The 115,343-nt window shown below is 53.8% G+C and carries 97 protein-coding genes, 4 pseudogenes and 1 riboswitch (1 of these 102 running past the window's edge); of the genes and pseudogenes, 74 read left to right on the top strand and 27 right to left on the bottom strand.

The genetic code is table 11. The annotated features are described in order from the left end of the window. The 7 genes from ACR0MQ_RS16700 to ACR0MQ_RS16670 all read right to left on the bottom strand — a co-directional run. Positions 1-799, bottom strand: partial view of a caspase family protein gene (locus tag ACR0MQ_RS16700; RefSeq protein WP_480609498.1) — the beginning only. 1,520 nt of this gene lie to the left of the window's left edge; only the first 799 of its 2,319 coding nucleotides appear in the window; the start codon lies at positions 797-799; its stop codon lies off the left edge, out of view. Between the two features lie 16 nt (positions 800-815). After that, a complete protein-coding gene (locus tag ACR0MQ_RS16695; protein ID WP_480423537.1) occupies positions 816-1,154 on the bottom strand; it encodes a hypothetical protein in 339 nt (112 codons plus the stop codon). Between the two features lie 272 nt (positions 1,155-1,426). Next, positions 1,427-2,803 carry a hypothetical protein gene (locus ACR0MQ_RS16690; protein ID WP_480609495.1) on the bottom strand — a complete coding sequence of 459 codons (1,377 nt, stop codon included), beginning with the start codon at positions 2,801-2,803 and terminating at the stop codon, positions 1,427-1,429. After that, the gene (locus ACR0MQ_RS16685) at positions 2,800-3,210 is read right to left on the bottom strand and encodes an ExbD/TolR family protein (protein ID WP_170472026.1); all 411 of its coding nucleotides are present in this window, start codon (positions 3,208-3,210) and stop codon (positions 2,800-2,802) included. Before ACR0MQ_RS16685 ends, ACR0MQ_RS16690 begins: the two co-directional genes overlap by 4 nt. After that, positions 3,207-3,641, bottom strand: a complete 435-nt coding sequence (locus tag ACR0MQ_RS16680) for an ExbD/TolR family protein (protein WP_170775594.1) — start codon at positions 3,639-3,641, stop codon at positions 3,207-3,209. Before ACR0MQ_RS16680 ends, ACR0MQ_RS16685 begins: the two co-directional genes overlap by 4 nt. A 10-nt stretch (positions 3,642-3,651) precedes the next feature. Further along, on the bottom strand, positions 3,652-4,272 hold the full coding sequence (locus tag ACR0MQ_RS16675) for a MotA/TolQ/ExbB proton channel family protein (RefSeq protein ID WP_170472021.1): 621 nt from the start codon (positions 4,270-4,272) through the stop codon (positions 3,652-3,654). 3 nt (positions 4,273-4,275) lie between these two features. Further along, on the bottom strand, positions 4,276-4,692 hold the full coding sequence (locus ACR0MQ_RS16670) for a hypothetical protein (RefSeq protein WP_010443392.1): 417 nt from the start codon (positions 4,690-4,692) through the stop codon (positions 4,276-4,278). A gap of 414 nt (positions 4,693-5,106) precedes the next feature. Between ACR0MQ_RS16670 and tssA the strand changes: the two genes are divergently transcribed. The 22 genes and pseudogenes from tssA (at position 5,107) to ACR0MQ_RS16560 (ending at position 34,650) form a co-directional block, all read left to right on the top strand. Continuing rightward, positions 5,107-6,144: a type VI secretion system protein TssA gene (gene tssA / locus ACR0MQ_RS16665; RefSeq protein WP_170775591.1), complete on the top strand. Its 1,038-nt coding sequence runs from the start codon at positions 5,107-5,109 to the stop codon at positions 6,142-6,144. A 70-nt stretch (positions 6,145-6,214) separates the two neighbouring features. Beyond that, on the top strand, positions 6,215-6,730 hold the full coding sequence (tssB, locus tag ACR0MQ_RS16660; protein ID WP_010443394.1) for a type VI secretion system contractile sheath small subunit: 516 nt from the start codon (positions 6,215-6,217) through the stop codon (positions 6,728-6,730). A 3-nt stretch (positions 6,731-6,733) separates the two neighbouring features. Further along, the gene (tssC, locus tag ACR0MQ_RS16655) at positions 6,734-8,230 is read left to right on the top strand and encodes a type VI secretion system contractile sheath large subunit (protein WP_010443395.1); all 1,497 of its coding nucleotides are present in this window, start codon (positions 6,734-6,736) and stop codon (positions 8,228-8,230) included. 96 nt (positions 8,231-8,326) lie between these two features. Then, on the top strand, positions 8,327-8,821 hold the full coding sequence (locus ACR0MQ_RS16650) for an Hcp family type VI secretion system effector (protein ID WP_010443396.1): 495 nt from the start codon (positions 8,327-8,329) through the stop codon (positions 8,819-8,821). Between the two features lie 85 nt (positions 8,822-8,906). Continuing rightward, entirely contained in the window at positions 8,907-9,728 is an 822-nt protein-coding gene (locus ACR0MQ_RS16645; RefSeq protein WP_480609489.1) for a type VI secretion system accessory protein TagJ, read from the top strand. Continuing rightward, entirely contained in the window at positions 9,721-10,215 is a 495-nt protein-coding gene (tssE, locus tag ACR0MQ_RS16640) for a type VI secretion system baseplate subunit TssE (protein WP_010443398.1), read from the top strand. Before ACR0MQ_RS16645 ends, tssE begins: the two co-directional genes overlap by 8 nt. Before the next feature lie 4 nt (positions 10,216-10,219). Then, entirely contained in the window at positions 10,220-12,097 is a 1,878-nt protein-coding gene (tssF, locus tag ACR0MQ_RS16635; protein WP_010443399.1) for a type VI secretion system baseplate subunit TssF, read from the top strand. Further along, on the top strand, positions 12,061-13,131 hold the full coding sequence (gene tssG, locus ACR0MQ_RS16630; RefSeq protein WP_480609485.1) for a type VI secretion system baseplate subunit TssG: 1,071 nt from the start codon (positions 12,061-12,063) through the stop codon (positions 13,129-13,131). Before tssF ends, tssG begins: the two co-directional genes overlap by 37 nt. A 2-nt stretch (positions 13,132-13,133) precedes the next feature. Beyond that, on the top strand, positions 13,134-15,851 hold the full coding sequence (gene tssH / locus ACR0MQ_RS16625) for a type VI secretion system ATPase TssH (protein WP_480609482.1): 2,718 nt from the start codon (positions 13,134-13,136) through the stop codon (positions 15,849-15,851). Positions 15,852-15,913: 62 nt separating this feature from the next. Further along, positions 15,914-17,149, top strand: a complete 1,236-nt coding sequence (locus tag ACR0MQ_RS16620) for a hypothetical protein (RefSeq protein WP_170472003.1) — start codon at positions 15,914-15,916, stop codon at positions 17,147-17,149. A 63-nt stretch (positions 17,150-17,212) separates the two neighbouring features. Next, positions 17,213-18,070 (top strand): ion transporter, encoded by an 858-nt coding sequence (locus ACR0MQ_RS16615; RefSeq protein WP_170472001.1) that lies wholly within the window; start codon positions 17,213-17,215, stop codon positions 18,068-18,070. Next, positions 18,063-18,560: pseudogene (gene tssB / locus ACR0MQ_RS16610) on the top strand (type VI secretion system contractile sheath small subunit); the annotation flags it as partial. The gene ACR0MQ_RS16615 and the pseudogene tssB (ACR0MQ_RS16610), both read left to right, overlap by 8 nt. Positions 18,561-18,800: 240 nt before the next feature. Next, positions 18,801-22,211: a type VI secretion system contractile sheath domain-containing protein gene (locus ACR0MQ_RS16605; protein ID WP_480609589.1), complete on the top strand. Its 3,411-nt coding sequence runs from the start codon at positions 18,801-18,803 to the stop codon at positions 22,209-22,211. A 34-nt stretch (positions 22,212-22,245) separates the two neighbouring features. Next, positions 22,246-24,366 carry a type VI secretion system Vgr family protein gene (locus ACR0MQ_RS16600; protein WP_480609477.1) on the top strand — a complete coding sequence of 707 codons (2,121 nt, stop codon included), beginning with the start codon at positions 22,246-22,248 and terminating at the stop codon, positions 24,364-24,366. Between the two features lie 11 nt (positions 24,367-24,377). Next, on the top strand, positions 24,378-24,989 hold the full coding sequence (locus tag ACR0MQ_RS16595) for a DUF6931 family protein (protein ID WP_480609474.1): 612 nt from the start codon (positions 24,378-24,380) through the stop codon (positions 24,987-24,989). A gap of 2 nt (positions 24,990-24,991) precedes the next feature. Then, the gene (locus tag ACR0MQ_RS16590) at positions 24,992-25,300 is read left to right on the top strand and encodes a PAAR domain-containing protein (RefSeq protein ID WP_010443407.1); all 309 of its coding nucleotides are present in this window, start codon (positions 24,992-24,994) and stop codon (positions 25,298-25,300) included. 10 nt (positions 25,301-25,310) lie between these two features. Next, entirely contained in the window at positions 25,311-26,768 is a 1,458-nt protein-coding gene (tagH, locus tag ACR0MQ_RS16585) for a type VI secretion system-associated FHA domain protein TagH (RefSeq protein WP_170775577.1), read from the top strand. A gap of 37 nt (positions 26,769-26,805) precedes the next feature. Next, complete coding sequence (gene tssK, locus ACR0MQ_RS16580) at positions 26,806-28,146, top strand: type VI secretion system baseplate subunit TssK (protein WP_170471990.1); 1,341 nt, start codon at positions 26,806-26,808, stop codon at positions 28,144-28,146. 108 nt (positions 28,147-28,254) lie between these two features. Beyond that, complete coding sequence (icmH, locus tag ACR0MQ_RS16575; protein ID WP_480609468.1) at positions 28,255-29,676, top strand: type IVB secretion system protein IcmH/DotU; 1,422 nt, start codon at positions 28,255-28,257, stop codon at positions 29,674-29,676. Further along, positions 29,673-33,245, top strand: coding sequence for a type VI secretion system membrane subunit TssM (gene tssM, locus ACR0MQ_RS16570; protein ID WP_480609465.1), 3,573 nt, complete (start codon positions 29,673-29,675; stop codon positions 33,243-33,245). The genes icmH and tssM overlap by 4 nt, the downstream gene beginning before the upstream one ends. Continuing rightward, entirely contained in the window at positions 33,245-33,931 is a 687-nt protein-coding gene (tagF, locus tag ACR0MQ_RS16565) for a type VI secretion system-associated protein TagF (RefSeq protein ID WP_170471984.1), read from the top strand. The genes tssM and tagF overlap by 1 nt, the downstream gene beginning before the upstream one ends. Beyond that, positions 33,928-34,650: a PP2C family protein-serine/threonine phosphatase gene (locus tag ACR0MQ_RS16560; protein WP_480609461.1), complete on the top strand. Its 723-nt coding sequence runs from the start codon at positions 33,928-33,930 to the stop codon at positions 34,648-34,650. The genes tagF and ACR0MQ_RS16560 overlap by 4 nt, the downstream gene beginning before the upstream one ends. A gap of 58 nt (positions 34,651-34,708) precedes the next feature. On the opposite strand, the gene ACR0MQ_RS16555 is transcribed toward ACR0MQ_RS16560, so the two are convergent. Both ACR0MQ_RS16555 and ACR0MQ_RS16550 read right to left on the bottom strand, forming a co-directional pair. Beyond that, positions 34,709-36,910 (bottom strand): serine/threonine protein kinase, encoded by a 2,202-nt coding sequence (locus tag ACR0MQ_RS16555; RefSeq protein ID WP_480609456.1) that lies wholly within the window; start codon positions 36,908-36,910, stop codon positions 34,709-34,711. A gap of 38 nt (positions 36,911-36,948) precedes the next feature. Beyond that, complete coding sequence (locus tag ACR0MQ_RS16550) at positions 36,949-37,524, bottom strand: OmpA family protein (RefSeq protein WP_170471978.1); 576 nt, start codon at positions 37,522-37,524, stop codon at positions 36,949-36,951. Positions 37,525-37,690: 166 nt separating this feature from the next. Here ACR0MQ_RS16550 and ACR0MQ_RS16545 point away from each other — a divergent pair, with 166 nt between their 5' ends. From ACR0MQ_RS16545 to ACR0MQ_RS16530, 4 genes are all read left to right on the top strand, one after another. Then, the gene (locus ACR0MQ_RS16545) at positions 37,691-38,530 is read left to right on the top strand and encodes a M15 family metallopeptidase (RefSeq protein WP_170543759.1); all 840 of its coding nucleotides are present in this window, start codon (positions 37,691-37,693) and stop codon (positions 38,528-38,530) included. Between the two features lie 209 nt (positions 38,531-38,739). Beyond that, positions 38,740-40,431, top strand: a complete 1,692-nt coding sequence (locus ACR0MQ_RS16540; protein ID WP_480609451.1) for a ShlB/FhaC/HecB family hemolysin secretion/activation protein — start codon at positions 38,740-38,742, stop codon at positions 40,429-40,431. Next, positions 40,376-44,029, top strand: a complete 3,654-nt coding sequence (locus ACR0MQ_RS16535) for a two-partner secretion domain-containing protein (RefSeq protein ID WP_480609448.1) — start codon at positions 40,376-40,378, stop codon at positions 44,027-44,029. The genes ACR0MQ_RS16540 and ACR0MQ_RS16535 overlap by 56 nt, the downstream gene beginning before the upstream one ends. Positions 44,030-44,049: 20 nt before the next feature. Next, a complete protein-coding gene (locus ACR0MQ_RS16530) occupies positions 44,050-45,984 on the top strand; it encodes a caspase family protein (protein ID WP_480609445.1) in 1,935 nt (644 codons plus the stop codon). A gap of 21 nt (positions 45,985-46,005) precedes the next feature. Here ACR0MQ_RS16530 and ACR0MQ_RS16525 read toward each other — a convergent pair whose 3' ends face one another. After that, a complete protein-coding gene (locus ACR0MQ_RS16525) occupies positions 46,006-47,061 on the bottom strand; it encodes an OmpA family protein (RefSeq protein ID WP_010443420.1) in 1,056 nt (351 codons plus the stop codon). A gap of 150 nt (positions 47,062-47,211) precedes the next feature. Here ACR0MQ_RS16525 and ACR0MQ_RS16520 point away from each other — a divergent pair, with 150 nt between their 5' ends. Further along, on the top strand, positions 47,212-48,699 hold the full coding sequence (locus ACR0MQ_RS16520; RefSeq protein ID WP_170775561.1) for a caspase family protein: 1,488 nt from the start codon (positions 47,212-47,214) through the stop codon (positions 48,697-48,699). A 14-nt stretch (positions 48,700-48,713) separates the two neighbouring features. Here the strand turns inward: ACR0MQ_RS16520 and ACR0MQ_RS16515 are convergent, their stop codons facing one another. The 4 genes from ACR0MQ_RS16515 to ACR0MQ_RS16500 all read right to left on the bottom strand — a co-directional run bounded on the left by ACR0MQ_RS16515 (position 48,714) and on the right by ACR0MQ_RS16500 (position 53,266). Beyond that, complete coding sequence (locus ACR0MQ_RS16515; protein WP_170775559.1) at positions 48,714-49,133, bottom strand: hypothetical protein; 420 nt, start codon at positions 49,131-49,133, stop codon at positions 48,714-48,716. Beyond that, positions 49,130-49,831: a hypothetical protein gene (locus ACR0MQ_RS16510; RefSeq protein WP_480609439.1), complete on the bottom strand. Its 702-nt coding sequence runs from the start codon at positions 49,829-49,831 to the stop codon at positions 49,130-49,132. The genes ACR0MQ_RS16515 and ACR0MQ_RS16510 overlap by 4 nt, the downstream gene beginning before the upstream one ends. Beyond that, positions 49,801-51,327, bottom strand: coding sequence for a caspase family protein (locus ACR0MQ_RS16505; RefSeq protein ID WP_480609436.1), 1,527 nt, complete (start codon positions 51,325-51,327; stop codon positions 49,801-49,803). Before ACR0MQ_RS16505 ends, ACR0MQ_RS16510 begins: the two co-directional genes overlap by 31 nt. A gap of 373 nt (positions 51,328-51,700) precedes the next feature. Next, positions 51,701-53,266, bottom strand: coding sequence for a sulfatase-like hydrolase/transferase (locus ACR0MQ_RS16500; RefSeq protein WP_170775554.1), 1,566 nt, complete (start codon positions 53,264-53,266; stop codon positions 51,701-51,703). 216 nt (positions 53,267-53,482) lie between these two features. Here ACR0MQ_RS16500 and ACR0MQ_RS16495 point away from each other — a divergent pair, with 216 nt between their 5' ends. From ACR0MQ_RS16495 to ACR0MQ_RS16435, 13 genes are all read left to right on the top strand, one after another. After that, positions 53,483-54,256: a DeoR/GlpR family DNA-binding transcription regulator gene (locus tag ACR0MQ_RS16495; protein WP_170775552.1), complete on the top strand. Its 774-nt coding sequence runs from the start codon at positions 53,483-53,485 to the stop codon at positions 54,254-54,256. A gap of 18 nt (positions 54,257-54,274) precedes the next feature. Beyond that, positions 54,275-55,063, top strand: a complete 789-nt coding sequence (locus tag ACR0MQ_RS16490) for an inositol monophosphatase family protein (protein WP_480609431.1) — start codon at positions 54,275-54,277, stop codon at positions 55,061-55,063. Between the two features lie 128 nt (positions 55,064-55,191). Further along, complete coding sequence (locus tag ACR0MQ_RS16485) at positions 55,192-55,953, top strand: N-formylglutamate amidohydrolase (protein ID WP_480609428.1); 762 nt, start codon at positions 55,192-55,194, stop codon at positions 55,951-55,953. Continuing rightward, the gene (locus ACR0MQ_RS16480) at positions 55,938-57,299 is read left to right on the top strand and encodes a glutamine synthetase family protein (protein WP_170775547.1); all 1,362 of its coding nucleotides are present in this window, start codon (positions 55,938-55,940) and stop codon (positions 57,297-57,299) included. Before ACR0MQ_RS16485 ends, ACR0MQ_RS16480 begins: the two co-directional genes overlap by 16 nt. A gap of 89 nt (positions 57,300-57,388) precedes the next feature. Continuing rightward, positions 57,389-58,771, top strand: a complete 1,383-nt coding sequence (locus tag ACR0MQ_RS16475) for an aldehyde dehydrogenase family protein (RefSeq protein WP_170775545.1) — start codon at positions 57,389-57,391, stop codon at positions 58,769-58,771. Positions 58,772-58,836: 65 nt separating this feature from the next. Further along, positions 58,837-59,982 carry an iron-containing alcohol dehydrogenase gene (locus tag ACR0MQ_RS16470; RefSeq protein WP_170775543.1) on the top strand — a complete coding sequence of 382 codons (1,146 nt, stop codon included), beginning with the start codon at positions 58,837-58,839 and terminating at the stop codon, positions 59,980-59,982. 10 nt (positions 59,983-59,992) lie between these two features. Beyond that, entirely contained in the window at positions 59,993-60,832 is an 840-nt protein-coding gene (locus ACR0MQ_RS16465) for an EamA family transporter (RefSeq protein WP_170543787.1), read from the top strand. Positions 60,833-61,008: 176 nt separating this feature from the next. Next, a complete protein-coding gene (locus ACR0MQ_RS16460) occupies positions 61,009-61,854 on the top strand; it encodes a DeoR/GlpR family DNA-binding transcription regulator (protein ID WP_170775541.1) in 846 nt (281 codons plus the stop codon). 29 nt (positions 61,855-61,883) lie between these two features. Continuing rightward, entirely contained in the window at positions 61,884-63,923 is a 2,040-nt protein-coding gene (locus tag ACR0MQ_RS16455; RefSeq protein WP_170775540.1) for an ABC transporter substrate-binding protein, read from the top strand. Between the two features lie 72 nt (positions 63,924-63,995). Then, the gene (locus ACR0MQ_RS16450; protein WP_010443435.1) at positions 63,996-65,000 is read left to right on the top strand and encodes an ABC transporter permease; all 1,005 of its coding nucleotides are present in this window, start codon (positions 63,996-63,998) and stop codon (positions 64,998-65,000) included. 5 nt (positions 65,001-65,005) lie between these two features. Continuing rightward, positions 65,006-66,148: an ABC transporter permease gene (locus ACR0MQ_RS16445; protein WP_170775538.1), complete on the top strand. Its 1,143-nt coding sequence runs from the start codon at positions 65,006-65,008 to the stop codon at positions 66,146-66,148. Continuing rightward, positions 66,145-67,131, top strand: coding sequence for an ABC transporter ATP-binding protein (locus ACR0MQ_RS16440; protein WP_170775536.1), 987 nt, complete (start codon positions 66,145-66,147; stop codon positions 67,129-67,131). Before ACR0MQ_RS16445 ends, ACR0MQ_RS16440 begins: the two co-directional genes overlap by 4 nt. Positions 67,132-67,135: 4 nt before the next feature. Beyond that, complete coding sequence (locus ACR0MQ_RS16435; RefSeq protein ID WP_480609419.1) at positions 67,136-68,134, top strand: ABC transporter ATP-binding protein; 999 nt, start codon at positions 67,136-67,138, stop codon at positions 68,132-68,134. Positions 68,135-68,356: 222 nt separating this feature from the next. Here the strand turns inward: ACR0MQ_RS16435 and ACR0MQ_RS16430 are convergent. After that, positions 68,357-69,244, bottom strand: a pseudogene (locus tag ACR0MQ_RS16430) (permease). A 147-nt stretch (positions 69,245-69,391) separates the two neighbouring features. Between ACR0MQ_RS16430 and ACR0MQ_RS16425 the strand changes: the two are divergent. After that, positions 69,392-69,724, top strand: coding sequence for a winged helix-turn-helix domain-containing protein (locus ACR0MQ_RS16425; RefSeq protein WP_170543803.1), 333 nt, complete (start codon positions 69,392-69,394; stop codon positions 69,722-69,724). A 96-nt stretch (positions 69,725-69,820) separates the two neighbouring features. On the opposite strand, the gene ggt is transcribed toward ACR0MQ_RS16425, so the two are convergent. From ggt to ACR0MQ_RS16405, 4 genes are all read right to left on the bottom strand, one after another. Then, positions 69,821-71,638, bottom strand: a complete 1,818-nt coding sequence (gene ggt, locus ACR0MQ_RS16420; protein ID WP_480609414.1) for a gamma-glutamyltransferase — start codon at positions 71,636-71,638, stop codon at positions 69,821-69,823. A gap of 287 nt (positions 71,639-71,925) precedes the next feature. Continuing rightward, positions 71,926-73,083 carry an aminotransferase gene (locus tag ACR0MQ_RS16415; RefSeq protein WP_480609411.1) on the bottom strand — a complete coding sequence of 386 codons (1,158 nt, stop codon included), beginning with the start codon at positions 73,081-73,083 and terminating at the stop codon, positions 71,926-71,928. Positions 73,084-73,313: 230 nt separating this feature from the next. Continuing rightward, positions 73,314-73,616, bottom strand: a complete 303-nt coding sequence (locus tag ACR0MQ_RS16410; RefSeq protein ID WP_480609586.1) for an aminotransferase class V-fold PLP-dependent enzyme — start codon at positions 73,614-73,616, stop codon at positions 73,314-73,316. A 13-nt stretch (positions 73,617-73,629) separates the two neighbouring features. Continuing rightward, a complete protein-coding gene (locus ACR0MQ_RS16405) occupies positions 73,630-76,422 on the bottom strand; it encodes a bifunctional aconitate hydratase 2/2-methylisocitrate dehydratase (RefSeq protein WP_170775528.1) in 2,793 nt (930 codons plus the stop codon). A 539-nt stretch (positions 76,423-76,961) separates the two neighbouring features. On the opposite strand from ACR0MQ_RS16405, the gene ACR0MQ_RS16400 reads away from it, so the two are divergent. Then, on the top strand, positions 76,962-77,633 hold the full coding sequence (locus ACR0MQ_RS16400) for a DUF1045 domain-containing protein (protein ID WP_170775526.1): 672 nt from the start codon (positions 76,962-76,964) through the stop codon (positions 77,631-77,633). Positions 77,634-77,682: 49 nt separating this feature from the next. Here the strand turns inward: ACR0MQ_RS16400 and ACR0MQ_RS16395 are convergent, their stop codons facing one another. Continuing rightward, positions 77,683-78,423 carry a phosphate/phosphite/phosphonate ABC transporter substrate-binding protein gene (locus ACR0MQ_RS16395; protein WP_480609406.1) on the bottom strand — a complete coding sequence of 247 codons (741 nt, stop codon included), beginning with the start codon at positions 78,421-78,423 and terminating at the stop codon, positions 77,683-77,685. Between the two features lie 121 nt (positions 78,424-78,544). Between ACR0MQ_RS16395 and ACR0MQ_RS16390 the strand changes: the two genes are divergently transcribed. The 21 genes and pseudogenes from ACR0MQ_RS16390 to ACR0MQ_RS16290 all read left to right on the top strand — a co-directional run bounded on the left by ACR0MQ_RS16390 (position 78,545) and on the right by ACR0MQ_RS16290 (position 95,251). Further along, positions 78,545-79,378 carry an arsenate reductase/protein-tyrosine-phosphatase family protein gene (locus ACR0MQ_RS16390; RefSeq protein WP_170775522.1) on the top strand — a complete coding sequence of 278 codons (834 nt, stop codon included), beginning with the start codon at positions 78,545-78,547 and terminating at the stop codon, positions 79,376-79,378. Next, positions 79,375-80,373, top strand: coding sequence for an ArsJ-associated glyceraldehyde-3-phosphate dehydrogenase (locus ACR0MQ_RS16385; RefSeq protein WP_480609402.1), 999 nt, complete (start codon positions 79,375-79,377; stop codon positions 80,371-80,373). Before ACR0MQ_RS16390 ends, ACR0MQ_RS16385 begins: the two co-directional genes overlap by 4 nt. Beyond that, positions 80,370-81,635 carry an organoarsenical effux MFS transporter ArsJ gene (gene arsJ, locus ACR0MQ_RS16380; protein WP_480609399.1) on the top strand — a complete coding sequence of 422 codons (1,266 nt, stop codon included), beginning with the start codon at positions 80,370-80,372 and terminating at the stop codon, positions 81,633-81,635. Before ACR0MQ_RS16385 ends, arsJ begins: the two co-directional genes overlap by 4 nt. Continuing rightward, entirely contained in the window at positions 81,632-82,648 is a 1,017-nt protein-coding gene (arsB, locus tag ACR0MQ_RS16375) for an ACR3 family arsenite efflux transporter (protein WP_480609396.1), read from the top strand. Before arsJ ends, arsB begins: the two co-directional genes overlap by 4 nt. 216 nt (positions 82,649-82,864) lie before the next feature. Beyond that, positions 82,865-83,176 (top strand): hypothetical protein, encoded by a 312-nt coding sequence (locus ACR0MQ_RS16370; RefSeq protein ID WP_480609393.1) that lies wholly within the window; start codon positions 82,865-82,867, stop codon positions 83,174-83,176. A 3-nt stretch (positions 83,177-83,179) separates the two neighbouring features. Further along, positions 83,180-83,650 carry a DUF7056 domain-containing protein gene (locus ACR0MQ_RS16365; RefSeq protein ID WP_480609390.1) on the top strand — a complete coding sequence of 157 codons (471 nt, stop codon included), beginning with the start codon at positions 83,180-83,182 and terminating at the stop codon, positions 83,648-83,650. A gap of 112 nt (positions 83,651-83,762) precedes the next feature. Then, positions 83,763-83,978: a hypothetical protein gene (locus tag ACR0MQ_RS16360; RefSeq protein WP_480609387.1), complete on the top strand. Its 216-nt coding sequence runs from the start codon at positions 83,763-83,765 to the stop codon at positions 83,976-83,978. A 69-nt stretch (positions 83,979-84,047) separates the two neighbouring features. Beyond that, positions 84,048-85,364: a TolC family protein gene (locus ACR0MQ_RS16355; protein ID WP_480609384.1), complete on the top strand. Its 1,317-nt coding sequence runs from the start codon at positions 84,048-84,050 to the stop codon at positions 85,362-85,364. A gap of 8 nt (positions 85,365-85,372) precedes the next feature. Next, a complete protein-coding gene (locus ACR0MQ_RS16350; RefSeq protein ID WP_480609380.1) occupies positions 85,373-85,963 on the top strand; it encodes a hypothetical protein in 591 nt (196 codons plus the stop codon). Positions 85,964-86,030: 67 nt separating this feature from the next. Beyond that, complete coding sequence (locus ACR0MQ_RS16345) at positions 86,031-86,171, top strand: 6TM ABC transporter family protein (RefSeq protein ID WP_170471902.1); 141 nt, start codon at positions 86,031-86,033, stop codon at positions 86,169-86,171. A gap of 39 nt (positions 86,172-86,210) precedes the next feature. Further along, positions 86,211-86,435 carry a 6TM ABC transporter family protein gene (locus tag ACR0MQ_RS16340; protein WP_170471901.1) on the top strand — a complete coding sequence of 75 codons (225 nt, stop codon included), beginning with the start codon at positions 86,211-86,213 and terminating at the stop codon, positions 86,433-86,435. A gap of 6 nt (positions 86,436-86,441) precedes the next feature. Next, the gene (locus ACR0MQ_RS16335; RefSeq protein ID WP_170471899.1) at positions 86,442-86,819 is read left to right on the top strand and encodes an ATP-binding cassette domain-containing protein; all 378 of its coding nucleotides are present in this window, start codon (positions 86,442-86,444) and stop codon (positions 86,817-86,819) included. A gap of 6 nt (positions 86,820-86,825) precedes the next feature. Next, the gene (locus ACR0MQ_RS16330; protein WP_480609583.1) at positions 86,826-87,026 is read left to right on the top strand and encodes an ATP-binding cassette domain-containing protein; all 201 of its coding nucleotides are present in this window, start codon (positions 86,826-86,828) and stop codon (positions 87,024-87,026) included. Positions 87,027-87,296: 270 nt separating this feature from the next. Further along, positions 87,297-87,623 (top strand): annotated as a pseudogene (locus ACR0MQ_RS16325) (beta-barrel domain-containing protein); the annotation flags it as partial. Positions 87,624-88,339: 716 nt separating this feature from the next. Then, positions 88,340-90,013 (top strand): acetolactate synthase large subunit, encoded by a 1,674-nt coding sequence (locus tag ACR0MQ_RS16320; protein ID WP_170775501.1) that lies wholly within the window; start codon positions 88,340-88,342, stop codon positions 90,011-90,013. Then, positions 90,010-91,395 carry an aldehyde dehydrogenase family protein gene (locus ACR0MQ_RS16315; protein WP_170775499.1) on the top strand — a complete coding sequence of 462 codons (1,386 nt, stop codon included), beginning with the start codon at positions 90,010-90,012 and terminating at the stop codon, positions 91,393-91,395. Before ACR0MQ_RS16320 ends, ACR0MQ_RS16315 begins: the two co-directional genes overlap by 4 nt. A 112-nt stretch (positions 91,396-91,507) precedes the next feature. Further along, positions 91,508-91,710: riboswitch (cobalamin riboswitch) on the top strand. A 130-nt stretch (positions 91,711-91,840) separates the two neighbouring features. After that, positions 91,841-92,626 (top strand): DUF4198 domain-containing protein, encoded by a 786-nt coding sequence (locus ACR0MQ_RS16310; RefSeq protein ID WP_480609374.1) that lies wholly within the window; start codon positions 91,841-91,843, stop codon positions 92,624-92,626. Positions 92,627-92,632: 6 nt separating this feature from the next. Next, positions 92,633-93,244 (top strand): cobalt transporter CbiM, encoded by a 612-nt coding sequence (gene cbiM, locus ACR0MQ_RS16305; RefSeq protein ID WP_170775495.1) that lies wholly within the window; start codon positions 92,633-92,635, stop codon positions 93,242-93,244. Next, a complete protein-coding gene (locus tag ACR0MQ_RS16300) occupies positions 93,241-93,822 on the top strand; it encodes a cobalt ABC transporter permease (RefSeq protein ID WP_170775492.1) in 582 nt (193 codons plus the stop codon). The genes cbiM and ACR0MQ_RS16300 overlap by 4 nt, the downstream gene beginning before the upstream one ends. Beyond that, entirely contained in the window at positions 93,822-94,604 is a 783-nt protein-coding gene (gene cbiQ / locus ACR0MQ_RS16295) for a cobalt ECF transporter T component CbiQ (RefSeq protein ID WP_170775490.1), read from the top strand. Before ACR0MQ_RS16300 ends, cbiQ begins: the two co-directional genes overlap by 1 nt. After that, on the top strand, positions 94,601-95,251 hold the full coding sequence (locus ACR0MQ_RS16290) for an ABC transporter ATP-binding protein (protein WP_170775488.1): 651 nt from the start codon (positions 94,601-94,603) through the stop codon (positions 95,249-95,251). The genes cbiQ and ACR0MQ_RS16290 overlap by 4 nt, the downstream gene beginning before the upstream one ends. A gap of 77 nt (positions 95,252-95,328) precedes the next feature. Here the strand turns inward: ACR0MQ_RS16290 and ACR0MQ_RS16285 are convergent, their stop codons facing one another. Further along, a complete protein-coding gene (locus ACR0MQ_RS16285; protein ID WP_480609370.1) occupies positions 95,329-96,483 on the bottom strand; it encodes a glycosyltransferase family 2 protein in 1,155 nt (384 codons plus the stop codon). A gap of 331 nt (positions 96,484-96,814) precedes the next feature. Between ACR0MQ_RS16285 and hpaR the strand changes: the two genes are divergently transcribed. Further along, complete coding sequence (hpaR, locus tag ACR0MQ_RS16280; protein ID WP_010443472.1) at positions 96,815-97,255, top strand: homoprotocatechuate degradation operon regulator HpaR; 441 nt, start codon at positions 96,815-96,817, stop codon at positions 97,253-97,255. Positions 97,256-97,290: 35 nt separating this feature from the next. Here the strand turns inward: hpaR and ACR0MQ_RS16275 are convergent, their stop codons facing one another. Together ACR0MQ_RS16275 and ACR0MQ_RS16270 are read right to left on the bottom strand one after the other, a co-directional pair. Beyond that, complete coding sequence (locus tag ACR0MQ_RS16275) at positions 97,291-98,643, bottom strand: aminotransferase class III-fold pyridoxal phosphate-dependent enzyme (protein ID WP_480609367.1); 1,353 nt, start codon at positions 98,641-98,643, stop codon at positions 97,291-97,293. A 25-nt stretch (positions 98,644-98,668) separates the two neighbouring features. After that, complete coding sequence (locus ACR0MQ_RS16270; RefSeq protein WP_480609365.1) at positions 98,669-99,454, bottom strand: IclR family transcriptional regulator; 786 nt, start codon at positions 99,452-99,454, stop codon at positions 98,669-98,671. Positions 99,455-99,578: 124 nt separating this feature from the next. On the opposite strand from ACR0MQ_RS16270, the gene ACR0MQ_RS16265 reads away from it, so the two are divergent. The 7 genes from ACR0MQ_RS16265 (at position 99,579) to ACR0MQ_RS16235 (ending at position 107,644) form a co-directional block, all read left to right on the top strand. Further along, the gene (locus ACR0MQ_RS16265; protein ID WP_170703645.1) at positions 99,579-100,511 is read left to right on the top strand and encodes a tripartite tricarboxylate transporter substrate binding protein; all 933 of its coding nucleotides are present in this window, start codon (positions 99,579-99,581) and stop codon (positions 100,509-100,511) included. Positions 100,512-100,573: 62 nt separating this feature from the next. Further along, complete coding sequence (locus tag ACR0MQ_RS16260; RefSeq protein ID WP_480609363.1) at positions 100,574-101,110, top strand: tripartite tricarboxylate transporter TctB family protein; 537 nt, start codon at positions 100,574-100,576, stop codon at positions 101,108-101,110. A gap of 8 nt (positions 101,111-101,118) precedes the next feature. Beyond that, on the top strand, positions 101,119-102,651 hold the full coding sequence (locus tag ACR0MQ_RS16255; protein WP_480609361.1) for a tripartite tricarboxylate transporter permease: 1,533 nt from the start codon (positions 101,119-101,121) through the stop codon (positions 102,649-102,651). A gap of 7 nt (positions 102,652-102,658) precedes the next feature. Next, on the top strand, positions 102,659-104,143 hold the full coding sequence (locus ACR0MQ_RS16250; protein WP_480609580.1) for an aldehyde dehydrogenase: 1,485 nt from the start codon (positions 102,659-102,661) through the stop codon (positions 104,141-104,143). Between the two features lie 26 nt (positions 104,144-104,169). Next, positions 104,170-105,405 carry a Tm-1-like ATP-binding domain-containing protein gene (locus tag ACR0MQ_RS16245; protein WP_480609359.1) on the top strand — a complete coding sequence of 412 codons (1,236 nt, stop codon included), beginning with the start codon at positions 104,170-104,172 and terminating at the stop codon, positions 105,403-105,405. Between the two features lie 20 nt (positions 105,406-105,425). Beyond that, positions 105,426-106,715 (top strand): aspartate aminotransferase family protein, encoded by a 1,290-nt coding sequence (locus tag ACR0MQ_RS16240; protein WP_480609357.1) that lies wholly within the window; start codon positions 105,426-105,428, stop codon positions 106,713-106,715. Beyond that, positions 106,712-107,644 carry a phosphotransferase enzyme family protein gene (locus ACR0MQ_RS16235; protein WP_480609355.1) on the top strand — a complete coding sequence of 311 codons (933 nt, stop codon included), beginning with the start codon at positions 106,712-106,714 and terminating at the stop codon, positions 107,642-107,644. Before ACR0MQ_RS16240 ends, ACR0MQ_RS16235 begins: the two co-directional genes overlap by 4 nt. A 60-nt stretch (positions 107,645-107,704) precedes the next feature. Here ACR0MQ_RS16235 and ACR0MQ_RS16230 read toward each other — a convergent pair whose 3' ends face one another. The 4 genes from ACR0MQ_RS16230 to ugpB are packed head-to-tail and all read right to left on the bottom strand — an operon-like array spanning position 107,705 to position 111,870. Next, on the bottom strand, positions 107,705-108,760 hold the full coding sequence (locus ACR0MQ_RS16230; RefSeq protein WP_480609353.1) for a sn-glycerol-3-phosphate import ATP-binding protein UgpC: 1,056 nt from the start codon (positions 108,758-108,760) through the stop codon (positions 107,705-107,707). A 3-nt stretch (positions 108,761-108,763) separates the two neighbouring features. Beyond that, positions 108,764-109,600, bottom strand: coding sequence for a sn-glycerol-3-phosphate ABC transporter permease UgpE (gene ugpE, locus ACR0MQ_RS16225; RefSeq protein ID WP_010443483.1), 837 nt, complete (start codon positions 109,598-109,600; stop codon positions 108,764-108,766). Between the two features lie 20 nt (positions 109,601-109,620). Beyond that, positions 109,621-110,502: a sn-glycerol-3-phosphate ABC transporter permease UgpA gene (gene ugpA / locus ACR0MQ_RS16220; protein ID WP_010443484.1), complete on the bottom strand. Its 882-nt coding sequence runs from the start codon at positions 110,500-110,502 to the stop codon at positions 109,621-109,623. A gap of 57 nt (positions 110,503-110,559) precedes the next feature. After that, entirely contained in the window at positions 110,560-111,870 is a 1,311-nt protein-coding gene (gene ugpB, locus ACR0MQ_RS16215) for a sn-glycerol-3-phosphate ABC transporter substrate-binding protein UgpB (RefSeq protein ID WP_010443485.1), read from the bottom strand. 181 nt (positions 111,871-112,051) lie between these two features. Here ugpB and ACR0MQ_RS16210 point away from each other — a divergent pair. From ACR0MQ_RS16210 to ACR0MQ_RS16200, 3 genes and pseudogenes are all read left to right on the top strand, one after another. Then, positions 112,052-112,231 (top strand): annotated as a pseudogene (locus tag ACR0MQ_RS16210) (helix-turn-helix domain-containing protein); the annotation flags it as partial. Positions 112,232-112,285: 54 nt separating this feature from the next. Next, positions 112,286-112,966 (top strand): LysR substrate-binding domain-containing protein, encoded by a 681-nt coding sequence (locus tag ACR0MQ_RS16205; protein ID WP_480609577.1) that lies wholly within the window; start codon positions 112,286-112,288, stop codon positions 112,964-112,966. A 259-nt stretch (positions 112,967-113,225) separates the two neighbouring features. Then, positions 113,226-115,202, top strand: coding sequence for a bifunctional 2',3'-cyclic-nucleotide 2'-phosphodiesterase/3'-nucleotidase (locus ACR0MQ_RS16200; RefSeq protein ID WP_480609351.1), 1,977 nt, complete (start codon positions 113,226-113,228; stop codon positions 115,200-115,202). Positions 115,203-115,343: the final 141 nt, after the last annotated feature.

The following is a 115,343-nucleotide window of genomic DNA, read 5'->3' as shown; positions in this document are numbered from 1 at the left end:
GTTTCACCAGCGTAGAGCTTTCCCACGGTATTTGGCGCCCACCCGTCGCTTGGTGGACACGTTCCCTGATGACCGGGAACAATTGTTGGATGTTGTCATATGGAGTGGCCCGTGCAGCTTCTAATACGGCTGAAGTATAGGGGCTGTTCTGGCCGATGTCGCCATCGCTGGCGACGGCACCGGGTGAGGTCGAATATGCGACTAGTGAATTCAAAGGCGTGCTAAAAACATCAAAGCCTGGTCGCGTTTCGAACAAGTTTGCATCAAGATCCGCTGCCAACCTGATATCGCTGAACGGATTGTCCCGGCATGAATCAAGGATCGCTACATGGGCTGAACTTCTGGCGGATAATGTGTCGATAATCCGGTCCAGTGTCATCGTGGCCAAAGGAACGTCGTAGATGCTTTCGAATTTTGCATCGACCGGTAACAGGTAGTTGCGTCGCCCAATCTGAATGCCATGGCCAGCATAATAAAATAGGACGTTGGCTGAATCAGGAATGTTTAGAACCGCAGTTCGAAGAAGCTCCTCGAATTCTCGCTTTTCAAGATTGTATCCGTCGTAAACCTTAAAGTTGAATTCCCGTAACAGAGCAGCAATGTCTTGCGCATCTTTTTGCGCATTCGCAAGGTCGACGACTTCGGAGTAATCCTGATTACCAATCACAATTGCAATCCGAGGCGCTTCAGTAATCTGCGCTGTGCTCTCAGAACTTGATTGCGCCCAAACAGAGTCGCTTGCCGCAGACAAAGCGACTGTGCCCCCGAAGAGCGCGCCTAGCAGACTACGCTTCAACATGTTTTATATCCCTGCGCTAGTTCCAGCTACCGCCGCCGCCGCCGCCGGTTCCACCGCCGCCGCCACTGCCGCCACCACTGCCGCCATCATTTCCTCCACCGCCATCATTTCCTCCACCGCTATCGCCACCTCCGTCGCCTTGGCGCTCTTCGCCGGAGATCAACGTGCTTTCGGTTGGTGCGGGAGCAGTTTGGACCACTGGGGCCGACACTTGGGTAGGTGTTGGCGAAGCCGCTGAAACAGGTTGTGTTGCGGGGCTTGATGGAACGGTTTGTGTCTCTGCAGTCCACGGCAGTTCGCATCCTGCCAAAATGAACGTACCCGACAATAGTATTGGCAGTGAAACTCGGGCCATAATAGCCTCCCAACTCTCTGAACTAATCAATTTCATCTCCAAGCTTACGCTTGGTAAACTCTCTCTGTCCATTGTTGTTTGCCACACAACCTAGGCCCAGACTGTAATCTGCATCACATCAGAAGTTATGTTGCAATCTTGCCGTGCGAACAGATCCGTGCTTTGCGGTGAAAACGAGTATCCGCGCACCTGCCAAGGCATAGGTTTGTGGCTGATACGAAACGTATCCATCGATGTGTGCCTCAACTAACTCTTATGGAAAAAGACGATGTCTACCGCTCGGTCGTAGTGATGAAGAAGTAAACCCATTCTCCTTTGAAGTTCGGGTTGCTTTTGCGTGCTTCGGCAATTCGTGATTTCAGGAAATTCAGATATCCCTCGGCAGGTTCAACCAACGGTCGATCGTCTTGATACAGCGGTTCCGACGCTGCGAAGGCGACAGCTATTTCCTGCCCATAAGGTGGCCCTATCGTAACAAAGAGGCCTGCGTCACCCGGTTCCGCTGCGCCGATCTGCAAAGCAGCCTTTGCAGGCGTCGGCGCCATTGGAGTTGACACGTTTGGCCTGAGGTGGATCACCTGACCTTCGGCATCGAAATAATCGACATAGACGAAAGCGTCGTAATCCGCCCCGGTCAGGTCCAATATCAGCTGCTGTCCTTTAACATAGTGAAATTCGCGCGCATGAATGTACTTTCCGATGAGAAGCGGATTGGTGATTTGATCTGTAGATTGCGGCAATCCGACATCCGCGATGCCACTGAGCGCACCACATTGTGGGCGAGGTAGGATGTGAAGCTTGTCGTCAACCCGTATGTTGTTTCCCATTTGTGCCTGAAGGGCTGTCAGTACAGGATTGCGCAATCCGTCTTCGGGGATATGACCGATGACCTGCAATGTGTTGGTGTCGGGTTGAAATTGAACTTGCAACCGCGCACACGGGATTTGCGCCAGCAGCCCATCGATTCCATCCCGCAGATTCTGAGCGCTATTCCCGGCGTCTTCGGGTCGCATGAAACTCTGGATCGCCGCCAGAGAGACAGGGTCGATCGGTTCATTGCCCGTGGTTGAAAACACCTCGGACGCGTTGGTGGAAGGGATATCAGGGACTGTCTGCTTTAGGGCGACGGGTTGGGGTCTCACAGGCTGGGCCAGTTCCTGTTTTGGAGGTTTGGGGGGCAAAGCCTGCTCTTGCGGTGAGCTTGAAAGGATCGGATTCGCCTGCAAAGTAGCTGGGACCAACCGAGATGGTGACACTGCTGCGGCTTGTAAGGGCTGAGGCGCGCCGGTGACTTGCTGTATCGGCTTGGCCAAATTTTCAAGCGGTGCCAGAGCATCCGGTTTCGCCTGGGTTGCCGCAAGCGTCTGCTGTGGGAGTTGCTTCGAAGCTGCGGTCGATTGATGTATCGCGCTTTGATCCAGCTGCGCCCCAATTGCATCCGTTGTCGGCGCAGCCTCGACTTCCGGTCGTGCTTCGATAGCCTCGCTTTGTTTGACCTGATGGGCGGACAATTGCATCCGGGTCTCGGGCACGGGCTGCTTCGTCACCGGGTCTGGCTCAACACTCCAAATCAGGGCCAGAGCGCCGCCGACATGAAGGGCAAGCGAGCAGACTAACCCAACCCCCCATATGAACGGCCCCTTGATCACCGTGCAGGCCCCGGAGGTGTCACCACCAGAACTACGTCGCGTGCACCCATCGCCTCGAATTGGGCGATCCGGGGCAGGATGTCGCGTAATGCAGCGTCGCGATGCGCGTTGATCCGGATCAGAATGTCTGGATCGGCCTCCAGTTGGGACTGAATGCGCTGATCAATGTCTTGCAGAAATACCTCTTCGCCGTCTAGCGCCATCGTCCCATCGGCCGCTACGGATAACGTGATGCCTCCCGCTGGCATGTCCGCCCCGGTCAGGGCCGTTGGTGGGGTTACATCAAACGGCGCAGTGGCGTCCATGCGGCCGATCAACATAAAAAAGACCAGCAGGAAGAACACCACATCGATCAGGGCGATGATCGTCTCGGGGTGATGGCGACGAGCAGGGCGAGATATCCTCACTGGCGGGCCTCCAGTCGGACCACGCGCATGTTCACGGCCCCAGCGCTTGTGACAATATCCATGACAGTTACAAGCGACTGTAGTCGAGCACCTCCGGTCGGCAGGATGATGACCTGAAGCGCAGGGTTCCGATTAAGGCGGACTGTCAGCAAGCTGATTAGTTCGTCCCGGGTGAAATCCTTACCTTGATGAAAGGGGGAACCGTCTGTTCCGATGCGAATAAGCAGTGTTTCGGATACAGTTTCGGTTTTGGCTGCCTGCGAGGGGACCGGGCGGTTGGACTGTGCCAGCGCCGGAATCATGTCTAGGTTCAGATAAGTCGACGTGACCATGAAGAACACCAGCAGGATCAACATTACGTCGATCATCGGAACCAGAGAGATCAATGGCCGGGTCGGCTTGCGTCTGTTCAGGCTGATATCGCTGTACATCGAAGCTTCCTTAATGCGCGCCGCGCTCCTCAAGCACCATCAGATTGCCAACAGCGTTCTCTATGGACTGCGCCCCTGCTTCGGCACGTCCGGACAGCAAAGAGGCGCCAATGGCAGCTGGAATGGCGACCAACAACCCGGCAGCGGTCGTCAACAGCGCCTGCCAGATACCACCCGCCAGGACCGAGGCGTTAGCCGCACCCTGCGCCAGCTCCAATTCCTGAAACGACTGAATCATTCCGGTCACCGTGCCTAAAAGCCCCAGCAAAGGTGAGATCATGGCGATCAATTCTAAAACGCGAATCCAGCTGTTCATTACGGCGAATTCCTGATTGCCGCGACGCGTCAGCTCGGCCATCAGGGCAGGTCCTTTGAAGCCATCGATAAGCGCTTGCATGGCATAGGCACAAACACGGTCCGCCGGTGATTTACCTGCGGCGACGGCCTGTTGCGCAGATTTTTTGTCTCCGACCGACCATTGGACAAATGCCGCGTCCCGAGCGGGCCCTCCAGCGCGTACCGGCGCGAGCCTGATAACCTTGACCACGATCACTGTCAGCGACAGCAAGGACAGTAGGCCAAGAAGGACGATGATTGGGCCTCCGGTGCCCAGATTTTCCAACCCCGGCATTGCTTATTGCGCCAGATTCGCTGTTGTCTTGCTGTCCAACGCTAATAGCGGGAAGCAATCCACAGGGTTTTCGTTCTGAGGTTTGCACGCGGGCAGGTCGTGTAAAAGCACCTCGGAAATATCTGAGCAATCAATCTCGGGAATCTCAAAGAGCTTTAGAACGGTCCGTTGTACCGGTAGGGGGGCTGCGTCGATGGACAGCAAGCGATCGATCACTCCGTCGCCGTCGAGGATCGCCAGTGACATTTCAAATTCTTCAAAGCTGTTACCGGTCTGGTTGCGAAACAAAAAGAAAGCGCGGCAGCCCCCAGCCTCGCCAGTTTCAAACTTGTTCAACTCAATGGACAGTTTACCTTCGTCAGCCTGCGCCATCATGGCTGCAAGTGTCAGCGCAATGACTGCAAATATCCCTGTTTTCATTTTATTCCCGTTCTCGATTGCCGATTTCTCCTAGTCGTCCGCAGGCGTCGTCTGTGAAGACGGTGTGCCAGGGTCCGTTCGATCGGGTTCGGACCTTCCATGATAATTGCAGCATCGGACTGCATGCGAGAAGAGGAAATTTTAGTCCTCGGCATCTAACTTCGTCTGCGAAACGAAAAAAGCGTGCCTTATCGGCGTAGCGGCCAAACCATGTCGTAAAAAAAACGTATTTATTAGGTTTGACTTTGGGCCTGGTATGGGGCTGATTCATAACAATGACTGCGCATAAAACGCGAAATGTTTGCAAGCTTTGTCATCGTGTGAAGTAGTTCATATCGGTTGTCGGGAATATCACGTTAAGCGGTGCCAACAAACGGACAAGCGGCAGACAACCGCCACGTTATTGGGGAGAGTATGGAACTATCATCTTATCTGGAGCCTAGAAGCGAAGATCAGCCAAGCGGTGAAAACCTGGAATATGATCCGGCATTTACTGATCTTGAGATCGCGGCTCAGCCAGGGGAAGAACGTCAGATGGGCGACGAGGTCGTCGCCGCTGAAGAACAAGATTGGGCTGATGTCGAGGCCAAAGCGCTAGCGGTTATGGAACAGAGCCATGATTTGCGCGCCGCGATCTACCTGGCCGAAGCGGTTTTGCATACAAAGGGTCTTACTGAATTTTCAGCTTCGATAAATTACGTCAGATCTCTGCTGGATGAATACTGGGATACTTGTCACCCTGAGTTGGACGAAGATGATGGCGACGCGACGATGCGGATCAACGCGGTGCGTGGTCTGGCCTCGACTGAACGTATGGTACGAGCGCTACGTCGCACTGGCTTGACGGAAAGCCGAACTTTCGGACGCATCACCCTACGTCATCTGGATGTTGTCGATGGCCGTATAAACATGCCAGCCGATCTGGACGACATCCCGGACGAAAACAGCGTTGCCGCCGCTTTCAAGGATACTGATGAAGAAACACTTTCCGCCAACGCGGAAGCGGTTGCATCAGCGCTTGAGAATGTAAACTCTATCGATGCTGTCTTTGCCGACAAAACGCCGGGAGAAGGCCCGAATCTGGACCCTTTGATTGACGCATTGAAGAGCATCATGCAGGCGTTGTCCCGTTACGCTGATGTCGGTGACGCCGCAGATGATGACGTGGACGAAATGGATGCACCAGCGGCTAAATCAGGATCAGGTCCGGCTGCTGCGCCTACAGGCGGTGGTGCGGTCAACTCGCCCGAAGACGTTACACGAATGTTGGAACGCATTATGGATTATTATGCGCGCTGCGAACCTTCCAGCCCGCTACCGATTTTGTTGGAACGGGCAAAGCGGCTTGTGAATGCAGATTTTATGACGATTATCGAAGATATGGCCAAAGAGGGTCTGGACGAAGTGCGCCAGATCGGCGGATTGAAAGATGATGATGACGATGGATTTTGATACGTTTCCGGCGATGGCGCTGGAACGTGGATCGAAACAAAAAGCTGACGGATGAGTCGAGGAGCAACAGATGGCTGACAGTTCACAAAAATTCATAGCCCGGAACAGGGCTCCGAGAGTTCAGATCGAATATGATGTCGAGCTTTATGGAGCCGAGAAGAAAGTACAGCTGCCGTTTGTCATGGGCGTCATGAGCGATCTGGCTGGCAAATCCGAGGTCGAGCAGCCCGCCGTTGCGGACCGGAAATTCCTGGAAATTGATGTTGACAATTTCGACGACCGGATGAAATCGATGGCGCCGCGCGCTGCGTTCACGGTGCCCAACACCCTGACAGGCGAAGGCAATCTGGCGGTAGATATCACCTTTGAAAGCATGGATGATTTCAGCCCGGCCGCGATCGCGGCCAAGGTCGAACCGCTGAAAGAGCTGCTGGATGCGCGCACACAATTGTCCAACCTCATGACCTATATGGATGGCAAAACCGGGGCCGAGGATCTGATTTCAAAAATTATGCAGGATCCCAGCCTGCTAAAGACACTGGCAGCCCAGCCCAAGCCGGGCAACGACGCTGCTGAGGAGGAGTAAAAGATGGCCGATGAAGAAGCCAAGGTAGAAGCCGCCGAAGGCGCAACCGCATTTGGATCATCCGAGTTCGAAGCTCTGCTGACCAAGGAATTTCGCCCGAAATCGGACCAGGCCAAGACAGCCGTTGAAAGCGCAGTTAAAACACTGGCCGAACAGGCCCTGGCCAATACCGGCCTTATTTCGGACGATGCGCTGCGCTCGATCGAAGGCATCATTGCTGAGATCGACAAGAAGCTGACCGAACAGGTTAACCTGATCTTGCACCATGCCGATTTCCAGCAGATGGAAAGCGCGTGGCGCGGTCTGCACTATCTAGTGAACAACACCGAAACCGACGAGATGCTGAAAATCCGCGTGATGAACATCTCGAAAAAGGACATGCACAAAACTTTGCGCAAGTTTAAAGGTACCGCGTGGGATCAATCGCCGATCTTCAAGAAGCTCTATGAAGAAGAGTTTGGCCAGTTTGGTGGTGAGCCTTATGGCTCATTGGTTGCAGACTATCATTTCGATCACAGCCCGCAGGATATCGAACTGTTGGGTGAAATGTCGAAGATTGCCGCTGCTGCCCATGCGCCGCTTATCACCGGTGCCAAGCCCAGCCTGTTCCAGATGGACAGCTGGTCAGAATTGGCTAACCCGCGCGACCTGACCAAGATCTTCCAGACCCCGGAATATGCTGCTTGGCGGTCTCTGCGTGAAAGTGAAGATTCCAAATATGTGGGCCTGGCCATGCCGCGCTTCTTGGGGCGTCTGCCTTATGGTTCCAAAACCGAACCGGTCGAGGAGTTCGCCTTTGAGGAAGACACCACCGGTGCGAATAGCGACAGCTATAGCTGGGTGAATGCGGCCTATGGCATGGCGGTAAACATCAATCGGTCTTTCAAGGAATATGGTTGGTGCTCGCGGATCCGCGGTGTGGAAAGCGGCGGTACCGTTGAGGGCCTGCCAGCGCACACCTTCCCGACCGACGACGGTGGCGTTGACATGAAATGCCCAACCGAGATTGCGATTTCGGACCGGCGCGAAGCGGAACTGGCCAAGAATGGCATGATGCCGTTGATCCACCGCAAAAACAGCGACGCTGCCACCTTCATCGGTGCGCAATCGCTGCATAAACCCGCCGAGTATGATGATGCTGACGCGACTGCGAACGCCAATCTGGCTGCTCGTCTGCCATATCTGTTTGCGACCTGTCGGTTTGCTCACTACCTAAAATGCATGGTGCGGGATAAAGTTGGTTCGTTCAAAAGCCGTCAGGATATGGAATCCTGGTTGCAGGACTGGATCAACCAGTATGTTGACTTCAACGCTGATATATCTGCTGAAGCTGAGAAAGCGCGCAAACCGCTGGCTTCCGCCGAGGTTGTTGTTGAGGACGTAGAAGGGAACCCCGGATACTACACGTCCAAGTTTTTCTTACGCCCACACTACCAGCTTGAGGGGCTATCGGTGTCTCTGCGCCTAGTTTCGAAACTTCCGTCGGAAAAAGCCGGTTAAACCGAAAAAAAAGTGGCGGCGGGTGAAGTGCTTCACTGCCGCCATTTCAAACCTCGAATATCTCAGTGTCATCATTAGCCCTTGAAGGAAGGTAAAATGGAAAACGTATTCATCAAGATGGACTTCCCCGGTGAGGCCAGGGAAAAACAACATACCGATTGGATCGCTTGTAAAGAGATCAGCTGGGAGGTCGCGCGCACCCTGGATATGGGTGACATGGGTACCACGCAGCGTGGTTATGCGAACGCAAACTTTGGCAAAGTCACGCTGAGCACCGAGCTTAGCAAAGCGTCGGCAAAACTCATGACCTACGTTGCCTCGGGCAAGTCCAACGGTGAGATGACCATTCATCTGTGCCGTTCCGGTGATGATGAAAAGAAAGGGATGGAGCCATATCTGATCTTCACACTGCGTGATGCCATCGTTGACAGCTATTCTGTGTCTGGCGGCGAAGAATCGATCCCATCAGAACAGTGGACCGTTGCGTATCGCGGCATCTCGATCAAGTACAAGATCGCCGATTTCAAAACCGGCAAGCTCAGCGACTGCAACGAGTTCAAGTGGAATCTGGAAACCGGCGACGTCAGCTGATTTTTGGAGAAAAAAATTGGCCTTGGCGGTATATTTTCCGCCAAGGCTGTTTCCTTTTTTAACATCCTGACGACGCGAGGGCTTCATGACGCCAGAAGAACATCTAAGAACAGGCGATCTGACTGCCACGCTAACTGCGCTGCAAGATAAAATCCGCGCAAATCCAGCCGATGCAAAGCTACGAATTTTCCTGTTTCAATTACTTTGCGTCATGGGAGATTGGAAACGCGCGATCACTCAGCTGAAGCTGAGCGCGGAAATGGATGAGGCGGCCACAATGATGGCCAAGACCTATCGCGAGGCCATCATTTGCGAAGTGTATCGCGAAAAGGTCTTTGCGGCCGAGAAAACTCCGATGATCTTTGGCGAGCCCGAGGAATGGCTGGCGCATCTGATCGAAGCCCAGAAGCTGACCGCGGGTGGGAACCTTGAACAGGCTGCCGAGATGCGGGCGAAAGCCTTCGACGCGGCCCCCGCAACGTCAGGTACTGTGAATGGCGAAACGTTCGAATGGATCGCGGATGCCGACATGCGTCTGGGTCCGGTGCTGGAGATTATTGTGAACGGGCGCTATTTCTGGCTTCCGTTTGCTCAGATTGCTCGACTTGAAATCGAACCACCCAGCGACCTGCGTGACGCCGTCTGGACGGCCTGCACTTTGACTGTTGCCAGTGGTGGAGAAATTGCGGCGTTGATCCCTACCCGATACCCGGGAACGACAGAACACGGAGACGATGCTGCTCGGTTGGCGCGCGCGACAAGTTGGGTCGATGCGGGATCTGATACCTTTACCGGCCTGGGTCAGCGCATACTGACCACGGACAAATCCGATATTGCTTTGTTGGATGTGCGCGAATTGGTAATGAACGTGGCCGCCGGGGCCGGGGAAACGGCGGGAGATGGCTGAGAAGACCCTTGCCGAACGCTTGCAGCCTTCGCTTCTGGATCGGCTGACGGACGACGCGCCGGATCAGAAAAAGGAAGGGCGCGACTCTCGTGTGATCGATGTGGGCCGCCTGAGAGAAATCATTCAGCGTGATCTGTCCTTGTTGCTCAATACTACAGATCAATCCGATCTGATTGACGAAGATACTTATCCCTACGCGTCGAAATCTGTTCTGAATTACGGCATCCGCGAAAGCTCGGGGTCGTTTTCAACGCTGCGACAAGCCCAGCGAATCCAACGCTCTATCGCGGATTCGATCGAGGTATTCGAACCTCGTATTATGAAGGGCTCGGTCTCGGTTGATTTGCGGTCCGAAAAAGGATCGGGCGAAATGCATGTAGAATACGATATTCGCGCTGTAATGTGGGCTCAGCCGATGCCTCTGGAACTCTACCTGCGCAGTCGCGTTGATATTACGACCGGCGAAGTCGCGATCGAGCGGAGTTAGCGCGATGGATACCCGCCTGCTCAAACACTACGAAACTGAACTGGCCTTTCTTCGCGAAATGGGGGCGGAGTTCGCTGCCGCTTATCCCAAGATCGCGTCCCGTCTGGGGATGGAAGGGATCGAAGTTGTCGATCCCTATGTAGAACGCCTGCTAGAGGGGAGCGCTTTTCTGGCGGCGCGCGTGCAGTTGGAACTGGAAATGCAGTTCCCGACATTCACGTCGAACCTTCTGGAAATAGTCTATCCGCATTATCTGGCCCCGACTCCATCCATGATGATTGCGCAGTTTGAGCCGGACGTTGGCAATGCGGCCCTCAAAGAGGGCTATACGATTCCACGTGGTGCGACGTTGCGTTCATACTTGGCGGAAGGGGAGCAGACCGCGTGTGAATTCAGGACCTCGGCCGACATGACGCTGTGGCCGATTGAGATTACCGAAGCCGAATACATTGACGGGCGCGGTGAACTGGTCGCAGCAGGTGTGGCCAAGGAAACTGACGCCCGGGCTGGCATCCGGTTGCGTTTGAGACGCACCGACGGCGAACCTATGACAGAACTGGGTTTGGACGATCTTGTGCTGCATCTGGACACCCAGAGCGGCAAGGCATGGGCGCTTCATGAATTGCTGGCGACTCAATGCGTGGGCCTGACCGGGCGGTCGACAGATCGGCGAGCAGACTGGACCGTTCGCCTGAACCAGGCAAATGTTATCCCCAAAGGGTTTGAGCCTGAAGAAGCTTTGCTGCCGACGCCGCGCCAGTCTTTTGACGGCTATCGTCTGTTGCAGGAATATTTCGCAATGCCCGAACGTTTCCTGTTTGTCGAATTGACCGGCTTGCAACAGGCTTTGAAACAGTCGGCGGGCAGTGATGTTGATATCTATATCCTGCTGCAGGACGGGATGCGCGATGTCGCTCCGGCGGTTACGCCTGCGGCGTTTGCGCTTAACACGGTTCCGGCTGTCAATCTGTTTCACCGCCGATGTGACCGGGTTCATATCACGCAAATGGACACCGAGCACCATGTTGTGCCGAACCGGACAGCTGGTTTGGATTATGAGATATTTTCGATTGATCGCGTGACTGGGATTCAGTCCGATGAAGAAGGGGACATTCCTTTCCGCCCGTTCTACAGCGACACCGATCTGACAGCTGCGGGCGATAACCACTCGGCCTATTACACGGTCAAGCGTCGGATGCGGCAACGGAACGAAAAAGAACGGTTGCGCGGAGTTCGCACATCTTATCTGGGCTCTGAAGTGTATCTGACGCTGGTAGATCGGGCTCAGGCTCCTTACCCCGGATCGCTTGACCAGTTGGCGGTTGAGGCGCTGTGCTCGAACCGGGATCTTCCTATGCTGCTTGCGGCGGGAGGGACAGATGTGTTCCATTTGCCAGAAGGTGGGCCAGTAAAATCGGTACGCACACCCGTAACCCCAACTCGACCTCATGCGACTTTGGCTCAGGGGGATGCAGCCTGGAAATTAATCAGCCATTTGAGTCTGAACTATCTTTCGATCTCTGGTGATGGCGCGGAAGGCGGTGCAGGCGCGCTGCGCGAATTGTTGGGGATCTATGCTCCTCTGGGAAATCGGGTGACCGAAAAACAGTTGGAAGGCGTGGCGTCTGTTACCAGTCGCCCAATCGTGCGTCGGATGAGCGACGAAGTGCTCAGCACAGCCGTGCGCGGTCTGGAGATCACGTTGGGGTTTGATGAAAGCTTTTACGAAGGCACCAGCGTATATGTTCTGGGTGCCGTGCTTGAACGGTTCTTCCGTAAATATACGACGATCAACAGTTTCACGGAAACCGTTCTGAAAACCGAAAGACGAGGAGAGATTGCCAGATGGCGACCAGCAGCCGGCCTGGGCAGGATCATTTGAGCCTGCTTGCCGCGCTGGCGGCAGACCCTGAAAGGCATCATGTCTTTCAGGCGCTTCGGGTGATCGAGGCGCATTATTCCGATGCACCGAGATTGGGCGAATCCCGCCGTCCGCGCGAAGACAAAGTGCGGTTGGGGCAGGATGTGTCGCTGGCCTTTCCTCCCAATACTCTAACCCGTTTTGAACCGGCGTCAGAAAACGCACCCGGCAAGCTGAACAACCTATTCTTTGGATTCTTCGGCCCGCAAGGCCCTTTGCCGTTGCACTTGACGGAATTCGCCCGCGACCGGCAACGTAATCACCGCGATCCTACTTTTGTCGCTTTTGCCGACATGCTGACGCACCGAATGATGAGCTTGCTGTACCGCGCATGGTCAGCAGCCGAACCGGCACCCAGCTTTGATCGTGGGGATGATCCGTTCGAACAGCGGGTGGCTGCTTTGGCCGGTTTTAAAGGCCAGTCGTTCGTAGATCGCGATGCGATGTCGGACATTCTACGCCGATTTTTCGCCGGGCATCTGGGATCGGGCACCAAGACAGCTGAAGGTCTAATCGCGATACTGTCCGACTATTTCGGCGTCGAGGCACACATCCAACAATTTGTAGGATCCTGGTTGGAACTTGAGCCCGATGATACCTGGCAACTGGGTGGGCCTGCTCGTCTGGGACAGTCAACCAGCATCGGAAGCCGGGTTTGGTCTCGGTCGGCCAAATTTCGAATCCGGATAGGGCCGGTTTCACTAGAAGACTACAAACGCCTGCTTCCCGGCGGCCTGTCGCAGCAGCGGTTAGAGGCGATCCTACGCACCTATGTCGGCGACACTCTGGATTGGGAGATCAATCTGGTTCTGGCCGGTGACGAAGTGCCCCGCGCATCGCTGGGCGGCACGACGCAGCTGGGTCACACAAGCTGGATCAAAAGCCGCGATGAAGCGGAAACAACCCAACCGGATGCAGATGATCTGATTCTGTACCCCGGCTACACGACACAAGAATTCGAGGCCAAAGAACTGGCCCCCAACGAGAGGTATTGAATATGACGGAAATCAGCCGTGTTTCGCTTTTCGGCAAGCTAAACAAGCTGGGCTATCAAGCGATCGAAGGGGCCACTGTATTTTGCAAGATGCGGGGCAATCCTTATGTCGAGATCCAGCATTGGTTACATCAAATCCTCAATGCCCAAGACAGCGACATTCACCGGATCATCCAGCACTATGATCTGGATCCGGGCAAGATCGCGTCGGAACTGACCCGCAGTCTGGATATGCTGCCGCGCGGGGCGTCCTCGATCTCGGACCTCTCCGACCACTTAATGGATGCGATGGAACGCGGCTGGGTCTGGGGGTCGCTTTTGTACTCCGATAGCAAAGTACGCACGGGTTATCTGATTTTGGGCATGCTCAAGACGCCCGCGCTGCGCAATATTCTGGGCAGTATGTCGCCCGAGCTTGCGAAGATAGGCGCGGATGATCTGGCCGACAGCTTTGCCGAGGCCACAGATGGTTCTCCTGAGGATACGTTGGGCGCACAGGATGGTTCCAATGTTGGGGGCGGGGCCGAACCTGGTGAGGCCAGCAGTGCGATGGCACCCGGCGCGATGGGTAAAGGTGAGGCGTTGGAGCAGTTCTGCACTGACCTGACCGAACAGGCGCGCAACGGCGAGATCGATCCGATTGTGGGTCGCGATGAGGAAATCCGCCAGATCGTCGATGTGTTAATGCGCCGCCGTCAGAACAACCCGATTTTAACTGGTGAGGCTGGCGTCGGTAAAACGGCGGTGGTTGAAGGGTTTGCGCTGCGGATTGCACGTGGTGACGTGCCACCGGCATTGAAGGATGTGCGCTTACTGGTGTTGGATGTGGGTCTATTACAGGCTGGGGCCTCGATGAAGGGTGAGTTCGAAAACCGCCTGCGTCAGGTGATTGACGAGGTGCAGGCCAGCCCGACGCCGATCGTAATGTTTGTTGATGAAACGCATACATTGGTTGGTGCTGGTGGAGCCGCAGGGACAGGAGATGCGGCCAACCTACTGAAACCAGCGCTCGCGCGTGGTACATTGCGTACAATCGGCGCGACTACATGGGCTGAGTACAAGAAATACATTGAGAAAGACCCGGCCCTGACCCGGCGTTTTCAGGTCGTGCATGTTGAAGAGCCAGATATTCCAAAAGCTGTCCTGATGATGCGCGGTATCGCCTCGATGCTGGAGAAACACCATCGTGTGCAAGTTCTGGACGAAGGGATCGAGGCGGCAGTGACGCTATCGGCTCGCTACATCCCCGCGCGTCAGTTACCCGACAAATCAGTCAGCCTTCTGGACACCGCCTGTGCCCGCGTTGCGGTATCCCAGCACGCGGTTCCGGCGGAAGTCGACGATAGCCAAAGGCGGATCGAGGCATTGACGACCGAGTTAGAGATCATCGAGCGGGATGAGACAGCAGGATATGACGTAGCCGAGCGGCGCGAAGCGGTGAATGCCGCGAAAGTGGCTGAGGAAGCGCGACTGGCAGAATTGACTGGACGTTGGGACGCAGAGAAAAAGGTGGTCGAAGAAATTCTCGACCTGCGTGCCAAGCTGCGCGAGGGTGGTCAGGAGGTTGAAGGAACTGGAACAGCCGAGGGTGAAGCCGCGACCGATGAAGCCCCGGATACGCAACCCGTTGACCGAGAGGCACTGCTGGCCGAATTGAAGGCCAAGAATGCAGAACTGGAAAAGTTACAAGGCGATATCCCGCTGATCCTGCCCATCGTCGATCATCAGGCGGTGGCCAGCGTCGTCGGTGATTGGACAGGTATCCCCGTCGGCCGCATGGTCAAAGACGAAATCGAGACCATCCTGAATCTCGAAGAGCGCCTGGCCAAGCGTGTGATCGGTCAGGACCATGCGATGAAGATGATCGCCAAGCGGGTTCAAACCAGCCGTGCGGGACTGGACAATCCGAACAAACCGATCGGTGTGTTCATGCTCGCAGGTACCAGTGGTGTTGGCAAAACGGAAACCGCGCTGGCACTGGCCGAGGTTTTGTATGGTGGCGAACAGAACGTCATTACGATCAACATGTCCGAATATCAGGAAGCTCATACCGTCAGCAGTTTGAAAGGGGCACCTCCGGGTTATGTCGGCTACGGCGAAGGCGGTGTGCTGACCGAAGCGGTAAGACGCAAACCGTATTCGGTAGTTCTGTTGGATGAGGTCGAAAAGGCGCATCCTGATGTACACGAAATTTTCTTTCAGGTCTTCGACAAGGGCGTGATGGAAGATGGCGAGGGTCGCGTAATTGATTTCAAGAATACTTTGATTCTGCTGACTTCGAATGTCGGGACCGAGATGATCATGGATATGTGTGCGGACCCCGACTTGATGCCCGACCCCGAGGGGATGGCCAAAGCGCTGCGTGATCCGCTGCTCAAAGTTTTCCCGCCCGCGCTTTTGGGACGTTTGGTCACGATCCCCTACTACCCGCTGAGCCCTGAAATGTTGGGCGAGATCACCAAACTGCAACTGGGCCGGATAAAAAAACGTGTTCAGGACGCACATGGCGTGCCCTTCGAATACTCTGACTCAGTGGTCGAAGAGATCGTCAATCGTTGCCAGGAATTGGACAGCGGAGGCCGCATGATCGACGCGATTGTGACCAATACGATGCTGCCTGATATCTCGGCTGAGTTCCTTCGTCGTATGATGGAAGGGCACGAAGTTTCAAAAGTGGTGATCGAGGTCACAGACGGCGAATTCACTTATGGGTTTGACTGACAAAGGCCGCCATTCGGACGGATCATAACTCAATAGATTATCGCCAGTGGAGGAGTCCCAAGATGGCAAAGACAACAGTTACCAAGCACAAGTTTTACGTCGTCGATCTGATCCGGTCGAAGCCAAAGCTTGAATACATCGAAATCCCAAAATACCGGGTTGATGTAGAATTCGAGATCACGAAATCGGGTAAGCTGAAAAAGCCCGCACCGGTACCCTCAACCGCGCTGAAACGTCTGGAAGATGCCGGCATGAAGGTGCTGGACGACTACGAAAAGACGATCACTCAAGAGGCTGTCCGGCTCGACAAAAAAGTCGGGGAGTTGATGAAGACGCCTGGGAAAAAATCCCAGGACGAGGCGGAAAAGCTGATCCAGGGTGTCAATCAGTCGATCAAGAATGCCATGGCCTCCGCCGAAGGTGCGGCCAAGGTGGCGATCGAAAAGAAGCTGAAAGACGAAGCGAACAAAGACAAGCTGCTGAAAGAGGCGCGCATAAAAACCACGGTGAAGGTAACCATGGGCGTCATCAAGATCAGTGGCGCAGTCGCGAGGTTGGTGGCATCTTCGGGCGCAGATGCGATGGCCTACAAGACCATTGCCAAGCAAGTGTATTCTCTGGGCAAGGAGCTTCAGCAACAGCTCAAGGGTGAGGAAAAGCTGCGCAAGGACCTGTATAAGGCAATCCAGAATTACATGAAGTTGCGTGAATCTGTCATCATGCAGGCGGCCGAGCGACAAGGTATCACGGATACGTCCGGTATTTCGCCGAAAAAGCCGTTGGAGGCGATTAAGAAATTCACCGCCAAAGCTATTGCGATGGGTGAGGAAGTTACAAAGGGCAAAGACCCCAAGACTATCGCCAAGAATATGCTGGATTTCGCAGCGAAAGCGGTGAAAGGCAAGGCGGAGGACGCAAAGAAGGCACGCGAGAAATACCGCGAACATACGACGAAGACACGTCATAAAGTGGATGATCTGGGCGCTTCGGCAGACAAATTGATGAAGGCGGCCAGAGGCTCCAAGACCCTCAAAGAGGGGATCAAGTTGGGCGCTGAATGTATGAACGTCAAACGCTCGGCCAGTGAACTTTCAAAGAAGCTGGAAGATCGCGAGAATTTCCTAAATGATATGAACGCGTTGATGGAAGGCAATGGTCTGAAGGTGGATGACACCGCGATCATCGACAAGATCAAGGCGTTGGATAAGAAAACCATCGCGACGGAAGCCAAGAACATGTTCACCAACATCAAGACCGTGAAAGGTATGATCGACAACATCAGCGACGCTGTAGGTTGATCGAACCCTTACACGTTGGGCGCGCCACTTGTGCGCCCAACTGATGCTAGACGACAGGAGGCCATGTTGGATACCGGTATCGAGAAGAGCGAAACGCTCCGCGACACCGTGCGTGCATTTGTTGAACGCAAGGCTGTGACCAACACCATTCTTGGCGTGATCATTTTCAATGCGATCACGCTGGGATTGTCGACTTCGGCGTCCATACAGGCCAGTGTTGGCCATCTCCTGACCACGTTTGACAGCATCGTCCTAGGTATTTTCGTGGCCGAGTTGCTGCTGAAATTTTATGCTTACCGGCTGAGTTTCTTCAGAAATGCATGGAACATCTTTGATCTTGTGGTCGTAACACTGGGCCTGTTGCCCAATCGCGATGGCCTTTCAGCCTTGCGAGGGCTGCGGGTCATTCGCGCCATGCGCCTTTTGTCAGTCATTCCACAGATGCGGGCTGTGGTACAGGCCTTGCTTGATGCGTTGCCGGGCATGGGCGCAGTGATCATTATGATCTCGATCGTGTTCTATGTCTTTGCTGTCATGGCTACGCTGATGTATGGCCCCGATTTTCCCGAATGGTTCGGCACGCTGGGCCGGTCCTTGTATTCGCTGTTCCAGATCATGACGCTGGAAAGCTGGTCGATGGGCATCGTGCGTCCCGTGATGGAAACACATCCAACTGCGTGGTTATTCTTTGTTCCATTTATCGTCATAACTGCGTTCTCAGTGTTGAACCTGTTCATTGGTTTACTGGTCAATACGATGCAGTCAGCGGTCGAAGACGAGTCAGTCGAAGAGTTTTCGCATCTTCGTGAACTGGTACGCAGCGAAACGGACATAGTTGACGATCGCGTTAAGGAACTGCTTGTCGAAGTGAAAGCATTGCGTCGCGAGGTTGCGGAGTTGAAAGGGCAGGGCGATGGCTGACAGTTCTCAGAAGTTCATTGCACGCAACAGGGCGCCGCGGGTTCAGATCGAATACGATGTCGAATTGTACGGGGCCGAGAAAAAGGTTCAGCTACCGTTCGTGATGGGAGTTCTGAGTGATCTGTCCGGGAAGTCCAAGGCCGAAGCCGTCTCGATTTCCGACCGCAAATTTCTCGAGATCGACGTCGACAACTTCGATGACCGCATGAAGGCGATGGCTCCTCGTGTTGCATTTTCGGTGCCCAATACTCTGACAGGTGATGGCAATCTGTCGGTGGACCTGACATTTGAGAAGATGGGTGATTTCAACCCGGCCCAGATCGCGGCCAAGATTGAACCGCTGCAGAAACTACTGGACGCGCGCACTCAGCTAGCCACGCTCATGGCCTATATGGACGGCAAGGCCGGAGCCGAGGCGTTGATCGAAAAGATTCTGGCCGATCCTGGACTGTTGGCGACGCTGGCAAGCGGCCCGGTTGAAGATCCTGACCCAGCGTCGACACTGGATGCATTGCGGGAGTTGGCCCCCGAGGACGCTCCCGAGGATCACTCGGTGGCCGAGGCATTGGCGACGCTGCCCCAAACCGAGGTCGTCGAACATCCGGATGAGACGTCAGACGTCTTATCGAACCTATCTGTCAATGCTCCCGAAGACCCGCCTGAGGATACGTCCCTGGACGATGCTTTGGCTTCATTACCGGAAGCGATTGCAAGCGACGACGAAACCGACATGACCGCTGGCGTGCTGTCTGATCTGGCAGGTGCAACCCCCGAAGAGGCCGTAGAAGATACTTCGGTTGAAGACGCCTTGTCTTCAGTTCCAGACATGGCAGAAGACGAGGCGCAAGATGAGGCAGCAGGCATTTTGTCCGACCTCGCAGATCAGGCCTCAGATGCTGTTGCCGAGGACAATTCCCTAGAAGAGGCGCTATCGTCCCTCACAGAGACAGAAGAAGCAACCGAAACCGATTATTCCGAAATCCTGTCTGACCTTGCCGAAGCAGAGCCGGAGGTCGAGTCTGAAGACAGTGGTGTTGATGATCTGCTTGGTGAACTTGCCGAAATGGCGCCGGTTGAGGACACCGCCGAGGATAGTTTAGCCAGCGATGCTCTGGCGGCGCTGCCGGATGTTGTCGAAGCCGAGGACATCGACGACAGCAGTGACATCCTGTCCGATCTCGCTGATGCTGCGCCAGATGATGCCCTGGATGACAGCACTGTAGATGGCCTGCTGGGCGACCTCGCGGATTTGGCACCGGATGACGAAGCGCTGGAGGATACCTCCTCAGCAGACGCGTTGGCCTCGCTACCGGTCGTTGAAGAGGCCGATGACGACGACGAGAGTGATGACATACTATCCGACCTTGCCGACGCTGCGCCCGAGGAGGACACTGAAGACAGCAGCATCGATGATCTTTTGGGCGATATTGCCGACATGGCACCAGAGGACTTGGATCAGGATGATGAAGCGGATGATATCCTTGCAGCAATTCCGGATCTCGATAGCGCGGATGACGCAGAAGATTTAGATGATGTTCTCGGCGATCTGGCAGAGAACGTTCCCGAGGAAAGTGCAGATGACGGTGACGATCTGGATGCTTTACTAGGCGATTTGTCAGACAGCGCGACCGAGGAGGTGACCTCGGATGAGGTTGAACTGGACGATCGGCTCGGAGACCTGGCCTTGGATGATGAGGGTTCCGAGGCTACTGCGGAGGAAGCAGACGGGGACGATTTGGACCTCGATGAAATTTTCGAAGATGACTCGTCAGACGATAACAGTCCCGTATCAGAAGGCGATACCGACGACCTCGATCTCGAAGACCTGCTAGACAGCGATGCGACCGAAGGAGAAGACGCTGGGGATACTTCTGAGGCGGACCTCGACGACTTGGATTTGGGCAGCCTGCTTGGCGATGACGACGCGACCGGCGAAGCGGAAGAAGCTGAAGGCACCGAGACCGATCAGGACGATTTGGATTTAGACAGTCTGCTGGACGACACGGATGAAGAAGATCCTGTGCCTGATGAGCTGGATCACCTCGATCTGGACGATCTGCTAAGCAGCGACGCGTCTGAGGATGATGATGAGGCGGATATATCCGAGGAAGACCTCGACGATTTGGATTTGGACGATCTGTTCAACGAGGATGACTCCTCCGATGACGCATCAGGATCCGAAAGTGCCGAGACTGATCTGGACGATCTTGATTTGGACAGTTTGCTGGAAGACTCGGATGAAGAAGAGACTATGTCCGATGACGCAGATGACTTTGATTTGGACGATCTGCTGTCGAACGATGACGAATCCGAGGGCACCGATAACGAGGTCGCTTCGGAAGGGGCCAAACCGGATGGGGAACCGATGCTCGCTTTTGGTCGGATGAGCGCCGACAGGCCCGATCCTGAACGCTTGAAGCGTAGCCGTTTTCGTATAGCAGTTTTTGGCGATTTCTCGGGCCGTTCTGCGAGGGGCCAGATCGAGACGGGGGACGCTTTGGCCGCGCGCAAACCGATCCTGCTGGATCCGGATACGATTGATGATGTGATCGCCGGCTTCGCCACCACACTTGTGCTGCCCATCGGGAAGGAAGGCGCAGGGATTGAGGTGAAACTGAATGAGCTCGACGACCTGCATCCCGATGAGCTGTACGAAAATGTTGAGCTTTTTGAGGGTCTGGCGGGCCTGAAAGGCCAATTGAGTTCCGGAGCAACGGCGGATCACGCGGCAAAACAGCTGACCGCATGGGGAGAGGAATTTGGCCAGGCTGTGGTTCCACCGCGCAAGTCTTCGGGTGGCAACACCGTACGAGCTGATCTGAAACTGAGCGATTTTCAGAAGCTGATCGGTGATACCGGCGGTGAATTGGCGCAACCCTCTCCGGTGGACGATCTGTTGAAGCGCGTGGTTGGGCCGCATATCCACAAACTAGCCAGTCCCGATGTCGCCGCTATGCAGACTGCGGTAGATGACGCGCTGAGTACGGCGATGCGGCTGGTTCTGCATCATCCCGAATTTCAGTCAGTCGAGGCGCAATGGCGCAGTCTGGATCTGATCGCCCGCAGCGTCGAAGATGACGATACGCTGGATGTGATCCTCTACGATGTATCCGCCGAAGAAATCGCCGCCGATCTGGCCGCCGAAGAGGATCTGGCCCAAACCGGGCTTGTGCGTTTGCTGACCGAAGAACCCCTGGACGAGGAGAATGGACGCGGGGGATATTCTGCGCTGATCGGTCTTTATACTTTCGAGGAGACGCCGCCTCATGCAGAACTTCTCGGGCGCGTGGGCCGTGTTGCTGCACATGTGGATGCGCCCTTTATCAGCGCTATTACACCCGCCTATCTGGACATCAAGAAAGACGACCGCCACCCATTGGTGGTCAAGGCTTGGGACACGTTTCGCATGATGCCTGAAGCCGGGCACGTAGGGCTTGCATCGCCACGCTTTCTGCTACGTCGGCCATACGGGGCCAAGTCCGAACCAATCTATGAGTTTGAATTTGAGGAATTCACCGAGGCTGAAGGATTGCGCGGAATGCTCTGGGCCAATCCAGCGGTGCTGGTGACGATCTTACTTGCACGGTCTTTCAAGCAGAATGGCAAAGCGATGAATTTGGGTTCAGTCATGAGCCTTGGTGGAATGCCTTATCATTTCGTAAACGACCGCTATGGCGATCAGGTGGCTCTGCCCTGCACCGAGCGAAATATCAGTTTGGACAAGCACGAACATTCGGTTCAGCGCGGTTATATGCCCCTGCTGTCTGTCAAAGGGCGGGATGAGATCAGGCTGGGATCCTTCAATTCGGTCGCGGGTCAGGAGCTGCTAGGGCCGTGGTCAGGCGTCCCGGCTCCGGCGCCATCACCGGATGTGCCGGATGAGCCCGAGGCGGAAGAGGCGGCCTCGGACGATGAGTTTGATATCGATGATCTGGGTCTGGACGATGATTCCGATCCAGATCTGACCCTTGACGATGACGACACATCGGATCTGGATGACGATGACTTCGACCTGGATCTTGAGGACGATGACTCTGGCGGTCTGGATGATTTTCTCTCGGCATTTGATGATGATGCCGGGGATGACGGGGATGAAGATGAAATGGACCCGGAACTGGCGGCTCTGCTGGCCGATCTGTAACGGCGTGTCGAACGAGATTTGGAAGGAATGGTAAATGGCGGAAAGTCTTCAAAGTAAAGAGTGGCCCCTTCGGATCACCGGTTCATATCCATACAAGGGTAGTGACGACAAAGACGATCTGGTCCTCAGGCGCGCCATCGTGACCGAAGAGCTGGGAACATTAACCGAGATTCAGGTCGAATTCATGTCGGAGAAGACGACGATTGAACTGGACAAGCTTTTGGGAAAGGTGATGACGATTCACCTGGCCGCAGAGGACGGGGCAAAACGCAAATTCACCGGTACCATCGTCCGGGTAGAGCGTCTGGCCCTGCGAGACGGGTTGGTGCAGTTCTTGGCCGAGCTGCGCCCGTGGTTCTGGTTGCTGACACAGAGAACCAATAGTCGAATTTTTCAGGATATGACGGTCGTCGAGATTTTTGAGAAGATTTTCAAAGAAGATCACAATATCTCGGATTACAAAAAGAGCCTGACCAACACACACCCCAAGCGCGAATACTGCGTTCAATACCGAGAAACCGATTTTGATTTCATCTCGCGTTTGATGCAGGAAGAAGGGATTTATTATTACTTCGATTGTTCGGACGCCGACGGTAAAAACGAAAAGCTGGTTCTGTGTGATAGCCCTTCTGCGCATACGCCAATAACAGGAGAGCCCAAGGTAGAGTTTCGTGGCGGTGACGATTATGAACAGCGTCTGGGGGACTTTATTACAGAATGGGCTGCATCTGAATCGATCAGATCGGGTGTTGTGTCGCTCGGGGATTTTGATTTTGAAAAGCCCTCGGCATCTTTGGACGCCCGTTCGAAAACGGGCACAAAGCCGGGCCATTCCTTCAAAGAGGACTTGGAGTTGTACGACACGCCCGGGCATTACAAGGAAACTGGGCTGGGTAATACCAGAGCAAAAGTGCGTATGACCGCACAGGATGCATTGTTTTCTCGACGCCGGGCACGGGCTTCGGTTCGATCGCTGGAAACAGGCCGGAAATTCACGCTCAAAGACCATCCGGACAAAGAGCAGAACGGGGAGTATTTGATAACAAGTGCCAAGTATTTCCTCCAGACCACCGAAGGATACGGATTTGAGAAGAAGGATAAAGATCTGGACACTGGCGCGCTGGAGTTTCCAGAAGACAACAGCGAAATGTTCATGGTCGAGTTCGAGGCTCAGCCCGCCAAGACCGAATTCAAATCCCTTTGTACCATTCCCTGGCCCGAGATATCGGGTCTGCATACTGCCATTGTGACCGGCAAATCCGGAGAGGAGATCTGGACTGATAAATACGGTCGCATCAAAGTTCAGTTTCACTGGGACCGCGAGGGTAAAAAGGACGAAAAAACTACCTGCTGGGTTCGTGTGGTGACCCCGTGGTCAGGTAAGAACTGGGGCATGGTCCATATACCGCGGATCGGACAGGAGGTTGTCATTCAGTTCGAAGAGGGCGATCCGGACCGTCCGATTTGTACCGGTATGCTGTATAACGCGGAAACCATGCCGCCGTACAAGCTGCCGGATAATCAAACTCAATCTGGGATAAAAACGCGGTCTACCAAAGGTGGCGCCACCAATACGTTCAACGAACTGATGTTCGAGGACAAAAAGGACGCGGAACTGGTGCGCTTTCAGGCGCAGAAGGATCATGAAAAGTTGGTCAAGAACAAGTCCACAATCACCATTGGCTATGATGAGTTGGACACGGGCGGGAATGGCGGTGATGGTTGTCTGAGCCAAGTGGTTAAGCAGAACGTTGACGAAACGATCAAGAAAGGGGATCACACCTTTACGATCGAAACGGGCAGCCAGACCATCGGGATCAAGACTGACCAGACCGAGACTATTGAGGGTAAATCCACCCGGACGGTCACAGGGAATGTCGCTGAAACCGTAAAGACGGGTAACAAGACAACCACCGTGAATACCGGCAACATTCAGGTCGATGCGAAATCCGGTAAGATCACGATGACCGCGATGCAGTCGATTGAACTGAAAGTGGGCGGGTCATCGATCAAGCTGGATCCGACAAGCATTACAATCAAGAGTACGATGATCAAGGTTCAGGCGAATGCCAAACTGGATGCAAAGAGCCCGATGACGACTGTAAACGGCGATGCCATGCTGACCCTCAAGGGCGGCCTGACAATGATCAACTAGGGGGCTGACCGATGAGTGAACGATTTGCAGATATGGTCAAGGTCCCGCAGGTGCCCGCCGCCCGGATGTTGGCCGACGCCAACGCGCGGCTCAGTGTTGAACTTGATGCCCCGGCTAGCGCTGCATTGGATGTTGTTCTGGCTGAATTGGACAAAAAGGAAGCCTACATTGATGTGCTTCGTCTGTTGGGTGTTGCGCTGCCGCCACGTGAGCGCGTGTGGTGGTCTTGCCTGGCCGCACGCGATTACATCGGCAAAGCGCCGGACAACAATACCCGCGCTTTAGCTGCATCCGAGGAATGGGTGTTTCGCCCAACACCCGAAAACCGGCAAAAAGCGGGGGAAACTATTGATCTGGCCGACCCGGATGACGAAACCGTGAATTGTGCCATTGGCGTGCTCTATTCAGATGGTACGCTGGGAACCGGCGATTTAGCGACTATGCCAGCCCCGCTCGGGGCGGCGGAAATCGTGGCGTTTGCAATGAATGTTGTTGCGATGGACAATCACGAAGGCGATTTTGATGCCTACCTACAGTTGCTGATTGATCGCGGCGTCGATATTGCTCGGGGTGGGAATGGTAATCTGGACCGCGACGGTGCCGGTCCAGGGACGGAGGAATAAACATGGGATTTCCACAGGCCCGTGTAACTGATCTGCACGCATGCACGCTGCCGGCACCGCCGCCAGCGCCGCCGCCTCCTGCGCCGGTACCGATGCCGATCATGCCACCTTGTTGTCCAACCGTTCTGGTTTCGAAACTGCCAGCGGCGCGTGTGACAGATTTGGCGACACCTGCATTTCCGCATCCTATATTGAAAGGATCGGCGACGGTGCTGATTGGCAAGCTTCCGGCGGCGCGGGTTATGGATACTTGCGCCTGCGGTGGTCCGATCCTGCCGCCTTGCTGCCCCACCGTTCTGGTTGGAGGATGAAGACAAACGAATGACGGTCACACTAAAATTTCAATCCACCGGCATTGTGCCGGGCGACGGGCGCCCGGTGTCGATGCAGGGGGGTTCTTTGACCGTGGGGCGTGGACCGGCCAATGACCTTGTCCTCCCCGACCCTGAGCGAACGCTCAGCAAGAACCATTTTGTCATCGAAGATCACAATGGCAACGTGGTGATCGTGGACTTGTCGACTAACGGGACCTTTCTGAACTACTCCAAGATCGCTTTGGGCCGGACGCCCACACCGCTGAACAACGGCGATGTGCTGACGGCAGGTGGATATGAAATGGTGGTCGAAATCGGCGCCGATCTGCCGTCGTTCGAAGAGATGATTCCTCAGCCGACGCAACAGGATCGAGTCTCGCCTGGGCAGTCGCAAAATGCGCCGGACCCGTTGGCTCTGTTGGACGATTCAGGGCCGGGCGGGGATTTCCTTGATGATTTGTTGGGGGGAGATGCGCCGAAAGGGCCGGGCCAAATTTCAACGCCTGACCCGATGGATGAGCTGTTGCCGCCCTTGGATGATGACGACCCATTTTTTGCGAAACCAAAAGATGCGCATCAGGAAATGGGGGCCAGCGATCCGATGCACAATCCGTCAGCCTCGGATGCGTTTTCAGCTCCAAGCAGTGGCGCAAATCTGATCCCGGATGATTGGGATGATGACCTGCTTTCGCCACAAGGCGCGTCAGCCACAGACCCTTTCGGGGGCGCACCACAAAACCCGGCTCCGCCGCCAACTAAACCGACACCGGGTGGGCAGGCTGCTGCACCACCACCGATCCCCAAACCCGAAGCTGCATCTTCCGAACCTGCGCCGCAACAAGCAAAAGTGGACGTACAGGCCGCTACGCCTGTCGCGACTGGGGATCAGGCGGCGGCGCGCGCTTTGCTTGAGGCGCTTGAGGTGGATGATCTACGCATTGACGATGCTGACCTGCCCGCAACGATGGGCCGGTTGGGCCGTGTGCTGCGAACGATGATTGTTGGTCTGCGCGAGATCCTGATGACGCGCACCTCGATCAAGTCCGAATTCCGGATCGATCAGACGATGATCAGCGCAGGTGGGAATAACCCGTTGAAGTTTTCGATCAGCCCAGAGCAGGCAATCGAAGCGCTCGTGAAGCCCCGTGTCAAAGGCTATCTGGCTTCGGAAGAAGCGACCGAGGAGGCGCTGAATGACATTAAGGCGCATGAGATCGCCATGGTGACAGGCATGGAGGCGGCATTGAAAGGCGTGCTGTCTCGTCTTGATCCCGAAGTTTTGGCCGGAAAAATTGAAGGGTCTGGCAAACTTGGGTCACTTTTCAAGGGTAAGAAGACCCAATATTGGGAAGTCTATGAGAAGATGTACGCGGAGATTTCGGACCAGGCAGAGAATGATTTCCACGATCTGTTCAGCCGCGAGTTCGCACGTGCCTATAAGGAACAGCTGCAGAAGCTGAAGTAACGTCCAGCTTGGGCGCGATAACAAGGGAGGGCAGCCATTGTCCTGGGACAGCAAGGTGCTTTGGACCGAAGGGTTGTTTCTGCAGCCCCATCATTTCCAGCAGGCCGACAGATATACTGAGGCTCTGGTGGCCGGGCTGGCGCGTAGAATGACGCCCTATGCCTGGGGTCTGAGTGCGCTTGAGATTGATGACGAAGTACTCAAGGTTGGTCAGATCGCGCTCAAGTCTTGCGCGGGTCTGACATCGGATGGGCAGGTGTTTCGCGTCCCACAGGCCGAAGATCATCCACCGGCGCTGGAAGTGCCCGAGTCGATAAAGGATTGCGTGGTATATTTGACGGTTCCGCAAAGGCGGCAAGGCGCGTCCGAAGTAGACCTGAGCGGGGCTGAACAGTCGGTTAGCCGTCTGCGCCCGGCAGAGCAGGAAATCACGGATGTGATGAGCCAGCAAAAAAAGCCGGTGACCCTTGGTGTTGGCAAGCTGCGCCTGCAGTTTGCACTGGCTGTTGACGATTTGGCCGACAAGCTTGCCATTCCGATTGCCCGGATCATCGAAGTGCGTCCGGACAAAGAAATCATAATGGACCGTGGCTTTATCCCCTCGGTTATGGATGTTCGCGCGGCTCCGGCACTGGCGGGCTTCATGAACGAGCTTGAGGGTATGCTGTCACACAGGATGCAGGCCTTGGCCGGAAGATTGTCTGAAGGCGGTCCTGCCAAGGGTGCTGCCGAGATATCGGATTTCTTGTTGTTGATGGTGATAAACCGGAACCTGCCTCTTGTTCGCCATTTCGCAAATATCGAAAATGTGCATCCTGAACATGTTTATCGCGTCTGTGCCGCACTGGCCGGAGAGCTTGCGACCTTTATGAGTGCCGAAAAGGAAGCCGTGCAGTTTCCAGCCTATCAGCATGACAATCTGACCGAGTCTTTTGCACCAGTGATCCGCGTTCTGCGCCAGTACCTGAGCTCAGTTTTGGAGCAGACGGCGATCTCGATCCCGCTGGAGCCACGGAAATACGGCATAAGCGTGGGGGTAATTGCCGACCGCAAGTTGATCGGAAATGCCGGTTTCGTTCTGGCCGTCAATGCCGATATCCCAGCCGAGGATGTACGGAGGCATTTTGCGGGCCAGGCCAAGACCGGGCCAGTCGAGGAAATCCGTCAGTTGGTGAACTCGGCCTTACCGGGAATCACGCTGCGCCCGCTCCCGGTTGCTCCGCGCCAAATTCCGTATCATTCGGGCGTGGTGTACTTCGAACTGGACGCCGCCAGCCCGTATTGGAGCAAAATGACTACCTCGGGTGGGATCGCGGTGCACGTGTCAGGACAGTACCCAGGTCTGCAGATGGAACTTTGGGCAATCCGCAATCAGTAAGCGTTCGTTTGAAAGACGAGGCCTTGAGTGGTTGCCAAGAAACAATTTGATGGGGCTGTCCGCGTGGGTCACAGTAAGATGCGGGGGCCTTGAGGAAGCAGGTAAACGATGTCCGACAACGATCCTTTTGCCGAACCGGACGACACAGACAAGACGGTGATCCGACCTAACCCGGGTGGGCGGCGTCAGCCCGGCGGTACGCAGCAGCAGCCTGCCGCGTCTCAGCAACCAGCAGGGTACCCGATGGAGACTCTACCTCAGCAGCCAGCGGCGGGCGGGGCAGAAATTGGCGTACCACCTGCGCAGGCTTCGCAACCGCGCACGTCGCAGGGTGGTACAGGGCAGGTGGCAACCACCGGCATGAACCGCCTGAATGCCTGTGCCTCGCCTTTGTTTTCGCTCATCAGTCGAATTCGTAACCGCGCGCAACACATGGACCCCGACAAGCTTCGCCAAAGCGTGGTAGCTGAAGTGCGCAGTTTCGAGAACGCGGCATTGCAGGCGGGTATCCCAGCCCAGTCAGTAAAGATTGCACGCTATGCGCTCTGCGCCACTTTGGACGATGTGGTGTTGAATACACCTTGGGGCGGGCAATCCAGTTGGGCCACACAGTCTCTGGTCGGTACCTTCCACCGCGAGACGGTTGGTGGCGATCGGTTCTATGATCTTCTGGCGCGGCTGGAACAAGAGCCTGCGAACAATATCGAATTGCTAGAGTTCGTCTACATGTGCCTGTCATTGGGTTTTGAAGGGCGCTTGCGGGTGGAACAGGGAGGTCCGGACAAGCATTTGCAGATTAGGCAAGGTCTTGCGCGGATCATCCGGGCTCAGCGCGGCCCGGTTGAACGCGACCTTGCTCCGCATTGGGAAGGCGAAGATAAGCCATATCGAGCGCTCAGCATGTGGAAACCGGTTTGGATCGCGCTTGGCGTGACGGCCCTTTTGCTGATGATCGAGTTTGGTGGCCTGTCATACGCGCTGTCTAATAAAACAGAAAATCTTGTAGGACAGATGTCGGTAATTGATGCGGGTCCTGTGACCGAATTGCAGCGTCGTGCACCTCCACCTCCACCGCCTCCACCGCAGGCACAGGTGGAAAAGGTCGTGGAATTCCTGAAGCCCGAGATCGACGAAGGATTGGTCGAGGTATTTGAGAAGGGCAACACACTGGTCATCCGCATCAAAGGCTCGGGCATGTTTGGCTCGGGTTCGGATCATCTGCAGGATAAATTCCGCGAGCCGGTGCGCCGGGTTGCGGTAGCGCTGAACGACGAACCGGGTTCCGTGATCGTGGCTGGGCATTCGGACAACGTGCCGATCCGGTCCTCTCGGTTTCCGTCCAATCTGGCCCTTTCACTGGCTCGGGCCAAATCTGTCATGAACCAGATGGCGGCGGATTTGTCCGATCCCAAACGGCTTAGCGCTGAAGGTCGGGCCGACAGTGAACCAATCGCCGACAATTCGACTCGAGAAGGTCGCGCGACCAACCGTCGGATCGAAGTCCTGTTGGTTCAGGAGGAAACCCTATGATTGTCCTCAGATTTCTGAAGTTTGTTTTCCTATCCATCTACACGGTTCTGTTCTTTACCGCGACTGCTCTGTCGCTGAGCTTGTATTTCTTCGGGCCTTTGATCGGATCGGATGAATGGCGCCCGTTGGATGGTGTGGTGGCGCGCCTGATCTGGTGTGGCGTCATATTTGCCATCTTTTTGGCTATCGCGCTGACGGTGTTCTTTGTCCGCCGCAGACGCGAAAAGAACCTAACCGAAGAAATCACCGAAGCCGTCAGTGATGGCGGCGATATGATCGACAGCGAGATTTCCGAGCTGCGTGGCAAGTTGAAAACGGCAATGGCGGCGCTGCGTAAATCCAAGAACGGACGACGCCATCTAAACGAATTGCCATGGTATGTGATGATTGGCCCGCCAGGCGCAGGCAAGACCACGGCGATCGTGAATTCTGGCCTTAACTTTCCACTGGCCGATGAAATGGGAAAAACAGCGATTGGTGGCGTCGGCGGAACGCGCAATTGCGATTGGTGGTTCACTGAAAATGCTGTTCTTATCGACACTGCGGGGCGGTACACAACGCAAGAAAGTGACGCTGAAGTCGACAATGCGGCCTGGATCGGTTTTCTTGGGTTGCTCAAGAAATATCGTAAACGCCAGCCCATTAATGGCGCGATGATTGCGATTTCGCTTTCTGATCTGTCTCTGCAGGATGAAATCACTCAGAAAGAGCACGCGAAAGCCGTTCGCCGTCGGCTTGAGGAGCTGCGCGAGAAGTTGGGTGTGCGCTTTCCGGTCTATATCCTGTTTACCAAAGCTGATCTGATTGCCGGTTTCGCCGAATTCTACGACAATCTGGGCAAGGAAGATCGTGAACAGGTGTGGGGCTTCACGCTGCCATTGGACAAGTCTCGATCCGAGCAATCTCCTGTTGCTGCCTTCGATGAAGAGTTCGCCTTGCTGCTGGGCCGCCTGAACGCCCAATCGCTGGAACGGATGCAGACCGAAACCGACCCACAGCGCCGCGCTCTGGTTGCCGGTTTCCCGATGCAGGTGGCATCCTTCCGGAAGGTTGCGCATGAATTTCTAACCGAGGTTTTTCAGGACAGCCGCTATCAGCATCGCCACATGCTGCGCGGAGTGTATTTCACGTCTGGAACGCAGGAAGGCACACCGATTGACCGGCTGATGCTGGGGATGGCCCGGACCTTCGGGATCGGGCGTCAGGCCATTGGTACGGGGCAGGGTTCAGGGCGCTCGTACTTCCTGACCAGATTGTTTGATCAGGTGATTTTCCGTGAAGCAGGTCTGGTCAGTGCAGATGATAAGGTTGAACGCCGGTACAGGATTACCAAATGGGCTTCGGTCGCCGCGACTGTTATGGCGGCCGTGACGGTTGGCGCTTTGCTTGTGCGCAGCTTCTCGGGAAATTCCGAGCTGATTGCCGAGGCGCAGGAAGGTGTGTCCGCCTATCAGGCTGCTGCAGCAACGCTTCCGCCCAGCCCGGTGGGAGATACCGATCTTGTACCTGTCGTGCAGGCTTTGAATACGTTGCGCGATCTGCCTGCGAATCCGACACTGTCAGATCCGGATCCGGAAACGCGCCTGACATATGGTCTGTATCAGGGTGACGTGATTGGTACGCAGGCGGCGCAGACCTATCGCGCCGCATTGAACCAACGGTTCCTACCGCGCTTGCTGCTGCGTCTGGAAGAGCAGATGAGCGCGAATATCAACAATCCCGATGTTCTATATGAAGCACTCAAGGTTTACCTGATGTTGGGCTTGCAGGGTCCGATGAACCCGAACCTCGTCAATGAATGGATGAATATCGATTGGACGGTTTCGTTCCCTGGCCCCTCTCGTGAGGAATTTCGCGCCGACCTGAATGATCACCTTGAAGCTTTGCTGAGTCAGCCGATGCAGGCCGTTGCCTTGAATGGGCCGATGGTGGAACAGATCCAAGGTATTTTATCGGAGCTGCCCTTGGCGCAGCGGGTGTATAATGGGATCATATCCAGCCCAACTGCAACGGCCTTGCCGGAGTGGCGCATTACCGAAGTTGGCGGCCCTGCCGTTGGTCGCGTTCTGGTCCGGTCGTCTGGGAAGCCGTTAAATGACGGGATCGAGGGGATCTTCACCTACAATGGCTTCAACGACGTATTTTTGGGTGAAGCGGTCGGAGTGGCCAAACGGGTACAAAAGGAAAGCTGGGTTCTAGGTCCTCGCGGAGAAGCCGAGCAAACCGAACTGGCCCTTGCGGCGCTTAGCCGAGATGTTCTGGACCTGTACTACAACGACTACATCGCGCGCTATGACGCCATGCTGGGCGATATCGACATCGTTCCTATGGAAAGCCTGAGCCATGCAGTTGAGGTGACCAACGTACTGTCAGGCCCGACGTCGCCTATCGTGAACATCCTAAATTCGATTTCTGACGAGACGAAACTGACAGAAAGCCGTTCAGCCCTGCCCAATACGGATGCGTTGAACGAAGGGTTGTCAAATGCAGCCAGCCTGGAAGTGCAATCCGCAACCTCCGTCCAGACACAAATCCTGCTGGAAGCGCTGGCCAAGTCCAGCGGTGCAACTTCGTCAGAGCCGGTGCAAGAACCGGGCCAGTACGTAGAAGATAGGTTCTCTTGGTTGCATCAGTTGGTGGAAAAGCAACAGGGACAACCCTCGCAGCTTGATCTTCTGATGGGATCGCTGACCGGTGTGTATCAAGAACTGAACAAGATGTCCTTCAGTGGTGTCACTGACGCGGAATCCGGTCAGGCGTTGCAGCAGTTCCAGCAGGAAGCGGCGCGTATTCCTGGCCCGATGGAACGCTGGGCATTGCAGATCATCGATGGCTCATCGGGAATCACGTCGGACAGCACGCGCGCATCTATTAATGCGCGTTGGCAGGCTAATGTACTGCCCTTCTGCGAACAGGTCGTGACCGATCGTTATCCGTTCAACCGCAGATCGGGCGCGGATGTTGCCATGGGTGATTTCAGCAAGCTGTTTGGCCCGCAAGGTTTGATTGATACGTTCTTCAATGAAAACCTCGCAAAGCATGTGGATATGCGTACCCGGCCGTGGTCTTGGAAAACCAGTGTAAATGAGGCCGATCTGGGGATCAGTCAGGCAGTACTGACCCAGTTTCAGAATGCAGCCGAGATCCGAGAAGCGTTTTTTGCAGCTGGCCCCCAGCCGCGGATACAGTTTCAGATCATGCCCGAAGCGCTGGACCCCAAGGCCAAGGGCGTGAAGCTGGAGATTGACGGTCAGACGCTGGAGTTCCGTCATCGTGGCGGGCTACCGTCACCGATGGCCATTGCCTGGCCGGGTCAGGTTGGGCTGGCGCGCGTTAGCTTTGAACCGGAAAAACGCAACATTGAAAGCGTCTTGTCCAAGGACGGACCGTGGGCCTGGTTCCGGTTACTTGACGCAGCCGAGGTGCGGCGCACAAACGTGTCAGACCGCAAGAAGGTAATATTCAACGTTGGCGGTCGCATTGCGATTTTCCAGCTGCAATCAGGATCGGTCATCAACCCCTTTGCCTTGCCGGCGCTGCAGAAATTCAGCTGCCCCAAGTCTTTCTGATGCCGAAGGCTGGATTTGGCGCATTCGGGAAGATGCCCTCGGTCGGAGATTTCTTTCGGCTCGGGGTAGCACCCGAGTTTGTCCAGCCCTGGGACACCTGGATACAGCACAGCATGCTTGCCGCGTCCGAGTCGCTGGGGCCTGCTTGGGATTCGCATTACATGTCGGCCCCTATCTGGCGCTTCTGCCTTGCCCCAGGCTTGGCAGGTCCGCAGAAAATGCTGGGCGTTCTTATGCCTTCCGTGGACAGAGTAGGGCGACGCTTTCCCCTGACATTGGTTGCAGCGATTTCGAACGAGGGTTCTGCTATTCTATCTCATTTTCGGGCTGCGGAGATTTACGGTCAGCTCGAAGATCTCGCATTGGCTGCGCTCGAGGACGACATGACCCGTGACAAGTTGGCTAAGGAGCTTGAGGCTTTGATCGTTCCAGTGCAGGAGCCAACAGCCCCGGTTCGTGCACAAGGCAACACCTTGGTACTGACGCGCGGAGAAGTATCCGACGGCCTGCTGCCCGATCTTGCTTCGGGATTAGTATCTGATCGTTTTCGGATGCCAACAATTTGGAGCACTGAAATCGGTGGTGTGCCTCGAATGATGGTCTGCGAAGGTTTACCGGAAGGGGCAAACATGCAAGGTTTGTTCAACCTTCACGCTGCAGTCTGGACCGAGGCAAGGCCAATATGAATTCAAGTCACCGCGTTCGGTACAGCGCCCGCAGCCATGTTGGCCTCAAGCGTAAGCTCAATGAAGATGCGGTGCTTGCACTGCCCGAGGAAAACTTGTGGCTGGTTGCGGATGGGATGGGCGGTCACGAGGCGGGTGATTACGCCAGTCGGCTTGTTGCGGATACGGTTGCGGCTATCCCCCCGGGTCTGCCACCGTCAGACCGGATGGTCACATTGCGCGATGTGCTTCGGCAGGCCCATTTGGCGATCCGCGCCGAGGCCGAGGCACGCGGTGGCGGAACCATCGGCACGACTGTTGCCTGCATGATGTTGGCAAATAGCCATTTTGTTGGGCTGTGGGCCGGAGATAGCCGAATTTATTTGTTGCGGAACAATCAAATTCAGATGCTGACCACCGACCATTCCGTGGTCGCTGATCTCGTTTTGGCCGGTCAGATGAGCTGGGACGAGGCTGAGCAACACCCTCAATCCAACGCCATCAACCGTGCGGTGGGAGTTGGGGATGAGCTGGAATTGGACAAGATCCGTGGCGAAGTTCAACCGGGGGACCGGTTCCTGATATGCTCGGACGGATTAAGCAAATATGCTACTTTTCCGATGCTCGAAAAAGCACTGTCCGAAATGCCGATTGAGACAGTGGCAGATCAGTTGATCCAAATCGCTCTGGATGGGGGTGGCGCAGATAATATCTCGGTGATTGTTGTCGACGTTCCCTGAAGGCAAACGATGCCTTCAGGCGTCGTTGATGCCTTAGGGTTTGCAGTTCGAGGCCAGGTTATTGTTCCAGCGTAGTCAGAATACGGCTGTCCAGCGACAGGATCTGCGTATCGACGTTGCGATCTTGCTCGCGCAGCGCTTCGGCATATCCTGCTGCGGATTCGGTCGTTGGTCGCAGAGTGTCGAACAACTGTTTGTCACTATGCAACACGATGACTTTGCTTTTGCCCAAGGTGGAATCATCAACCTCGAAAGCAATGCCTCCGTTTTCCTGGCTCTCTGGTATCGAATAAGCAACGCGTACTGACATGGGTCCTGTTTGGCCTTCCCTTAAGGTCGGAATGCCGTTTTCCTGGCGCGTCACATTGGGCAGCAGGTGGAATACGTTTCCTGAGACATCAAGAACTGAAACAGACAGAAATCCGTCCTGCGCATCATCTGGCAGTTTGACGTCGATCACCGGGTTCTGGCCGACGATAAAATCACCATTGGGATTTGGCGCGTTACCCTGTTCACCGTTATAGAATGCGATCGAAATATCGCTGGTCGGTGCAGTTGGAAGATAGTTCTCGATCAGACACAGGGTAGGATTCAAGAGCGCAATCTGATCCAAATCCACGGGTCGTGTGCCAACAAGCGCCGTCAAAGCGGTTTCAAGCCCGATTAAGCTGTCCTGAGACGCCAGTGTGCCGCTCACCCGGACCGGGGTTTCAAGCCCGTATCCGGTTGTAGGCGGGTCAACCAATTGCAACGTGCCACAATCGGCCAAGCCTGCCAAAATTGGTCTGATCTCTGCTGCTGTAACGAACAGAGGTTCAAGTTCCAGATCAACTGTTCCCTGCAGCCCAGCAGGTAATCCTGCGGAAAAAATCTGCTCCAACTCTGTGTGCAGGGCCTTGTTCGTGGTCTGTCCGGTCAACTGGGCGTCATTGCCGTTCACGACCAGACGCCATTCTTCCAGATCCATCACCGCATCTACGACATTGCTGACGGCGCTTCCCCAGGTTTCTGAAATGTCGCCCGATGCTAATGTCAAATCGACCGTACCGCCATCTCCGGTAATCTCGCGTGTCATAGCATCCCGAGTTTCTTCCGATGGTACGAACCCGACCGCACGCGGGGGCTGCCCATCGCGTTTGTCCGCTACCAATGTGTAGGGCGCGACGGCGGGGTATGACGGGCCCAACAGTCCATCGAAGGTGCCGCTTAGATAGCCGCCAATTCCAGCCCCTCCGACGATAACAACGCCCAAAGTCGCCATAAGCCCTGTCCGTGACTTTTTTGCGGTTGCAGGCTGAGAGGGCTTCGGCGTCTGCACTTCCTGAGTAGGCGTGGATTCAGGCGCGGCCATCGCAGGTGCGGGAGCGCTACTTTTAGGAACAATTATAGTGGCATCTTCATCAGTGTCAGGGATTGCCCTCTCAACTGGTTCTGATCGCGCAGAGGCAAGCGCCCTTAGTACATCACCGGCCGATTGAAATCGGTCATTTGGATCCGGGGCGGTCATCTTGTCGAGGATGGTTTTCAGAGGCTCAGGCACATTTGTTGTGTCCAGGGGCTCTTTCTTGCTTTCGACAACTTCCAGCAGGTTGCGTCCTGAGTTTGCTTTTTCACCCCGGAAGTTTGCAAGTAGCAACGCGCCCAAAGAGTAAATATCTGTGCGTTGATCGGTTTTACCCGACAACTGCTCGGGCGCTGCATAGGCATATTTGCCGGCAAATTCACCACCCACGATAGTCTCCGCGCCAGGATTGGTGTCCTTGGCAATACCGAAATCGATAATCACCGCCTGTGCAGGATCGCCATCACGTAGGATGATGTTATCCGGGCTCAGATCGCGATGGACGATATTGCGGGCATGGGCGGCCTCCAATCCCTCGCACACCCGTTTGCACACAGTGAGAATTTCAGGCGCAGACATCGGACCCTCGGCCAGCTTCCGGTCCAGTCCGGGTCCGTCAACGTAATCCATCACCAGATAGACATGTCCGTCGGCGGTGCGGTTGTTTTCAGAATACCGCACAACCGCGTCGTGGCGGATGTCGCGAATTTCTTCTTCTCGGGTCAGAAGGACAAGATAATCGTCGTTACTGGAGAATTCGGCCTTCAATACCTTGAGTGCAGCAAGGCGCCCCGAAATCTCGGAGCGTGCCCGGTAAACGTCTGACGTTCCACCCCGCCCAAGGATCGCCTCGATCCGATAGGTATTGTTCACCAGATCGCCCGGCTGAAACAGGTCACCTGTGCGGGATTCAGTCATGCCGCCCTCGAACTTAGTTGTTATCTGAGGAGACTAAATCAGCCGAGAGCCTGAAATTCAACGCGGCGATTTTCATCTGCACGCGGGTTATCCTTATTCAGAGGTTGTGCTTCACCGACGCCGAGCACTTCCAGGCGTTGGTCCGAGATGCCGCAATCGTTGACAAGAAAGCGTTTGACCTCTTTTGCGCGCAACAGAGACAGGTTTTGATTGTACTCCGCAGATCCTGCGCTGTCGGTGTGTCCGATAATCTGAAAGACATTCACGTCGACGTTCTTCATCGCCTGACAGAGCGAGGCCAATTTCGGTTTCTCATCGTCCCGCAGTGCGGCCGAGGCGAAATCGAAACGAACCTGAATGTTGACCTGATCTTCTGTTGCGACGGGCTGATACTCGGCGGGCGCTGCAGCAACAGTGGTTTCAGCGGTGTCTTGTGTAGTTTCGGTGCCGGAATTTGAGGGCACGATCACAAGTCCGCGTGTTTTTTGTTTGTTGAATGCGTCGGTGATTTCGTCGGCTGTCAGTTCATTTGACTGCGCCAGTGCAAATTGTGTCGCACATACAAATGCAAAAGCCGAAGCCCCGATAGTTTTCGTCGATGAAAATGCAGGCATTACTGAAGTCCTTCCATATTTGAGACCAAGAGTACTCCTGCCTCTGAGCAGCGACAATGAAGAAAGTCACATATGAGATTAACAATTTCGGGCAAAGACGTGACATCCTATCCGTCGACTTCTAGGTTGATGCATAAAGGCAGTGAGACACAGGAAAACACAGCAGATGCGCACCGTTCCAGCGATAATCCTTGGTGTGGCGATAATCCTTGCCCCGATCATCTGGTATGTCTTCCCTATAATAGTCCCTATTGAAAGTGATTTTGAGGGGCCTGCAATCGACTCAGGCGCTCGGATCGAGATTGAAATGCTGAGCCAGCAAGTCGAAGACATGCGCAATCAGATTGAGCAGTTATCTCTGGAAATCTCCCGATCGCAAAGCGGTGGACCTTTGTTGCAACAAGGTGCCGACGGTGCCGATGATTTTGGCTATGACAGCACCACACCAAACGACATCATCGATGCCTATGCTCAGGTTGTTCTGATTGCCAATCGTAAAAAGGTGAACCAGCAACTTCAGCTGGCAAATTCAACATTCTTGAAAGAGACGTTTGGTCTGCCGCGCGAGGACTTAACAGACAGTTGCCAGTCAATGACTAATCCGCGTCTGGAAAGTCTGCTGATCCTTGAAGAAGTGGGGCCTGTTCGTGTGCGGATGCTGAAACCTGCAATCGATTCCCTGCGCACTGTATTCGACAATATCCGACGAACCGATCCTGATTTATTTGCCCGTATTAATACGGCAGGGTCTTTGTGTGTCCGCCGAATTCGAGGAGCGACATCTTCAGCCTCGGCGCATGCTTATGGACTGGCTGTTGATCTGAACATCGACGGTGTGCTGGACACTTTGGGCGATGGAAAAACTCAACTTGGCCTCACTATCCTTGCCGATTTTTTCCGCCAGGAAGGCTGGGTCTGGGGGGCTGCATGGGGGCGCGAGGATTCCATGCATTTCGAAGTCAGTCGAGACAAGATAGAAGAGTGGCTGGAGCAAGGTCTGCTGTAGTTGCGCGTTATGTGAAGTTGGACACGGACTTCAAAGCCACTAAACGTGATACCCAGAACAGTAATTCCAACGAGTTTTCGTAAATGGTAAATACAATCTTGCTTTGGCGTATACGCTGGGTTTTTCTGAGTACTGTTTCTCGCCTTCACCAAAGGTCACCAATGTCGAAGCTACTGCCTAGGAAGTTTCAGCGCCTCCAAAATATCAGCGTGATATTTTCACTTGCCGCCGGCAGCTTGAACATTCTTGCGGATAGCGTCTGGGCGCAAAGCGCGTCCAACATTGCGCCTTCGACGTTTCAGCCACAAAATCAGCAAAGCACTGGGCCAGTGACTGTGGCGCGGGATCCGGGTGCTCCGATCCCGGAGGGCGCGGACCGGTTGTTCGTGACGGTTGGGCGGGTCGATATCGAAGGTGCTCTGCCACAGATGGAGAGCGCAAATACCGCCTTTGTTGAGCGGTTGTCGGGCAAGCGCGTCGCGGCGTCTGAAATCTTTGCGGCGACCAACCGTCTGGAAAGTGCGTACGCCAATGCTGGGTTTGTCCTAAGTCGTGTGGTTTTGCCGCAGCAGACTCTGCGCGACGGTGGAACCCTTCGCATTGTTGTGGTTGATGGGTTTGTTGAGCGTATCGATGCCCGGAAGGTTCCCGAACAAGTTCGCGACCGGGTGGTGGCGATCACTGAACCACTGATCGGCAAACGCGGTATCAGGCTGCAAGAGATTGAACGGGCACTATTGCTAGCGGGTGATACATTTGGAGTTCGGCTGGCATCGACACTATCAGCTGGGGACGCCGATGGCGGAACGATTCTAACACTGGACGGAGAATTCAAAGAAATTACCGGCTCATTTGGGTTCGACAACACATTATCGGATGAACTTGGTCCCGTGAACTTGAGCCTGGGGCTTGAGTTGAACGGTTTTCTCGATCTTGGAGAGACCTTCTACTTCAATGTGGGCGGGTCCCCTACGCGGTTTTTCTCGAGTGACCCTGAATACCGAATAGTTGCGGCAGGTACCGTATTCCCGATTGGCTATGATGGTCTGACGTTTAATGCAGAAGTAACATCCAGTAAGGCGCGCCCCGAAACAGACATTGTTCCGAATGAAAGCGAATTCGAGAGGTTGTCTCTGAGGCTGTATTATCCATGGATTCGATCAAGGCAGCTAAATCTGACATCGCAGCTGATCTTTGACCGTATCAGCGATTCTCAAGATTTGCTGATCGGATCAGATTCAGTCCCGATATACGACGACGATACAAGCGTCTTGCGCGCAACTTTAGATGTAACACGAAACTATGATAATGGGGCATTCTTGCGCGGCAGTGCTATCCTGTCTCGTGGGTTAGATGCATTTGGAGCCAGCACATCGGTCGGGCCTGATGAAGCACCTTTGTCTCGGCAGGGTGCCAGTGCCGAATTCACCAAACTCGTTTTGGCCGGTCAATATCAGCGCCCGATAAATGCCAATTGGTCGTTGAATCTAAGCGGCCGCATTCAATCTAGTTTTGGCGATCCGCTGGTTACATCAGAGCAGTTCAGCGTCGCCAGCTCCAGCGAGCTGTCAACGTTTGACGCGGGCTCGCTACGTGGTGATGATGGTTGGGTCGTGCGGTCCGAAGTGGGACGATCTCAACAGATTGAACTCGCCGGAGTTCCGCTGCTGTTGAAGCCCTATATCTTTGGTGCTTATGGGGAACTGGGATTAGAACAGCCTACGATATTTGAGCAAAGCACCACCACGGCCTATTCCTATGGGATCGGCGCTGATTTGTTTATCATTGAAAACTCGACCTATAAGTCGGGTTCGTTACGAGTTGAGTATGGGAGAGGTGAACGCGATGACCTGGGAGCTGACGGAAACCGCTTCAGTATCGTTGCGAGCCGGAGATTCTGAGCACACCAACAAGTTACTTCGGACTGCGATAGTTTCAGCCACGGCATTGCTTTGGGGCACGACTGCGATGGCGCAGTCCTTGCCGACAGGTGGTTCCGTGGCCTCAGGCAGTGCGACAATTTCGCAGCCCAGCAGCACACAACTGGACATAACTCAAAGTTCAGACACCGCTATTGTGAACTGGGACGGATTTTCGGTCGGTTCCGGTTCGACGGTTAACATTCATCAGCCCAGACAGCAGAGCGCCATCCTGAACCGGGTGACGGGTGATACCACTAGCCAAATCCACGGGCAGCTGAATGCGAACGGGCAGGTGTTTCTCGTCAACCCCAATGGCATTTTCATCGGGCCGAACGGTCATGTAAATACAGGCGGATTTGTAGCCTCGACCCTCGCTATCTCGGATGATGATTTCCTGAACGGGAGATATCGTTTCGAAGGTAACGGAAATTCAGCTTCGGTTGAGAATGCCGGAACGATCTCCATCGTTCCCGGTGGCTATGCGGCGCTGATCGGCGGCAAGGTATCTAACTCGGGCTTGATCAGGGTGCCATTGGGCAAGGTCGGTTTGGGTGCTGGTGAACAGGTAACCCTTGACGTCTCAGGCGATGGGTTTTTGCAGGTTGCGGTTCCATCGGACAGCGATGATGCCACGATGGAGGCCTTGGTCACCAATTCGGGGCGGATCGAGGCTGAGGGTGGTCTGGTTCATCTGAAAGCAGCCAGCGCGCGCGATGCCGCGCGGCAGGTGATCAACATGTCTGGAGTGATTGAGGCGAAATCCGTCGGAGGCGTTTCCGGCGCAGTTGTTTTAGGTGGTAGCGGTGGAGCGGTTCGTATCAGCGGGACAATCGACACTTCGGCCCGCGAGACGATTGTTGAAACCTCGTTGCGCCCAAGGGTTCGTGCGCAAGATGGTGGAACAATCACGATCACGGGTGAAGCGATTGCATTAGCCGGTGCCACGCTGAGCGCTGATGGGGCTGGTGGCGGTGATGGCGGCACAATCTTGGTAGGCGGAGACTATCAGGGTGGCGGTACGCTGCAGACAGCACAGACAACCAATGTGGACGCAAGCTCTACCCTAACCGCCGATGGTGGTGAGGAGGGCAATGGCGGACGCATCGTTGTCTGGGCCGATGATCTGACAACATTCCACGGTCAGATCTCTGCAAGGGGAGGAGATCTTTCCGGCGACGGAGGCTTCGTTGAAGTTTCAGGGAAAAAGGATCTGCTTTATCGCGGCTTCACCGACCTGCGTGCGCCTAACGGGGAATTTGGTGATCTGCTGCTGGATCCTGTTAACATTACAGTCCCAGGTACAATTACAGAAGCGGATCTTGAGACTCAGCTTTCACTCGGGAATGTCACACTAACAACGTCCGGAAGTGGCGCCGATGACGGTGACATAACAATCAATGCCGACATTGACTGGACCGCGGCCACCGATCTGGCGCTGATCGCGGACAATATCATCACGTTCAATGGTGCAATCAACGGGTCGAACGGCGGATTAATCCTGACGGCGCTTGGCGCGGTAGACGGGTTGGGCCGGATCACCACGGGTGCCGGTGGCGATATCAACGTCGGGACATTCACGATAATCGCAGGTTTTTGGGATCAGATCAGCAGTGCGCTCCCTTCTTTCGCGGCGGGCGATTTCTCGATCACGGACGGGGCCACATTCCTGAGGGCGCTGGGTGGTAGCGAAACTGCCGCTAGCCCTTATCAATTGACGGATGTCTATGGTCTGCAAGGTATCGATAGCAGCGGGCTGGATGGTGACAGCTTTGAATTGGTGAATAACATCGATGCGTCGGTCACATCCGGCTGGTCCGGAGGTTTTGATCCGATCGACACGTTCTCAGGCTCGCTGGATGGCAATCGGTTTGCGATTGATGGGTTGAACATTGATCAGGGTGATGGCCTTGCCGCTTTCTTTTTGGCAATTGAGGAGGCGGGCTCGGTATCGAACCTTAGCATTACGAATGCGGACATTGATGGAGGTATTGCGTCCGGGGTCGCTTTGTCGAACGCAGGCCTTATTAGTGGCGTTTCCTTCGGTGGAACTGTGACAGCGCAGAACTTTAGCGGCGCATCACAAGCGTCGGGTTTGGTTGGATTCAACGAAGGTACGATTGAGGACAGTTTCTCGACCGCACGCGTCGAAGCAATATTCCCGCCAGATGCCTCTGACGCTGCAATAATTGGTGCCGGGCTTGTCATTGATAATGTTGGCACGATTGAGCGGTCGAACAGTTCCGGGCCAGTCATCCTGACTAGTTTGACAGGCTCTGGCGATGCCCTTGGCGCAGGTCTGGTGGCGTTCAATTCTGGAACAATCCGGGATTCCTATTCAACGTCAGATATTACGGCCAACAACGTCGATGACACTGTGACCATTGGTGGTCTGGTGATCGACAATGATGAAAACCTTGATTTTGGAACCGTTGGTACGATCGAACGCACATTTGCAACGGGTGCCATAACCTCGAACGGGTCGGCGTCAACAACCTTCGGCGGTCTGGTTGTCTTTAACGATCCCTCAGCCTCGGTCACAGCTTCATTCTGGGATAGCCAATCTACGGGGGTTAGCACCAGTGACGGTGGCACTGCACTGAGCACATCGCAGCTGCAGGACACCGAGAGCTTTTACCGACGCGCCTCTTCTCAGGGATGGGATTTCACCAGCGTATGGGCACCGGGTACCGGCAGCACAAACCCTGCAAATTACACAACTTCGCCCGTGCTCTTCGCCATACCTGACGATGTTGCCGTCCCGGCCGGCGAGACATCTAGCGCCTCCACGACGGGTACGGTCTATGGTGGGCCATCGCTTTATCGGTTTGGTCCGGCATCCGATACGCTGAATACTTCCAGCGTTTTCAGTCCGTTGAATTTCGCCAGCACTTCGCCCGGGGCGACGACTTTTACATTGGGCAGAAGTTCAGTGACCAGCAGCGGCGGGCAGGTCTTTACGATTGCCGCTTTGCCGGGGGCGGCCGTCATTACAAACGGTACGATTATTACAGTTCCTCCGACGCCTACAATTGAGGTTACGCCGACAGTAGACACAACAATCACCGGCGGAGGTGGCGGAGGCACAGCCGTGACAACTGTCGCCGAGGCAGAAGCCGCGTTGGGGACAGTCGAAAATGTGTCGCAGGAATTTGACGAAGAGATTGCATCCTGTGCCAGTAGTGGTGAAAGCGTTAGCGAATATCTTGCCTGTCTGGCCCAAGCGATGGATGAGTATGCTGCCGATCTAGATGGGATCGTTAAGGGCCTACCACCGGGTCTGGATTCCGTTGGGGATATCATTCGCGGTGCCAGTGCCGGTATCCGCGAAACTGGCGAAGAAGCCAGCCGCCGTCTGTCGCTTGCCACGACCGCAGAGGAACGCAACGCGATTCGACGCGAAGCTGTCCAGCAGGCACGGCGTCAAATTCGTCAGGCTCAGAGGGAGATCCGAAAAGCTATCACGTTGATAAGAGCAAGCGATCCCGAACTTGCCATCATCCAGAACCAGCAGGTAGAAACGATAGTGGCGGCTGTTGGTCAGGCGGAAATCGGACTGACGCGCGCCATCGGTCTCTAAGACGTCGGAGAACTTAGCCAGTGTACCTGAAACGTTGCCTCGCGGCGCTTCTACTGTTGATGTTCGGTGCTTCAATGGCACTGGCTGACAAACGTGTTGCGCTAGTCATCGGCAACTCGGACTATTTGTCGGTGAGCCCGCTGGACAACCCGATCAACGATGCGTCCGATCTGGCCATCGCGCTTGAAGGGCTCGGGTTTGAGGTGTTTCTGGGCACCGATCTGACGCATGATGAAATGCTGTCACTCGCAGAATCTTACGGTGCAACTGCGGCGGATTCCGATGTGTCGCTGCTTTTTTATGCAGGCCATGGGTTTCAAGTGGGCGGGCGCAATTATCTGGTCCCAGTTGATGCTCAGATCACGGAACCGGATGACATTCCGGAACAGACGATTCAGATGGACGAATTCGTTAGCCGAATGGAACGGTCAGACGGTATTCGACTGGTTTTTCTTGATGCCTGTCGCGACAATCCTTTTGTAGGCACCGGGATTGAGGTTGGCGGTGACGGGCTGGCACGTGTTGGCAGCGCCGCGGATTTCATGTTTGCTTATGCGACCCAACCTGACAACGTGGCCTATGACGGCACCGGTCGAAACAGTTTTTTCACCGAAGCGTTGCTGAGCCATATCTACACGCCCGGACAGGACATCTCGGATTTGATGATTTCGGTCCGTAAGGATGTTCTGGCTTCAACGGGGGGACGTCAAATTCCTTGGGACAACTCGTCTTTGACGCGGCAGTTCCGTTTTGACAACAGCCCCGTTACTGCCTCGGAAGAGACGTTGCTGTGGCAGGTTGCGGCTAATGCGCAGGATGCCTCGCTCATGCAGCTTTACATAGATCGCTATCCGCAAGGCGCACATGTGAACGAAGTTGTGGCATTTCTGGACCGGGCAGGGCAGGCGCAAACGCTGACCCGCGCGGTGACCGTCGAAGAGGAAGACGAGCAAGCCGAGCGTCTTTGGAAACTTGCACAGCGCAGCCGCATGCGCCCGCTGCTCGAATTCTATCTGGAGCAATACCCCAACGGTGCTCATGCCGGTCAGGCGCAGCGCTTAATTTCATCAATTCCGCGCCCCGAAGACAGTACCCCGGGCGGTATATGTGAACGTCTTGCGACCCATCCCCGAGACCGAACGGCCAGCATCCCTGGGGTGCCATTCAGCCGCCTTCAGGAAAACGCATTGACGGCTATACAGGCCTGCAGTGCTGCCACCGTGCAGACGCCTGATCTGTCGCACTACGTAGCCTTGTTGGCGCGGGCAACCATTGCTGCAGGGGATGTGGATCGCGCCGTTACGCTTTACAAGCAGGCGGCTGAGGCAGGTGACTTGCGGGCGATGGTTTCGCTGGCGCAACTGCATGAAAGCGGAACAGGGGTGCCACAGGATCAAGACATGGCGCTGTCTCTCTACGAACGCGCGGCAGAAGGCGGCAGTTTTGACGCCATGATCAATCTGGCTGTGACACTATTCGAAGGGAATATCGTGCCTAAGGACGAGGCGCGCGCGATCGCGCTATTGCAGAAAGCCGCTGAAGGTGGATCAGCTAAAGCAACCTTCAACCTTGGTGTGCTGGCGCAGGATGGGGTTTCCGGAGAGCCAACAGAGGCGCTGAACTACTTTGAGAAAGCCGCGCGCGATGGTGAATATCAGGGGTATCTGGCGGCGGCGATCTTGTTGGATGAGGGACGTGGCGTTGCACAAGACCCCGTCGAAGCAGCCCGCATGTTGCTGCGGGGTGCGGCAGAAGATAACGGCACGATTGTGAACCAGTTGTCACTGGCCTCGGATCAGTGGACGCGGGATACTTTGATGGAAGTGCAAAAACTGCTGCAAAAAGCCGGCTACTACTCCAGTACCATCGACGGTGTGCCAGGGCCGAATTTCATTTCAGCCCTGCAACAATGGCGCAGCGGCGGGTTCAATCCGATTATTCTGGCCGGGGATTGAGCCCTTGTTTTTCAATTGCGGTTAATTCACCGGCACAAATTCGATCCGACGATTGCGCCGTTTGCCTTCGGCCGTATCGTTTGAAGTCACAGGACGGCTTTCACCATAGCCGACGGTTACAAGACGTTCGGGTGCGATACCCTGATTGACCAGATAGGTGTTGACGGCTTGCGCGCGACGTTCGCTGAGCACCCGATTTGCTGAATCCGAGCCGTCACTGTCTGTATGGCCTCCGATCTCGATCGTCAGTTCAGGGCAGCGATCAACGATATTGTGCAGGTTGGTCAGCAGCGGAATGGACGCATCTGACAAGCGGGCGCTGCCCGAATTGAAGTAGATGTTGCCTGTACGCGAAAGAATCTCCATGCGGCCTTCACAGGCTTCGCGGTCAAGATTGCCTTTGGTTTCAAGCGCTGCGGCCCCGGGGGTCGTCGATGCCGCGACAAGTTGCGGAGGGGTGCCCGCTTGCGCCCGGTCGAACACGAAGCCAAAGCTGACGAAACCGAAGGGCAGGATGTCGACGCCCGCAGCCTCCTGCAGTTTGCCCCGCCCTTCTTCGAGGTTGAAATCGGGCAGTGCGATTGCAATCGGTGTAGTATTTGCCACAGCGACACGGTCATTGTCGACCAATGTGATGGCAACCTGCGCGACACCGTCCTTTGTTACGCCGTGCAGCGACAAGGTATAGGGCAGGTCAATGATTTTGTGACGTGCCTGATGCAGGTCAACCAACTTTTCAGGCGGAAGCTGCGCTGTGATGACAGCCTCAGGGTAATTGAAGGTCTCAAAAAACAGAAATCGCATGCGCACATTGCGCAGATCAATGTTGGTGTCGACGCTGTCCATCAGAACTCTGATCTCTGCGGCACCATCCGGGTTGATCACACCTGTGAGTGTTGCAAATCCACTGTTTTCAGCCACCGAATTTTTCTTAACGGACAAAAACTGCAATTCGGAGGTTTCGGCATCAAGCGTCCAGCCATGCTCAAATGGATCAGCGCTCTGTGCCGATGCGGCATTCGAAAGTACCAACAGCGCGATGGCAATAAGAACTCGCATCAAGGTTGAACGTGGCATGTGTGAACCTCTTCCTATGCTTGATACTCAAATCGGAATATGTCAGTCCGTGGTCATAATAAAGCCAAAAGACACATATAACCAATTTCTAGCTGGCTTGATGTCTCGGCGTCACGGATATGCTAGGATGATGGTGGCAAAGGATCTGGCGTGTTTCGCATTTATTACGTTCTGATTGCGATGATATCGATATCATGGGCCGCTCAGGTAGGGGCCGAGACGCGTATTGCGCTTGTGATTGGGAATTCTGCCTATGGTTCAGTCTCGCCGTTGGACAATCCGGTCAATGACGCAAAGCTGATTTCGAAAAAGCTCACTGACCTTGGCTTTGATGTCCGAAATCTGACGGACAGTAATCAGATTGAGATGAAAAGGGCGATTTCCCAGTTTGGCCGCGACCTGCGTCAAAGTGGTGAAGATGCGGTCGGGCTCTTTTACTATGCCGGACATGGCGTACAGTCCTTTGGTTCGAATTACCTGCTACCGGTCGATATCTCACTCAGTGATCCGGCCGATCTGGATCTGATGGCAGTGGAAGCGCGTTCTGTCCTGCATCAGATGGCATCAGCACATAACAAGACCAATATTGTCATTCTTGACGCTTGTCGGAACAATCCATTCGAAAGTCTTTCGAACATGGATGACAATGGCCTGGCCGAGATGAAGGCCCCGACGGGCACTTTTCTTGCCTATGCCACCGATCCCGGTGGGGTTGCACTGGACGGCGAAAAAGGCAACAGCCCGTTCACACTCAGTCTGGCAGAACATATCGAAACACCGGGCATGGCCATCGAACAGTTGTTCAAAAAAGTTCGCGTTGACGTACTGCAAGAAACGCGCGGCCTGCAAACCCCTTGGGATACATCGTCTTTGACACAGGATTTTGCATTCTCACCGCAGATCCAAACGCAAATCGCCAATAATCAAAGTGAAGATGACCTGTGGCAGGAAGCGATTACCACACGCGACCCTGTTCAGATCATGCTCTTCATGCGGGCATATCCCAATAGTTCGCGTGCCGAAGAGGCTAGCAGTCTATTGCAGACGGTTATGGCAGAGTCCTTTGGGACATCCCCGCTGCTCGGGGCGAATGCGCCAGAGCAGCAGGAGGAAGTTGCCGAGGCTAATGAGACAGAACGCCTGATGTATGAGCTCGCTCTGGCCGATGATACCGTTCATGCCTACGAAGTGTATTTGCAGAGTTTTCCCGAAGGCGCGTTTTCGAACAAAGCGGAGGACCGTCTGGCGGCCCTGAGGTATGGACAGGAATCCGTGACACGTAAGACTGCACCCGATTCCGATGTATCAGAGCCCCAAGGTGGGGTTGATGCGTCAGCAGATGTGCTGGTTACACTGGACTCTCCGCTTGATTTTGGAAACGCGTATGTGCGCGGGCAGACCATCAATCAACTGGTGTTGGGCACGCCACAATTTCCGCCAATCGAGGGGTTGCCGGACGAGTTGTGGAAAGACCAGAACTGCTCCAATTGCCATCAATGGACACCCGAAGCCCTTTGCGATCAGGCACAGACCTACGTGAATCGCCCCGAGGCCGGGAATGTTACCAAGCAACACCCCTATGGCGGTGGCCTAAAGGTCAATCTCCGCCGCTGGGCTCTTGGTGGGTGCCAGGGATAATGCGCTGAGGCGGGTCAACCCGACAGTTTGGCAAGATCGGCACTCAGGGCGCGGGCTTCAGCGATGCTCTTTTGTAATGCTGCCAGTTTAGCATCCGGGGTTGCACCAGTAGGCGTGTCATTCAGCACACGGTCGATGCGGGCAGCCGTTGCGGCATCGCCCCCTCCGATTGCATCGCGCTGTTGAAGAATATTCAACTTCAACTGTGCCAATTCGGATTCAGAATTCCGGATTTGCGCGGCGAGGGCTTCGTTGCGCGCCTCTGCGGTGGCCACATCCCCCTCGGCAGCAGCGATGCGATCATCATAGGCTCCGGTTGTGATACCTGAGACTCCGGCAAAGAAACCGCCGTCCGCCGGATCGGTCGTGGTCTGACATCCGGCCAGCAATAGGCAGGGCAGGGCGGCGAAACGAGTTGCTGTGCCTTTCGTCATAGCGAAGATGCCAGATCGTTTGCGATCCCGCGCATTTGCGTGATCTGGTTCGATAGGGCGGCTAAATCTCCGTCAATCGGTGAGGCGGTCTGACCGCGTTTAATCGTCAGGTTCCGGGCCTCATTGAATTCAGCCTGACGTTTGGTAGCTCCGTCAATTGCAAGCTCCATCTGAGCAAGATTGCCATTAGCCTCGGCAAGCTCTTTTGTGACCTCCGCCTGATCGGCTGTGCCCGCTGCTACGCTGGCGTTCAGTGCATCAAGTTCGGCTCTTTGCGCCGCAAGAACCTGGTTCATAACGTTCAGCGTCGTTTGCATTTCACTGGCATTGCGATCCAGATCTTTTCTGATTTGCCTCAGACGTGCCTCGCGGCCAGCATAGTTGCGCTGAACGAAGGCGACGTAGGTTCCGGCCAGGGCACCCGCCCCGAGGCCAACTGAAATACCTGTCCCAATATCGTCACTACCGCCAAGGCCAAATCCGATCGCGCCACCGGTGACACCACCTGCGATGGCACCTTGCAGGATTGTTTTCTGCATCGCCGCGGCCTGTTTCGCTAGATCGGCCTCAGCCTGTGTTGCTCCCGTGGAGCCAGTCGCAGGGGCCGAGGACTGACTGCTATCCCCGCAAGCCGAGAGGGCAAGAGATACCGCAACAAGTGCAGCACCTATTCGGGAGGGATGAGATCGGTCAGCCATTGGTAACTTCCTTTTCTACTATCTTCTGCCTGCGAAACGTGCCGCAAAAAAAGAGCTGCGTCGTTTGTCATTCGCGCATCGGCGATGTTCAGATCCCGCGGTGCCGATGCTTTGCTTATTATTGACGCATCGATGCCAGGAGGGAAGAAGATGACAGCGCGATTTAGAACTTCTTCGTAGTAGCTTCGGCTTTGGTCCAGCCGGCGCAAGATGATTCCGCGCGATCGATAGATATCATAAATGTCGTTGCGCGCCTGTTGCAAAATGGGCAAGGCATTTGCGTCGGTACGGGCAATATCCTCGATTTGCCGCAATGCATCTTCGGCGATACCAAGCGTGCGTTCCAGGCTGCGCAACGCCACAATATCGGTGCGTAGTCTTTGCAGCGTGGTGGTGGCCAGAAAAATCGACACTTGCGCCGCGTCTTGAAGCAGGCGGTCAGCCGAGGCAGTTTCGCGTTCTGGCAATTGGCTACGATAATTGTCCAATGCCGGGCCTAGATCGCGCGTCTGGGGGTCATTCAAATACCCCAGAGCTACCAATGCCGAGGCAATTTTGTAGGGATCGGCTTCGGTTAGCGAGGTGTTGATCGGCGCCAGCGAAGCTGCTGGTTCCGGTAGGGGAGCGGCTATCCTTTCGCGCGCAAATGAAGCAAACAATCCCTCCGGGTGGGCCTCTAGGTATCCCTCGAAATCCTGTGCATCTGAACTGGAGGCGATGCGCCGCCAATGTTCCAGATCAATAGTGTATTCGTCCTTAGGGGCACTGCCAGTCAGAACCGGCGCAAAGCTGTACTCATCCAGAACGGATTCCTCGACCCAGGGAATTTGGCGTCCATCTGTCTCAAGAACGACCTGTTGGCGTACGCGACCCAACATCAGTCGAACGTCCAGATTGGGTGTCGCAATGTGATCGAGAAGACCCGAGGTGAAAACGCTGTTTTCTTCCAATCCATCATAGGCCACATTGCCGGGGTCAGTGGCATAAGCGATCAGCAAACCGGCTCCGCCACGAATTCTGACCAACCCATTTTCGACCATCCCACTTTCGGTAAACGGGTTGTTGCGACAAGCGTCCAAGAGCAAGATCCCGATATCTGGTCCGGCCCTGGACATCACATCGCGCACCAAATCTAGGGTCATCGAGCTTTGCCTGAGTGCCGATAGATCGTTGCCTGCAAAATCTGTGCCAATCAGATGGTTTTCTCCTCCGATCTGAACACCGTGTCCGGCGTAGAAGAAGACCGCCATCTCAGCACCCTTCGCTGCGACGCCGAATTGCTCTACCGCCCTTTGCATGGCCCTTGCATTCTGATCCGTGGCTTGGATGACGGCAAATCCAAGCTCCTCCAATGCATCGCTCAAGGCTGCGACGTCATTTGCGGGATTGCGCAATGACATTTCTGAGGCTTCATAGTTTGAATTGCCGATTAATAATGCCACACGCTCTTGGGCATATACCTGCGTCGCAAAAAACAAGCCGTTCAAGAACGTCATTATGAGAAAAATGCTAGTTGGCTTGGCCGGATGGAGCGGGCTCATGCAGTTAGGTTAGCGCAATAGATTGAAAATTTACAATTGGAGTTTGTATGGTTTGGTTTGCCCGCAAGCTATTCTGATAGATCGGCTCCATTGAAACTCTTTTGACCGCAAAAATCGCTGAGATCAAAGACAGTACCGTCAAAGGGCAGAGTGAGCAGAAACCTTGGGGAAAGCTCTGCATTCATGTTGTTCCAGAATGATTTTTGTTGCGCCAGGTCTGAGCAAGATCAGCATTGAGGCCGCAATTCCCGTAAACCATGACTGATCTAATGGAAGAATTCACGCCAGATTGCTGACTCTACTACCATTTGAGCACCACGCGGCAAAATTAAGAGGCTTTCCCACTCTTTTCCACTTGTGATGCCAGCTGCGAAGGATGGAGGGGCCCGTCCGAAGTAATCATCCAATTGGACAAGGTTTTGTCCATGTGACGCATGCGATGCCGTAACATCTCCTGCGTCATTTGGGTGAGGACCTGCGAAAACTCTGGTCGTTCTGCGACGTTTTCCATTTCGCCTTTGCCTTTGTGGTCAAAAAGCAGGGGTGGTAGGTCGGCTCCGAATTGGACAAGCGTGAACCGATCGTCGCGCAGAATTCCAAGACAGCTGTCCGAGATGTCCGTGCCAAGCGTCTTCTGCCAAAGGGTTGGCGCGATTGGGTCCGCAAAATCGAGCTCAGAGAAAGAATATTTGCGCCATTTCTCGGGTTGGTTCCCCTCAAGGAGCGGCATCAAAGTCATACCATTCATTGCGTCATGAGCTGGTTGCCCAACCCAATCGAGGATCGTTGGGACAATATCGATGCTCTCCGTTGGCTTCGAGATCTGTGCGCCTTCGACACCGCCCGGCATCCTGACAATCAGGGGTGTATGGTATGCCGCGTCATAGACCGACATCTTACCCCAACTATGATGGTCACCCAGCATCTCGCCATGATCGGCTGTGACTACCAACAATGTGTTGTCGTATTGGCCGCTGTCTTTCAGAAACTGCACGACACGACCGATGTGGTGATCAACTTCGGTTGCGAGGCCCAGATAGATAGACCGAAGGGTCGCGACGACCTCGTCAGTTGGCTCGAGTTCGGGGAAACCTTCAACAAATCCTTCAACAGCACTGTTAGCTCTGGCAGGTGCGAAGAACGGATGGAGCGCGTCTTCTGCTTGTGCTGAAGCATGGCGCGTTGGATTCGGCAGTTTGGCCGGATCATACATTTGGTTGTAAGGGGTTGGTGCGACCAGCGGCGGATGTGGTCGTAGATAAGTAAGATGGGCGAACCATCCTTTGTCCTGATCTGCATAAGCTGGCATGGTTTCCAGAAACCGGTCAGTCAGAAATGCTGTGTCACTGTCTTCTGCAGCATAGAGCGCAGGATCATTCAGTTTCGGGGCGTCTCCGGTTGGCGAGACGGGTTTAAAAACATCAAAATAGTCGTCGAAAACATATCCTTTGTTCTTAAGGTGTGATCGCCAGGGAAAAGACATCTCCATGCGCATCTCCACCATTTCCTGAAAACCCGGCAGGTGAAACTCGTAAGAACGCAGTGCCGGATCATTGGCGTCAAATACGCGCGGGTCCTGCGAGGTGTCGGTATATCCAAAAAGCATAGGAAGGTAGCCTGCCTTGCGCATCTCTGATGCGATCGAAGGCGTGTCGTGGCGAAGAGGCGTGCCGTTTCGAACTGAGCGGTGGTTCATCGCATATTGCCCCGTCAGCAGCGATGCTCGCGATGGCCCGCATGGATTTGTAACCGAGAAATGACGGGTGAAGGTGACGCTGTCTTTCATCAGTGCCCGCAAATGGGGTAGATCAACGTGGTTCGCCAGCGCGCCAAACACACAATCGGCCCGCATCTGGTCGGTGATAATAAAAAGGACGTTTCTTTTGTCGTGCATCGTTTGACGCTCCAGATGAATTGACCGACGGCTCAGTTGATGTCAGGAATCTAGCTGTTGTGATTCTAACTTGCTTGTGCCGAGCAAAGAATGCGCTGCACGCCCCGCCAAAATCCACATTAAACATCAAAAATCAACATATGGACGCAAGAATTGTTGCTTTTGCAAAAAATTGTGGGATAACGTGGAAACTGTGAGGGATATTGTGGAAAGCGGATGTCGCAGACGCACCGAGAAATTGAGCTTCTTGAAGCGCTAAGGCGCCTGGGTGGCTCTGCGCGGAACACAGATCTGGCGAAAGCGCTCGACGTTTCCGAGGAAACAGTACGGAGGACAATCAAGTCCCTTTCCAAAACCGCAATGGTGGCCCGCGTGCGTGGTGGTGCTTATTTGGTGGGCACACAGAACGACCCCAGCTTTTTTCGGCGCATTACTCAGCGCCCGACAGAAAAGCGGCTGATTGCCAATGTCGTTAGTACGCGAGTCTCTGACGGCATGACCCTTTTTCTTGATGTTGGATCGACCACTGCATTTGTCGCGGAAGAACTGCGACGGCATCAAAACCTTACAATCGCTACCAATTCGATTGGAGTGGCCCAGACACTGGTCAACGTGAATGGTAACCGGGTGCATATTCTTGGCGGAGAAATGCAGGCCAATGAGCGTGGTGCCTTTGGTCACGTAACCCACAGACAGGCCCAGCGACTGGTATATGACATGGCGATCCTCAGTACGGATGCCGTTTCACCACGCCGAGGCTTTTTGTATCACAGCAATGCAGAGGCAGAGCTTGCGCAGATCGTGGCGGAATGTGCCGACCAGATTTTGATTGCATTCGACCACGGCAAACTCAGCGAATCTGCGCCCTTCGTAGGACCCGCCCCGCGCCAGATTAGTCATATTGTGACCGATAAAGCGCCTGGTAAGGCACTCGCGCAATCACTGGATGCCTGGGGTATCAAAGCAGTAATTGCAGATGGATCGTATTGAATGTTGAGCCCCTCAGAAATGGTTAGATCGACTACGGACGGGAAATCACATGCAGAGCATGCGACGCAGATTGCAGCTTTGGCCGCTGACGCAGCTCGGGGTTATTTTCGTGGCCGCTTGGGCGTTGAATTCAAAACCGATGAAAGCCCTGTGACTCAGGCAGATAAAGGCGTCGAAACCATCGTGCGTGCCTACTTGGCTGAGCACTTTCCAGAAGATGGAATATTTGGTGAGGAACAGGGTGCCGAGGGGTTGAATCGTGATAATGTCTGGATCATCGATCCGATTGACGGCACCCGTTCGTTTCTGTCAGGCCACCCATTGTTTGGCTTCTTGTTGGGTTTGCTTGTTAAGGGTGAACCTTTGCTTGGCGTGATTGGAATGCCCGCACTGAATGAATGTCTGCTTGGTATCAAAGGGCAAGGGGCCATGCTAAATGGCCAGTCGGTTTCAGTCAGTGAAACAGAGAGTTTGAGCCACGCAGTATTCTTCGTGAATGAAGGAGATAAGATTTACCGTGATCACCCTGATTTGTTCGGAGATTTGATGCATTCCGGGCAAACCCGAAGGTTCGCCTACGATTGCTATCCCCATGCCCTGGTTGCGATGGGGCACGTTGACGCGGTTATTGACTATGACCTGCAACCTTACGATTTTCTTCCGGTTGCGGCTGTCATCGAAGCTGCCGGTGGTGTGATTACTGATTGGAATGGTAATCCGCTTAATCTGAATTCGGATGGTCGTGTGATATCAGCCGCGACGCCTGCATTGCATGCCGAGCTATTGGCCATGACCCAGGGACGCTAGATGGTAAATGGCAGATTTCTATTCGAATTTGTGCGCGTGGCGATGCTTATGGTTTTTGTCGTTCATATGGTGTGTCGTGGCACAAAGTTCAGCCTTGGTGCAAATCTGCACAGGGAGGTGGCAGGTGCATGATCGACCCGGTTGAGATATTGAATCCGAATGGCAAGGGTCGTGTCGTGTTGTTGTGCGAGCATGCAAGTTCCACAATACCCGAAGCTTATGACGGGTTGGGCCTTGCCGAAAAAGACAGGTTGAGCCACGCGGTTTGGGATTCTGGTGCACGTGAAGTTACATTGGCCTTGAGTGTCGCCCTGGATGCGCCCGCCATACTGTTACGGGTTTCGCGGTTGGTTTACGACTGTAACCGTCCACCGGATGCGCCAAGTGCGATACCGGAAAGGTCCGAGCTGATTGAGGTTCCGGGAAATCAGAATCTGGACCAGTCACAGCGCGATGCAAGAATACAGTCTGTCTATGAACCATTCTGTGCGGCCGTGTCAGGCGTTTTGGAAGCCCGCAACAACGATCCGGTGGTTGTGACGATACACAGTTTTACGCCGATATTTTACGGCGTAAAGCGTGCGGTCGAAATCGGGCTGTTGCATGATGAAGACAGTCGCTTGGCCGACGCGATGCTGGCGCGGAAAACTCTACTTTCGCATCGTCGGGTAGAACGGAATGAACCTTACGGACCCGGCGATGGGGTTACACATTCGCTCAGGTTGCACGCCCAGTCCCGTGGATTGGCGAATGTCATGATCGAAGTGCGCAATGATCTGATGCGCTCTCCGGAGGATGTGGCGGAGATCACGGAAGAGCTATTGACGCTTCTTCAACCTGCCATAAAGGAAATCGCTCATTTGGAGGAGTTGTCATGGGCGGAACGATGACTTTTGAGGACCTTCAAGCGAAGGTGCAAGACGGCGCAATCGATACTGTTTTGGTCTGTTTTGCAGATATGCAGGGACGTTTGATGGGGAAACGTTTCCACGCGGCGCATTTTGTTGCGGGTGCTTATGAGGAAACGCACTGTTGCAATTACCTGCTGGCAACTGATCTGGAGATGGGAACGCCGGATGGCTACGCTTCGACTTCCTGGGAGCGGGGCTATGGCGACTATGTTATGAAACCTGATCTGACCACGCTACGGCCGGTACCGTGGCTGGAAGGTACGGCACTCGTGCTGTGTGACATTCTTGATCACCACACCCATGAGGAGGTCCCTCATTCCCCGCGCGCGATGCTTAAATCACAGGTAAAACGCCTGAATGCGCTTGGATATGATGCGAAGATGGCGACCGAGCTCGAGTTTTTCCTCTTCGAAAAGAACTTTGATGAAATCCGCAAAAGCGGGTTTCGGGATCTGGCGCCGATATCGGGTTACAACGAAGATTATCACATATTCCAAACCACCAAAGAAGAACATGTGATGCGCCCGATCCGCAATCATCTGTGGAATGCTGGGATTCCGGTGGAAAATTCGAAAGGTGAAGCAGAGACCGGTCAGGAAGAGCTGAATATCAAGTATGCCTCAGCATTGGACACGGCGGCTTATCACACAATCGCAAAACACGCCGTCAAAGAAATCGCGTGGCAGCAAGGCCATGCAGCGACATTTCTGCCAAAATGGCACCATGACAAGGTAGGCAGTTCGTCTCACGTTCATCAATCGCTTTGGAAAGAAGGTTCAAATGCATTCTATGATCCAAGCGACAGCTTGGGCATGTCTGAGGTGATGAAGGCCTATACCGCCGGTTTGTTGAAGTATGCACCCGATTACACCTACTTCATGGCGCCCTACATCAATAGCTACAAACGGTTCATGAAGGGTACTTTTGCACCGACCCGCATCATTTGGTCGGTGGATAATCGTACTGCCGGATACCGACTTTGTGGCGATGGTACAAAAGCTATTCGTATTGAGTGCCGGATCCCCGGCTCTGATATGAACCCCTATCTTGCCATGGCAGGCATGCTTGCCGCAGGTATTGCAGGTATTGAACAGGGCCTAGAGCTTCAAGCTCCAACCAAAGGTGACGTATATCAGGGAGAATCCGGGATGATTCCGGGTAATCTTCGCGAAGCGCGTGACGCGTTACACGCATCTACGATGCTTCGCGCGGCTTTGGGCGACGAAGCCATCGACCACTATGTGCGCGCTGCTGAGGTGGAGATCGAAGAATTTGAACGTGTTGTGACTGACTACGAGATCGCGCGCGGATTTGAGCGGGCATAGCTCCGTATTGCCCTCGGAACATCGCTCGTTGGGTTTATGGGACTTTCTTTGAATAGACGGGGTGGAATCCCTGTATCTGGAGAACTGGCATGGATCAGGTTTTGAAATGTATCTCACCGATTGACGGGTCGGTATTTGCAGAACGTGTGGCTCTGTCGCGGGATGAGGCCTTTGCTGCGGCAGAGCGAGCCCGAGGCGCACAGGCAGTTTGGGCTTCGCGCCCGCTACAAGAGCGGATCGATTTGGTTATGGCAGGGGTTGCCGCAGTCGGGGCAATGAATGATGAAATCGTTCCTGAAATCGCAAAAATGATGGGCCGCCCGGTGCGCTATGGTGGCGAGTTTGGTGGCTTCAATGAGCGCGCCAGCCACATGGCATCTATTGCCCCGGAAAGCCTTGCTGATATCGAAGTGGGCGAGGATGCGACCTTCAAACGCTATATAAAGCGTGTTCCGCACGGTGTGGTTTTTGTTGTAGCCCCTTGGAATTATCCGTTCATGACCGCGATCAACACGGTGGCTCCGGCACTGATTGCGGGCAATGCAGTTTTGCTGAAACACGCAACTCAGACACTGATTGTCGGGGAACGTATGGCGCAAGCATTTCATTCTGCGGGCGTGCCGGAAGACGTATTCCAGAATGTTTTCCTGACCCATGATGTGACCAATGATCTGATCGCAGGCAATGCGTTTGATTTTGTAAACTTCACAGGTTCTGTCGGTGGTGGTATCGCCATGGAGAGAGCTGCCGCAGGAACCTTTACTGGGGTCGGGACCGAGCTTGGAGGAAAAGATCCGGGCTATGTGATGGAGGATGCCGATCTGGACGCTGCGGTTGATACCCTGATCGATGGCGCGATGTTCAACTCGGGCCAATGCTGTTGCGGCATCGAACGTATCTATGTGCATGAAAGTCTCTATGATCAATTTGTTGAGAAGGCCGTCGAGATTGTAAAGGGATACAAGCTTGGCAATCCTTTAGATGCTGAGACGACGATCGGGCCAATGGCCAATTTGCGGTTTGCTGCAGAAGTCCGGGCGCAGATATCAGAGGCTCTGGCAGATGGAGCTGTCGCGCATATCGATCTGTTTGCCGAAGATGATGGTGGCGCGTATCTGACGCCGCAGATTTTGACAAACGTCAATCATGATATGCGCGTCATGCGTGACGAGAGTTTTGGCCCAGTTGTTGGCATCATGAAAGTGTCTTCAGACGATGAAGCCGTTGCTTTGATGAATGACAGCGAATTTGGGCTGACAGCAAGTCTTTGGACGCAGGACGTCGACCGGGCTGCCCATATAGGTGATCGGATCGAGACAGGCACGGTATTCTTGAACCGGGCAGATTATCTTGATCCCGGGCTTTGCTGGACGGGTTGTAAAAACACCGGACGTGGCGGCGGATTGTCGGTCATTGGTTATCACAACTTAACCCGACCAAAGAGCTATCACCTGAAAAAGGTGACCAAATAATCTCTGTGGCAACGCAGACATCACATGTTGGGTGCATGCACCCTTTGACTTGAATAGGTGAGAGAATGAGCATCACGGGAAACTGGTCTTACCCGACCGCGATCAAATTTGGCGTTGGGCGCATTTCTGAGTTGGCGGGTGCCTGCAAGGATCTCGGAATAAAACGCCCGTTATTGGTGACGGATAAAGGTCTGGCCAATCTGCCGATCACGGAACGCGCGCTCGATATCCTGGAAGCGGAAGGTCTTGGTCGCGGCTTGTTTTCTGATGTGGATCCGAACCCATCAGAGTTGAATCTGGCGGCGGGTGTAAACGCCTACAAAGAGGGTGGCCATGATGGGGTCATTGCATTTGGCGGCGGGTCCGGTCTCGATCTCGGTAAGATGGTGGCATTCCACGCCAATCAAACGCGTCCGATCTGGGATTTTGAAGATGTGGGCGATTGGTGGACACGTGCGGATGCCGATGTAATTGCGCCCATCATTGCGGTACCAACCACTGCGGGTACGGGTTCTGAAGTTGGCCGTGCGAGCATCATCACGAATTCACAAACCCACGTCAAAAAAATCATCTTCCACCCGAAAGTTTTGCCCTCGGTTGTGATTTGTGATCCGGAATTGACCGTTGGCATGCCCAAGTTCATTACGGCTGGCACCGGTCTTGACGCCTTTGCTCATTGTGTTGAAGCGTACTCCTCACCACATTACCATCCGATGAGTCAGGGTATTGCACTGGAAGGCATGCGCCTTGTCATCAACAATCTGCCGCGTGCCTATGCAGACGGTAGGGACCTTGAGGCACGGGCCCATATGATGAGTGCTGCAGCCATGGGGGCCACGGCCTTTCAGAAGGGACTAGGTGCTATTCACGCCTTGAGTCACCCGATCGGCGCGATCTTTAACACTCACCACGGCACCACAAATGCTGTGTGCATGCCCGAGGTTCTCAAGTTCAATGCGGACGTCATTCGCGATCGCTTTAATCTGGCGGCCGGTTATCTGGGTATTGATGGGGGATTTGAGGGCTTTCAGAGCTTTGTGCAGGACTTCAATGACGGTTTTGATATTCCGCGAAAGTTGTCCGAGATGGGCGTAACTGTAGACAAGATGGATGCGCTTGTGGAAGGGGCGATCTCTGACCCGTCTTGTGGTGGCAATCCAGTGGAACTGACACGCGAAAATTTACGCCACCTGTTTAATGCGCTGATTTGATACACGTCATTTGAGCACGGGTATCATCATAATTATCCTTGCGGCGGCAGTTTTGCATGCCGCTTGGAATACGATCGTTAAGGCAGCCGGTGACCGAACAGTGACGTTGGGGCTGGTCGCGCTTGGGCATGTTTTCCCGGGCCTGATCTTGGTGACCTATCTGCCTTTTCCAGCCATTGAAAGCTGGCCGTATTTGTTGGGATCAACGGTGATCCACTTCGGGTATTTTTATATGCTCGGTCAAGCATATAAACATGGCGATCTCAGCGTGGTTTACCCGATTGCGCGCGGCATCGTGCCTGCATTGGTTTCGCTTTGGGCAATGATCTTTGTGGGTGAGGTGCTGCCCGCACAAGCGTGGTTGGGCATAGCGCTGATCGCGGGGGCTATTCAGCTATCCAGTTGGGCTGCGTTACGTCAGGGCGTTGGCCGCGCGGCATTGGGATTCGCCCTGGGAACCGGTGTGTGTATTTCAGCCTATTCGCTTGTCGATGGTGTCGGAGTGCGCCTGTCCGAAAATACGCTTGGGTACTGGGCTTGGCACTCTCTGTTGCATGTTTTCATAGCGGCTTTTGTTGGTATCAGGCGTGGCAGAGCGATGTTGAAGTTACCTGCTAAGACATGGGTTATCGGGCTCACGGGTGGATTCGTTTCGATGACGGCCTACGGTCTTGTCCTCTATGCAAAAAACTTCGCGCCTCTTGGTGCCGTTTCGGCTCTGCGGGAAACGTCCGTGATATTTGCGGCTCTAATTGGGTATTTGCTGCTTGGTGAAGGTCACCCGGTCCGTCGAATCATGGCTGCAATCATTATGGCAGTCGGCGTGGCATTGATCGCTTTGGCGTCCTGAGCTGTCAGGAAGTAATTCAACAATCATTTTGTGCCGCAATGCCTCGCCCGTTGGGCAGTTGATGGCGTGACCGTTTATGTTTGAATCAGATATTTATTTTTATGAAAAACCAAAATTGTCACAAAAATATTACTTTTTTTGTGGATTTATAAGTGGAATTATGGCGAAGTTAAAAAATGAACGATGATAGTGGAAACATACCACATCGAGGGCGGGAGCTTCTTGACGTGTTGGCACGGTTGGGCGGCTCTGCACGTAACACCCAAATCGCCCAGGTCATGGATGTGTCCGAAGAAACCGTTCGCCGTCTTGTCAAAGCGCTCGCACGCGAAAACATGGTCGAACGTGTTCACGGAGGGACGTATCTGTCGCGGGCGCAGGATACGCCAATGTTCTCTGGGGCGCTCGAACATAATGCGAAAGAGAAGACCCTTATTGCAAATCGGGTCAGCCAGATCATCGAAGACGGAATGGTGATATTCGTCTCGGTAGGCTCGACCATGACGCATGTTGCAGAACAGCTCCGCGATCATAAGGACCTTTTGGTAGTGAGCAATTCGTTGTCGGTTATCGCATCTTTGGCAGATCACAACGGTACGCGCGCCATTCTAGCCGGAGGCGAAGTCATCCGTTCAGAACGCGGAAGCTTTGGGCGTGCCGCCGAGCAACTGGCGTGTCAGTATAGCTATGACGCCATTATCTGTGGTGCCGATGCCTTGTCGCTGAAAGGCGGAGTGCTGACCTCGAATCTGCTGGAGGCCGAGCTGACACGCGCGCTTTTGGACAACACCGCCCGTACGATTGTCGCAACGGACAACACAAAATTTGGAGCGCGAGCGGCCAATATCGCTTGTCGGTTTGATCAAGTGACTGATCTGGTCACAGATATTGCCCCACCCGCTAACTTTGGTTCGGCTTTGCATGAGGCTGGGGTCAGGGTCCACGTCGCTTCTGAAGGGGGTGGAACCAGCAATGGCGCAAGTGCAGGTGATGCCAATGCCGTCATAGATGAAGAAAACTAAGAAACAGAGCTATCTTTAGGGAGGTTATCATGAAGAAGCTTTTGATGTCCGGAGCCGCACTTGCGACTCTTGGAAGTGCTGCCTGGGCAAATTGTCCGACTGCGACGGTGGCAGATATGCAAGGCCTGACGGATGGGGCATATCCTCAGCAATTTGATCTGTCTGAATTCCAGTCCGCAGGAAATTGTACGCTTGGATTTTCGGAAAACCCATCTATCGCAGATCTCAACGGCATGATCCGAGGCAACGAAGCCCTACCAGAAGTTGCGGATCGTTTGCCAGCTGATCCACTGGTTATCGTACCCTACGACAGCATTGGCCAGTATGGCGGCCAGCTGGACGCGCTGTCCAACGCTACGGAAAGCGGTACATCCGACTTCTTGTCTGTGCGCCACGTCAATCTGTTCCGTTATTCCGACGACTTGCAAACCTTGGTGCCCAATGTTGCGAAGTCCTGGGAATGGAATGATGCATTCACCGAGCTGACGGTTCACCTGCGTTCAGGTCACAAATGGTCGGATGGCGCGCCATTTACATCTGCAGATGTTGTCTTTTGGTATGATAACCTGATGATGGACACCAACGTTATAGCCGAAGCGAAGGACTACGCGCTGGCAGGTGGTGAACCGATGAAGGTTGAGGCGCTGGACGATACTACCGTTCGTTTTACGCTGGCAGCGCCGAAGCCGGGTCTGACCGAGACGTTCTCATTCACGTATGTTCAGCCCTTCCAGCCAAAGCATTTCTTTGAACAGTTCCATCCGGCTCTGGATGCAAATGCTGACGCCAATGCACAAGCACTTGGATATGAGAACGGTTATGAGCTGATTAAAGCTTATTACGGTAATTCCGACTGGATGGACACGCCATCTCCGATGCTGACCGCGGGAGATAAACTGGCAGGTCTGCCCAAGGATGCGATGCCAACATTGGAAAGCCACATTCTGGTCAAGGAAAGCACAGAGGGGCGCCACTACGTTGCGAACCCATATTTCTTCCAGGTGGATACGGCAGGAAACCAGCTGCCCTATATCTCTGAGATGGATGAGACCTATGTTCCAGATGAAGAGGTGCGGAACCTTAAACTGTTGAACGGTGAGGTGGATTACAAGTCGCAGGGCGTAAACCTGACATCTGCTCCGGTTCTGTTGGAAGGTCAGGAAAGCGGGAACTACACTTTAGAAGTGAAGCCGGCAATTGGCTACCCGGTGCTGACGTTCAACGTTACTGCTGAGGATGAAGCTAAAAGAGCGATCTTCAATGACATTCGTTTTAGAACAGCGATGTCGGTCGCGATGGATCGCAATCAGCTAAATGAGGTAACCGCATTCGGTCTTGGTGAACCAACACAGTATATTGGGTTTTCTCCACGTCCGGATTTCATCGACGAAAAGTGGTCAAACTACGAGATCAACTTTGATCAGGAACGTGCAAATGCTCTTCTGGATGAAGTTGGCCTTGTTGATCAGAACGGAGACGGTTTCCGCGATCTGCCAAACGGTGATCCGTTTGTGCTGGACTGGCAGTTCTCGACGCAATCTGCATCGGCTCAACTGGTGGAACTGATCGCACAGAACTGGAAAGATGTGGGCGTAAACACGGCAATCAAAGAGGTTACCTCGGATGAATTCCGTGCTGCGCAATCGGCAAACACGCTGGACATGGGCATGTGGCTCAAAAGCCAGCCAGCCGGTTCGGTTCTTGGCGATGGTGAAATCTGGGTGCCGCCGTTTGACGGGTATTTCGACGTGCGTACCGGTATGCTGTGGGCGGAGTACATCAGTTCAAATGGGGAAAATGGTGTGGAACCACCAGCTTGGGTTGCTGATCTGAAAGCGGCATTGGACACCTACCAATCCAGTGCGCCCGGATCAGACGCCTCGGTCGCCGCTGCGCAGAAGATGGTCGAGATCATGACTGGGGAGATGCTGTTCATTGGTACAGTTAATGCTCCGGCCCCGATCTATCATTCGAACAACCTGCAGAACTTCACTGAATTCAAAACGCAGTCCTACGAGTTCTATAGAACCTATCCGTACCGCCCTGCCCAGTGGTGGCTGTCGGAGTGATAGGCGTTTCAATCTAAGACAACGGTTAGGGGCGTCAGCGCCCCTTTCCACATGCTAGCCAGGAACTAAGAAATGCTCCAATTCGCTCGCTTTGCCGCCACGCGCGCAGTGATGGCTGTGGTTACTCTCGTGTTGGTCTCGCTCATCGTTTTTACACTGATGGAGCTTGTGCCAGGTGATTGTGCTGAACGCTATCTCGCCTACAAAAACACGCAGGGCTCGGCCATTACGTTGGCTGATATCGAGGCTGAGAGGGTAAGGCTGGGGCTTGATCGTCCTTTTCTGGTACGTTGGGCTACTTGGTTAAGCGGCGCTTTCCGTGGTGATTTCGGGGATAGCTGCATTTTGCGCGTCAATATCGCGCAACTTCTAGGTGACAAGTTTTGGATCTCTTTGTGGATCTGCTTGGGCTCTTTGACACTGGCATATATGATCGCAATCCCGGTTGGCATTATCTCAGCGGCGTCAAGGAACGCTTTCCTCAACAATTCCCTGCGACTGGTCAGCTATTTGGGTCTGGCAATGCCGAACTTTCTGCTGGCGTTAATGGTGATGTTGTTTTCCACCGTGTATTTCGGAGAGACACTGACCGGCCTGTTCAGCCCTGAATATCGTGAAGCGCCTTGGTCATGGGCCAAGTTTGTGGATCTTTTGAAGCATGCCTGGCTGCCGATTTTCATTCTGGGATGGTCGGCAACCGCATTTGCTCTACAAACCGTTCGTGCACTGATGTCGGACGAGATCGGCAAGCTTTACGTAACCGCCGCCGCCGCGCGCGGGATATATGGGCGCCGACTCTTATGGCGCTATCCCGCACGCCATGCGCTGGGGCCGATCGTCAACTCGCTTGGCTTCGACCTGAACCGTATCTTCAATGAACTGCCCATTGTGGCCCTGATCCTGACACTCACCGAAGCTGGATCTCTACTGCTTGAGGCGCTGGCACGGTCGAATGACCAGCAGTTGGCTGGTGCGATCATATTCTTGCTGACAGCTGCCATCGTCACGCTGAACTTCGCGACCGACATCCTGTTGGCTGTAATTGATCCGCGCGTACGCAAGAGCATTCTGAGGTAACGCCCATGTCTGCAAAAACGTCCACGAAAATTGACGATCAGAAGGCAAAAGAAGCTTACTTTACGGCTTCTCAGCGCCAACTGATCTGGGCCAGATTCAAAAAACAACGTGCGGCCATGATTGCCGCTACAGTGCTGGTTGTGTTGATCCTTTCAGGTCTATTTGCACCATTCCTGTCACCCTATGATCCGACAGTCGCTGGTCGGGATAAGGATTACTTGAATGGGGCACCTCAGATCCCGAAATTCTGCGACAAGAATGGCTGTTCCATACGTCCGTTCCTACACACTGTGACACGTGAACGATCATTGGCGACAAATTTTAGATGGGTTGAGAAGGTCAATGAGGATGAACGCCGCTATTTGGAGTTCTTCGTAAAGGGCGATAGCTACAAGCTATTCGGATTTATCCCTGGCAACATCCATTTGTTCGGTATGGAGCAAGGATACGTTCACCTATTCGGAACTGATAGTGCGGGCAAAGACATCTTCTCACGTACGCTTCATGCTGTCTGGACGTCGCTTCAGGTGGGAACATTGGGCGTTGTTATCTCATTCGTTCTTGCGCTGATGATCGGGGGGATTGCTGGCTACTACGGTGGCGCGATTGACAGCGTGATCCAGATGATTACCGACGCGGTCAGGACGGTGCCTTCGATCCCGCTCTTTATGGCTATTGCGGCCTTTATTCCGCCCGAGTGGTCGGCTGAGACCCGATTTTTCGTTATTACCCTGATATTGGGATTGGTCGGTTGGCCGACGCTGGCGCGAAGGGTGCGAACGCATCTGCTGACCGAGCGAAATCAGGAATATGTTTTGGCGGCTCAACTTTGCGGTGCGTCTGCAGGGCACGTTATTCGGCGACATCTCCTTCCCAGCTTTACCAGCTATATCATCGTCGATCTGGTGATCTCGTTTCCGTATGTTGTTCTGTCGGAGACGGCTCTCAGTTTTATTGGGCTAGGGCTTAAGGATCCGGTCAATTCATTGGGTGTAATGCTCCAGAACGTGACCAAGGCGGACGTTTTATTGAACTATCATTGGTATTTTATTCCGGTCTTTTTCTTCATCGCTCTGGTCATGGCTTTCGTCTTCGTTGGTGATGGATTGCGTGATGCCGCTGATCCATATTCGGAGTCCCGCAAATGAGCCTGATCGACGTCGAAAATCTTACGCTGCAATTTAAGACCGACGAAGGTTTGATCACTGCGGTAGATGATGTGTCTTTCTCACTGGCGCCCGGCGAAGTCATGGGCCTTGTAGGGGAAAGTGGTTCTGGAAAGTCCGTGACTGCGAAATCTCTGATGAAGCTTAATCCGGGAAATGCGGTCTATTCTCCGGGAAGTCGGATTACCTTGCACCTTGATAGCGGCCCAGTGGATGTTATGAGCCTGAAACGGCCCCGCGATATGGAAATTGTTCGGGGTGGGTCGATCTCGATGATCTTTCAGGAACCCATGGCCAGTTTTGCGCCGGCGATGACAGTCGGCAGCCAGATGGTTGAGCAGTTGTTGATCCACACTGACTTGTCCAAGAAACAGGCTAAAGAGCTATCAATTGAAATGCTGGACCGGGTCGGTATCTCTGACGCATCCACTCGGTTTGGGCAATATGCGTTTGAGATGTCCGGCGGTATGCGGCAACGGGCGATGATAGCCATGGCCCTATCGACCAAACCCAAGCTGCTGATCGCGGATGAGCCCACGACGGCCTTGGATGTAACCATTCAGGCGCAAGTAATAGACCTGATGAAAGACCTCGTGGCTGAGTTCGGCATGGGGATTATCTTTATCACTCATGATCTTGGCGTCGTTGCACAAACCGCTGACAAAGTGGCGGTGATGTATCTGGGCAAGATGATTGAGCAGGGACCGGTGCGCGAAGTTATTCGGAACCCATATCACCCCTATACCAAAGGTCTGATCGATGCCCTGCCGCAGTTGGATGACCTGGAGAAACCGCTCATGCCTATCCCAGGAGATATTCCGTCACCTCTGGAACGGCCTGCGGGATGTGTCTTTCACACCCGTTGCGGCAAGGTGATAGGCGACATTTGCCGCACTGTTGTGCCGCAATGGTCTGATACGGGCGAAAATCACCGCACCGCGTGTCACTTGTGCGCTGAAGGATAAGTGAATGAGTTCTGAATACCTAATCCAAACACGCGATCTTTCGGTTGGTTTCCCGGTGGGTGGCCAACTCTTCAATAGGCGGGTCCTTAAAGCGGTTAATCATGTTACTCTCGACGTTCCAAAGGGGTCGTTCTTTGGGGTGGTCGGCGAAAGCGGGTCTGGAAAAACGACATTTGGTCGTGCCTTGTTGAACGCGGTACCGATCACAGGCGGTTCAGCACATTATGATGATGGCGAAGTAAACTATGACCTTGGAGAACTGGCCGGAGCAGATCTTAAAGAATACCGTCGAAGGGCACAGTTGATTTTTCAGGATCCCTACGCAGCGTTGTCGCCACGCATGACGGTGCGCGACATTATCGCTGAACCTCTTGAAGTTATGGGGCTCTGCAAGTCGCGCGATGAGGTGGACGAGCGGGTTCGCGAAGTGGCCGCGATGTGTCGGCTCAATATCGAACACCTGCGCCGTTTCCCACATGCGTTTTCCGGCGGACAGCGTCAGCGTATTTCGATCGCACGTGCCCTAGTTTCCAGACCTCGGTTTGTTATTGCAGATGAAAGTGTCGCGGCTTTGGACGTGTCGATTCAGGCCGATATTTTGAATTTGCTTAAGTCGTTGCAAGATGAAATGGGCCTGACTTACCTGTTTATCAGCCACGACCTGTCCGTGGTCGCACATACCTGCGATCATGTTGCGGTAATGTATCTTGGTCAGATTATGGAAAGTGCCCCGACGCGGCAGTTGTTCGAGGCACCTCGGCATCCTTATACGAAGGCGTTGTTCTCGGCGATCCCTTCTCTGGACCCCGATGACAAAGGAAAAGTGCAGCGGTTGGAGGGTGAGATTCCGTCGCCGACGAACCGCCCAACAGGATGTCAGTTCCACACACGATGCCCCTTTGCGACAGACCTGTGTAAACAGAAAGAGCCTGAGATGGAGATATGCGAAGCCGGCCATTCCGTTTCCTGTCACCGCTGGCAGGAACTTCAGACCGCAGTCTAAGTTAAGTTGGATTGCGTCCCGTTAAGCTATAGAAAAAAGATCCTTTTTCAATTGGTCCGCCTTCGAATTAGGGCTTTGCGCCAAGATATTACCCTCTTGCCGTTAAGCTGAATCCCGTCATTGGGCTGATGGCTCAGAGGGTAAGATCATGCATTAGCGGCTTAATTGGGCCAGTCAGTAGTAGTTGCCTGTACTACCTCGAATAGTCCACTTTTCGAAAGTCTAGCTGCCCAACGGTGTGAAAGCGTAGAAGAAACCTGCAATCATCGCCATGGACAGAATGACAAATAGAAAAGCCGCGATCATGGGCAGTTTGAAGATAGAACGTAGCAGGATGACTTTGGTTAGGCTTGCCCCAGCGCTACCGATGATCAGCGCCATTACAGCACCCAAAGACATGCCTTTGGCAGCAAGGGCGGCACTCAGCGGGATGACCGCCTCTGCATGAATGTAAAGCGGGATGCCAATTACGGCGGATATCGGGATCGCTAGCAGATTATCGTTCCCGGCATACTTCGTGATCAGATCGGTGGGCAGGAAACCGTAAATCATGGATCCGATTAATATACCGACTAACAAATAGGGCAGTACGGTTTTGAAATCTTTTCAGGTGCTTTTCCATACCCGCCCCCATTGGCTGTTGGGTTTGATCTCGGCCGATCGGCTTGCCCCACATCCAGCGGATGGGGCTGGGGCCTCATATGCGGCGGGCTCTACAAAGCGTTCAAAGCCAAGTTTTTCGAGTGCGAAACCGGCGAATATCGAAACGCCGAGGGCGATCACAAAATAGACCAGGGTCACTTTGAGGCCGAACGTGACAGTGAACAAACCGATGATGATAGGGTTCAACAAAGGGCTGGAGAATAAAAAGACCATCATCGGCCCAAATCCAGCCCGTGCTCTGAGCAGTCCTTTCAGAAATGGGATGGTGGAGCATGAGCAGAATTGGGTTACTGCACCCAACATAGCTGAAATTACATAGCCACGACCATTGCGTGAACTGAGCATGGCTTGAATGCGCGCGGGCGAGACATAAGCCTGCAGAAGGCCGACGCCATAGCTGATGATCAGAAAAAGCAATGTCAGTTCAACCGCGAGGAAGGTGAACATACTGAGTGTTTCCTGCACAGCAGTCAGGGTTGATTGGGACATGATGTCGTGCTCTAGTATATTACCAGAAATATCGAAATAATAGCAATTCAAACTTGTGTCAAGGTATTACGGGTAATATCGCAATATTGAGATTGTGAGGTGAGAATGCAGATAGATGATGCTGCCAAAGTGTTGAAAGAACTCGGCCACAGCCACAGAATTAAGATATTCAAAAGGTTGGTGAAATCAGGATACGAAGGTCTACCAGTGGGGGTTCTCAGGGAAGATCTGGACATTCCGCATTCATCCATGACCCATCATATCGCAAGCTTGGTTAGCGCGGGTTTGATAACGCAAGAGCGTGAAGGGCGTATTCTCCGTTGTGTGCCGCAATATAATCGCCTGTGGGAAGTGATCGAATTTCTTCAGGACGAATGTTGCGCTGATCAAGGGGGCGACCCAAACCGACCGGTTTTTAAGGCGCCGCCTACCGATTGAGTGCCGCCGCAGGGATGTGTTTTTGACAGTCGATAGTCCGATTTAATAAGGCGGCTGTTGATCAGCCGCCTTTCCGTCTCTGCATTATAGGTGCGATTACTCGCCCAATGCGATGCCCTCGCGACGCGGATCTGCGCCGCCCTCCAATCCGGTAGGACTGATTTTGATCATATGCAATCCACTGGTCAGTGCGCGGCTGTTGGTTTCAAATCCCATTTCTTCCAGCGCCGGAGCCAGGGATTCGGCATCCGTCCCTTCTTCGAGATCATATGTGCCAAACCGATTGATCAGATGAGGAGCGGCTGCGGCGCTTTGGACATCCATGTCCCAGTCCAATACGGAAATAATAGCCTGTGCCACATAACCGATGATCCGTGACCCGCCCGGAGATCCAACCGCTAGAACCGGCTCTCCGTCCTGCATTACAATCGTCGGTGCCATCGATGATCTTGGTCGTTTTCCCGGCGCAACTGCATTTGCAATCGGGACACCATCACTATGTGTGGCAAACGAGAAATCGGTCAATTCGTTGTTCATCAGAAAGCCGCCCTTGGTCATCAAATGTGAACCAAAACCTGTTTCGATGGTCGTGGTCATCGACAACACATTTCCATAGCGATCTACGATTGAAATATGAGATGTGGAGGGCATCGACATATCGATATTGTCGGCCCAAAGCAGCGCGTGGTCGAACTCGGGTTGTCCAGGTGAGACGGTATCCAGCGCCGCTGGGCCTTCTAGTAAAGATGCACGGTCTTTCAGGTAGGTTTCGTCCAGCAGGCCACCAACCGGAACTGGAACAAAATCGCTGTCTGCGATATACCGCCCACGATCAGCAAAAGCGAGCCGCGAGGAATCCCCGATCAGACGCCATGCCTCTGGGCTTTCGGGGCCCATTGCGGCAATATCATAAGGTTGCAAATGGCCGAGGATTTGCCCGACACTTAGGCCCCCCGATGATGGCGGTCCCATACCACAGACCTCAAAGCTCCGATATGTCGCGCAGACCGCAGGTCTTTCCACCACACGGTAGTTTGCCATATCCAGCATGCTAAGAACCCCTGGGTTGCGTACGGCTCCACGCACTGTTGCCACAATATCCTCGGCAATTTCACCCGTATAAAATGCATCGGCCCCTTCGACCGCAAAACTACGTAGAGTTTGCCCGTAGGCCTGGTTCTGCAGATGATCGCCAACCTGTAGTGCTGCGCCATCGGGCATGAAATATGCGGCTGTTGACGGCACTTGACTGAGTCGCTCAGCATCCCACTCGATCATACCTGCAAGGCGGGGCGTAACTGTGAACCCGTTTTCGGCCAAGTCTATTGCATCCTCAAACAATGAGGGCCAGTTTGCGCTGCCCCAGCGGCGATGTGCGTCTTCCATAAGGGCAGGGGTGCCTGGCACGCCGACCGAGATGCCACCGATGGCCGCGTCATAGAACCCCCGTTTTTCGCCGTCGGCATCCTGAAACAGGCGTGGGTTCACTTCAATTGGAGCGGTTTCGCGGCCATCCAATGTGGTCAGTTCACCAGTTTCGGCATCAAACCAGACAAGAAATGCACCACCTCCCAGCCCCGAAGACTGAGGTTCTACCAATCCAAGTACAGATTGTACGGCGACCATGGCGTCCGCTGCAGTTCCGCCTTCTGACAAAACACGAGCGCCAGCCTCTACAGCCAACGGGTTCGCTGCCGAGACCATCCAGTCTGAAGCGACAACGGGCTGCCCAGTATCGCGCTTAACCAAGGCGGCTTCAGCACGCTCTGACAGTTTATCCAGTGCACCGGCGGTGGCTGCTTCGGGTGCGACCGCATCTGTGGTCTGTTGGGCGAAGGCAGTACTGTTCAACAGCGCACTCAGAATTACAGCAGAGGCTGTTAGACCGCGCTTTTGCTTCGGTTTGGTATTCATTGTTGGGTTCCTCCAAGAACACTTTAAAACAAACAGTTGGGCAAAAAGGTGCGAACCAATCAAGAAATACGATCACCGTAATGATACTGATGCAAAAGACAACGCAACAAATTCAATGTGGCGATTACACACGGGCCCGGGGCTATTCGAAAAACGTGCGGGGCTTTGAACGAGGCCTTCTGCACAGTTCTTTGAAGAACCGTCTGGTCAACTTAAAGAAGAAGATGCAGACAGAAAACGTGGGTGGATCTGGATGGCATTCCAGAGTTTTTCTTGGGTTAGCCCGTTCAAGTGATGGTTTCTGTGGCGAATGGAGCGCCTCTCTCTTCGAGCCGCCTCAGATAGCCGCTGACCTTTTCAAGACCGGTCTTGAGAATTTCAGGGTTGTTGGCGTAACCGATACGTAACCAACCCTCCATATGCAGAACTGAGCCAGGTGTGAACATCACCCCAGTTTCTTCCAGCAATGAGACACAGAATTCGCGAGACGACATATCGAAATCGTATTTAAGCAACGCGGTGGTGCCCGCCTGTGGCTTGACATAAGAAATCCTGGGTTCATTCGATACCCAATCATCAAGGATTTTTAGGTTTCCGCGGGTAATGCGGTGGCTGCGCTCCAGAATGCGGGATTTGTTTTCCAGCGCGAGGGCGGCGAAATAATCGTCAAGCATTCCAACGCTGATCGTGTTGTAATCGCGATGGATGGAGACCGCCTCCAGCACCTCCGTTGCCGCTGCGATCCAACCCAGTCTCAATCCTGCCAGCGAAAAGGTCTTGGACATACCGGCCACGCTGATACCTTGTTCATAGAGGTCCGCTATCGCGGGGCAGAAACCGTCACCGGTTTGGCTGGTGCCACGATACACCTCGTCGCACAGCACATAGGCCTGACTGCGCCGGGCAATCTCAATGAATTGCTCCAGGTAGCCGGCATCCATCAATGCGCCGGTCGGATTGTTGGGGTTGTTGATTGCGATCAACTTTGTGTCTGGTCGGATTAATGCGGCGAACTCATCGAGATCGGGCAAAAAGCCGTTTTCCGGCCGCAGGTGAAGGATATCAACTGTGGCGCCATAACTCTCGGGGATCGAATAATGCTGTTGATAGGTTGGCCGGACCGAGATCACGTGATCGCCCGGTTCGACCAGCGATTCATGGACCAGCGCATTAGCCCCAATCGCCCCGTGTGTGACGACAATATTTTGGCGCTCTTGCCGTTCATAAAGCGTCGTAATCGCATCACGCAATCGGTCAGACCCTTCGATCGCGCCATAGGTCAGCTTCATTGGTTTGAGGTCATCTAGAACGTCGGAGTTCTTGCCAGACAATTCCAAAAGCTGCTCGATTGTCAGAGATGCAACACAGGTTTCGGCCAGATTGAACTCGCAATGGTTTTCGAATTCATTCATCCAGATCTCAACGCCAAAAGGCTTGATTTTCATCTCATCTCTCCCTGTTGCTCAGTCCTTGCGCCTGAGGAAGCTTACAGATGCCAAAAGCCATGGCGATGCCCTCAAGGCCCAAGCCGACTGAACGGAAATATACTGACATGGTGTAGTCAGGTAACCGAGCCTTGCCGCAGGGCAGTGAACCCAGATCGCCACTGTTCTGATCCGACGATCATCCATGGTCAACCCTTGCGATCCTTATCTCCGCCGCTGGCTCCAATGGCTCAACCGATTTCCTCAAAATAGCGTACAGTCGCCGACAGGCCCACCAGCACGTCGTATTGAGGGGTGCCCATCGCATATCGGTTCGGGTTTGCATCCGACACGCACCGCCCCTTGTAGGGGAAAAGCGAAGTCAATAATGCCAGACGTCCCCAGACGATACCCAAATGCGGTCTGAAAAACTTGTACGAGGAGAAGGCCAGAAAATCATAGCCCAATTCTTTAACGTCGACCAAGTGATGCGGCGCAAATTGCACCGCATCTACAAAGGTCAACGCCCCTGTATCTTCCACCGTCTTTCCGATGTTGATTGCCGATCTAGAAATGTACGGACAGACCAGCCAAGGGCTTCTGGATTGGAGGTGCGAACTTGGTCAGATCGATGCCTTCAACCGCTGTTTTGTATTCATCCAGCGTTGGTGTACGTCCCAGAATTGCCGATAGGACAACAACAGGAGTTGAGCCCAACAAGGATTCACCCTTTTTGGTTTCGGAATCCGCAACCACCCGGCCTTGGAACAGGCGTGTCGATGTGGCTAGAACCGTATCCCCTTTGGCTGCTTTTTCCTGATTGCCCATGCAAAGGTTGCAGCCCGGACGTTCAAGATAAAGGATGTTTTCGTATTCGGTACGGGCCTGGACCTTAGGCGCAGCATCGTCGAACTCGAATCCGCAGTACTTCTGCAGAATTTCCCAGTCGCCCTCTTCCTTCAATTCATCAACAATATTGTAGGTCGGAGCGGCCACTACCAACGGAGCCTTAAATGTGACATCGCCCTGATCAGCCTCGAGATTGCGCAACATCTGAGCGACGATCTTGATATCACCCTTGTGCACCATGCATGACCCAACAAACCCAAGGTCCACTTTCTTTTCTGCGCGATAGAATGAAATCGGGCGGATGGTGTCGTGGGTGTAACGCTTTGAGACATCCGCATTGTTGACGTCGGGGTCCGCGATCATTGGTTCAACGATTTCATCCAGATCGACAATGACTTCGGCAGCGTAATTGGCATTTTCATCGGGTGTCAACGCGGGTTTCTCGCCCGACCTGATCTGCTCGATGCGCTTGTCCGCGATCTCGATCAAGCTGTTGAGCATCCGGGCATCGTTCTCCATGCCCTTTTCGATCATGATCTTGATGCGCGATTTGGCAATTTCAAGTGACTCGATCAAGATCTCGTCGTTGGATATGCAGATCGAAGCTTTGGCTTTCATTTCCGCAGTCCAGTCGGTGAAAGTAAAGGCCTGATCCGCCAACAGCGTTCCAATATGCACTTCGATAATCCGACCCTGGAACACGTTATCACCGTGTTGTGCCAGCATCTGCGCCTGTGTCGCATGAACCACGTCGCGAAAGTCCATGTGAGCGGCCATCTTGCCCTTAAAGGTCACCTTTACAGATTCAGGGATTGGCATGGTGGCCTCACCTGTCGCCAGAGCTAGCGCCACGGTGCCAGAGTCCGCGCCAAAGGCGACACCTTTGGACATCCGGGTATGACTGTCACCACCAATGATGATTGCCCAATCGTCAACAGTAATGTCGTTGAGAACCTTGTGGATAACGTCTGTCATCGCGTGATAGACGCCCTTTGGATCACGGCCGGTTATCAAGCCGAATTTGTGCATGAAGGCCATCAATTTGGGAGTATTGGCCTGCGCTTTGGCGTCCCAGACTGAAGCAGTGTGGCAGCCCGACTGATAGGCCCCGTCGACCGAAGGAGAAAGGACCGTAGCGGCCATGGCCTCAAGTTCTTGTGCCGTCATTGGTCCGGTTGTGTCCTGACTGCCAACGATGTTTACTCGCACCCGCACGTCAGATCCTGCGTGCAGCACCTTGTCGGGTGCTAACCCCAGTGCGTTTGCGTTAAAGATTTTTTCAACTGCGGTCAGACCTTGATCCTCGACGCTGATTTCCTTCGAAGGCGCAAAGACCTGCGGTGCTTTGATCCCCAGAGTTTCTGCGGCGAAAGTCTGCAGTTTTTTGCCAAACACGATGGCATAAGACCCACCAGCCTTCATGAACTCCATCTTTTGCGGTGTGAATGATCCGGCCATATCGACCAGTTTATCGCTGCCATCTTCGCTAAATAGTTTCTTTTGCTTTGTGTTGATTGTCAGAACGGTTCCGGTCGCAACCGAGTATTTCTGTTCCAGCACCGGGTTGCCGTCATTGTTCAGGATCGGTTTGCCGTCTTCGTCCGTCTTTCTGACCCAGTTCTTAAGGTCCACACCGATCCCACCGGTCACGCCTACCGTGGTCAGGAAAATGGGGGAGATGCCATTCGTTCCCGCCACGACCGGAGCAACGTTGACAAACGGAACATACGGGCTTGCTTGTTTGCCGGTCCAAAGGGCGACGTTGTTAACCCCAGACATGCGCGATGATCCGACGCCCATCGTGCCTTTTTCAGCGACCAGCATGACACGTGCATCTGGATGCTTAAGTTTCAGTGCCTCAATTTCTTTTTGAGCGTCTTCCGAAATCAGACATTTGCCGTGCAGCTCGCGATCAGCGCGGGAATGTGCCTGATTGCCTGGGCTTAGAAGGTCGGTTGAGATATCGCCTTCGGCCGCCACATAGGTGACAACTTTGATTTCTTCGTCGACCTCAGGAAGCTTGGTAAAGAACTCTGCCTTGGCGTAGCTGTCCAGAAGGTCTGAAGCTATGGCATTGCCTGCCTCATAGGCCAACTTGATGCGATCTGTATCGGCCTCGTAAAGAAAGACCTGAGTCTTGAGCACCTCAGCCGCATCGCGCGCTGTCTCTTCGTCAGCCCCCAGTGCAAGGTCAAGCAACACTTCGACCGACGGGCCGCCTTTCATGTGGCTCAATAGCTCATAGGCGAAAGCTGGCTTGATTTCTTCGACCTCAACAGTGCCCAGAATGATCTCTTTCAAAAAGCGCGCTTTTTCACCTGCGGCGCTCGTGGTGCCGGGCAGGGTGTTATAGATAAAGTGGTGCAGGCAATCATCGCGGTGCGCACTGCCGGTGTCCCTGATATGGTCGATAACTTCGCGGGTCAGTGCACCGTCATCGATGGGCTTGGGGCTGAGACCCTGTTGCTTGCGGTCTTCGATCTCGGTCAAGTAGTCGTTGTAGAGGCTCATGTTATTTTTCCGCATCTCTGGCATGCTATGGGGCGATATTCGCGGCGGCATAATTGTCGCTGGATCAGTATAGTATACTTTCGTATACATTAGATTGACGGAGTTCAAGCGCCGGATTGCCGCATATTACATGAAAATCCTTTAGGCCATCTCGAATCCCGGTGCATTCCCTCTAAGTTTCAAGATTGCAGGGAATGGGAAATGAGAAGGTGGGCGAAATTCTTAAAGCCATAGAGACAACCCTTTTCTAACTGCGATTAGTCAAAGTTACCTGCCGTTAAACAGCGCTTTTGCGATCGCTCCAGATGTCGAGCAAAGGGGGTGAGGGCGCGGTGCATAGACCCAATGTGCAGTGCATAGAATACAGTGTTGAGGTCAGCGCGAAGGCGGTGCTCCGATTCTTGAGTATCCGCGACCACGCCCTGTTCGGTGGTCACCGCCCCGGTTAAAACCTGATCAGGCAAAGCCAACCGCACCTTGGCAAGCCACGGAATGCCTGACACATCGCAATCACAGAGGATGCAGGATAAGAGGAGTTCATGTCGTATACTCGTTTTGCGATCTACTATGTTCCACCCCTGGGCCCGTTGGCCCGTTTCGGGGCATCCTGGCTGGGTTGGGACATTATCAGCGCGTGTGAAGAGCCTTTATTAGATTTTCCCGGTTTGGGTGGAATCACGATGACGCCGCGCAAATATGGCTTTCACGGAACGTTGAAACCGCCATTTCGGTTGGCCGGTGACAGCACGGCCGAGGAATTGCACATGCGCGTGGCTGAGTTGGCGTCGGGACTTGCTCCAGCGATATGCGATGGTTTGGAACTGACCAGACTTGGCCGCTTTTTGGCGCTGATACCACGCGGTGAATCTAAGGCGTTGCAACAGGTCGCTGCAGCTTGCGTCCAAGACTTGGATGAATTCCGAGCGCCTTTGCCTGTGGCAGAACTTGAACGGCGGCGGCGACCGGGGATGAGCGCCCGTCAGAATGCCCTACTGACCCAATGGGGTTACCCGTATGTGATGGACGAATTCCGTTTCCACATGACCCTTACCGCACGGTTGCCCAAGCTAGATATTCCGGTCTGGACAGAAATGATATTGAAGTCTCTGCCTGAACTGCCGGTTCCGTTTGTTGTTGATCAGATCGCGTTGTGTGGTGAACGCAAAGATGGGCGGTTTGAGTTGATTCATCGCTACAAGCTCGCGGGTTGAATCAGATTGCCTTCCAATCTTTGATCCGAAGCTTCGATAAACGCTCAAATCAAGGTGGGTTGGGTATCTCGGTGTATTTGTCTTTTGGAATTCGGACGATACCACACAATCCGAGAAGGCCCCGATCGAGCGGATCAAGGAGTTTGATCGCAGATTTCACTGCACTAAATATGGAATCTGCGTCATTTCCATTCGCGGTAATAAGCGGCAATCCAGGTGTCGGCGCGGTCCAATCCAAAACCCGCAATTCCTGCGCGAACGCATCATGCTTCTCCATCAGTTTCCAGGACATAGCGTCTAGCGATGCGATGTCCGCACGTCCTGAGGCGACCGCTTGAGCTGATTTGATATGCTGTTCCGTGTGTAGACGATTTTGAAACCAAAAACCGTGCTTGCGTAGATGCCAGTACGGAGCAGCGTAACCTGACTGCGAGAATGTCTGATTAAACGCAAAGATTGACTCGCTGAATTCTACGATGTCCTGTCGGGCATCATCGGAACGCACGACAAGTGCACTACGATAATATCCTGGGGGGCAGCCATCAAGCCCGTAGTCCGGTGTGCCGACCAGCTCGACCAAGTCATGCAGCCAGATGCGATACGGCATGCCGCAAGTCTGGCTTAATACCAAATTCGGGTTTTTCCAGACAAAAAACTCTTCTGCGTTCTGAAAGAGATGTTTGGGGCCATCTATACCTAATTCATTTAGGTTCCGAAGTATCAGCTGCCAATAACGATCATGGGCCGCTGCCAGCTGCGGGCGCTGATACATCATCAGATTTGCAATCATTCTGTTCAGAGCCTTGGTTGGTGCACACTGTTCCTTTGGTTAGCATGTCTGTCTTGCATTGGAAGTCCTGACTCATAGAAAGTATTTGCACTCTAGATATAATTTCATTATTTCCCGAAATATGGAATCAATGATCTCAAACCAACTTAACACATTAGGCCATCCACATCGGCTAGCGGTGTTTCGGATGCTTATGCGGCGATATCCTGATCGGGTACCGGCTGGAGAGCTGGGTTCGGCGCTCGATATCAAGCCCAGCACCATGTCGAGCTATCTTAGTGCACTGCAGAACGCTCAGATCATAAATCAGCAGAGGGTTGGAACCTCTTTGCTTTATTCAATTGATATGCATTCTGTGCGGGAAATGCTCGACTACTTGTTCTTGGATTGCTGCCTCGGACGACCTGATTTGTGCATGCCCTTCGATTTGGGAAAATACGTCGAGGATGATCGGAAATTCAACGTACTGTTCCTCTGCGTAGGAAATTCAGCCCGCTCTATTTTTGCGGAATCTCTGCTTCGTGAAATTGCAGGGGATCGGTTCAATGTATTCTCGGCAGGGATCAAGCCTTCCTCTGAATTGAACCCGTTTGCCATTCAGGTGCTGAAAGACAAAGGCCACGATATCTCGGCTTTGCGTTCAAAGAACATAGCTGAATTCTCAGGGTCGAATGCACCAGACCTCGATTTCGTTTTTACGGTTTGCAATCAGGCGGCAAACGAGGAATGCCCTGCTTGGGATGGCCAACCGATTAGCGGTCATTGGGGCATGGCGGATCCGGTCAAGGCCGAGGGTACCCATGCAGAGAAGAGCCTCGCGTTTCAAAACACCTATGGTGCACTTAAACGTCGGATTGAGGCCTTTTCTGCGTTGCCGGTCGAAAGCCTTGATCGCCTCGCTTTGCAATCCGCCATCGATGAAATCGGCAAATCTGCCGCTGAGAGTACAACATGACAACTTATGCAGTGAATGGTCTGGGCCGGATGGGAAAGCTTGCCCTGAAGCCGCTTTTGGAACGAGGGGCACGTGTCGCATGGATCAACGACGCGGTGGGTAACGCCGCAATGCACGCGCACTTGTTAGAGTTTGATTCTGTGCACGGCCGTTGGGCTGGTTCTTTCGATCATGATGACGAAAGCATCACCATCAATGGAACGCGCATACCGTTCGTCGGAACAAACGACCTGACAAAACTGCCACTGGATGGCATCGACGTGGTGATCGATTGCACGGGCGCCTTCAAGACCGAGGTCAAGTTGGCCCCGTATTTTAAAGCCGGTGTTAAGAAGGTGGTTGTATCTGCGCCGGTCAAGGACGGTCCGACCTCTAACATTGTATATGGTGTCAACGAAGATACATATGACCCCAAAATGCATCACATTGTGACTGCAGCATCCTGCACGACCAATTGTCTTGCTCCGGTCGTAAAAGTCATTCATGAAAACCTTGGAATCCGGCACGGGTCGATGACCACAATTCATGACGTGACGAACACGCAGACAATGGTAGATCGTCCAGCCAAGGACCTGCGTCGTGCCCGCTCGGCATTGAATTCGTTGATCCCAACCACAACTGGATCAGCAACAGCCATTACGCTGATCTATCCGGAACTAAAGGGTCGACTGAATGGCCATGCCGTGCGCGTTCCATTGCTGAATGCGTCGCTGACAGATTGTGTTTTCGAGGTTGAACGAGAAACAACCATCGAGGAGGTCAATGGCTTGTTCAAGGCTGCCGCTCAAGGGCAACTCAGCGGTATTCTAGGTTATGAAACGCGACCCTTGGTGTCGGCAGATTATACAAACGACCAACGCTCTTCGATCGTTGATGCGCCTTCAACCATGGTGGTGAATGGCACTCAGGTGAAAATCTATGCGTGGTATGACAATGAATTCGGATATGCGCATCGCCTGGTCGATGTTGCCTTGATGGTCGGGGCATCATTGTGACGCAAAGACCCGATGGTCTGCCGGCCTACATCGCCGTAACGGCCGCCTATTGGGCGTTTATGCTGACTGATGGGGCGCTCAGGATGCTGGTGTTATTGCACTTTCATACTCTGGGCTTCTCACCGGTGCAGTTGGCTTACCTGTTTGTTTTGTACGAGATCGCTGGAATGGTGACCAACCTCGCTGCGGGTTGGATTGCGGCCCGGTTTGGGTTGGCGGCAACTCTCTATGCAGGCCTGGCGCTGCAGATCGTGGCCTTGCTGGCGCTGACGCAGCTTGACCCGCAATGGGCCATGGGTGTCTCGGTGGCATTTGTGATGATTGTTCAGGGGGCAAGTGGGATCGCCAAGGACCTGGCAAAGATGTCGTCAAAATCGGCCGTCAAACTGCTTGCCCCAGCCGAAGGTGGCGGTCTATTCCGATGGGTTGCCATCCTGACAGGATCAAAGAATGCCGTGAAAGGTATTGGATTCTTGTTTGGGGCGGCGCTGTTGGCGACTTTGGGTTTCAATTGGGCCGTTTTACTTATGGCGATCATACTGGCTGTGGTTTTGGGTGCTATTCTTGCCTTCATGCCAGTCGGTCTTCCCAATGGGCGAAAGGGCGCCAAGTTCTCTGAGGTCTTTTCGAAATCGGCCAATGTAAACTGGCTTTCGGCGGCACGGGTCTTTTTGTTCGGCGCGCGGGACGTTTGGTTTGTCGTCGGCATTCCAATCTATTTCTATGCCGTGCTTTCCGATGGCACTGAGGAAGCGAACCGCGCTGCCTTCTTTTTGATCGGCACGTTTATGGCCATCTGGGTGATATTATACGGTGCGGTTCAGGCCGGTGCGCCAAAAATCCTGCGCGCGTCTGAGCGCTCTGAACGAGATTTAATACGCGCCGCACGTGACTGGGCTGCTGTATTGTTCTGCATCCCAGCAATTCTGACTGTCGCAGCCCTGCTGTCTACAGGGGCGCCGGTATGGCTGACTGTCACTTTGGTAATTGGCTTGCTGTTCTTCGGGGCGATATTCGCGATCAACTCTTCGCTTCATTCCTATCTGATCCTGGCATTCACCAAATCTGAAAGGGTCACGATGGATATAGGCTTTTACTATATGGCCAATGCCGCGGGCCGATTGATCGGTACCGTTCTGTCGGGCGTCACCTATCAATTGGGCGGGCTTCCATTTGTGCTGGGCACCGCAGCAATCATGATCGGCCTTTCTGCACTCATATCCTGTAAACTAACAGCACCGACCAATGAGGCAATCTTATGAGTATCTTTGAACGCTACCTGAGCGTCTGGATCGCGCTTGCCATGATCGGGGGTGTATTAATTGGCCAGACAGTGCCCGGGTTAGTCGAGGTTATCGCATCGGCAGAGGTAGCGAGCGTTAATCTGGTTGTGGCGTTGTTGATCTGGGCAATGGTCTATCCAATGATGGTTGGCATTGACTTTAGTGCTGTCGCGGGCGTTGCGCGTCAGCCTCAGGGCCTGATCATCACCCTTGTCGTGAATTGGCTGGTAAAGCCTTTCACCATGGCGATCCTCGCTGTTTTGTTCTTTGAGTTCGTCTTCGCCCCATGGATACAACCTGAAGACGCGGCTCAATACACTGCTGGCCTGATCCTGCTTGGGGCTGCTCCGTGCACTGCAATGGTTTTCGTCTGGTCGCAACTTACAAAAGGGGACGCAACGTACACATTGGTGCAGGTCTCGGTGAATGATCTGATCATGGTTGTCGCGTTCGCGCCAATAGTAGCATTTTTATTGGGCGTCACAGAGATTTCGGTTCCGTGGCAAACACTTGTCCTGGCAACGGTACTCTATGTAGTTCTGCCCTTGATAGCCGGGTTGATCACGCGCAGGTGGCTTGGGTCGCAAGATGCAATCGATACATTTTCGGCAGGTATAAAGCCCTGGTCGGTTGTGGGTTTGATCACCACCGTCGTCATTTTGTTTGGCCTGCAGGGGCAAACGATTTTGGCCCGGCCATTTGTAATTGCGCTGATCGCTGTGCCCATATTTGTTCAGAGTTACAGCATATTTTTCTTGGCTTATGGTACGGCCTATGCGTTGAAAGTTCCGCATCGAATTGCTGCTCCTTGCGCCATGATCGGAACCTCGAATTTCTTTGAACTTGCGGTCGCGGTTGCCATCAGTTTGTTTGGTTTGAATTCGGGTGCGGCGCTGGCAACCGTCGTTGGGGTGCTTGTCGAGGTCCCGGTGATGTTGTCATTGGTGGCATTTGCAAATCGCACTCGTAGTCGGTTTGCAGTGCCGGAATAATCGCCAAAAACTTCTTACGAACTGTCATGCGCTGATTGAATTTTGTTTCCAACCAGGAGTTCAGCGGAGCATTCCAGATCGCGCGTGTGGGGCTTTTATGCAACGTGTGTGTATTATCGCTTTTGGTCGTTTTGCGCGGTGAAGCGTGGGGTAATGCTATTACTGGGGCGGGCAGCTGCAATAGCGGTTTACGGAGTCCTATTAGGGGGCGCTGCGATGCCACAGGTTCTTGCCGTGCTTTTCTTTGGGCCAGCGGAACTCGCGTTCAATGGGGGCAGTTATTACGAAGGACTTGATGCGTTCGTCTGGCAAACGCTCAAGCGAAATTCCCTGCAATATGGTTTGGTGATATTTGGGCTTTTTGTTGCGGCCTCTCGATTTGCCAAATGTGATAGTGCTGCGCGGGTACATTTTGTCTTTACCTTAGTGCTTTCTGCATTGGTCTTTTTTCATAATCAAACATGGCCATACGTTTTCGTCATGGTGCTGCCGTTTCTGGCTTTCTATTGTGCCGACGCCGTCGCCTGATTGATGCTGCGATCAGAAACGTGGTATTCGCGTGGTGTTGGCATTCTGGTAATTGTTGCTGTGCTGAGCACGCTGCGAAATGTTCAATATTTGGCCCACGATAACCGTGACCAACTTGCGCTAGTTCAGCAAGCAGAAGAACTACTTGAGCAAGAGGACACCTATTTTGACGGCATTGGCATGATTCCCAGTCGTCGCATGGAGCCGCGCCTCTGGCTTGATGCACAAGCTGTCAACAACACGAAATCTGCAGGCGAAGAATCTGCCCTGTATCAGGCGTTGTTCCGCGCCGAGCCAAAACTTGTGATATTATCTTATCGTACAAACAATCTGGGATCGGAATTTGGCGCCGTGCTTGAGGCGAATTATGAGTTGCGAGCTCCGAACATTATGATGCCCCGTGCAACAAACAATTCAGTTTTGACCGATCCAGGCGATCGTATTTTGCTTTTTGAAGGCGTCTACAGTTACTAAGGTTAGCCTGCGATTTTTTGGGATCAGTATCGACTTAGAAAAGAGCCAAAGGTTCATACTGGGCTCGAGCACCGATTTTCTGGATGCGGGTGGCGGTTTCGACAGGTCGATTGTGGCGCAGGTAGATGACGTTAACCGTGATTTGAAGCTTGAATTGATGATATCTGGCTGGGCATTGCAGGTCGAAGGAAGCGGTTTTTGGCTGCGTGCAGATGGTGCATTAGGGGCCGCACGTGCGCAGTTGTTGTCACGCTTTAATCTAAATATGCGTGCAAAGCATAAGGTTGTTTCTCCGTCTAAATACCCTTTTAACGAGAATTTTGAATAGCACTTTGTTAAGGATATTGACCGATGATTTGTTGTCTGGCGCAGTATTAATACCAGGAGCATTGGCATCGTGAATGCTTGGTTGTCGGTTTTGATAACCACGATAGTTTTGGCAGGTTGCACTGAAGATATTCAGGGGACACAGTCCTTTGATCCGACTGCAAAACCCGTGGAAGCACCCGTATCAGGTAGGAACAATCTGAAGGGAAGCGTTGCACATACTGATTTTGCCGAGCTGGTACGAACTTCGGTCGCGACCTCACCCGCAACAGCCGCAGGCACCGCGAACGTTCTGGCATCAAAGTCTCGAATCGACGCAGAGCAGGGGGCATTTTTGCCGCAGATAGAGGCCGAGACGTCTTTGACGTCTGGCGGTGATCCGGTTCCAATCCTGCGGTTGAGCCAGATCATTTATGATGGGGGCAAAGTCAACAGTCGCGTAGGATTGCGCCAGATCGAAGCCCGGCAGACATGGTTAAGTGAGTTGTCAGAGCTGAACGCATTAAGTTTCGAGGCCATCGAAACCATAGTCAATCTGGACCGCAATCGTCGCCTCGAACAGCAGGCTCGGCAGAATCTGGACCGCAAGGATGTATTGGTTGACGACCTCCAGTCACGCTTTGATGCGGGGGCTGGATCTGTTGCAGATCTGCTGGCCGGGCAAGGGCGCAGGTCAAATGCCGAGACAGAACTGGCACAAGCGCAGACAGAAGTGGAACTGGCAACCGCAAACTGGGTAGAAGTTTTTAGGACCCGTCCCGGTGTTATTCCGACGATCCCACCGGCCCCGGCTTTGGCTGGGTCTTCGTCGGAGGAGATGGTTGAGCGCAGCCCACGTTTACGGACTCAGGTTGCCGTTAGCCAGGTGCGCCAGCAAGAAGTTATCGTCGCGGAACGGGCGACTCGGCCGACCCTGTCCGCGATCCTTGAGACAGATTTCGATCAGGGGTTCATTGACGATGGGGCGCAGGCTCGATTGGGCGTGACAGTTCCGATTTACCAAGGTGGTTCCGCACGGGCCAACGTGAAAACGGCGCGCGCGAATCTTCAACAAAGCCAAGCCGATGAAGAGGAGTTGCGCCGCGAGTTGCAGCGTAATCTGTCTCGGGCGCTGGAAGAGACCAATTCAATCCAACGGCGGCTAGCGACAGCCCGACGCGCGGTCGAGATCAATGAGCAGGCGCTGGTTGCTGCACGGGATCAGTTTAATATTGGGCGCAGCACATTGGTTCAGATATTGGATGCATTGCGCGAACTGAACCTTGCACAGGTGCGGGTAATTCAACTTGAAGCTCAGGCGCGTCGCGCCGAATATGCTGTGCTGGCGGTCACCGGTGACATCTTGGACGCTTTGGGTGTCGCTCAGCCTACCGATCCGACCTTGTGACAGTCCCGATGAATTTTGCCACATCCGACCCGCTGATCAATCATCTCCGGCTATTAACGGAACATCTAGGCCATGGTCTGCCCGAGGCAGATCTATTTCGGGTTTTTAAGGGCAAGCCTGATGCTTATGCCGTCGAAGACGCTGTAAGTGCGTTGGAGGTGGCGGGTTACAGGGCGGATTTCGGCAAGGCGCGGTTGTTGAAGCTTGATCCGATCCTTTTTGCGGTTCTGGCCTTTGATGCCGAGGGCTCCCCTTTTGTAGTGCTGGAAAGAGAGGATAAGGATCGATTCCCAGTGATTGATGCCAGTACTGGATCATCCGAGCTGCAGATTTGGCGGCGACAGGATCAGCGCCCGAGCAAAGCGCGCGGGGTTCTGCGCGCCGCTTGGAGGAGGACCGTTCAGCGTCACAGGGCATTGGTTTTGGCCGCCGTGGTAACCAGCGTACTTGGACTGGCGACCTCTCCGTTCAAGATGGTTGTCTATGATCACACCCTGCCGAATGAAGCGGTCGACAGTCTATTGGCCTTGGTTGCTGGTGTGGGCTTTGTGTTGCTGTTTTGGCTTTCTTATCCAAAATCTGCGGTTGCGTTTCATTGATACAGTAGGGAAACGGGCGGATAGGAAGATCGCCGAATGGCTGTTTAATCAGTTGATGGCGCTCAAGATGAAGTCACGTGGGGGTCAGAATGGGCGAATGGGCTCGATCCTGCGGGACTTTAAGGTGGTACGTAACTTTTCCACCTCAGCCTCTCTGGTTGCTTTGGTCGATTTGCCCTTCCTATTTGTATTCATCGGTGTGATCTGAGCCATCGGCGGTCCTCTCGCGCTGGTTCCGGCAATTGCTGTGCAGATTACGTTGCTTTCGGGGCATTTGGCGCAGCCATTCCTCAGCCAATATGCGCGTGAATCTAGTGTTGATGGTCAGATCAAACAATCAGTTCTGATGGAAAGGCAGACGGGGATGGAAACGCTCAAGACGACCGGTGCCGAACCGGTCATGCGCGCCCGCTGGGAGGAGACGGTACGTGCGCAGGCAGATAGTTCCGGCAGGACGCGTTTGCTGTCATAGGGAACGGTGAACCTTACCTTTCTGGTTCAACAGATCACGCAGGTAACGATTGTGTTTTTCGGTGTGTCCCTGATCCGGGACGGGGTGATCTCCATGGGAGCACTGATCGCTTGCGTGATCTTGACGGACAAAACCCTGTCGCCTCTGTCCCAGTTGGCGCAGGTACTGACGCGTCCGAGCAAAGCGCGCGTGGCTTATCACCAGATCGATGCGATGATGGTGCAAGAGGTCGAGCGTCAGCCTGGTCGGCGCTATTTGTCTCGGCGCAGGATCGAAGGTCAGATTGACTTCAAAGGTGTCAGTTTTGCTTACGATGACGCGTTGGGTTCGATTCTTAAGGATATCGATTTAGCGATCAAACCGGGCGGAAAAGTAGCGATATAGGGCCCGATTGGGTCTGGGAAAAGCAATCTGGCGCGCTTGATCTTGGGTTTGTATGAACCAGATGCCGGGGCGGTCATGCTGGATGGTCTGGATGCGCGTGCCGTGGATCCGTCGGATAAGACGCGCAATATTGGCGCTGTGTTGCAGGATTGCTGGCCGTTCTCAGGGACTCTGAAGGAGAACATCATTTCTGGCCGGTTTAGATAATCTCTTCCGGCTTCGGTCGCTTGTTTGCCATTCTTGGTCCTCTATTTCTTAAACATAGCGGTGGACCATTTCAGATGGCGAGGCTCACAAACTGGCTTCGCCTGAAACCCGTATTCCAGCCTTTCAGACCAATCTCGCACGTGCCGAAATTCGCGCACCGACACGCAGCATTGTCAATCAGGTTTTGATTTCGACTTTGGGCGGAGTGGTCCAGCAGGGTCAGACCGTAGTTGAAACGTACCGTTTGCCGAAACCGTCACAGTCGAGGCCTTTGTCGCGCCGGATGACATTGCCTTTATTCGATCTGATCTGGCGGTAAAGGTGCGTATTACGGCATATGACGCTTCACGCTATGGTGCCCTGGACGGGCGGGTAACGCGCATCGGCGCGGATACGGTACTTGCCCCGGATGGAGATACGTCGGTTTATGTCGTGGCGATACGGCTGAGTGGAGCGTTGACGGACGCGGATTGGCAGAATCTGGACGTGATACCGGGAATGGTTGCTCAAGTTGATATGCTGCCCGAACCAAAAACAGTGCTGGAGTATCTGACGAAGCCAGTCATCCGCGTAAAGGACAGGGCGTTTCGAGACTGACGGATTACGGCTGTTCTGTCCCCGCACTCATTTTGTTACCGCGTTGATATCACTTCACCAATACGTGATGAGCCCTGTGCTGGATTATGGCCGTTCCAGTTCCAATCTAGTTTGAATATTTAGCCATCGACTTGATTGCAGCACACCTAGGCTGGGCCTAAGTCGAACCAAGAACGAGCCAAACAAACATGTTGCAGCAATCCAGTTCTCTCGTTGGCCTTGCAGTTCTTTGGCTCATTGTGATTCACGTCTGGGTAATCACCCAATTCGACAGGGCGATGTGGCGTAATTTTCCCGTGGGCGCCCGGTGTTGTCACGTTTTTGAGCGTTTGTGCGGGTTATTTTGGCAATATTTCTTTGCTCAGGATCGTGCGGAAACGCCCTTCAATTGGTCAGAGCAGTCAGGGATTGGGTGCACCTACAAAAATGCTACTTCAACTGTTCCGCTCGGGTCGACGCGTGATTTGCGCCCCATTGGTGCGGTTCATTTTGCGCATTACCCATTGCTGACAGTGGAGCAGGGAGCGAAAGGCCACTCAGTTGCGATTGTCGGTCGATAAGCGCGGAACCCAATTCCGAGGACAAGCTTTTTCCCAAGCGACAGCGATTGCAAGCCGGTGGTTAATCGATGGACCTGAACCTCATTCAAAATGGTGGTACATCTAGTTTCGTGGCCGCCCCAAGCTCACCGATCTGTCGTGAAAACAGGAGATTAAATGTCTACCAATGACCAAATCGTATCGCCAATAAACAAAGCTTCTGATTTGCTGGTCGCAGCGCTTGAGGCGGAGGGTGTTGAGTACATCTTTGCTGTTCCGGGAGAAGAGAACCTAGATGTTCTGGAATCTCTAAGAACCTCAAAAATTGAGTTGGTTCTAACGCGTCACGAACAGGGCGCGGCATTCATGGCTGCGACCTACGGTCGTCTGACGGGTAAGGCCGGAGTCTGCATGGCGACGCTGGGGCCGGGGGCAACGAACTTTGCTACACCAGCGGCCTATGCTCATCTGGGTGGTATGCCACTGATCATGATCACGGGGCAGAAACCAATCAAGAAGTCGAAACAGGGCCAGTTTCAGATTGTCGATATTGTTGGGCTGTTCGATCCGATCTGTAAAATGTCCAAACAGATTGTACACGGCAACACTATCCCCTCATTGATCCGTGAAGCCTTTCGTGTCGCGCAAGAGGAACGCCCCGGCGCGGTTTTGTTGGAACTTCCGGAAGACATTGCAGCCGAAGAGACTTCTGAGCATGTTCTTGAACCGCATCAGCGTCACTATGCCGTGGCCGGTGATGCAGTTCTGACCGAAGCGGCTGAGATGATCCGCGCTGCCAGGATGCCGCTTTTGCTTTTGGGGGCCGGGGCGAACCGAAAACACGCCCGCAGCGCACTGAGCAAGTTCGTGAACGATACTCAGATTCCATTTTTCAATACTCAGATGGGTAAGGGTGTCGTGGATGAGCGGTCCGAACTGTTTTTGGGCACCGCCGCTCTGTCGGATGGTGATTATCTGCACTGCGCCATCGAACGCGCTGATCTGATCATCAATGTGGGCCACGATGTTGTGGAAAAACCGCCGTTCTTCATGGAAGAGGGCGGCACCAAAGTGATCCATGTTAACTACAAGGCCGCGCAGGTCGATCAGGTTTATTTCCCTCAAGTTGAAGTGGTTGGTGATCTGGCGCAATCCATCTCCAAATTGGGTGAGTTCCTGCAAGGACCTTTGGAATTTGACCGCAGCTACTTCCAGCGGGTCAAGAACGAGACCGATCTACACACATCGGAAGGCGCTGATGATCCGCGCTTTCCGGTCATCCCCCAGCGGTTTGTAGCTGACACACGTAAAGTCATGGGGGATTGCGATATCATTGCTTTGGACAACGGTATCTACAAAATTTGGTACGCCAGAAATTATCAGGCCTATCAGCCCAATACGGTTCTGTTGGACAACGCGCTCGCGACTATGGGTGCGGGCTTACCTTCGGCCATGATGGCAGCGAAGCTATATCCTGAGCGTAGGGTTATGGCCATTTGCGGTGACGGAGGGTTTATGATGAACAGCCAGGAGATTGAAACCGCCGTTCGTCTTGGCCTCAATCTGGTTGTTACTGTTCTGAATGATAGCTCGTACGGAATGATCCGTTGGAAGCAGTCGCATGCTGGGTTTGATGATTGGGGATTGGAATTCAATAATCCTGATTTTGTGCAATACGCCAATAGCTATGGTGCGACGGGTCATCGGGTCGAAAGGACAGAAGATCTGGTGCCTACTTTTGAAAAAGCGTTTGAAGCAGGTGGTGTGCATCTGATCGACTTGCCGGTCGATTACAGTGAAAACCAACGTGTCCTCATTGATGAGCTTGCGGCGAAGGTCTGTCTGATATGAGTAATGTTGTTGAAGTTCTGAACCCGTTTGATCTTGAGAAAATCGGCAGTGTCGAGGTTAAAAGCTGGAACGATATCAATGTCATGCTGAATGTGACACACGGTCTGCACCGTGATCGGGGCACTTGGTTGCCTGCTTACAGGCGGATTGAGGTTCTGAAGAATACAGCCCGGATCATGTCCAGCCGCGCGGAAGACCTTGCGATGCTAATCGCCAGCGAAGGTGGCAAACCCTTGATTGACGCGCGCATCGAAGTGACGCGTGCCATTGATGGTGTCGAGCTGTGTATCCATGAGATCGGTCAGATGGCGGGTCGGGAAATACCGATGGATCTGACAGCAGCAGGATTGGGCCGGATTGCCTTTACACAGCGTGAACCCATCGGCGTAGTGGTTGCCGCAAGCGCGTTTAACCATCCGTTGAACTTGATCGTACATCAGGTGGCCCCGGCTGTGGCCACTGGATGCCCGGTCCTCATCAAACCGGCGCTTGATACACCACTGTCATGCGAAGCATTTGTCGACATCTTGTACGAGGCTGGCCTGCCAAAGGAGTGGTGCCATCTGGCGATTTGCCAAAATGATGTAGCTGAACGGATGATCACGGACGCGCGCGTCGGATTCTTTTCTTTCATCGGATCGGCACGTGTCGGGTGGATGCTGCGCTCGAAGCTGGCGCCGGGGACGCGATGCGCGTTGGAGCACGGCGGAGCGGCGCCAGTTATCATCGATGAGACAGCCGACATTGATGCCATGATCCCCTTGTTGACCAAGGGTGGATTTTATCATTCCGGTCAAGTTTGTGTCTCGGTTCAGCGTGTTTTTGCTCCATCAGGGATGGCGGAAACGGTCGCTCGAAAGTTGGCAGAAGCCGCCTCAGCGCTGAAGGTGGGTGATGCCCGTGACGCCAGCGTGGAATGTGGGCCACTGATCCGTCTGGGTGAAGTTGATCGAGTAGAACAATGGGTAGACGAAGCGGTTGCGGGAGGTGCCCGCGTAATGACAGGGGGTAAACGGCTGGGCCGAACGACCTATGCACCGACTGTCCTTCTAAACCCACCGGCTGATGCGAGTGTGTCCACCTCCGAAATCTTCGGGCCGGTTGTTTGTGTTTATGAATATGATGATCTTAGTGCTGCATACGACGCTGCAAACGCTCTTCCTTTTGCATTTCAGGCGTCGGTCTTTACCAAATCCCTGGATACAGCAATGCATGCCGTTCGGTATTTGGACGCCACGGCCGTCATGGTGAACGATCATACTGCTTTTCGGGTCGACTGGATGCCATTCGCGGGTCGCCGTCAATCAGGGTACAACACCGGCGGTATCGGCTATACCATGCATGACATGACGCAAGATAAGATGGCTGTAATACGGCTGTGATGAAGCTGTCAGGATCGATCCGATACTGATCGAGCGAATTAGGGTACTCTAATTTCGCAAATGGCCTGCTTAGTGACGGAAACGATTGTTGACCGCGCTTTGCATGTTCTGGCATGAACACGCCATGTTCGGTTCCGGGGGATTCCCCCGGAAGCAATAGGGAATGTAGTGCGGTGCTCTTCGCGCCAAATCTGCAACTGCCCCCGCAACTGTAAGCGGCGAGCGCGGCTGACAATGCCACTGGGTTATCCCGGGAAGGCCAGCATAGCGCTTTGACCCGCAAGTCAGGAGACCTGCCGAACACGCGCCCTCGGAAAGGGTGCTCATTGTCGGCGACGGGGTGTGCGCTGTATCCGTTTGTCTCGGTCGACGAACGGACGCGGGCCCTCCCCAAGTCAAATCCAAATATGTGCCGGGGAAGGCGCGACCTGAGAAGGACTGAGTTTTGAAGAAATTGTTTTTGGCAGCCGCAGCTGCTGCAGTGATGCCTACGTTTGCGAGCACTCATTTCCTACTGGAATACACAGAAAACACGATGATCGAGCGACCCGGTGATGTGCCGGTAAAGCTGATATTCTGGCACCCGTTTGAAGCCGGTCATGTGATGACGCTTGAAAAACCGGAAGAATTCTATGTGATCCACAACGGCAGTAAAACCGATCTGCTGGACACATTGGAAGAAACCACATTCGACGGCCCAGACAACAGCGCCAAGGCGTTCAAAGGCTCGGTCCCGGTGAAGCGTTCGGGCGACTATGTGGTGGTGACCGTTCCTGCGCCCTACTACGAAGAATCTGAGGATATTTATATCCAGCAGATCACCAAGGCCTATCTGAACCGAAATGAATTGCCCACCGACTGGGATCAGCCGCAAGGTCTGGCAACAGAAATCCTGCCGTTGAACAAGCCCTACAACATCATTGCGGGCTCAACTTTCACGGGTCGCGTGCTGAGCAAAGGCAAACCAGTTGCAGGGGTCGAGATTGAGATCGAATACATCGCCGCCGCCCCTGACCTGAAAGGCACGGGCGCCGCTGCACCGACGGTGTCACCGCTGCCAGGTGGTGCACTGGTCGCGATTTCGGACGAGAATGGCTATTTCAGTTTTGGTGTACCCAAAGCTGGTTACTGGGGTTTCGCCGCTTTGGGCTCTGGTCCGAAAACCGAGCATGAAGGTAAAGAGCTGAGCCAGGATGCCGTGATCTGGATCCGCGCCTGGGATCTGGAGTAAATCCTTATGCACATTGTAGATGGTGCTCTTTCGAACCCTGTCGTAATCGGCGGTGCGATCGCTGCTGCAGGCGGGATTGCAATGGGGCTGAGGTCGCTGGATCTGGATCGCATTCCCACAGCGGGTGTTCTGTCAGCCAGTTTCTTCGTTGCTTCGCTGATTCATGTGCCGATTGGCCCATCTTCTGTGCATCTGATCCTGAACGGCCTGGCAGGGCTTTTACTCGGTTGGGCCGCCTTTCCGGCCTTGTTTGCCGGGCTACTGCTACAGGCTGTTTTCTTTGGATTTGGTGGACTGACCGTTTTGGGGATCAATACCGTGAACATTGCTCTGCCAGCGGTACTGACCTGGATGATCTTTGGCCGCCTCATCGCCCGAGGCCCGCCCATTCAGGGGGCGATTTGGGCCGGTATCGGGGGGGCGTTCTCAATCGCAGCCACAACCGCGTTTGTTGCCATTTCACTGGCGATGTCCGGTGACGCGTTCCTGCCTGCAGCTAAGCTGGTGTTTTTCGCCCATATACCGGTTATGGGCATAGAAGCCATGCTTACGGGGTTTGCCGTGATGTTGGCGCGCAAGGTGAAACCGGAACTGTTCAAAAAGGCGGTTTTAACATGAAACAACTGGTTGTTATTGCCACACTGATGCTCACACCGATTTCGGCCCTCGCACACAAGGTCATCGCGGGGGTTTTCCCCGCTGGCGAAGCGATCGAGGGTGAGCTGGGGTTCTCCAATGGCGATATGGCAAGCGACCAGGAAGTTTTCGTCTACGGCCCCGATGGTGCTGAACTAGGTCACACCGTTACCGATGGGGACGGGTTCTTTTTGTATATCCCCACAAAACCTGTTGCGCATACCTTCAAGGCCGATCTTGGCGCGGGCCATGTGGCTGAAGTGACCATGTCCGCAAACGAGGTGGCCGAAATCATGGGAGTTGCCGCTGAGGTTGAGGAGATCGGTGCTCAGCCGACGACTGTTGCAAGCGTTGGAACCGTGATGGTTGCGTCTCTGTCCGATCAAGAACGCGCCGCGATCGCTAAAGTGGTGCGCGACGAAACCCGCCCCTTGCGCCGAGAAATTGCCGCCTATCGCGAACATAACGATATGCAAAGTATTTTGGGGGGCATCGGGTATATCGTTGGTCTCTTTGGTGTCGGGTTCTATTTCGCCGCACGTCGCAAGTTGGCCGCCTGATGGCACATGCGCTGGAACCCCAGGCCAAAACTCTGGCCGAGGCAGGTGGGATTGAGCCCTACGGGGTGATCGTGGATTTGGATCCGCGGATGCGCATCGTAATAACATGTCTCTTTGCCGTCCTCACCGTTGCACTAAGTTCAATCCCGTCATTGTTGATCGCGCTTTCAGTTTCGATCGGGCTGTTGCTGATGTCGCGGTTGCCCATTCGCCGAACTCTCAAACATATGGCGATGATGGACAGCTTTATCATCTTCATGTTGGTGCTTTTGCCATTCTCCATGCCCGGAGACACCATGTTCAACCTCTTTGGATTTGCGGCAAGCTGGCAGGGGTTCTGGAAAGCCATTGAGATCGCGCTGACAGCAAACGCCGTGATACTGGCGCTGATGGTCCTGGTAGGGTCGATGGAGCCTGTCACATTAGGTCATGCATTGCACAAACTTCGCTGCCCGGAGGTGCTTGTGCATCTGTTGATGTTCACGATCCGCTATATCGAGGTGCTGCGCGAAGAGTACCTGCGTCTGCGCGGCGCGATGAAGGTCAGAGGTTTCCGTCCGGGCACCAACTGGCACACCTATCGCAGCTTTGGTTATCTGGTCGGTATGATGCTGATCCGCGCCATTGAACGTTCCGAGCGCATTCTGGACGCGATGAAGTGCCGAGGGTTTTCGGGCCGACTTCTGTTGTTGCAGGAATTTACCCTGACCCGACGGGATTATTGGTTTGCCACGATGATGTGTGCGATTTGTGTCAGCCTTCTCATTCTGGATTTTCAATGACGATCCTTAAGCTCGAAGACATTTGCTTTTCGTACCCGGGTCAGGCCCCTGTTCTGGACGGAGCATCGCTGCGGCTTGAATCCGGCCAGCGGTTGTCGATTGCAGGTCCAAATGGATCAGGAAAATCCACACTTTTTCGCATTGTCCTTGGCCTTCAAGCACCCTCTTCTGGGCGCGTGAACATCTTTGGTAAGGAAAGGCGTGTCGAGGCCGACTTTCACGAGGTTCGCCGTCGTATTGGACTGGTGTTCCAAGACCCTGACGACCAGTTGTTTTGCCCGACCGTGGCAGAAGATATCGCTTTTGGCCCGCTCAATCTTGGGCGCAGCACGACCGAAGCGCTTGCCATCGTTGACAAAGTGCTGAGCGATCTGGATTTGATGCATCTGCGCGACCGTATCACGCATAAACTTTCAGGTGGTGAAAAACGGTTGGTGACGCTTGCCACCGTACTCGCAATGGAGCCTGAGGCGTTACTATTGGACGAGCCGACCAACGCGCTTGATGCCAAGAATGAAGCACGGCTTCTGGAAATTTTGCAGGGATTACCTCAGGCAATTCTATTGGTCAGTCATGCCCCTGCGTTCCGCCGCTCGTTGGCACCCGAGACCCTCGAACTCCGACGTGGGCAGCTTGTAACGGTGTAAGGCAGATACGCTGCGATCGGATGCCGCGCGTTGGCGGTAACCATCAGATCCAATGGAATAGGCAGATCAACTGAAGATCATGTTGGTTGGTTCAACGCCATTAGATCGGGATTGGCAGAGACATTCCCTCGTTCGGGTAGAACCGCTGAATGACGCGAGCGATTGCCCGCAATCATAGACAGCAAGAACCCGGAAAAAAACGTTTGCACCCCAATAACAATCATCGTGAACGCAGCGATCAAAGTGCGCATCTCGTTCAATGCCGCAAAGTCCGAGGCAATCCAGCCAGGGGTGATAGTGGCCGCCCAGATTAAGCCGCCAAATGTAAGGACAAGCCCGGCCAGAGTCCAATATTGCAAGCGCGAACATCCCAACAATACCCGAGCGCGTTCTGTTGGCAGTCGTAGCCCATCCCGATAGCTGCACATCAGTGCCGCTAGCCACAGCACCACCGTCTGAAAGGCCAAGACCATGGCCGCACTCGCCGCGACGGCCCAGTGATCGCCGATCCTGAAGCCACCGATCAGCGCCATTTCCTGATCTCCGCTAAGTTGCAGTAGAACGGTGATTGCAAATCCTGCGAGGAACGGGACCAGTGCAGGCACCAGAAACAGCCAGGTTGGGCTGAGCAAGAACATGTTTATCAGGTGCCGAAGCCCATCTCTCCACGGATTTAAATGTGGTGCCCTGCCGCGTCCGTCAGGGGACAAGGTTACAGGAACCTCGGCTATATTCAGCTTCCGCAGCACAGATTTCAGCAGCATCTCGGAAGCAAATTCCATCCCGGTTGAAGATAGGTTGAGCCGCTCCAATGCCTCTCGCCGGATGGCGCGGATGCCACAATGGGCGTCACCGATACCAGTGCGAAACAAAATTCTAAGAATGCCCGACAAGGCCGGGTTGCCAATATAACGGTTTTTCCAGGGCATTGCGCCTGGCTTGATTTCGCCACGAAACCGATTGCCCATGCATAATTCGGCACCATTCATCAACTTTTCGATCATCGGAACCGCTTCGACGAAATCATAGGAACAATCGCTGTCGCCCATCACCAGATACGTGGCGTCGCTTGCCGCAAAACCACCGATAAGCGCAGCGCCATAACCGGGTTCTTGAATGTTTACGACTCGGGCGCCGGCCTTTTCAGCTAGGGCTTGACTGCCGTCCGTGCTGCCATTGTCTGCAACGATTACTTCGCCTGATAGCTGGCATCGCTCAGCGAGTATCTGCAAGGCTTGTTGCGCTCTGATTACACAGGAAGAAATCGTTCCCCGCCTCGTTCAGGCAAGGCATAACGATAACGACCGAGTTTTCGGCTGGCGCCATGGTTCAGATAGCTCCCAAAGCGGATCGTAACATCAACAATAAAAGATAATAGCCATAATAGTGTCCAAATCGTGGCCTTTACTGGCCGCAGTTGGAACATTTCGCTTGAAAGGGCTTGCTGGAAATTCTCCGAAGCGGCGGGCGCTAGTTAGAGATAAATTTACAATAACAGGCACGGTCGCAGGAACTTGCCTTGTTAAACTTTGCAAACCAGGAATTGACGATTAAGAAGGTCATATGAATACTCAGTCTCATACCAAAAGTACCGCCCGATCTCTTCCAATTGCGCTTTTGCGCGCGCGTGAAACTGTTATGGCACCCATCCGGGATATGCTGCAGGGGATTCGCCTGACTGAACAGAAATGGCGAATTCTGCGCGTACTGGATGAGTTGGGAGAGGTGGAGCAAAGCGCAATTGCGCATGAGGCCTGCCTGCTTTTACCCAGTGTGACCCGTATTCTACGGACGATGGAGGCAGACGGGCAGATTACACGCCGTCAAGACAATGAGGACAAGCGCCGGACTATGGTGCAGATCACCGACGCGGGTCGAATGATATTAGAGAACAATCTCGCCACATCGCTTGCAATATCGAACAATATCGAAGCGCAGCTTGGACGTGAAAAGCTAGATCAACTTCTGGATCTTCTCGAGGAGCTGCAAGAGGTTAAAGTCTGACCCCGTCCTGGGAAAAAACGAGGTCAGTAGACAAGTCAGAGACTGGCCAGTCCGGTATCAAGCGCCGAGAGGATTTTGGCCACATCTTCCGAAGTGATCACCAGAGGCGGTGACAGGATGATGTTATTGCCGGACACACGAACCATTACACCGTCTTCATAGGCTGTTTTTTGTACCTGCAGAGGCAAGTGTTTCGCGATCGGTGCCTTTGTTTCGCGGTCTGAGACCAATTCCAGCGCACACATGAGGCCCTCACCCCCACGCACGTCACCGATGACGTCATATTTTTCGGTCAGATTTTGCAATCCGGAAAAGAGTTCGTCTCCGCGTGCGGCGGCGTTTTCCCAGACCCGAAGGCGGTTAATTTCGGACAGTGCGGCAAGTGCTGCCGCCGCGCCGACTGGATGGCCCGAATATGTATACCCTTGATCAATCGACGCCAGACCAGTTGTATCGGTTTCAAACACCTCGGCCACTGCGCCAGAAATCATCGCAGCACCGAAGGGAAAATAGCCATTCGTAATCGCCTTGGCCGTCGTCATTATGTCCGGTTTTACGCCCCAATGCCGTGCACCGCTTTCGCTTCCTGTGCGACCAAAGGCGGTGATGATCTCGTCTGAAATCAACAATATCCCGTGTTTTGAGCAAACTTCGCGCACCATGGGCATGAAGCTGCGATGTGGTGGGATCACTCCCCCTGCGCCGAGAACGGGTTCCATGATGAACGCGGCCACGGTGTTTGCCCCCTGAAACGCGATTTCGGCTTCCAGTGCATTTACACAAAGCTGCGCTAGCCGTTCTGGATCGGTCTCATCAAACGGGTTGCGATAGGTCCATGGGGCAGGGACGTGAAAACACCCGGGCAACATGGGTTCGTAGGCTGCGCGGAATTTTTGATTTCCATTGACCGATGCGGCTGCAAAGTGCGTGCCGTGATAACTCTGTTTCAGACTGATGAACTTGGTGCGCCCGGCCTCACCGCGAATTTTGTGGTATTGGCGGGCCATTTTCAGGGCGATCTCTACCGAGTCCGAACCGCCCGACGTGAAAAACGCGCGTGTCAGGCCATCAGGTTTAAAGAACTGCGCAAGCTCATAGGATAGTTCGATTGCCTTGTCGTTGCTGGTCCCGCGGAAAGTCGAATAGTAGGGCAGGGCGTTCAGTTGGTCTGCGATGGCCTGCTTTACTGGTTCGCAGGAATAGCCCAGATTCACGTTCCACAGTCCACCGACTGCATCCAGTGCCCGGTGACCATCAACATCCACAATGCTGACCCCTTCACCGCCATTTAGGATAGTGGGAGGATTTTTCTGACTGTCCGCCGGGTGGGCCATCGGATGCCAGAAATATCGCGCGTTGTTTTCTTTCAGGAAGTTTGAGTCTTTCATGGCTCTCTCCGTCGTCGGGTCGGTATCAAGTGGATTGCGACAGATCCAGGCGGTAGCTGGCCGGAAACAGGCCGCCGTAGATTGACGTAATTTCTTTGGAGGCAATACTCAGCGCATTGAGCACAGCGCTCCTCAGCTTTGGTGTGAACCGGGGCTGAGGTATGACGCAAGCGATGGCTCCAATCGCGATCTGGTCCTCGCCAAAGATTGGTGCGGCTATTCCATGAACGCCGGTTTCGTAGCCACTCACACTTTCACACCAACCTTTGATCCTTGTCGCTTCGACCAGTTCTTTCAGATGATCGGAGGCTGTCAGTGTGTGTTCGGAATAGGCTGGAAGCGCCCCATCTAAGACGTGTTTCAGCAAAGTGTCAGAACCAAACGCCAAAGAAACGATACCCGAAGCAGTGGCATGCAGGGGCAGAACCTCCGAAGCGCCAATACTAACGCGCACCGAATGGGCCTGTGTCTCTTCAACCAGAGAGGTCTGAAGTTGGTCCGACTTCAGCAGCGACATGTGCATCGTTTCCTGCACTTGCTGCACCTGCGCCTTCATTATCGTTCGGGCCGCAGTCAATCGAGGCTTGGCAGCCTCTCTTAGATTGGCCAGTCGCAGGGGGGCAGTTCCGATAGAGTACAGTTTGGATTGCGGATCCTGTTCGACCATGCCGTAGTCGGCCAGATTCGTCAGATACCGCAGTGCAGTTGCCTTGTTGATCTGATTCATCCGAGCAATCTGCGACAACCCAAGCTCGGGTTGTTGCAGAGAAAAGCTATCCAAAAGTTTCAGTACTTTCAGTGCAGTCCCCATGATTCAGTCCTTTGTTTCACAATTATCTTGACAGAAAGAGCTTAACACAGCAACAATAAAGCTTAACACAGCAATAAAAAAATTGATACTGTGTTTCAATATATGAACCGCTTGGGAGGACGTAATGAAAAAATTCATGGCTACTGCCGCAGCAATGGCCCTAAGTGCCAGCGCTGTTTTGGCTGAATATCCTGAAAAACCCGTTTCTTTTGTTGTGCCATGGCCACCGGGTGACCTTGAGGATGTGCTTACCCGCCTTATCGCCGACGAATTTCAGGCGATGTACGGTGTTCCCGCAGCGGTGGTTAACAAGCCCGGTGGTGGCGGCGGACCATTCCCTGGCGCAGTTGAAGTGGCAACAGCTCCGGCAGATGGATACACAGTCGGCTCTTTCGTCATAGGCGTACCGGTGATCGGCCCCGACATTGGTATTCCCGAGTTGAACCCCAATCCGTTTGACCCGATTGGCATTTTTCTGACCTACCCATTTGTGATCGCATCCAGCAAGGATGCGCCCTTCTCGACTTGGGCGGAACTGGTAGAGCACGGTAAGGAAAACGACGTTGCCTTGGGGCATTTCGGCTCTGTATTGCCACCCACACAGGTGACATTTGCAGCCGCTGTCAGCAGCGGGTTTGATTTCGCGAGCGAAGCCGCTTTCGACGCACTGGACTGCAACACATTGGCTTCGGGCGACGTGGATGTGATCAACACAACGCTTCAACTCATACTTCCCTGCTTGGATCAGGTGAACGTCCTGGCCAGCATCGGAGGAGAGCGGATATCGCTGGTTCCTGACACGCCAACCGTTGTTGAACTTAACCCTGATCTGCCTTTGGCACTTTGGAACGGTCTGTTCGTGCACAAAGACACTCCAGCCGATGCACGTGAAAAGATCACCGCAGCCGCGCAAAAGGCCCTGAGTTCCGATAAGGCCAAGCAGCTTGCCGAGGAAACGGGTGCGCTGATCTACTGGCAGGATCCAGATGCGTCCAACGCACAGATCGAACAAGACAAAGCCTCGTTCGCCAAAATCGAAGAGATTCTGGGCGAATAACATGAAACTGGCCCGGCAGCATCAAATCTGCCGGGCCTTTTTCAATCAGGGGAGGGGTTTAGATGATCGCGAAGACCTTACAGGACATGTTCAAACGGTATCGCCGACCTGGTGATGTTGTATTCGCAGTGCTCTTCCTTGGTTTTTCGGTTTTTCTTCTGACGCAATTGGGAGAGCAGACCAAAGCCGTAAAGCGGACCAAATGGTTTGCCCAGCCTAACCTCTGGCCAATGATCTCGCTCTGGGCGATGGTCATCTTTGGGTTCCTTCACTGGCTGAGCTCAGCCATGTCTCCCCGTCTTCTTGGTCGCTGGACAGAAGTCGGGTTCTGGGTGCGATCGTTTGAATATATCGCATATTTTTTGGTTTACGTGATGCTGGTTCCCATTTTGGGATACCTGCCTTCGACCGTTTTGTTTGCTGTTTTTCTGGCGTTACGAACTGGGTTTCGGGACGCGAGAACAGTCGGTATCGCGGCTTTGTTCGGCGTTTTTGTCACTGTCATTTTCCGAGGCTTCCTGCAGGTCAAAATCCCTGCTGGTGCTGTTTATGAATATCTGCCCGACAGCGTTCGCGCCTTTGCGCTGACATATCTCTGAGGTTCGAAATGGAAACTCTATTTTCTGGTCTTTCGATCCTGGCGCAATGGCAGGTAATTATTGCGCTGCTGATCGGGTCAATCGGCGGGGTCATAATAGGTGCGCTTCCCGGAGTAGGTGCACCCGTTGCCATCGCAATTCTATTGCCAGCAACATTTGCTTTTGAGCCGATTGTCGGTCTGACATTGCTGCTCGGAATATACGGGTCGTCCATGTATGGCGGCGCAATCCCGGCGATTTTGATCAACACGCCAGGCACGGCCGTGAACGCGCTGACGACTTACGACGGTTACCCCATGACTAGACGCGGGCAGGGGCACCGGGCGCTCTCACTGGCATACTCGGCCTCGTTCTTTGGTGGGGTCTTCTCGATCATCTGTCTGATGATCCTGTCGCCGGTGCTGGCTTTGATTGCGCCGCATTTCGGTAGCCGCGAAATTTTTCTAGCTGCTTTGCTGGGAATTATCTTGGTGGTGCTTGCCCACCGCGGACAAATATTCGCTGCGGGAATGCTGGCCGCCTTTGGTGTTTTTCTGAACACTGTGGGTTTGGAACCGGTCAAGTACACGCGTCGGTTCACATTTGACCAAAGTTGGCTTGCTTCAGGTATCGACTTGATCGTTGTGGTTTTAGGCCTGTTTGCGATCAGTCAGGCGTTGCTGTTGCTTCTGGAAAAAAACCATGCACCCGGTAAAACGCATGTCAGTGGCAGCATTTTCGCGGGCTTGAAAGAGCTTTTGCGCATCAAGCGCGTAGCGACGGTGTCTTCAAGCATTGGTGTTCTCATGGGTATGGTGCCAGGCACTGGCGAATTCACCTCGCAGTTTTTGTCATACACCTATGCTCAGAAATCCTCGAAGGATCCCGATAAGTTTGGCGATGGATCACCCGAGGGACTGGTGGCATCCGAGGCGGCCAATAACGCAGTTCCGGGTGCTGCGATGATCCCGCTGCTTGCGTTGGGCATTCCGGGTGAAGCGCTGACGGCGATGATGCTGTCGGTGTTTTATGTCCACAACGTCATTCCTGGCCCTCAGCTGTTTGAATCTCAGATGGATTTTGTGATGGCGCTGTATATGGCGCTGATCTTGTTGAATGTTATCGTTCTGGTGTTCCTGCTGTTTTCGACAAACCTGCTTCTCAAGATTATCCAGATACCAACTCGCTTTCTGGGGATCATGATATTGGTGTTGTCTTTTGTTGGTGTTTATTCGCTGAGGAACTCGATAACAGATTGTGCGCTTGCGGCGGGTTTTGGTGTCTTTGGCCTTATTCTGAAACGGTTGGATTTGCCGATTGTGCCAATCATTCTTGGAATGGTTCTTGGTGGTATCATGGAGGTGAAACTTCGTAGCGCCATGGCGCGGGTGAAAACCCCACTCGACTTTGTCGACCGGCCAATCGCAGCGATCTTGTTTGGCCTGATACTGCTGATCCTAATCCTTCATTTCCGCACTCTGTATTTCGAGTTCAGAAACAAGTTGCGGCCCGAGCCTACGGCTGAGCCTGTTGATGTCGACCACCCAAACCAACAAGGGTAATCCTTTAATGATCCAGTCAGAAATCGATGCTCTTCGCGGCAAGGTGTTGACGCCCCGAAACCATTTTATCAATGGGAGTTCTGTTCCTTCGAATGAAGGCAGAACACGCGATGTTCTGTCGCCGATTGATGGTCAGGTTCTGACGCAGATTGCCGAGGGTACACCTTTTGATATGGATGCGGCCATCGCTTCCGCGCGGGCGGCTTTTGAAGATGGTCGTTGGGCACGGCGCGCACCATCTGAGCGTAAGAAAATCCTTCTGAAGCTTGCCGATCTGATCGAGAAGCATGCGCTGGAGCTTGCGGTTCTGGGAGTGCGTGACAATGGCACCGAAATAACGATGGCCATGAAGGCCGAACCCATGTCTGCGGCTGGAACATTCCGCTACTACGCCGAGGCGATAGACAAGGTCTATGGCCAGATCGCGCCCACTGCCGAAAATGTCCTTGGGCTGATCCACCATGCGCCGGTCGGCGTCGTCGGGGCGATTGTGCCTTGGAATATGCCGATGATGATCGGAGCGTGGAAGCTGGCCCCGGCCCTGGCGGCGGGGAATTCGGTAGTTCTGAAGCCTGCGGAAAGCGCATCTTTGACGCTGTTGAAACTGGCTGAACTGGCGGTCGAGGCGGGTATTCCAGATGGCGTTTTCAACGTCGTCACAGGCTCGGGTCGGGTCGTGGGCGAGACCCTGGCGCTGTCGATGGATGTGGACATTCTTGTTTTTACGGGTTCGGGCGCAACGGGGCGTAAGCTGCTTGAGTATTCGGCGCGTTCAAACCTCAAACGTTGCTACCTCGAACTTGGTGGAAAATCCCCGAATATCGTATTCAATGATGCAACTGATCTTGCGCAGGCGGCGAAAGTGTCAGCCGCGGGGATATTCCGGAACTCAGGTCAGATTTGCGTTGCGGCGTCACGTTTGCTTGTTCAGGCAGATATTCATGACGATTTTGTCGCAGAGTTAGTCGAGAACGCCGAAGCGATGCAGGTCGGGGATCCTCTAGACCTGAACAACCACATTGGAGCGGTGCACTCCCAGTCCGAATTGGATGCGAACCTTGAATTTGTCAAAAAGGCGCAGGTGGAAGGTGCTGAACTACAACTTGGTGGTGACCAAATTCTAAAGGACACTGGTGGTTACTATATGGCCCCGACCGTTATGACGGGAGTCCGCGCGACTGACACTCTGTTTCGAAACGAGGTGTTCGGCCCAGTTCTGGCCGTGACCCCGTTTGAAACAGAGGAAGAGGCGATTCAACTGGCCAACAGAACAGAATATGGACTGTCCGCTGGTGTCTGGACATCTAACCTCAGCCGTGCGCACCGGATGGTGGCAGGCATCCGTTCGGGTGTTGTGCATGTCAACACATATGGGGGTTCGGATCTCACTGTTCCCTTGGGTGGGGTGAAGCAATCCGGTAATGGCCACGACAAATCCCTTCATGCGCTGGAGAAATACAGCGATTTGAAAACAGCGTGGATTCAACTCTGATCCCGGAACTTCAAAGGAGAGCCCCCATGGGTGACAAAACCATTTTGTTGATCGGGACCTACGACACCAAAGACCTAGAGATGCGGTATCTAGAGGAATGCATCGTAGCGCAGGGGGGAAATGTTCTGACGATGGATGTTTCCGTATTGGGCGACCCGTCCCAACCCACGGACATTTCCAAACATGATGTTGCTGCAGCATGCGATATGACCATCGAAGACGTGATCGCGTTGGGCGATGAAAACAAGGCTTTTCGCGTTATGTCAGAAGGGGCCGCCAAAGTCGTTCGCGACGCCCTGTCCAAAGGGCGCTTTGATGCCATGTTGGCAACCGGTGGAACAATGGGAACCGATTTGGCGCTCGATTGTGCGCAAGCGATCCCCATGGGAGTGCCTAAATACATTGTGTCGACCGTCAGCTTTTCCCCATTGATCCCACCACATCGCTTAGCACCAGACATCCAGATGATCTTATGGGCCGGAGGCCTGTACGGGATGAACGCGATCTGTCGTTCCTCTCTTTCGCAGGCTGCGGGGGCTGTACTTGGTGCAGCGCGTGCTGTTGAGCCACCAAAGTCCGAACGCCCGGTGGTGGGTATGACGTCACTGGGTTCAAGCTGTTTGCGCTACATGAAGATCCTGAAACCGGAGCTGGAAGCCCGCGGTTTTGATGTGGCCGTTTTTCATTCGACTGGGATGGGGGGTATGGCGTTCGAAAAGCTCGCGGGCGAAGACGCCTTTGCGTGCGTGATGGATTTCTGCATGCAGGAATTTGCCAATATGTTGGCGGGCTCGCTGGTCTCATCAGGCGAAGATCGCCTGACCAATGCGGGCCGGGTGGGAATTCCGCAAATGGTTGCTCCGGGCGCGCTGGACTTGCTGGATTTTGCGGGTTGGCAAGACATCCCCCCGCAGTTTTCCGACCGCCCGTTCCACGAGCATAACCGCCTGATAAAGAGTGCCGTGTTCAACGCCGATGAGCGTCGCAACGGTATCCGGGAGATGGCAAAACGTCTTGAACAAGCCACTGGTCCGACCCATTTCTTCCTACCGGTTGGTGGAGTTGAGGAATGGGATCGTGAGGGTCAGGAGGCGCACGATCCCGAGGGTCTTGCCGCCCTGATTGACGAGGCACGTAATGTGATGCCTGCAGTCGTAAATACAACCGAGATTGACGCGCACATCAATGATCAGGCCTTTGCGGATGCCGTTCTCGCACAGTTCGACGAATGGGTCGCTGAGGGCGTTGTGCGCAAAGTGTAACCTCATCTGGAGGGTAAAAATTGACCAGATCGAACGCTGAGTTGATCGCAGATCGCGCCCGACTGCTGGGTCCGAATGTCTCCACATTTTATGACAACCCAGTTCACATCGTGAAGGGCGAGGGTGTTTGGCTGTGGGACGCCGACGGGCGCAAGTATCTGGATTGCTACAACAATGTGCCACATGTTGGGCATTGCAACCCGCGCGTGGTCGATGCGATTTGTCGTCAGGCCAGTACACTGAACACTCATACGCGTTATCTTCATGACGGCATTCTCAACTATGTCGAAAAGCTGACCAGCACCGTGGATGACCATCTGGATACCGCCATTCTGACCTGCACTGGTTCCGAGGCCAACGATATTGCCTTGCGAATGGCCGAAAGTATGACCGGCAAGCGTGGAATCATCGCAACAGATGCGACTTATCATGGCAATACCTCACTCGTCAGCCAGCTTAGCAAATCAAACGTTCCGACGGTTGGGTTTGGCCTTGGTCAATTTTTTCGTTTTGTCGGTGCGCCAGACAGCTATCGCAACCCTGATCCCGAGGGAATGAGATTTGCAGAATCTGTAGCTGAACAGATTGCCGAGCATGAAAAATCAGGTATCGGGTTTGCCGCATTGGTTGTCTGCCCGTATTTTCTGAACGAAGGTTTCCCGGATAATCCGGACGGTTGGCTGAAGCCTACTGCCGAGGTTGTGCATAAGGCGGGTGGACTGCTGATTTGCGACGAAGTTCAATCCGGGTTTGGTCGTACAGGCACGCATATGTGGGCGCATCAGAAGATGGGCGTGGTGCCGGATGTCATGACATTGGGTAAACCGATGGGGAATGGCCATCCGATCGGAGGGGTTGTCACCAACTCGGAAATCCTGGGAACATTCAGAAAAGGTTATCGCTATTTCAATACGTTCGGGGGCAACCCGGTCTCTTGCGCTGCAGCCATGGCCGTATTGGAAGAAATCGAGGACAAGCACCTGCTTGAAAACGCCAGAAAAGTCGGCGCGCACGCTCGTATGAGGATGACTCGATTAGCGAAAAAGCATGAGTTCATTGGTGACGTACGCGGTTCAGGTCTGATTTTCGGCGCCGAGATGGTACTGGATCGGGAAACGAAGCAACCTGCCAGTGCATTCACAGATCGGGTAATCAATGGCATGCGTGAACGCGGCGTCATTCACTCAAAGCTGGGGCGGCATAAGAACACGCTGAAGATACGTCCACCGATGCCGTTCTCGATCGAGAACGCAGATCTTTTGTTTGATACGCTGGACGAAGTTCTGGCCAAAACTCCGCTAGACGCATGAGTTTGGCGGTTAATCGGGCGTTGGAGCTATGGGGGATGCAGGGTGCATCTTACCATTTGATCGCGGCCCGTGAAAATCAGGTGTTCCGTGTCGATATAAACGATTCCTGTTATGCGCTGCGATTGCATCGAGCGGGGTATCGTACCAATGAGGAATTGCGATCGGAACTACAGTGGATGGATGCGGTATCGCGCGGCGGACTACATGTGCCAGCACCGATTGCCTCGGCGACAGGAGATTTTCTGCATATCGTTGATGGGGTCCAAATTGACCTTTTGTCCTGGCTGAACGGTGCGCCAATGGGCACAACGGGTCAGCCGCTGGAGATAAAAGCCCGATCCTCACTATTCCTAGACATCGGGCGTGAAATGGCACGGTTGCATGACGTTTCGGACAGGTGGGTGTTGCCTGACGATTTTGACAGATGTTCCTGGGATCGGAATGGTCTGCTGGGGGATAACCCGTTGTGGGGCAGATTCTGGGAAAACCCGACTTTGTCTGTCGAGGACCGCGAATTGTTTGAGGCTTTGCGCGGAAAGATGGCGACCGAATTGACCCAACTGGAAGATACGTTGGACTACGGTCTGATCCATGCGGATTTGGTGCGCGAAAACATTCTGGTCGATGGAGATCGTCTTCAACTCATTGATTTTGACGACAGTGGCTTTGGGTTTCGCCTGTTTGATCTGGCTACGACATTACTCAAGAATTTGCAGGAGCCAGACTATCCTGAATTAAAAGAGGCTTTGCTTGCTGGTTACCGGTCTGAACGACCCCTGGATGACAGCGCGCTTGATCTCTTTTTATTGCTGCGTGCGGCGACCTACGTGGGTTGGGTAATCGACAAACTGTCGGAAGAAGGCTCTGAACTCCGAAATCAGAGATTCATTGATACAACACGCAAGCTTGCGCTTCGGTATCTGGGTTAGGGGTGCTTTGTGCACCGACATATTGAGTGACCAACGACCATAAAACCGCCCAGAGGGCCATCAAACCTCAAGTCGCTTACCGGTATCCGGATCAAACAGATGCATCTGCTCGGGGGCGACCGAGAACCTTACCGCAGGATGCCGCCCTTCGATTGGGTGTACGCCGGGGAGGCTGGCCGTGATCACATCTTGGCTGCCTGTCAGGCGACCGTGTAGCAGCGTATTTGCGCCCAAAGGTTCAGCCATCTGAATTGCGGCTTCCAGCGGGCCATTTTCATCCATTGACAGGTGTTCTGGCCGGATTCCCAGTTTTACCGAGGTATCTGGGCCTTGAGATGGACCAATTTCCACGTCTTCAATTTTGATCACTCCACCTACACGCTGCGCGTCAAAGATATTCATCGCGGGACTGCCGATGAATTGAGCCGCGAACAGGGTCTGCGGGGTTTCATAGACGTCCAGAGGTGTACCGATTTGCTCGGCGATCCCGCCGTTCATTACGATCATTCTGTCTGCCATCGTCATGGCTTCGACCTGATCATGTGTGACATACAGGGACGTAATCCCCAGCTTTTCCTGAAGCTCGCGGATCTCCAGGCGCATTTGAACGCGTAGTTTCGCATCAAGGTTCGAAAGCGGTTCATCAAAAAGAAACACGGCTGGTTCACGAACGATGGCGCGTCCCATTGCAACCCGCTGCCGCTGCCCGCCCGACAATTGTCTGGGCTTTCGGTCTAGCAAGGGTTCCAATTGCAACAGCTTGGCTGCTTCGGTCACCTTTTGATCGATCTCCGCCTTAGGTAACCCGGCAATTTTTAGTCCATATCCCATGTTCTGGCGTACAGACATATGCGGGTATAGCGCATAGTTTTGGAATACCATCGCGATATCCCGATCCATCGGTTCTTTGTCATTTGCCCGCTCGTCTCCGATGCGGATTTCACCCGAAGTCACGGTTTCAAGACCTGCCACCATGCGCAAAAGTGTGGATTTGCCGCATCCTGAAGGCCCGACGATAACGATGAATTCGCCGTCTGCGATATCAATGTCGATACCATGAATGACGTCTGTGGTGCCAAAGCTCTTTTTGACGTTTTCTAGGGTTACAGTTGCCATTTCTTACTTCTCGCTATCGACAAGGCCGCGAACAAACAGTTTTTGCATCGACACCACCACAATAACCGGCGGGATCATGGCCAGTATCGAAGTTGCCATGATGACGGGCCATTCGGCCACATCATCGCCGGATGGGAACATCTGTTTGATGCCCATCACAATGGTATTCATCTCGGGATCCGTGGTAATGAGCAACGGCCATAAGTATTGGTTCCAGCCATAAATGAAGAGAATGACGAACAAGGCCGCGATGTTGGTTCTGCTCATCGGCACTACAATGTCGACGAAAAACCGCATCGGCCGCGCACCGTCTACCCGCGCCGCTTCAGCAAGTTCATCCGGGATTGTCAGAAAGAATTGCCGGAACAGGAAAGTGGCAGTGGCTGACGCGATCAATGGGAAAATCAGCCCGTAATAGCTGTTTAGCATACCAAAACCGGCCACAACTTCGAATGTTGGAACAATCCGCACTTCGACAGGTAACATCAGTGTCAGAAAGATCAGCCAGAAAAAGGTCGTTCGCCCCGGGAAGCGGAAGTAGACGATTGCAAAGGCCGACAGAAGTGAGATCACAATCTTGCCAACGGCAATACCGATAGCCATCACCAGACTGTTGAACAGCATGGTAGCGACGGGCACGTTTACTCCGGCAAAAAGGGCTGCTCGGTAGTTCTCCCAAAATTGATCACCCGGCCAGATCGGCATAGGGGGCGAGACGATTTCAGGCTGGGATACTGTTGAGGCAACAAAAGCCAGCCAGATCGGAAAGAATATGATCAGGACGCCCAGGACCATAAAGGCGTGGGTTAGCCAGATACCCGCGCCTCGTTTCTCGACCATTCCGTGTTGCTGGGCCGCCATCAGTAATGCACCCTTTTTTCGACGTATTTGAACTGGATCACCGTTAGCAAACCAACCACGATCAATAGGATGACGGATTGTGCCGACGAAGACCCGAGATCTTGCCCGACGAACCCATCGGAAAACACCTTGTAGACCAGGATCGTTGTGGCTTGTTGCGGACCACCTCCGGTGATTGTGTGGATAACACCGAATGTCTCAAAAAACGCATAGACGACGTTGACCACCAGCAAAAAGAAGGCCGTTGGCGACAGCAGTGGCAAAACAATTGTGAAGAACCGGCGCCAGAAATGCGCCCCATCGATTGCGGCTGCCTCGATGACTGACTTTGGCACGGATTGTAGCGCCGCAAAGAAAAACAAAAAGTTATAACTGATGCGCCCCCACGCGGATGCGACAACGACCAGCCCCATTGCTTCGGCGTCATTCAGAACGTGGTTCCAATCATAGCCGAGTTGGCCAAGATACCAGGAAACAACTCCGACGCGTGTGTTGAACATGAAAAGCCAAAGCACACCAGCAACAGCTGGTGCGACTGCGTAGGGCCAGATTAACAAGGTACGGTAAACACCTGAGCCTTTGATCAACCTGTCGGCAATGACTGCAAGAAAAAGTGCCGGAATCATCGAGCACAAGGTGACAAGCGTCGAAAAGATCGCCGTTGTTAAGAAGGATGCACGATAGAATTTGTCGCTGAGAAGGAATTCAAAGTTGCCGAGCCCGACGAATTGAGATGACAGCCCGAACGGGTCAGGAATAAACAGCGACTGCCAGATTGCCTGCGCCGCTGGATAGAAGAAAAATATGGCAGAGACGATCACCTGAGGTGCGATCAGAAGCAGGGGCAGCAACCAACCCCGAAAGGTGACGCGTTTTTCCAATTTAGTGTCCCACCAAAAAAGAAATGCGGGCCGTTAAAGGCCCGCATGATATCATTTTTATTGATTGGCTGATTCAAACCGGCGCAACAACGCGTCGCCACGTTCCTTAGCGCTGTCCATCGCTTCCTGAGCCGTTTTGTCACCAGACCAGATGGCCTCGAGCTCTTCGTCAATGATTCCGCGAATCTGGTCGAATGACCCCAAACGCAGACCTTTTGAGTTTGCGGTTGGTTCTTTCGCAGTCATCTGGATTACCGCGATATCTGTGCCGGGATTGTCTTCATAGAATCCTGCCGCGCGGGTTGCATCTCCCGCTTCAGCAGTAATCGGAAGATAGCCGGTATTCTGGTGCCAATTGGCCTGTACATCTGACGATGACAGGAAGCTCAGGAACTCTCCAACTCCTTTGTAGGCTTCGGGGTCGTGCCCTTCCATCACCCACAGAGAGGCACCACCGATAATGGTGTTCTGAGGTTCGGCTGTGACACCTTCCCAATAGGGCAGGGGCCGTACGTCAAAATCGAACTCAGCTTCCGAGCTGATGCCCGCGTAACCCGCCGAGCTTTCTGTGAACAAGGCGCATTCTCCGGCCCGGAAGTTGGCTCCACCTTCGTTTCTGCGACCGGTGTAGATGAATTTCCCGTCCTTGGCCCAATCACCCATTGCGCTTAGGTGGGCCACTTGCACCGGACCATTCAGCATCAATTCGGTGTCCAGACCGGCAAAACCATTATCTTTCGATGCAAATGGTACATCGTGATAGGCTGACATGTTTTCCAGGTGAACCCAGCTTTGCCAAGCAGTGACAAGCGGACATTCTTCACCGCCTGCCTTTAATTGATCAAGAACCTCGCCAACTTTTTCCCAAGTGGAAAGATCGGTATCAGGATCGACTCCTGCTGCCTCCATCGCATCGCGATTGACCCAAAGAACGGGTGTGGAAGAGTTAAAGGGCAATGACAACATGTCGCCATCGGTAGTGGTATAATACCCTTTTACAGCGCCGATATACGCGTCGGGATCAAATGACGCGCCACTTTCGGCCATCACTTCATAGACTGGTTTGATGGCGCCTTCAGCCGACATCATTGTTGCGGTGCCAACTTCGAATACCATCAGAATGTGGGGCTGTTCGCCAGCGCGGAACGCGGCGATACCTGCATTCAGCGTTTCCGAGTAATTACCTTTGTGGCTTTCAACCACGACAAACTCGTCCTGGCTGGCGTTGAATTCTTCAACCTGGGCTTTCACCAGATCACCAAGACGGCCGGTAAAGGCGTGCCAGAACTGGACTTCGGTTTGAGCCATTGCCGCTACAGGGGACAAGGCGGTTGCTACGGCGAGAGCGCCGAAAAATCTCTTTTTCATGATTCCTCCCATGCATCAGGTTCGATGCTTCGTTGAATACCGACCGCTACGGGTAAACGGCACACATGACGATTTCACGACGTTAGCGTTACAGAAATATAATTCAAGACCTTAGTATTGATAAAAAAAATAACACGGCATTATATTCGTGAGCGAAAAATTGGGAAATACTAGTTCAAACATGCGGCAAACCCTGAGAATCAGACAGCTTGAAGCCCTTATGGCAGTGACGACCAATGGATCGATCACTTCTGCAGCCACTGATCTTGGGGTCAGTCAGCCAGCTGTGAGCCGATTAATATCTGATCTGGAGAAGTCACTTGGGTTTCAGCTTTTTGATCGTCGCGAGGGGCGGTTAGTGCCGACTCAGGAAGTTCGGTATTTGCAGCCCAGCGTAGAGCGTGTTCTGGAACTGATGAAGCAGATCACCGACGTCAGTCAGGACATCACGCAACGAAAGGCGGGACATATTCGCGTCGCTTGCCTGCCCGGATTTGCAACCAGCCACCTGCCAAAAGTTGTCGCCGAATTTCTGAAAGACCGCCCCGGCGTCACCATGACAATTGAGCCGGATCGGCCCGAGCGCATTCTTGAATGGATGATCGGTGAGCAATATGATTTTGGGATCACCGACAGTTTTATCAGCCACCCGGCCGTGCAAAATACAGATGTGCACTTACGCACGGTTTGTGTGTTTCCAAGCGGTCACGAGCTGGAAAGCGTTTCGGAAGTTACACCCAAAGAGCTTGAGAGCGAGAAAGTTATTCACACCCGTCGTGATAGCGACTTTTTTGCGCGCCTATCGAAAGCGTTCCAAAGCGCAAATATCTCACTGAACTCTCACATCGAGGTCAGGCAATTTACTGCAGCCTGTGAACTCGCCTTAAGAGGCGTGGGAGTCTCAGTGGTGAGCGAACTGGATGCGGTTCAATATGCCCATCTTGGACTGTGCTACAGGCCATTCGTACCGGTGTTACCTCATACACTTTCCTTAGTGCGCCCCATATTGAAACAACCATCTTTGGTAACTTTGGAATTTATTGAACAGTTCAGCGAAAGCTTGAACCCGTTTCGCGTCAAATCGATTATGCGCTGATCGCTAAGCACTTGTAATTCTGGGTGTTCGTCGATTTGCCAGATACCTGCCTGCGCTTCATCAGTTTTGGTCTGGCTAATGCCACAAAATAAATTCCAAATTGAGACCTTGATGAGCTTTACGCTCATAGGGTTTGTCGGCACAGTATCGTTAATCTTAACCATAGTTCGATGCTTGATCGACTTAGGTGATCTTTATTCATCTTTGTTACAATCGCCATCTACAAAGCGTTTCGAACATATTTCCAGAAAGGTGTGATATGCCCTTTTCCAGCAGTAAGCTCTCTCGCCGTAAGTTTCTTGCCACAACGACAGCCAGTGCAGCTGCGATTACTCTGCATCCGTTCTCTGCGTCTGCTGCCAACAACCAGGCTCATCTGAGGATCATGGAAACAACAGACATCCATGTGCATGTTTTCCCTTATGATTACTACGCAGATAAACCACGGGACACCGTGGGCCTGTCACGCACGGCATCTATTATCAACGACATCCGCTCAGAGGCGACTAACTCAATCCTTGTCGATAACGGCGACTTTCTGCAGGGCAATCCGATGGGTGACTATATCGCCTATGAGCGTGGAATGAAGGCGGGTGACAGCCACCCGATTATCACTGCATTCAACACGGTCGGCTACGATGCTGCCACCTTGGGCAACCACGAGTTCAACTATGGTCTGGAGTTTCTTGATAAAGCGCTTGCTGGGGCCGACTTCCCAGTAGTTCTGGCCAATATTGCCAAGAAAAAAGGGGCCAGCCCGCGCGATGACGAAACTCTGGTGAAGCCCTATGCCATTCTTGATCGCGAGATTGAAATGGGGGACGGCTCCAAACATCCGATCAAGATCGGCGTCATCGGTTTCACTCCGCCGCAGGTCATGAATTGGGATCGCAAACACCTTGAAGGCAATGTCGAAGCCCGCGATATCGTCGAGACAGCGCAGGCTTACGTACCCGAGATGAAAGAGCAAGGCTGTGATCTGATCATAGCACTTTCGCATTCAGGTATAGGTGAGGCCGATCATTCGGAAGGAATGGAGAATGCCTCGGTCGTTCTTGCCGGTGTTGACGGTATCGATGCCTTGGTCACCGGGCACAACCATTTGGTCTTCCCATCTCCAACATTTGCGGACCGTCCCGGTATTGACGTGGAAACCGGAACTTTGATGGGTAAGCCCGCCGTCATGGGTGGATTCTGGGGATCGCATCTTGGCCTGCTTGATCTGTTGCTGGAACGAGATGGTAACGCCTGGCGTGTGGTCACCACCACTTCCGAGGCGCGGCCGATCTCCAAACGCAACGAAGATCGGTCAGTAACTGCGCTGGTCGGAGATGATCAAAAGGTTCTCGACTCGGTGGCGAAAGATCACGACGAAACGCTGGCCTACGTCCGCCGTGCTGTGGGTAAGACTTCGGCACCATTGCACAGCTATTTCGCGTTGGTCGCTGATGACCCGTCTGTGCAGATCGTTTCGATCGCGCAGAAATGGTATGTCGAAGAGATGATGAAAGGCACCGAGCACGAGGGTCTGCCAATCCTTTCGGCAGCGGCGCCATTCAAGGCTGGCGGCCGTGGCGGCCCGGAATACTACACTGATGTTCCCGTCGGTGACGTTGCGATCAAGAACGTGGCCGATCTTTATCTTTATCCAAACACAGTTCGTGCCGTGCGTGTAAACGGTGCGCAGGTTCGAGGCTGGCTGGAACGGTCGGCGGGCATGTTCAATCAGGTTGAAGTAGGTTCCGAAGACGCGATCCTGCTGAACCCGGAATTCCCATCATTTAATTTCGATGTGATGGACGGTGTGACCTATCAGATCGACCTTTCACAGCCGTCCCGCTTTGGTCCAAAAGGCGAAGAACTTAATCCAGATGCAGCCCGGATCGTGAACCTTGCCTTTAATGGTGCACCGGTCACGGATGACATGGAGTTCATTATCGCCACCAATAACTACCGAGCATCGGGCGGGGGCTCTTTCCCCGGCGCAAAGGGTGACACAGTTGTTTTTGAGGCTCCGGACACCAACCGGGATGTCATCGTCCGCTATATTGTCGAGCAGGGTACAATTGATCCTAAAGCAGATGCCAACTGGTCATTTGCGCCGCTCACCGACACGACCGTATTGTTTGAAACCGGGCCAAAAGCGCGGGACTACATGAATGATGTTAAAGGCGTTGTCATCGAAGATGCGGGAGAAGGTGCAGATGGCTTTGCAGCGTTCCGCATTAAGCTCTGACCTGTACGAGATTAAAAAACCCCCGCTTTTTTGGCGGGGGTTCTGAGAATTTACTCTGCGGCTTCTTCGTATTCTGACATTGGAGGGCATGTGCAGATGAGGTTTCTGTCACCGTATGCGTTGTCGACGCGGTTGACGGGG

It is taken from the genome of Ruegeria sp. AN6 (genome assembly GCF_056540425.1).
Note: the sequence above shows the minus strand (reverse complement) of the source record. Positions and strands in the feature narration are given on the sequence as shown.

Coding starts and splice junctions, on each gene's coding strand:
- ACR0MQ_RS16400 (WP_170775526.1), top strand. CDS start 76,962: ATGTCGTATACTCGTTTTGCGATCTACTATGTTCCACCCCTGGGCCCG.
- ACR0MQ_RS16490 (WP_480609431.1), top strand. CDS start 54,275: ATGGTTAGATCGACTACGGACGGGAAATCACATGCAGAGCATGCGACG.
- cbiQ (WP_170775490.1), top strand. CDS start 93,822: ATGGCACATGCGCTGGAACCCCAGGCCAAAACTCTGGCCGAGGCAGGT.
- ACR0MQ_RS16595 (WP_480609474.1), top strand. CDS start 24,378: ATGAGTGAACGATTTGCAGATATGGTCAAGGTCCCGCAGGTGCCCGCC.
- ACR0MQ_RS16545 (WP_170543759.1), top strand. CDS start 37,691: ATGCGCACCGTTCCAGCGATAATCCTTGGTGTGGCGATAATCCTTGCC.
- ggt (WP_480609414.1), bottom strand. CDS start 71,638: ATGAATACCAAACCGAAGCAAAAGCGCGGTCTAACAGCCTCTGCTGTA.
- ACR0MQ_RS16475 (WP_170775545.1), top strand. CDS start 57,389: ATGGATCAGGTTTTGAAATGTATCTCACCGATTGACGGGTCGGTATTT.
- ACR0MQ_RS16370 (WP_480609393.1), top strand. CDS start 82,865: ATGCCACAGGTTCTTGCCGTGCTTTTCTTTGGGCCAGCGGAACTCGCG.
- ACR0MQ_RS16555 (WP_480609456.1), bottom strand. CDS start 36,910: ATGACTGAATCCCGCACAGGTGACCTGTTTCAGCCGGGCGATCTGGTG.
- ACR0MQ_RS16470 (WP_170775543.1), top strand. CDS start 58,837: ATGAGCATCACGGGAAACTGGTCTTACCCGACCGCGATCAAATTTGGC.
- tssF (WP_010443399.1), top strand. CDS start 10,220: ATGGATACCCGCCTGCTCAAACACTACGAAACTGAACTGGCCTTTCTT.
- ACR0MQ_RS16650 (WP_010443396.1), top strand. CDS start 8,327: ATGGAAAACGTATTCATCAAGATGGACTTCCCCGGTGAGGCCAGGGAA.
- ACR0MQ_RS16560 (WP_480609461.1), top strand. CDS start 33,928: ATGAATTCAAGTCACCGCGTTCGGTACAGCGCCCGCAGCCATGTTGGC.
- ACR0MQ_RS16205 (WP_480609577.1), top strand. CDS start 112,286: ATGAAGCAGATCACCGACGTCAGTCAGGACATCACGCAACGAAAGGCG.
- ACR0MQ_RS16480 (WP_170775547.1), top strand. CDS start 55,938: ATGGGCGGAACGATGACTTTTGAGGACCTTCAAGCGAAGGTGCAAGAC.
- ACR0MQ_RS16645 (WP_480609489.1), top strand. CDS start 8,907: ATGACGCCAGAAGAACATCTAAGAACAGGCGATCTGACTGCCACGCTA.
- icmH (WP_480609468.1), top strand. CDS start 28,255: ATGTCCGACAACGATCCTTTTGCCGAACCGGACGACACAGACAAGACG.
- ACR0MQ_RS16460 (WP_170775541.1), top strand. CDS start 61,009: ATGAACGATGATAGTGGAAACATACCACATCGAGGGCGGGAGCTTCTT.
- ACR0MQ_RS16350 (WP_480609380.1), top strand. CDS start 85,373: ATGAATTTTGCCACATCCGACCCGCTGATCAATCATCTCCGGCTATTA.
- ACR0MQ_RS16230 (WP_480609353.1), bottom strand. CDS start 108,760: ATGGCAACTGTAACCCTAGAAAACGTCAAAAAGAGCTTTGGCACCACA.
- ACR0MQ_RS16485 (WP_480609428.1), top strand. CDS start 55,192: ATGATCGACCCGGTTGAGATATTGAATCCGAATGGCAAGGGTCGTGTC.
- ACR0MQ_RS16260 (WP_480609363.1), top strand. CDS start 100,574: ATGATCGCGAAGACCTTACAGGACATGTTCAAACGGTATCGCCGACCT.
- tssC (WP_010443395.1), top strand. CDS start 6,734: ATGGCCGATGAAGAAGCCAAGGTAGAAGCCGCCGAAGGCGCAACCGCA.
- cbiM (WP_170775495.1), top strand. CDS start 92,633: ATGCACATTGTAGATGGTGCTCTTTCGAACCCTGTCGTAATCGGCGGT.
- ACR0MQ_RS16510 (WP_480609439.1), bottom strand. CDS start 49,831: ATGGCTGACCGATCTCATCCCTCCCGAATAGGTGCTGCACTTGTTGCG.
- ACR0MQ_RS16405 (WP_170775528.1), bottom strand. CDS start 76,422: ATGAGCCTCTACAACGACTACTTGACCGAGATCGAAGACCGCAAGCAA.
- ACR0MQ_RS16675 (WP_170472021.1), bottom strand. CDS start 4,272: ATGCCGGGGTTGGAAAATCTGGGCACCGGAGGCCCAATCATCGTCCTT.
- ACR0MQ_RS16670 (WP_010443392.1), bottom strand. CDS start 4,692: ATGAAAACAGGGATATTTGCAGTCATTGCGCTGACACTTGCAGCCATG.
- ACR0MQ_RS16620 (WP_170472003.1), top strand. CDS start 15,914: ATGGCAAAGACAACAGTTACCAAGCACAAGTTTTACGTCGTCGATCTG.
- ugpB (WP_010443485.1), bottom strand. CDS start 111,870: ATGAAAAAGAGATTTTTCGGCGCTCTCGCCGTAGCAACCGCCTTGTCC.
- ACR0MQ_RS16695 (WP_480423537.1), bottom strand. CDS start 1,154: ATGGCCCGAGTTTCACTGCCAATACTATTGTCGGGTACGTTCATTTTG.
- ACR0MQ_RS16415 (WP_480609411.1), bottom strand. CDS start 73,083: ATGAAAATCAAGCCTTTTGGCGTTGAGATCTGGATGAATGAATTCGAA.
- ACR0MQ_RS16600 (WP_480609477.1), top strand. CDS start 22,246: ATGGCGGAAAGTCTTCAAAGTAAAGAGTGGCCCCTTCGGATCACCGGT.
- ACR0MQ_RS16200 (WP_480609351.1), top strand. CDS start 113,226: ATGCCCTTTTCCAGCAGTAAGCTCTCTCGCCGTAAGTTTCTTGCCACA.
- ACR0MQ_RS16365 (WP_480609390.1), top strand. CDS start 83,180: ATGCTGCGATCAGAAACGTGGTATTCGCGTGGTGTTGGCATTCTGGTA.
- ACR0MQ_RS16535 (WP_480609448.1), top strand. CDS start 40,376: ATGACCTGGGAGCTGACGGAAACCGCTTCAGTATCGTTGCGAGCCGGA.
- ACR0MQ_RS16615 (WP_170472001.1), top strand. CDS start 17,213: ATGTTGGATACCGGTATCGAGAAGAGCGAAACGCTCCGCGACACCGTG.
- ACR0MQ_RS16275 (WP_480609367.1), bottom strand. CDS start 98,643: ATGAAAGACTCAAACTTCCTGAAAGAAAACAACGCGCGATATTTCTGG.
- ACR0MQ_RS16265 (WP_170703645.1), top strand. CDS start 99,579: ATGAAAAAATTCATGGCTACTGCCGCAGCAATGGCCCTAAGTGCCAGC.
- ACR0MQ_RS16270 (WP_480609365.1), bottom strand. CDS start 99,454: ATGGGGACTGCACTGAAAGTACTGAAACTTTTGGATAGCTTTTCTCTG.
- tssE (WP_010443398.1), top strand. CDS start 9,721: ATGGCTGAGAAGACCCTTGCCGAACGCTTGCAGCCTTCGCTTCTGGAT.
- ACR0MQ_RS16495 (WP_170775552.1), top strand. CDS start 53,483: ATGTCGCAGACGCACCGAGAAATTGAGCTTCTTGAAGCGCTAAGGCGC.
- ACR0MQ_RS16385 (WP_480609402.1), top strand. CDS start 79,375: ATGACAACTTATGCAGTGAATGGTCTGGGCCGGATGGGAAAGCTTGCC.
- ACR0MQ_RS16255 (WP_480609361.1), top strand. CDS start 101,119: ATGGAAACTCTATTTTCTGGTCTTTCGATCCTGGCGCAATGGCAGGTA.
- ACR0MQ_RS16320 (WP_170775501.1), top strand. CDS start 88,340: ATGTCTACCAATGACCAAATCGTATCGCCAATAAACAAAGCTTCTGAT.
- ACR0MQ_RS16300 (WP_170775492.1), top strand. CDS start 93,241: ATGAAACAACTGGTTGTTATTGCCACACTGATGCTCACACCGATTTCG.
- ACR0MQ_RS16590 (WP_010443407.1), top strand. CDS start 24,992: ATGGGATTTCCACAGGCCCGTGTAACTGATCTGCACGCATGCACGCTG.
- ACR0MQ_RS16315 (WP_170775499.1), top strand. CDS start 90,010: ATGAGTAATGTTGTTGAAGTTCTGAACCCGTTTGATCTTGAGAAAATC.
- tssA (WP_170775591.1), top strand. CDS start 5,107: ATGGAACTATCATCTTATCTGGAGCCTAGAAGCGAAGATCAGCCAAGC.
- ACR0MQ_RS16425 (WP_170543803.1), top strand. CDS start 69,392: ATGCAGATAGATGATGCTGCCAAAGTGTTGAAAGAACTCGGCCACAGC.
- ACR0MQ_RS16290 (WP_170775488.1), top strand. CDS start 94,601: ATGACGATCCTTAAGCTCGAAGACATTTGCTTTTCGTACCCGGGTCAG.
- ACR0MQ_RS16235 (WP_480609355.1), top strand. CDS start 106,712: ATGAGTTTGGCGGTTAATCGGGCGTTGGAGCTATGGGGGATGCAGGGT.
- ACR0MQ_RS16245 (WP_480609359.1), top strand. CDS start 104,170: ATGGGTGACAAAACCATTTTGTTGATCGGGACCTACGACACCAAAGAC.
- ACR0MQ_RS16515 (WP_170775559.1), bottom strand. CDS start 49,133: ATGACGAAAGGCACAGCAACTCGTTTCGCCGCCCTGCCCTGCCTATTG.
- ACR0MQ_RS16605 (WP_480609589.1), top strand. CDS start 18,801: ATGACCGCTGGCGTGCTGTCTGATCTGGCAGGTGCAACCCCCGAAGAG.
- tssB (WP_010443394.1), top strand. CDS start 6,215: ATGGCTGACAGTTCACAAAAATTCATAGCCCGGAACAGGGCTCCGAGA.
- hpaR (WP_010443472.1), top strand. CDS start 96,815: ATGAATACTCAGTCTCATACCAAAAGTACCGCCCGATCTCTTCCAATT.
- arsB (WP_480609396.1), top strand. CDS start 81,632: ATGAGTATCTTTGAACGCTACCTGAGCGTCTGGATCGCGCTTGCCATG.
- ACR0MQ_RS16440 (WP_170775536.1), top strand. CDS start 66,145: ATGAGCCTGATCGACGTCGAAAATCTTACGCTGCAATTTAAGACCGAC.
- ACR0MQ_RS16250 (WP_480609580.1), top strand. CDS start 102,659: ATGATCCAGTCAGAAATCGATGCTCTTCGCGGCAAGGTGTTGACGCCC.
- ACR0MQ_RS16345 (WP_170471902.1), top strand. CDS start 86,031: ATGAAGTCACGTGGGGGTCAGAATGGGCGAATGGGCTCGATCCTGCGG.
- ACR0MQ_RS16395 (WP_480609406.1), bottom strand. CDS start 78,423: ATGATTGCAAATCTGATGATGTATCAGCGCCCGCAGCTGGCAGCGGCC.
- ACR0MQ_RS16390 (WP_170775522.1), top strand. CDS start 78,545: ATGGAATCAATGATCTCAAACCAACTTAACACATTAGGCCATCCACAT.
- ACR0MQ_RS16525 (WP_010443420.1), bottom strand. CDS start 47,061: ATGCCACGTTCAACCTTGATGCGAGTTCTTATTGCCATCGCGCTGTTG.
- ACR0MQ_RS16550 (WP_170471978.1), bottom strand. CDS start 37,524: ATGCCTGCATTTTCATCGACGAAAACTATCGGGGCTTCGGCTTTTGCA.
- ACR0MQ_RS16455 (WP_170775540.1), top strand. CDS start 61,884: ATGAAGAAGCTTTTGATGTCCGGAGCCGCACTTGCGACTCTTGGAAGT.
- tagH (WP_170775577.1), top strand. CDS start 25,311: ATGACGGTCACACTAAAATTTCAATCCACCGGCATTGTGCCGGGCGAC.
- ugpE (WP_010443483.1), bottom strand. CDS start 109,600: ATGGTCGAGAAACGAGGCGCGGGTATCTGGCTAACCCACGCCTTTATG.
- tssM (WP_480609465.1), top strand. CDS start 29,673: ATGATTGTCCTCAGATTTCTGAAGTTTGTTTTCCTATCCATCTACACG.
- ACR0MQ_RS16435 (WP_480609419.1), top strand. CDS start 67,136: ATGAGTTCTGAATACCTAATCCAAACACGCGATCTTTCGGTTGGTTTC.
- tssH (WP_480609482.1), top strand. CDS start 13,134: ATGACGGAAATCAGCCGTGTTTCGCTTTTCGGCAAGCTAAACAAGCTG.
- ACR0MQ_RS16445 (WP_170775538.1), top strand. CDS start 65,006: ATGTCTGCAAAAACGTCCACGAAAATTGACGATCAGAAGGCAAAAGAA.
- ACR0MQ_RS16500 (WP_170775554.1), bottom strand. CDS start 53,266: ATGCACGACAAAAGAAACGTCCTTTTTATTATCACCGACCAGATGCGG.
- ACR0MQ_RS16505 (WP_480609436.1), bottom strand. CDS start 51,327: ATGACGTTCTTGAACGGCTTGTTTTTTGCGACGCAGGTATATGCCCAA.
- ACR0MQ_RS16680 (WP_170775594.1), bottom strand. CDS start 3,641: ATGTACAGCGATATCAGCCTGAACAGACGCAAGCCGACCCGGCCATTG.
- tssG (WP_480609485.1), top strand. CDS start 12,061: ATGGCGACCAGCAGCCGGCCTGGGCAGGATCATTTGAGCCTGCTTGCC.
- ACR0MQ_RS16450 (WP_010443435.1), top strand. CDS start 63,996: ATGCTCCAATTCGCTCGCTTTGCCGCCACGCGCGCAGTGATGGCTGTG.
- tagF (WP_170471984.1), top strand. CDS start 33,245: ATGCCGAAGGCTGGATTTGGCGCATTCGGGAAGATGCCCTCGGTCGGA.